Source organism: Paenarthrobacter sp. NPDC089988 (assembly GCF_044748465.1).
Taxonomy (GTDB): domain Bacteria; phylum Actinomycetota; class Actinomycetes; order Actinomycetales; family Micrococcaceae; genus Arthrobacter.
On record NZ_JBIVGD010000013.1, the window covers coordinates 1 to 114,715 of the forward strand.

Genomic DNA, 114,715 nt, shown 5'->3' on the forward strand with positions numbered 1-114,715 from the left:
CATGCTCACACGCGTGACAACACGCCGCCCAAGCTATCTCAAGTGGGGCCACACATAACCGTCACCCTGGGGCCAAAAACGCTTGACATCTTCAGACATGGGCGTCGAAAACGACGACCGGTATGTTCGATACGCTGTCGCGCGGCTCGCGTCGTTTTCAAATGTCTGGTGGTCGTTGGCCAACGAACACGACGTCATGGTCATGAAAACAGAAGACGACTGGGAACGCCTGGGAACCCTGGTCAAGGAATCGGACCCCGCCGACCATCTCCGCTCCATCCACCACTGCCTGGAGTTCTACGACCACAAGCGCCCATGGATCACCCATGCCAGCATCCAAAACACCGAGGTTGAGCGCACGGAAGAATGGCGGAAGAGATGGGGAAAACCCGTCGTCATAGACGAATGCGGCTACGAGGGAAATCTGCAGTACCCCTGGGGAGACCTCACTGCTCAGGAGCTAACACGCCGGCACTGGGCTGCGGCCGTCCGCGGAGGCTATGCCGGTCACGGAGAGACCTACGGCCACCCCGACAACGAAATTTGGTGGTCAACAGGAGGCGACATCCACGGAGAGAGCGCCGCACGAATCGCGTTCCTGAGGGAAATCATGGAGGCAGCGCCAGGGGCGGGGTGGGAGCCGGCGGCTGGTTCCTGGGCGTATCCGACCGCTGGAGTGGGTGACGAGTTGTTCATTTCGTACCTCGGGCACACACAACCAAACCATCACCTCTTTGTGCTGAATCCCCACCGCTCCTACACGGTTGACGTCATCAACACCTGGGACATGACCACCCAAACGGTTGCTCGCGGCGCCGGGGGGCGTGTGGACGTTCCGCTGCCCGGACGTCCATATGTAGCCGTGAGGTTCACTGCTGAGTCCCCGTAGCATACGGCCGTTCTTCGTGGATCTGGTCCCCCAACGCCGAATCCAGCTCAAAGTGAGACTACGATCGCGCGGCTTCAACTCAGCGTGGGATTGACGGTTGCCGGCAAGGCTGGGGCTTGGCTCGGGAGTGGCCGCTGTAGAGTCCCGCGTCAGCTGGGCTCTGCTGTGTTCTCCGGAAGCGGGGCTATCGCTGCACTAGATGCTGGGTTATTTCGGTGGCTGAGTCCGTCAGTGTGATGGTGCCTTTGGCGACTCCGACGACGAGCTCGAAGCCCTTATCGGTGGTGAAGTTGTGTCTGTAGCCGTTGATCCAGAGCAGCAACACCATTAGCGTCCACGCGGTGCGCCTGTTCCCATCGACGAGTGAGCGAAACCTCGCGACGGACTCCAACAGAGCGGCTGCCTTGAGGGGGAGTTCCGGATAGGCTTCTGTGCCCATGACAGTTGTCGCGGGTCTTGCCAGCGCGGAGGCGAGGAGGCCTACGTCGCGGATATGGAAGCCGTACCGGTCAACAACTTGGAGGGCGTCCTCGATGTTAAGGTATGCGGTCACGCGTCTTCAAGGCGTGTCAGCAGCTCAGCATCGTGGCTCATGACGAAATCGAGGCCCTCACTGATTTCACGGCGACGGGCATGGCGTTGGAGGACCAGCTCAGCACCCTGCAACAAAAGCGCTGACTTGGACGTGTGTTCCTCGGCGGCCAGTTTCTCCAAACGGCGATCGAGGTCCTCGGGAACACGAAGATTCATAGCCATGACCCCATGGTACCGAAGCGGTACCCCAAGGCGTCGGAGGAACTTCATGTGGCAAGGGTTCTGATGATCCATGGAAGCGCGAAAGGAGGTGAAACGATGAAGGTTTCTTGCCCGCGTCTGGGTTGCGAAGTCCCAGTGCGCCCAACTCCCCGTTCAGGGTTCGCCGCGATGCTTGGTGCGTCATTCGGGGCCACCGAGCGGCCGTGGTCGACGGGCAAAAAGGAAGTGTGGACAATGTCCACACTTTCCGCCTCGGACTGGCTGGTACTGCCGCCGGACTGGCCCGGTTTCCGCGGGTTCCCAGTGTTTACAAGGCCGGGAATCGCGTTCGAGTCCCACCTCGGGCACGGCATAACCCCTCGTCAGAGGGGTTATTGCTTTTAAGTGTGTACAAAGCTTGACCTGTGCCTCTGCTTCACGGTCCCGGATGGTGCCTGCCCCCCCCGGGTGCGGCCTGTTCAGTTGGGGTGGGAGAGCGGGATCAGTGCCCTGGCGTGTGGGCGCTCCGCGTGCTTTGAACTGGGGTCATTCGGGTTCCTTCTTTCTGTTCTGTCCGGTAAGTCCGGAGTGGGCCTACACATCTTCATGGGCCAAGGGATCAGGTGCGACATGACTTTGGGAGATTTTTGTTTCATTGGGTTGCGCCATGAGATTTCCGCCCTGACGCGGCACCGAAGAGCCGTTTTGTCGGGTCGCACAGTGTGCGAACCTATGTCTGTTTTTGTTTTTGACCACGGTCTGATCTCTTTCTTGCCGTGACGCCAAGTCGGGGTGTGGTACAAGCTCACGCCACCGCTGGGGCTTAGCATTGACTCACAGCTGTTCTGATGGTGGGGGCTCGGGCGGACGGATGCGGGATGCTTCCTCAGGATTCAGCGCGCGAGGCAGCAGATCGGTGGACGTGGACCGGTTACAGGAAGGGAACTCTCTCTCGATTGTCCGTTCTGCTGGCACGATGAACCGTCTCGGCATACCTGCGCTGACCGGCTCCATTGACCCTTGATTGTCGTGGGGACTTGCTTCCCACTGTGAGCCGAGGGGCGTTCGCGCGACGAGGCGGGGTCCCCTTCCTATCTAGTGAGGATTGTTTACTGTGACAATTGAAATAATTAATCCCTCAGAAGCTTTCGCGGAAGCCGGCGAAGATTCCTGCGACGGGCCGGACTGCTTCTTTTGTACGGGGCCGGAAACGGACTAGCCGACCCCACAAACCCACACGAGAGTCGGCAAGTAGGTGATCGCTGCGCGGATCACAGGCGGCCCGGCGCGTTCGCACTGATACAACCTGTCGCCGTCTCGGTAACCCGGATCCCTGTACGACCAGGCCTAGAGCATTCGCAAGGGCTACTACCCTTCAAGCCTCTTCTCGAGCCGCTTCCGTGCGCTGGCCAAGGACAGCTTGGTGAGTCGGGTTGCTGCCTTCGCGTCGCGTGACCGGGCGGCTTCGAGAATGTCGGGTTGCGGGGTCCAGAGGCTCTGGTCGTTGTGGTCGATGGCTTCGCTGGCACCGATGACTTTATAGGGACGGCATTGCAGCCAAAGGTTCTCGATGACGTCCATTAACACGGGGTTGCCCCCGGCTTTATACAGCGTCCTCAAGAGGTCTTCGTCATCGTCCAAAGCATCCCAGACCCTTCGTTCGGCCACCGCTTTCTTCATGCGGGTGCAGGCGGCCTCCATGCGTTCGACGTCGGCATCGGTTACGTTGGCGGCTCCCCGACGGGCGGCTTCCGTTTCCAGCGTCGCGCGGACTTCGTAGATGTGGATGAGTTCCCCAACGGTGAATTCCTTGACCACGGCCCCGCGGTGGGCGGCTACGCGGGTCGCGAGTCCGCTCTCTTCTAGTCGACGAATGGCTTCCCGGACCGGCATGACGCTGGTTCCGACCATGTCGGCGACGTCACGCACACGGAGTGGAGAACCGCCGGCCAGTTCGCCGGTGAGGATCGCTGACCGCAAGGCTTCGTAGACCTGGTCCGCCACTAGCGTCGGAGTGACGGAAAGCACGCCAGCGTTGATTCGGGGTACGCCAGGGGCGGAGGGCGCAGCCTCGTCCAGTTTCTTGTCAGCCATACTGCTGATCTTATGACTGGCCGGAGCCAGCGGCGACACTACACGCTGGTCCTGAGCAATTTTTGGAATCTGAGATTTAACCTTGTGTAATGTGTGATCACAGATCTAAAATGCCCGTTCTGCTGGCATGCAGACACGGGCCAGAGCGGCCGGCTGGACCTGCGCTACTGACCGGGCGGATGCCTGCGGGCCACGTGCCGTAATCTTCACATGAAACGGGGCATCGCCATCACCGGAAACCCAGGATGCGCGGGGGCTTTCACGCGCCTGCGCTAAGAGCCATGCGTCCACTGAAGTACGACGACGGGACTCACCAAAGGACCAAATGGTGAGTCCCGCCGTCGTTCTTCTCTTGGATCATCCCGGCACTGCGGTGAGGCTCAGCTCAGAGGCGGCCGCACAAGTCAAGCTTGTAAAGCGTTCCCGGCTGGGTCCGTCGTCTGCGCGCTCCTGCGGCACCATGGTGGTGATCACGCCAGCCAAGACCCCGGCGTCGTTGAAGACCGGCGCGCTGACTCCCCATACTCCCGGAGCCAACGCCCCGGAGCTCGTGGCGTAACCATGTTCCCTGATGCTGGCGAGGTCGGCTTCGATGCTCGTGTGCTCGTCCCGGTTCAGGAAGCGTCCGGCAAGAGCTTCAGCGGCCTCATCTTCCGGGAGGAAAGCCAGGATGGTTCGTGCGCTTGCACCGTTCAAAAGTGGTCTGGATCGTCCTGCAGCGTAGCTGCAGCTGAGTATGTGTTCGCTTTCCACCGACTCCACGCAAAGGGCTTCGTCACCGCTTTGTACCAGAAAGGCGGCCAGTTCGCCCGTGTCCCGTGAGAGTTGCTCCAGCCTGTTACGGATGGCGCCTTGTGCCAGTGATTCCTGGCGGTAGTTGTCCGCGAGTCGGACGACTTCCGGCCCGGCTGAGTAGCGGCCAACAGCCGTGCTCTCCACGACGAAACCGGCCTGAAGGAGGGTTTGCAGATGCCGGTACACGGTGGATGTCGGGATCCGGAGGAGGCTGCCAATTTGCGCGCTGCTCAGGCTCCGGTGCCGGGCGAAGAGCAGCAATATGGACATCGCAGTGCCGCGTTCGTCGCGTTTCCTGGACTGCGCGGACGCACCGGGTGCCGGTTGCTTGTAGTTGAGGATTCGCTTCTTCATGGGAGTACTTCCGTCACGGTGTGGAAGGCCAAAGAGAGGGCAACAGCCGCCGCCCGGGAGAATCGGGCGACGGCTGCGGTTGCCGTGCGGGTCGTTGCGAGGGAGTCCGACGGCGGTTGGATGGCTGGGTGCGCAGGCGCGCACCCAGCCGGCTAATGGCTCCTGCTTACTGGGCCATGTACGGCTGGCGCCATTCAGAGGACGGGGAGAAGTTCTCGTGAATGAACCGGCCACTGAGCCAGCGCTGCAAGGCAAGGCGTGAGCCGGTCTTGTCGTTGGTACCGGAAGCGCGGCCACCGCCGAAGGACACCTGGCCCATGAGGGCGCCGGTGGGCTTGTCGTTGATGTACGTCATACCCGAGGAGTTGCGGAGCCTGTCCAAGGCGTGCGAAACGGCGCGGCGGTCGTTGGCAAAGATGGACTGGGTAAGGGCGTAGTTGCTGGTCTGGTCCACCAGATCAAGTACAGACTCCCATTCCTGGTCCTCATAGACGTAGACAGTGAGGATCGGGCCGAAGAATTCCTCGCTCATGGTGAAGGCGTGGGGGTCGGTGGTCTCGAAGATGGTGGGTTCAACGAACCAGCCTTCTTCGCCGTGAACGTTGCCGCCGGCCAGCAGCGTGTGGCTCGGGAGGGCCTTCGCTTTGTCGATGGCCTCTCCGAGCTTACGGAAGGAGACTTCATCGATGACGGCGCCGGTGAAGGTCTCGTGTTCGGCAGGGTCGCCAAGGCGCAGGGACTTGGTGGTTTCGACCAGTTCGTCCTTGATCTGCGCCCAAATGCTGTTCGGGATATAGGCGCGCGAGGATGCGGAGCACTTCTGTCCGGAGTATTCAAAGGAGCTGCGGATCAGGGCTGCGCGGAGGGCGCCGGGATCGGCGGAGGGGTGGGCAACGACTGCATTCTTGCCGCCGGTCTCGCCGACAAGGCGGGGGAAGGAGCGGTACTTTTCGATGTTGTCTCCGGCCTTCTTCCAGAGGCTGCGGAACACATCGGTTGAGCCGGTGAAGTTCAGGCCGGCGAAGTCGGGGTGGGCCATGGCGTAGTCGGAAATAAGCCGGCCGGAGCCGTGGACCAGGTTGATGACGCCCGGAGGAAGGCCGGCTTCTTCGAACATGCGCATCAGGACATCGTTGCTCAGGGCCGACTTCTCGGACGGCTTCCACACCACGGTGTTGCCCATGAGGGCAGGGGTGGTGGGCAGGTTGCTGCCGATCGCGGTGAAGTTGAACGGGGTAATGGCGAGGACGAAGCCTTCAAGACCCCGCTGGTCGAGGGTGTTGCCTTCACCCTGCAGCGATGCCGGCTGATCGGCGAAGATCTGCTGGGCGAGGTGGGCGTTGTAGCGGAAGAAGTCGGCCACTTCGCTCGCGGCGTCGATTTCTGCCTGGTGGAAGGTCTTGGACTGACCGAGAATGGTGGTCGCTACCAGTTCATCCCGGTACTTTCCCGCGGCAAGCTCGCCGGCGCGGAGGAAGATGGCTGCGCGCTCCCACCACGGAGTTCGGGACCAGCCCTGCTGGGCTGCAAGGGCGGAGTCGATGGCTGCCTGGATGACGGTTTCATCGGCGGTGGGGATGCGGCCCAGTACCTGTGAGTGGCGGTGGGGTGCGGTGATGTCGCGAAGTTCGCCGGTCATGGACCGTTCGCCGTTGATCACGTGGGGGATATCGCGGACGCTGGAGGTTACCTCCGCGATGACCTTCTTGACGGAGGCGGCTTCCGGTGAGCCCGGACGGAATTCACGGGAAGGTTCGTTATAGGGCGTGGGAACCTTGAAGTTGCCAGAAACGGCGATGGACTGAGATGACATTTTCTGGGTGTCTCCTTTGAGTGTTTCCCGGACCGTGCAGTCGCGGGTTGGTTAGTGGGTTTCCAGCCGCAGCTCCAGCCTGCGCAGGGCGCTGGCGAGGGAGTCTGCGGTGATGGTGGTTGCTGCGGCGGTGTCTCCGTCGAGCAACGCCTGGACCAGCGCCGGTTGCGGTGTCCAGAGGGTGTTGTCGTTCTTTGCTACGGCCTCCGTTGCGCCAATCACCTTGTAGGGCCGGCACTGAAGCCACAATTGTTCGATCGTGCTGACGAGGACAGGATTTCCGGAGGCCTGGTAGAGGGTCCTGAGGACTTCTTCATCGAAATCCAAGGCATCCACGATGCGCCCTTCGGCAACTGCCTGCAGCATGTGACCGCAGGCCACTTCCATGGCCTGTACGTCCCGCTCAGTGACGTTGGGCGCACCTTGTGTGGCCGCTTGGACCTCAAGGATGGTTCGGACATCGTAAATGTGGATCAGTTCTGTTGCTGTAAAGGTCTTGACGACGGCGCCCTTGTGGGGGATGCGTGTTGCAAGGCCCGCCTCTTCGAGACGCCGGATCGCTTCGCGGACAGGCATGACACTTGTGCCAACCATGCCCGCCAAGTCGCGAACCCTCAGGGGCGAACCTGCTTCGAGGGAGCCGGTCAGGATGGCGTTTTCCAGAACCTCATAAACCTGGTCCGCCACCAGTGTGGGGGTGACGGGACTGGTTGTTTGGACGCTCATGGTTACTCCTCCGACTGCCACATCAAGATCGCTGGTGATATTTGATCACAGACCAGCTTACGCGAAAGTGCCGTTTATCCTCCGATGAGGGAGCGGAGGAACAGGAGCAGGTTAGCGGGCTTCTCGGCCATGCGACGCATGAGGTAGGGGTACCACTGCGTGCCGTAGGGGAGGTAGACGCGGACCCTGTACCCCTCGCGGACCAGTTCGTCCTGCAGCTTGCGGCGAACGCCGTACAGCATCTGGAATTCGAAGTCCCGCTTTCCCAGGCCGAGTTCGGCCGCGCGTTCCTTGATGACGTCGATGCATTTGTCATCATGGGTACCGAACGCCGGGTCCGGAAGGTGTTCCAGCGCCCACCGGGCCAGATACTTGTACTGTTCGGTGACTTCTTCCGCGCTGTTCAGTGCTGCGGCCGACGTTTCATCGAAGGCACCCTTGACCAACCGGATCCGTGGCTTGATGTCCGTGAACGACAGCAGGTCTTCGGGGGTCTGCCGCATGTTGGCCTGGATCGCTACGCGGGTAGTGGGGTGGTCCGGGAGGATGCTTTTGAAAATCGCGAGGGTGTCGCGGCCCACCGAACTGTGCTCCATGTCCACTTCCACCGTTGCTTCGTTGGTGGCTGCCGCATTCAGGAGCGCCTTCAAATTATTGGCACACTCCTGGGGATCGATCATGATTCCCAGCTGGGACAGCTTGACCGAGACGGTGGAGCCAGGAGCCTGGTTCCGGATGTTCTCGATGGCGCCCTGGTATTCCTTGGTTGCTTGCTTGGACTGTTCCAGGTCATGGACCGATTCGCCCAGGAGGTCGAGGCTGACGTCAATGCCGGACTTGTTGAGTGACTTGGTGGCAGTCCATGCCTCCTCCACGCCGCGTCCTGCGACGTAGCGGTCAACGATGGGGCGGGTGAAGCGGTTGCGCGTGGCAATGGCTTCAAGTTTCTTGTTTTCTGCGACCTGCAGAAGAAGTTTGTTCGGCATGAATCACTTCCTGGTTCGCCGCGAAGCCGCGGATGGGGACCGACCGTTCCTGGATGCGGCGGCGTGTTTCGTTTCTACTGGCCCAACCTCTTTTGAGTGTTGTGCAAACCACATTAGCTTGTGATCACAAATCACACAAGAGCTATCTTCCCGAATGTTCTCTGCGGTAGAGACCGACTAGTCCACACCCGCCGCGTGGCGCAGGCCAGGGCTGTTGGCCCGACCATACTGTCCGCTGGTTGCCCTTGAATTGTTCCGAACCGTGGCGATCGCCAGAAGGCAATTGCGTGCGAAAAGCTCTTCGGCGCCACTATCCAGAATCAACGTCGCCAGGGGATCCAGCCTGCGCCGGCTGCTCAGTGAGGCGGAGCCATCCAGTACTGTGACGGCTACGACTCCTGATCGGGGGTCGAGCAGGACCGGACCGTCGAGTCGTTTTGTGGTGACTGCGCCTACGGCGGCGGTGCGGTTTGTCATGAGGTTCAAGCCCAGGTGTGGGCCCTGATCCACCATGCGGATGTGTACGTCCGCATCCCCTGGGAATTCTGCGGTCCTTCCAAAGCCGAGTTGATGAGCCTGTCCGTTGATGCTGAGCTCGACGTGTCCGCTGCTGGCAAGCGTGAAGATCCGGTCAATCCCAGGCAAGGAGGAAAACGTTGAGTCGCCGTTGAGGTCGGCCAAGCTCAGGCGCCATATGAACCCATCGCCCAGTGCCGCGTTGCGTCTACTTCCAATTTGGCGAGTGTATCCGGCCCCGTTGATCCACGGGATGCGCGGAACGTTGTCGGGCCGGACAATCCGGGCTTTAGAATGCGTGCTTTGGGTCATGCGTTCCCTCATTTCCTGCCCAATGTTTGGGCCTGGCTTAACCCAATTCAATGAAGCATTGACTGAGATGTGATCACAGATTACATTCTGAGTATGACTCCAGCCACATGGTCTCAGACCGCGGACGGCCAGATGGCGCACCGCGGCCAGACAGGTGGTGACCCGGCGGCCTCAGGTCGACGGCTACCTGACAATGACGTCCCCGACGGGCACATGTGGCACAAACCCTGAAAGGACCCACCCTTGAACACCACTATTCCAAGCGAGGAACTCGCTGCCCTCTGCGAGCGAGCACTCCTGGCTCAGGGCGCAGGGGACCGGGCGGCCCGCGTCCTCGCCCGGGCCACAGTCGAGGCTGAACAAGTAGGCAACCGGGCGGTCGGTGTGGGGCACCTTTTCGACTACATCGATGGATATGGAACCGGACGGATCGCCGCCACAGCCGAGCCCGACATCCGACGGCTGGCCTCAGCCGTCATCGATGCGGACGCGCGCGGCGGACTGGCACAGGTAGCCTTCGAGGAAGCAGCTCCGGCGTTTGACGTCGCAGCCCGGGAAGCGGGCCTCGCAGCAATGTGGATCCGCGGGTCCTACACCTGTGGCGAGCTGGGCTACTACGCACGGCACCTGGCGCAGCGAGGCTTCATAGCCGTTGCCACCGCCAACAGCCCTTCCCTTATGTCCCTCGGCGGCGCCCCGAAGCCCATCCTGGGCACGAACCCCTTGGCTTACGGAATTCCGCGTGCCGGGAAGTTGCCTGTTGTTATCGACCAGGCTTCATCGTCCACTGCCTTTGTCAATATTCGACGCGCTGCCGAGGCAGGCGACCTCATTCCCTCGGGTTGGGCGTTGGACTCCCAAGGAGAACCTACGACTGTGGCCGACGAAGCCCTGCGCGGAACCCTCCTTCCCTTTGGCGGACATCGCGGCGGCAACATCGCTTTGCTGGTGGAGGTATTGGCCACCCTTTCGGGTGCCAAGTTCTCCATGGACGCCGCTCCGTTCGATCACGGCGACACTTCTCCCGGCATTGGTGTCTTCCTGCTGGCCATCGACCCTGCGAGCTTCGTGGGCTCGGTTGAGCGGCTCAATAAGCAACTGGAGAATCTGCAGACCGAGCACCAGGTCCGGCTTCCGGCCCTTGAAAACACGGAACTCCCCGAGCAGGTTGGCATCGACCCTGCACTCCTCGACAGGCTTCGCCAAGTGGCGGAACAAGCGTCGTAGCTGTACTGCCCAAGGGGTTGGTTGGTTGCCGGCCCTCGCCCGATAACCCACGCTTACACATACATTTCCCAACGAACAAAGCGAAATTGACATGTCCTTCAAACGAATGATCCACGCTGTAGAGACCCACTCCGGCGAACCCATGCGCGTGATCACCGGCGGTGTGCCGCACATTCCAGGCAACACGGTGTACGAGCAAATGAAGTGGCTCGAAGAGAACGACGACCAGATCCGCAAGCTCATGCTCCGGGAGCCACGCGGATACCCGCCGCTGTGCTGCAACCTCGTCGTCCCTCCCAAGCACCCCGACGCGGTGGCAGGTTTCATCATCATGGAGCAGGTTGAGTACCCGGTCATGAGCGGCGGCAACACCATCGCCGTCGCCACCGTCCTCCTGGAAACGGGCATGATTCCCATGGAGGAGCCCGTCACGAAGTTCAATTTGGAGGCTCCCGCAGGCCTCATTGCCATCGAAGCCGAATGCAGCAATGGCAAGGTCAAGCAGGTGAAATTCAAGAATGTGCCCGCTTATGCGGTGCACCTTGACGCGGTTATCGACGTGCCCGAACTTGGCAAGGTAACCGTTGACGTGGCATGGGGAGGCATGTTCTATGTCATCGCCGATGTCCGCCAGTTCGACGGCCTGGACCTGGTTCCGGAACGCGGACGGGACATTACCCGCATCTCCTCCTTGATCCTCCGCGCAGCCCAGGACCAACTTCCGGTGGCCCACCCGGACTATCCAGGGATCGGCATCACCATCTCGCAGCTTTCCGGACTCACCCACAATCCCAACGCAGACCGCAAGAACGCCGTGACGGTTGCCAGCGGACCCGTTGAGTTCGACAATCCGGCCACCTGGACCGGTGGAGTGGACCGCTGCCCATGTGGCACGGGGACGTGTGCCAAGATGGCCACGCTTCACGCGAAAGGCGAGCTCGAACTCAACGAGCAATTCCGTCACGAAGGAATTCTCGGGAATGTCTATACCGGCGAGCTGGTCGAGGAAGTCACCATCAACGACCGTCAGGGCGTAGTGCCCACCATCAGCGGGCAAGCGTGGATCACAGGCTTCAGCACCTGGGTTCTCGATCATGACGATCCCTTCCCGTACGGCTTCACTGTTGGCGATATCTGGGCGCCCCAAGAGCAAGAGGAAAATGCCAGCACGCAGCCGACTGACGCCAAGGGCATTGCTGAGCTTCACGCAGCCAAGGCTTCGGCCCTGTCCTAGGCGCAGAACCTTGCTCGAACACAACAGAGGCGCCTAACCGAATCAGACTTGCGGGACCCGAGGAGAAGTTCTCCTCGGGTCCCGCTCTTTATGGCGGAATGGTGACCTCGAATTTACCTGAGTGTTACATCAAGCCTTTGACGATATGTGATCACAGATTACATTGGGATGTGATGATAGCCACACACCCAGGCATCGCCGGGTAACTTGAAAGTGTGGCCGGGGCGGGGCAGCCCTTACTGAACACAATCCCTCAACGACGAAGGAGAAACAATGTCTTGCACTCTCAGCGCTAGGAGCGATGTGTGTCTGTAATCAACAAAACGGTCCTGCCGGACAGCCCGGCGACGGCCGCCTACAAGAAGCGTTTCCTCACCCGGCTCACGGCAGTCCTCGTGGGAGGCATGTTCCTCGACGGATACATCCTGGGAATTATCGGAACGGTTATCGGGTCCATTACCACTGAGCTGCACTTCACGCCGTTGTGGGAAGGCCTGATCGTCGCCTCCTCCCTTGTGGGCATCCTGGTGGGCTCGCCCATCGGCGGCTGGCTGGGCGACAAATTCGGGCGCAAACCCTTGTTCATGATCGACATGGGCATTTTCGTGGTCGGCTCGGCCCTTCAATTCTTTGTCCACGAACCGTGGCAGCTGTTCCTGGTCCGGCTCTTGATGGGCATCGCCGTGGGCGTTGAGTACTCAGTGGGCTGGCCCCTCATGTCCGAATTCGCCCCTGCACGGCTCCGTGGCCGGCTCATGGGACTGACGCTGGTAGCCTTCTATGTCGGCTTCATGGTCGCGTTCATCGTTGGGTACGCACTGACCACCGCCACCACCGTGGACTGGCGCATCATCCTCGGGTCGAGCACGATCCCCGCCGTGATCCTCTTCATTGCCCGGATTGGCCTTCCGGAATCCCCGCGTTGGCTCTGGAACAAGGGCCGACGGGACGAGGCCCGCGCGATCGCGCACAGGTACATGGAGACAGGCGGCGGCGCAGACGACTTCGAACACGAGCAGGCGCGCCCCCAGGGCAGCTTCAAGATGCTTTTCTCCCGCCGTTATTGGCGTGCCACACTGTTCTGTTCGATGTTCTGGCTATGCGCCGTCACGCCCTACTTCGCCATTGCCACCTTTGCTGAAGGCGTGCTCAAGGGCTACGGGCTCAGCCACGGTCTCGCTGGTGGAGTGGGGCTTTCAGCTGTGGCGACTGCGGGAGTGATCCTGACCGTCATCTTGATCGATCGTGCCGGACGCCGGTTCCTCACGGTCCCTCCACAGTGGCTTTGCTTCGCGCTGCTCTTGGTCATTGGACTGTGGGCAGGTGCCCCCGCATGGGTGGTCCTGGTGTGCTTCCTGCTCTTTTCGTTCTTCAACGCCGGTTACAACACCCTGACGGGTATCTACCCCGGTGAAGTCTTCCCGACGGAAATCCGGGGGATTGGCACCGGTTTTGCGACCGCTGTCAGCCGCATCGGCGCGGGTGCCGGCACCTTCCTGCTCCCTTGGTCGGTGGCGAACTACGGACCCCAAACCACAATGCTGGTGGCTGCAGGACTCACGCTGCTCGGTGCCATCCTCTCGCAGTGGCTGGCACCTGAAACCAAAGGCAAGAACCTGAGCGAAACCGCAGCTGGCTTCTCCCACTAACAAGGCCCAAAGACCCGAAGAAACGAACAGGGCGGCTGGATCCATGAGGATCCAGCCGCCCTGTCCGTTTTTCTAGAGCTGGCCTGGTTGGGCATCCGGTTGTATCCGCAGGACGCGGTACCCGTGGTGTTTGTCGTAACCATGGATTTCCTTGGTGTCCAGGGCCGCCATGAAGTCGAGCACGTTGGTGTCGAGGAGTTGGCCTGGAACCAGGACAGGGAAACCTGGCGGGTACGGAGTGACAAAGGCTGCGGAGATCACTTCTTCGCCCGCGGCCAGCCGCTTACGGACCCCTGAGTCGGTGAGGTATTCGCAGGAGTCGGGCTTATAGGTTTCAAAGTACGCCGTGCGGATGCAACCATCCGGCAGCGACTTGTCGGTACGGAACCTGGAGGCGAAGCTGCTGAAGTCCGGCAGCGGTGGCGCTCCCTTGGTGAGTCTGGTGACCATCCGGGTATGCGCAGTCCGTGCCCGAGGACTCCGGGACTCCGCAGCTGCTTCGAATGACTCGGCCAGTTTGACGAGGACTTCGATCAGATATGCGACCGAGCTGCGGGACGTGCCGATGTTGGTCATGAACAGCACGCTGTTGCGTGAGGTCTTATTGACCTGGATGCCATGGCCGTCCATAAGGTATTCGTGCCTGAAGGTGTCTCCGTCGACGCCCGTGGCGCCGATGTACATGGTGAGCCGGCTGGGGTCGACTACGAACTCATCGTCCTTCCATGCTTGGGCCATTCGGGCGAGACCGTCCACCAGTGGCATGGGCGATGTGCCCGTGCGGAACTCTTCGGGGATGAGATCCAAGGTGCTAAGTATGCGGAAGTACTTTCTGAGCAGCGGGTGCTGTTCGATCGCCGTCGCCACGCTGGCAGCGAGGTCGGCCTGTTTCTGTACCAGCTCGCAGCCTTCAAGTTCTGCCTGCCGGCGCCCAATATCCAGGGAGGCCAAGATCTGGTAGTTGGGTGAGGTGGAGGTGTGCGTCATGTAGGCCTCACGGAACGCCTCCTCCGTCAGGCGTGCGAAGTCCTGGTCATGGACGTGGATCATGGATCCCTGGCGCAGGGACGTGAGGGTTTTGTGTGTCGATTGGGTTGCGTAGACCCGGATGCGGGCCCTGTCAGGGTCCGGGACAAGGCGGGTGCTCAACCAGAGGTCGTCGTTGTGGGGTTTTTCCGTCACGGGATCGAACAACTTGGCGGCTTGCGCGGCATATTTTTCGCGGGCCGCCGGAGCCTGGAAGCGTTGTTCGAGGGCCTGGCTGGCCGCCATGGCTGTGCGGCGGCGGTAGATGGGATGGAATCCGGCGAACGCGAACCAGGCTTCATCCCAGAGGAAGACAAGGTCTGGTTTGATGGCCAGGCACTCCTCCATGACGCGTTCGACGTCATACACGATCCCATCGAACGTGCAGTTCGTGAGGGCGATCATCTTCACTTCGTCCAGCCGGCCGGCGGCCCGGTAGTCCAGAAGCATCTTTTTGATGGAGGACGTGGGGACGCCCCCGTACAGCGAGAACTCATCCATCGGGTAGGCCTCGAGGTAGGCGACCTTTGCGCCGGCCAGGACCATGGCGTAGTGGTGGGATTTGTGGCAGTTCCGGTCAACGAGGACCACATCCCCTGGGGCCAGGATGGCTTGGTGGACAATCTTGTTCGCCGTGGAGGTGCCGTTGGTGACGAAGAAGGTTTGCCGGGCGCCAACGGCACGGGCGGCCAGGCGTTGCGCGTCCCGGATGGATCCGTGAGGGTCCAGCAACGAATCGAGGCCTCCGGAGGTGGCCGATGTTTCGGCGAGCAGGAGGTTCAAACCGTAGAACTCTTCCATGTCCTTGATCCATTTGGAGTTGGAGACTGAACCGCCCCTGGAGACGGGCAGTGCATGGAACACTCCACCGGGACGGCGGCTGTGGTTCTGGATGGCGGTAAAGAAGGGGGTTTCGTAGCGTTCGCCCACCCCTTTAAGGATGGAGAGGTGGAGTTCGAGGCTGTCTGCACGCAGGAAGATCCTGCTGAAGCGGCTGGTGAGGGATCCGCCGAGTTTTTCGATGGAAACCCCGGCCACCAGATAAAGGTCCAGGCTAGGCCGGAGTTCTGCGGCCTTCTCAGCCAACGCGAGGATCCTCTGGATGGGGCGGGCCGGGTCCAGATCGTTGGGGCCATTGGCGGCCACGAAGTCCTTGATGTCCTGCTCCAGCGGCCTTCGGGAGCGTGTCTTGAAGCCTGGCCGGATAATGCATGCTTGGATGTCGGTGTTCAGCAGCAAGGCTGCAACGGCATCTTCGTAGCTTGGAACGATGTTGATCTCGTAGACAAACGGGTCTTGGGGCCGGCGTTGGGCAAGCATCTGGTGAACGAACGCGGCGCCGTCCTCGGGTGTGCAGTCATCCACGAGCAGCACTTCGAAGCGGGGACGCCCGTCAGATACATCCTCACGGGCTGACGGGGATACGCGAGAGGACTCCACACGTGCCTGCCGGCGTCGCCGGCTTTTGAGTCTCTCGATCGCTTCGCCCAGGGCGACGTGGTCGCCGTCGTTGATCAACAACCGAGTTCCTCAATGGCGGCCAGCCCAGGGGTTGCCCAGTGGCCTTCCACCAGTTCCAACCTGTCCAGGACCTGAAGGATGTCCTCGCTGAGCCGGCGCCTCGTTTCGGCAGAATGTCCACCTCCCATTTTCTCCGCCGTGTAGGTCAGGTATTCCCAGAGATCCTCCCGGATGCGCCACACATTGTGTGTAGCGGTCTCACTGGTGCCTTCAACGGTGTACAGGTCTGGTGCGACCGGATTCACGTGTTTCCTTTTTCTCGAATGGAGCCTTGTCCTCTTTGACAAGGCATTACGCGGGCGGGGCCCGGAAAATCTTGGGTTTCTCTGGGGCCAGAGGAAAACACCCGCGCCGATCGGATCGGCGCGGGTGCTGGTATTCAGTTAGTTAATGAGGCCGGCGAGTGCGTCTGCCAGCGCCTGGGCTCCGGTTTCGGCGTCTTCGTCCACCACGTGTTCTTCGGGGGAGTGGGAGATGCCGCTGGGGTTCCGGACGAACACCATGGCTGTGGGGATGTAGGGGGAGAGGACGCCTGCGTCGTGTCCTGCGCCGGTGTCCAGGATGGGCGCGTCCGGGAGGGCCAGTTGGAGTTGTTGTTGCAGCCCGGCGTCGAAGTGGACGGTGGGGCTGAGGGATTCCTCGGAGAGGGTGACGGTGCAGCCCTCTTCGGCGGCGATGTACTGGGCTTGCTGTCGGATTGTTTCAACCACCGCGGCGGTGACGGCGTCGTCGGGGTGGCGGACGTCGAGCCAGAAGTCCACGCGGGAGGCGATGACGTTGGTACCGCCCGGCACGGGTTGCAGCCGGCCAACGGTTGCCCGGGCGTGTGGCTGTTCTCGCGCGGTGTCGCGGATCGCGACGACGGTGCGGGAGGCCGCGACCATGGGGTCGTGCCGGTCGGCCATGAGGGTGGTTCCGGCATGGTTGCCTTGGCCGGTGATGCTCAGTTTCCAGCGGCCGTGGCCGAGGATGGAGGAGGCGATGGCGATGGGCTGGTTGAGGTCGATCAGGCCACGGCCTTGTTCGACGTGCAGTTCCACGAACGCGCCGATCTGGTCCAGCAGGTCCTCGTCCTTGCCCACAAAGCGTGGGTCCAGGCCGTTGGCTTGGGCGATGTCGGCGAAGGTGTTGCCGTCCGGATCGCGCAGGTTCCGGGCTTTGTCCGGGTCGATTGCGCCGGTCATGAGCCGGGAGCCGAGGCACGCGACACCAAAGCGGGAGCCTTCTTCTTCGGGGAAAACCACGACGGCGAGTGGCCGGGTTGGGTTGGTCCCGCGGGCTTTGAGGATGTCGACTGCCACGAGGGCGGAGGCGACGCCGAGGGGTCCGTCGAAGGGGCCGCCGCCGGGGACGGAGTCGAGGTGGCTTCCGGTGACGAGGGCGTTGGTCCGGTTCCCGCTGGGGGTGTCCCACCAGGCCCAGATGGCGCCGTTGCGGTCGGTTTCAACGGCCAGGCCGCGGGCGGTGGCTTGGTCGATGAACCAGGACCGGAGGTCCAGTTCGGCGGTGGAGTACACGGGGCGGGTGTAGCCGCCGCGGATCGGGTCGGTGCCCAGGTGGGCGATGTCGGAGAGCAGTCCGGTGACTGTTGCCGCCGTCGTGCCTGTCCGGTTAGTGGGGCTTGGCTGGTTGGTGAGGTGGCCGGTGGTGTTGGTCATGCGTGGGCTCCTGCTGCTGTTGCCTGGACGGCGAGGCGGAACTGGTCGGGGACGATTCCGGTGCCAGTGGCGAGGTCCGCGCCCAGCTGGCCGATCAGCGGTGCGAACTTGGCGCCGTGGCCCGAGCACGGGGACAGGATAGTGACGCCCTCGGCGCGGTCGATGATGAAGTCTTCGGTGGGGGTGTTGGTGAACAGGCAGGTGGTCTCGGCGTAAGGTTCGGGGACGACGCCGGGCAGGTACTTTTCGACGTAGTCAATGACCCGACGGCGGTTCTCGGCGCTGATCTGTCCGTCCTGGTCCGCGGCCGAGGGCAGGATTTTGCCGCCGTTGTATTCGGCGACTTTCTGGCCACGGAAGCCGGCGTCCCGGCCGCCGGGAAGGCCGTACGCCTGCCAGCCTTCGCGTTTATGGATGAACGTGGGCCAGGTAGCCGGGTCGGTTCCGTCGACGTAGGGGAAGTGGTAGGCCTGTTCCTGCCGGACCTCGAAGGCCGGCATGTTCGCGAGGAACCCTGCGGGCAGGGACAGGGCGCCCAGGAGGTGGGGGAGCCAGCCGCCGGCGGCGACGATCACGTTTCCTGCCTTGAGCGTGCGGGCGTCCTCGGAGGTCAGGGTGTAGTCCCCGGCGGTTCCGGTGATGGAGGCCAGGGCCCAGTTGGTGTGCAGTGCCGCACCGTGGGCGATCGCTTGGTCCACCATGGACGTGACGGATTCGTGGGCGTCGATCACGCCAGCGCCGGGGTGCCACAACACGTCGGTGTCGAAGGCGATCTGTCCCCACCGGTCCTGGGCTTGCTTCGCGGTCAGGAGCTCGTGCTCGATGCCGCGCGCTTCCAGGACGGCCGCGAGACGCTCGGGTTGGCGGATGGACCCGTAGTCCACGGCGCCATGCGGGGTGATGAGCTGCTTGCCGGAGAGCCGGGCCAGTTCGTCCCAGCCGGCCTTGGCTTCCTGGACCAGGCCCGTGTAGAAAGCGTCCGGGTAGGCGTAACGGAAAATCCGGGCAGAACCGTGCGAACTGCCGGCGTCATTGGCCGGGGTGGACCGTTCGAGCAGGGCCACGTCATGGCCCCGGGAGGCCAGCTGCCAGGCCGTGGCCGCGCCGGACAGGCCGGCCCCAACAACGACGTATTCGAACGATTCCATGGAGTGCTCCTTCGGGTTTGCATGGTGCGGTTTCTCGCTGCATCCAGTTACTCACCACCGGCGTCCTTGGGTCCAATATCTTTTTACTTGCGATTGTTGCTGTAGATCGAAAGAATCGACGTCATGGAACTTCGACAGCTTCGCTACTTCCTGGTGGTAGCCGATGAACTGCATTTCGGCCGGGCCGCCGAACGCCTGCACATCACCCAACCACCACTCACTGTGGCCATCAAGCGGCTCGAGCACGAACTAGGCGTCCAACTCTTTGACCGGACCACCCGCCGCGTCACCCTCACCCCTGCAGGCGAGGCCTTCAGGGACAAAACTGCTTCTGCCCTCGCCGGGCTAGACGAAGCGGCCGGGGACCTTGCGGACGTAGCTGCCGGCAGAAGCGGCAAGTTGCGGTTGGGATTCGTCAGCTCGGCCAGCTACACCACCGTCCCGGAAGCCATCCGGGCGTTCCGGGCGTCCCGCCCGCGCGTCGAGCTTGTCTTGGCACCCTTGACCAGCGGCGAACAGGTCGAGCAATTGCTCGACGGCGAGCTGGATCTTGGATTGCTTCGGGATCCTGGACAGATCCCTGGGCTCGCGCTCGAGTTGCTGGGAACCGAGGACCTGGTGGTCGTGCTGCCGGAAACCCACGCATTGACCGCTTGCTCCGAAATTTCGGCGGAGCAACTCGAGGGGGAGCCCATGGTCCTCTTTCCCTATCGGCTGATGCCGGGTTTCGTCTCGCGGGTGCTCCGTCTCATCGAACACCTGCCCACACCGCCACTGGTCGCACAACAAGCCATCCATCAGGAAACAGTCCTTGGACTCGTAGCCGCAGGGCTGGGAATATCCGTCCTTCCCCAATCCATCCAGCGGTTCCACATGCCCGGGATCACCACACGCCCGATCGCCGGGAAGCCTCAAACCGAGCTCTATGTCGCGCGCGGCCCGCGGAGTTCACCCGCCGCTGAAGACTTCATCGCCTGCCTCCGGGATGGCCTCGCGGAGGCGTAGGACCCCGCAGAATCGACGTACCGAAAAATGATTCCGTAAAGTGTCGCTTGTGATCACATATCTCACATATACTGTGATTCAACCGACATGCGCTGACTGGCCATCCCGCGTTCGGCTACCAAATCTTGGTACCGCCACGCTCCCGTCAGGGAGCCCGACGTGGCGGAAACCAACCAGTGACTCTTTGAGACGTGGACGTCTCTTATCGCAAGGGAGATACCGTGGCGAACGCCCGAATTGACACAGATACCCGGATCCTCATCATCGGGGCAGGTGTTGTTGGTGCTGCATTGGCCGATGACCTGACCCGTCAAGGGATGAAGGCGGTCACCGTCGTCGATCAGGGTCCGTTGTACCGGACAGGTGGATCGTCTTCGCACGCCCCAGGCTTCGCATTCCAAACCACCGGCTCGGCGGTCATGACGGAACTCGCGCGCAGGACGTTGGACAAGCTGGACGGCGCCACCCTGGATGGCCAGTGGATCCTCAAGCGTGTCGGTGGACTCGAACTCGCTTGCGACGAGGAGCGTATGCAGTACTTGCACCGTCGTCACAACCTGGCCGAATCCTGGAAGGTGCCAGCCAGCATCGTTTCTCCCGAAGAGTGCGCGGAATTGTTCCCTGCTTTGGATACTTCAAGTGTCCTGGGCGGCCTGCACACGCCGACCGACGGCGTGGTCAAGGCTGTCCGCGCCGTGGAATGGCAAGCGCGCCGCGCCATTGAAAACGGTGCGCGGTTCTTTGGCCACACCCAGGTCACAGGTTTCAGGATCGACGACGGTCGGGTCTCGGGTGTCAATGTCCGCAGGACACCCGAGGTGCCTGGCAACCCCTGCAAGGGCGAACGGCTTCCTGAAGGCACGACGCATCTGGACGCCGACGTCGTCGTTGTGTGCGCCGGGTTGTGGGGGCCAGGTTCGGGCAAACTGCTGGGCCTGGAACTGCCGATGGTACCCATGGAGCACTGCTCTTCGTCCACCAGCGTCCTGCCCACCCTTGCCGGCATGAGCGATGAGCAGGAACTTGACCTGCCCATGATCCGTCACCAAGGCACTGGATCGTACTTCCGGCAGTACGGAGAACGTTTGTTGTGGGGTAGCTACGAGCACCGCGTCATACCTTTTGAACAGGAAGACATTGCGGGTCCGGAAGAATATTCCCGGACCGGCGTTGAGCCGGCGATCCACCCCTTGACATGGGAAGACCTCAAGGGCGGCTGGGCCGAACTCCAACGGCTCTTCCCGGAGGCAGCGAACTGCGAGCCGGTTGACGGCTACAACGGCATCTTCTCCTTCACCCCTGACGGCAACCCGCTGTTGGGAGAGGTCCCGGGCGTGCGCGGGCTCTGGCTTGGTGAATCCGTGTGGCTGACACAGTCCGCTGGGGTTGCCGGCGTACTCGCCGACTGGATCGTCACAGGAGACCCCGGGATCGACACGACGACTCTCGACTTCCGCCGCTTCGACCAAACGCACCTCACACGTTCAGCCAGCATCGCCCGAGCCAGCGAAAACTATGACGAGGTCTACGACGTAGCCCACCCGCGCTGGCAGACCAAACAGTTGCGAAAGTTCGCAACGACTCCCTTCTACCTGCGGCAGGAGGCGCTTGGAGCCAAGTTCGGCAGTACCCCCGGCGGCTGGGAACGCCCCCTGTGGTACGAGAGCACGAACCCCGCCGGTTCGCTGGTCGACAGGGACTCCTGGTCCTCCAACGGATGGTCCCCCCGGATCTCCGTCGAAGCGCGCAACGCACGAACCAGTGTGGGCCTCGGCGACGCCGGTGCAGTGTCCGCTTTCGAAGTCCGGGGTCCTGGTGCGAGGCGGCATCTGGAGGAACTCTTGTCCGACGAGCTTTCCCTGCACGTCAACACCTCCACTACAGCCTTCATCATCAACGCCTCCGGCGGCATCGTGGCGGACCTGACGATTATCCGCACTTCCAGCGAGTGCTATTTGGTCATCGGCAGCGTTCCCGAAGACATCTGGCACCTCCAGCGCGAAACGGCCTTCCTACAGGAGACCAGCATCCTGGACGTCTCTTCTGGAACCATCGCCTTGGTACTCGTGGGTCCCGACTCCGCATCAGTTCTCGAAGCAGTGACCCGAGGGGCACTGCCCGCAAATGCGTCATCAGAAGCGCCCATCCTCGACGTGGGCGGTATTCCGGTCCGGGTTGTAGCCGAAACAACCACCGGGCTAGGCGGTTGGACACTGCATACAGCCACGGAACACGGCCTGTTCCTGTGGGATCTGCTACTGGAAGCCGGAGCAGAATGGCGAATCTCGGCCGTGGGGACCGATGCCCTTTCGGCGCTACGCATCGCGAACGGGACACCATTCTTCGGCATAGAATACGGGCCCCAGGATAACCTTCACGAAGCCGGTCTTGCGCGCCCGTCCGATCGTGGAGGGCTCCGGAAGGGCCACCGCGTTCTGGTTCGGCTAACGCTGGAAAGCAAGCACCATGCAGCCATCCCGGGAGCGCCAGTGACGGACGGCCACACTGTGGTTGGATACGTTACCAGCGTCGCGGAAGACCCCGAAACGCTTCACTATCTGGCTTTCGCCTGGGTGGATGCGTACGCAGCGGAAACTGGCACGAACCTCGCAGTCTCCCACCTCAGCGAACGCTACCCAGCCGTCGTCGATCGATCTGCACTTCCCGAACTTCCTGACCGCACAGCACCTGTTGTGGTCTCTCCAGTAAAAGGTGTCCAAAAGGCGGGTTCAGTGGAGCTAGCCAGCGCTCTCTGACCATCCAGCATGGACACAAGCCTGACCGCCTGCCGCTATGCCGATTTCGAGTCGGACAGCCGCGGGCGGTCAAGCATTTAAGCCGCGGCATGGGTTGCGCACTTTGATTACCGTGAAAGGATCGCATCACTTTGAGCACCTCTGGATACTTGGCAGCTTCGATTCCACAGAGAACGGCAATGGCGGGTTCCCTTGTCGCGCTGCCTGTCCTGGCAATCGAACAGGCAGGCAATGTTTCAATGGGCGGTGTCCTCGTTGCTGTTTTCCTGGGACCCAGCGTCATCGCCGCTCCAGTAGCAGGGGCCGCTTTGGACATGGCACGCCGGCCAGCCGTCCCCGTCGCAATCTAGGGGCGTCGACCTTCGAACCCGTGGAGGCTACTGAACCGCTCGGGACCGGAGCCGAAGATCCGCGGATTTCCCTCTCCACGGCTGGCTTATGAGAGCGCCAAAGAGGACACTCAACTGGACGCGAGAAGGGCACTGGATGGAAATCCAGTGCCCTTCTCGCGTTAGCTCTACGCCTTAGAGTTCGTTGGGAGCTCCGGGCTGTCCAACGGCGGGGTCCAGTCCATACTTTTCGAGGATCTTCTTGATGGTCCCGTTTTCGCGGAGTTTGTTGATGTCCTCATCCAGTGCCTTGCCGAGTTCCTGGTTGTCCAGGCTCGAAGGCAGCATGACCTGGCCAACCGCAGCAAATTCGGGAACCTTGGGATTCGGGGTCACATCCACCACGGTGGCGCCTTCGATGGGGGCGTCCTTGAAACGGCCCTTGGCGGAGGCCGCAGAAGCCACGATGCCGTCGATGCGGCCTGCCTTTAGGTCGCCGTAGATGGACTCGTCGTCCTGGTAGACCTTGAACTTGTCGCCGAGCCACTGCTGCAGGCTGTTGTTGTAAAGGTTTCCGGCCACCGAGCCGATGATCTTTCCTTCCAGCTTGTCGCTGGTCAGACCTGTCTTGGAAATGATCGCTTGGGGATCATTCCAGAGCGGGGTGCTCAAGTAGACGATCTTCTTGCGTTCCTTGGTGCGAAGCCAGCTACCGGATCCGATGTCCACGCGCTTGGACTGTACGGACGGAATGACAGCGCCCGCGCCGCCGGAGGTGCTGACGGTGACCTTGAGGCATTCCATCTTGGCGATTTCGCCAATGAGGTCACCCTCGAGACCGGTGACGGTGTCGCCTTCGACCTTCGTTGCGGGGTAGTAGTCGTAACTGGCCACGGTGAGTTCGCCCTGCGTAACGGTCTTGAGGTCCTTGTGGGCCGGGGTGCAGTCACCCGAGCCGGCGGAGGCGTCGCCGCTGCCTCCGCAGGCTGCGAGGGAGAGGGCGACCAGGCCGGCGGCGGTGCCGGCCGAAAGTACGCGCACGAGGGAACGGGTTGTTCGCGACATGGTGACTCTTTCTTCTATCTCTTTGATGGGGTTGAACCCCGATTGATGGGAACGGAGGTGGTGCTTTTGGTGCGGCTTGGTTCTCGGTTTGGTGGAACCGATCCCTTGGAACCGACCTTTACGGAGCGGCCCTGGTGTGTGTCGGTGGTGTTAGTTGCGTTGGAGGTGGCGTCCGAGGCGGTTTTCGAGGAGTTTGACGGCTGCGAGGAAGATGAGGGTGAGGGTGCCGTAGATGATGGCGGTGAGGGTGTAGACGGAGAGGTATTCGAAGGTGATGGAGCCGATTTCGAAGGCTTTGGACATGAGTTCGGGGACGGCGATGACGAACGCGAGGGCGGAGCCTTGGAAGACGAGGACGGCCAGGCCTGCCAGGGGTGGGGTGGAGATGCGGAGGGCTTGGGGGAGGATGATGAGCCGGAAGCCGGTCCAGCCGCGGAGCCCGGTGGTGAGGGCTGCTTCTTTTTGGCCGAGGGGGACGGAGGCGATGCCTGCGCGGAAGTATTCGGAGGCGTAGGCGCCGGTGTTCCAGGTCAGGGCGATGATGGCGGTGGTCAGGGAGGTCAGGGTGATTCCGGCGTCGGGGAGGCTGAAGTAGAGCAGGTAGAGCAGTACCAGGGCGGGGAGGCCGCGGCCGACTTCGACGAAGAGGAAGCTGATCCATTGCAGGGGTTTGAGTTTGGCTTCGGCCATGACGGCCAGGAGCAGCCCGAAGGGGAAGCCGAAGAGGAGGGAGAGTCCGGTGAGTTGGAGGCTGACGGCCAGGCCTGGGGTGAGGTTGGGCATCCAGGAGAGCCATTGGTTGATCAGGTCCATCACGCTACTCCGATCTTTCTGCGCAGTTTCAGGTCCACGCGGCGGGCGATGAGCGCGACGATGAGGCTGATGATGATGTACAGGGCGCCGGCGACGACGAAGGAGAGCAGTCCTTCGTGGGTTTGCTTGGCTGATTGTTGGGCGTAGTAGGTGATTTCGCGGACGCCGATGGTGGAGGCCAGGGCCGAGTCTTTCAGTAGCCCGATGCCGTAGGTGGCGATCGCGGGCAGCGCGACGCGGAACGCTTGGGGGGTGATGACGTGCGCGACGGTGGTGACGCTGGACATGCCGAGGGCGTGGGCTGCTTCGCGTTGCCCGTCCGGGATGGACAGGAGCCCGGAGCGGTAGATTTCGGCCATGAACGCCGAAGCGATGATGGAGAACCCGATGATCGCGGCCTGGATGGTGGTCAGGCGGAGGGCGTATTGGGGGAGGCCGAAGTAGATCAGGAACAGCCAGGTGATCGGGGGGATGACCCGGACGATGTTGATGTACAGGGACGCGGCGGTGCGGATGATTCCGATGGGGGAGCGGGCCGCGCCGACCAGGACGAGTCCGATGATCCCGCCGAACAGGAGTGAGGCTCCGGTGACGTAGAGGGTTTGGCCGACGCCTTGGGCGATGGAGGCCAGAAGTTGGGTGATCATGGCTTACCGGTCCAGGACGGCTTTGAGGAACTGGCGGGTGCGTTCGTTCTCCGGGGCGGACATGACTTGTTCGCTGGGCCCGATTTCCAGGACCCCGCCGTTGCCCATGACCATGATCCGGTCCGAGACGTCCCGGGCGAAGTGCATTTCGTGGGTGACTACGAGCATGGTCATGCCTTCATCGGCCAAATCCCGCATGACGGCGAGGACTTCGAGGCCGATTTCCGGGTCCAGGGCCGAGGTCGGTTCATCGAACAACATGACCTTGGGGGACAGGGCCAGGGCGCGGGCGATCGCGATGCGCTGCTGCTGCCCACCCGAAAGCCTCGCCGGGTACGCCGACGCCTTGTCCGGCAAACCCACACGCTTGAGGAGTTTGTTGGCGACTTCCTCGGCCTGGTCCTTCGAGGAGCCCAGGACCTTGCGCTGGGGGAGGGTGATGTTCTCCATCACGGTCAGGTGCGGGAACAGATTGAAGCTTTGGAACACCATGCCCGTGACCCGCCGCAAGTGATCCAGGCTGGTCTTGTCCGGCAGCCGTGACCCGCCCGCGACGACCGTCGCGCCGCCGATCGAGATGGTTCCCTCCGAGGGTGTCTCCAGGTAGTTCAAGCACCGCAGGAACGTGGACTTGCCCGCCCCGGAAGGCCCGATGATCGAAACCACCTCACCCTCAGCCATGGACAGGTTCACGTCCTTCAAGACCTGGATGACCCCGTACTTCTTACCCAGCCCGGCCACCTCGACCTCGCCAGTGAGAGCCGTAGGGGGAGCTTTCGTGCCAAAACTTAAGCCCATTTCTGGTTCCTTCAAATAGGCGGGACGGTTCGTCCCTGACGTCGTTCGATTGAGTGTGCGGGCTCTGTCGGAGCTCCGAGGAATTGGAGAAGTGCGGCCGACTCGTAGTCCACCTCACATCCTCTGTGCTGTACGTCACTCTACTCAGAAGGGAATGCAATGTCTAGATATGTGATCACACATCACCAAAAAAGTTTTACGGTGCTTCGCCATGTGGCGGCGAGTCCGCTCGAAGTGTGTGCTGCCGGCATCCGAGCTGCCTCGATGACAATTCGAACATCGTCGGGCCCAGTCCGGTTATTGCCCGCTATGCCTTCCATGACGGCGACACCGGACCCCGCCCCGGGTTTGGCACGGCTCAGGTATTTAGTGCTACACGACAATCCGGACCATCCAGGTGCTTCTGCCCGTTGCCTGGTTCGAAGGAAGGGTGACATGGGGATCTGTCATCTTCCCTGGCTTCAGGGCCTTGGGTTCGTTCACCGAGGCACGGGGGCGTCCTTATGGCCTGGGCTTCGACTCAGCCTACGAATTTCGGGCCACGGCCTCCGCGATTCGTCGCGCCGCATCCTTAACGAGGTCGCCATGGTCCGTACCAGGGGTAGTGCTCACCCGGGCCAGTGGCATGGCGAGGCACACGGCTGCGATGATCTCGTCGTGCACGCGCACTGCAGCGCTGACCGAGCCCAGGCCAGGGGTGCGGGCACCTACGGACTCCACCCAGCCCTTTTCTTCCATCTCCGCTACGGCCTTTTCTTCGAGTGCAAGGAGGCGTCCGCTTGAGCCTTGGGGCAGTGGCAGCCTCGAGCCGGGCGGAAGGGTGGCGCGGAGTTCCTGTTCGCTGTCGGCGCTGAGCAGGCAGAGGCGTTCGTCTCCGCGGCGAACCCATAGTTGCGCGGTTTCACCGGTACCGTTTCGCAGTTCGCGCAGGACTGGGAGGGCGGCGTTTTCGAGGGATGACCGCACGAAACGGTCACCGAGCCGGAAGTTTCCGCTGTCGCTGCGGCGCAGGAACCCGTAGTCGACCATCTGCAGGGCGAGGCGGTGTGCTGTGGAGAGGGACAGCCCGGTCCGGCGTGACAGCTCGCTGGCTGACACGGCGGACCGGCCGACGGCATCGAGGATCGCGGCTGCCCGTTCGAGCGTGCGGTTACTTCCGTTGGTCTCAGGAGAAGGCATGGGATCAGCCTATTGTGAAGGACTAACCTTTGGCGGCAACGGACTCGAGCATGTACTCAGCTACGACTTTTTGGGAGATAGCAACGTCCAGAACAAATACTCCCTCCTCATGCGTTGCCAGCCATTGTTCAAGCTGGGCCAGGTCAGCAAGGGTTAGCGCCTTGGTTCCGCACGCGCCAAGGGCCCGTCCGACGGCGGCGAAGTCCACTTCGTCGATCAGCATCGCCTTTTCGTGGAGTCCTTTGACGGCGTATTGGTGCAGCTCGGCGCCGTAGGCGGAGTCGTTGAGTACAACAACAACACCCTTGCGCGTAGCCCGGATGAAGGTTTCGAAGTCGGCTAGGCCCATCAGCCCGCCGCCGTCGCCGGTGACGAGTACGGTTGTGCGCTCCGGGCGCGCCGTTGAGACTCCGGCGGCGGAACCGAAGCCGAGGCCGATGGACTGGAAGGCTGTGCCCACGAAGATCATGCCATGTGGGTCGGGTACGGAGAGGTACATGGGCGCCCAACCAATAAAGTGCCCGCCATCCATCACAACGGAGCGGTCTACTGGCAGAATGCGGTCCAATGCCGCCACCACAGCGCGTGGATTGAGACGTCCGTCCGGACCGAACTCGGTGGGATCTTCGCTGGGGTTGGTTGACCGGAAGTCAGGACTGGCAACGTCGGGAACAAGGGCACGCCAGCCGGGTGAAGGTGTTTCCGGCAGGCGTTCCAGGAGCCCGTCAATGAACGGGCGGATATCTGCCTGGATGTATTCGGCGCGGGAGTCTGTTTCGGCTGCTGGCTCGTTGTCGATCCTGATCACTTTCGTCTCCGCGCCAAACATTGTCCCGTAGCGGGTTTGGAAGATGTTTTGGCTGGCCCCAACTACAAGGACGACATCGGCTTGCCTGGCGATGTCGAGGCGGTGGACTCTGGTGAATCCGCCGGCAATACCCAGGTCCCATGGGCTGTTGAAGGCGTTGGCTGCCATGAGCGACGTCATGAAAAGCGCCCCGATCCTGTCTCCTACCTCACGCAACGACGGCACGGAGTCGGCCAGCAGGATGCCGCGACCTCCGAGAATCAGGGGACGTTCGGCGGTGGCGAGAAGCGAAGCGACGCGGCTAAGGTCCGCGGGGTGTGCCGGCCATGCCGGCTTCGGCGGCAGCGGGGCAAGTGGTTCAGGGGAGCCCGGTGGAGTGGCTGCGAGGTCATAGGGGATGGCAAGCACGACTGGCTGGACTGTTTGATATGCCAGGTCAAAAGCTCGGTGCGTAATGTCTTGGGCGTTCTCTGGGCGAGCGGTGAGGGTGAGCACGCCTGCTGCCTCTGCGGCTTTGCTTTGGTCGATGTCGAACGGGCGCTGTCCGTCCGACGGCGCGTCCCCGACCACAAGTACCAGGGGGATACGGGCAATCCGTGCCTCGGCCAGGGTGGTGTAGGCGTTGGTGAAACCTGCTCCGTAGGTGGTGGTTGCTGCAGCGATGTTTCCGGTGGCCCGATAGTAGGCGTCAGCCATGGCCACGGTGGCTGACTCGTGGCGGGCTGACGTGAACGGGAATCCGCGACGGGTAAGGCTGCTGATCAGGTGAACGTTGCCGTTACCCATCAGGCCGAAGAGGTGTCCGGCGCGCTCGGCGACCACATCGGCCACAGCGGCGGCTACGTTGCCTTCGTCGGGAAGCTTCTGTGCGTTGTCGGGAATGGCTGCGGTGCTGGTCATGGTCCTTTTCCTGCTGTTGTTTTTATATGTGTGGACGGAAGTGCCGGGTTCATCCATGCCGACTAGCGCGCCCGGCGGCACCTGGCACAAAGGCCGGGTGCCGCCGTCGTGCTTCAACTCCCTTGGGTGGGCCGTCAGGCGAGGAACGGGACGATCAGTGACGTCACGAACAGAACAAGTGCACCGCCGAGTCGGTTGGTCAAAGCAGCGAAGGGCATGAGGTGCATGCGGTTGGCCGCGCTGAGGACGGAGACGTCGCCGCTGCCGCCGGTGTCGGCCATGACCAGGCCAGGAGTGATGGAGGCTTCAACGAAGTTGAACTTCACCAGCCAGCCGAGCGCCCCGGATGTCAGCGTCGCGATAACAACGGTGCAGATGGTCAGCACGATGAACAAAGGGTTGCTCAGGGAAGAGATGACGTCCGTGATCTCGATGTACGTAAGGCTTACTCCCACCAGCAGGGCCGGTACCAAAACCGCGCCGATCAGGTCACCCCAGTCTGCCGTGGACTCTTCGACATCCTTTGGCAACAGGCCGAAGATCTTGATGGCGGCCGCGGCGATGATGGTCCACGCGTAAGGGTGAAGCCCGGGCAGGAGAGCGGCAATGAAGTTCCCGAAGACGAACAGGCTTCCGGCGATGAGCAGGCCCTTGCCAAGGGCGATGAAGGAGGAAACGTCACGCTTGGGAGGAAGGGTGAGCTCGTCCGAGCGTCCTTTGATGCGCATCAATTGGCCATGACCGTTGAAGCCGACAAACAGTTGCTTCTTGCGTTTGCCCAGGCCGTTGTAGATGCCGGCGATGAGGATGCACACCACGTTGGCTATGACAACCGCGGACATCAGGTCGCCCATAAATGCGGCCGAATCACCTCCGGTGGCGGTCGCATACATTTTGGACATGGGCAGCGCTCCGACGCCGAGTCCGCCGGCCATGATCGGTGCGGCGATGAAGAGGATGCCTTCAACGAATCCGAATCCTGTCAGCGCACCGATGAGCCCGACGAGGACGAACGTTGCGATGAGGCAGCCAACGACGGGGACTGCGAAGCGTGGGCCGGCCTTCAACAGCAAGGCGCGTGGCATGCCGAGGATGGAGCCGGCGATGATGCCCACGACGAAGAAATCCAGGAAGCCGTAGCCATCGACGAAATTCTGCACGACCTTCACCAGGTTTTCCGGCACTAAGCCGAAGAAGGCGAGCGTTGCCGGTGCGAAGGTGCAAAGGATGGTTGGGAGGCCGAAGTCCCGGACCACCGGGAACAGGTTGCCGATCCAGATGAACAGGCCACCGAGCAGAATGGTGGCGGCGAAGCCAGCGACCATGGTGTCGGGCAGATGTCCGGTAATGGAGGCAGCGAGGACCAATGCTGCCAGGACGAGGTAGAGCGGAGCCGGGAGGCTGGCTATACGGAAGCCGGTACGGCCAGGGTAGTGGGTTCCCGGGCGTGAACCGGCAGTCTTGGCTACCGGGTGTTCGGTGCCTCCTTTGGGTCCGGGGCTGTTCACGGCGGCAGCGTCGTCGTTGGTGAGTTCCTTGGTGCGTGGGTTGGTTGACATCATCGTCTCCAAATTCGCTTCGAGTATCAGTTTTGTTAGGGGATTTCCGATGGGTCCTCGGGGTATGGGCCCGGAGTTTTCAGCGGGTCGTGGCCAAGTGCGCGGCGGGGGAGTGCGCCAGGATATCGCGGGCCATACGGACCGCTTCGCGAAGGCGGTCCTCGACAATGCCGGTTTCGTGTCCGGCGTCGTGGAGGTACCTGACAAGTTCTTCAGTGGCAATGTTGCCGTGGGCACCCGGCGCAAACGGGCAGCCACCGTACCCACCAAGCGCTGCGTCGAAGCGTACGACGCCGGCACTCACCGCCGCCGCGGTGGTCGCCAGAGCTTGTCCATGGGCGTTGTGGAGGTGGAGGTAGTAGGTCAGCTCCGGTTCTGCGGACCGGACGTGGTCCAGGGCAGAAAGGACCTCCGTCGTAGGCGTGGTCCCCAAAGTATCGGCCAACCCGATGTCCGTGATGCCCATGCCTTTGAAGGCACGCACTAGCCGCAGCAAATGGGCCGGGTCGATGGCTCCCTCGAACGGGCACGTGAAGGCTGTCGAGATGCCTGCGAAGAATCGTTGTCCTTGGTACTTGGCAACTGTTGCACCGATACCGGCAAGCGCATCCTCCACTGCCTGGCCGGCGTTGGCATTGCTGTGGGCTTGGCTTGCTGATGCCACGACTTGAATATCCGTCGCACCTGCCTCCACGGCGCGATCAATACCTTTGCCGTTCAGGGCAAGGCTCGTATAAGTAACTCCATCGACCGCGGGCAGTGCTGAGAGAACGTCGGCGGCGTCGGCCATTTGTGGGACCCGCTTCGGGTTGACGAAAGAGGCCGCTTCGATGCGGGTGATCCCGGCGGCGACCATGGCCTGGGCAATTTCGAGTTTGTGTGCCGTTGACACAAGGACGGGTTCGTCCTGCAACCCATCGCGGAGGAAGACGTCGGTGAGGAGAACCTTCATCTAGCGAACCTCCTGCAGTCCGAGCGCCGCAATCTGTTGCTGGTCCATGTTCGCAAGCTGTTCCAGGACTTCGCTGGTGTGCTGGCCCAGTTCGGGGCCAACCCAATTCACGACGCCCTCGTGGCCGGGCATCTTGGGGACGACGCCGGGGAAACGGATGAGCTCTGGTTCGTTGTCGATGACTACCTCGTGGGTTTGGATCATGTCACGGGCAAGGTAGTGCTTGTCCGTGGCGATGCTGGGTGCGTCATAGACGGGACCTGCGGGAACTCCGGCTTCGTCGAGTCTCTCGAGAACTTCTGCCAGTGGCATGCTCCCGGTCCAGTTGGAGATGGCCCCGTTGAGCTCTTGCTCGCGGGCTCCTCGTCCTTCGGTGGTCAGCAGTGTTGTATCTTCCGCGAGGTCATCGCGCCCGATCGCCCGCATCAGTCGAATGAAGACCGAGTTGGAATTTCCGCCGATCACTACTTCCAGGTTGTCCTTGCACAGGTAGGAGCCGGTGGGGACAACCCCGGGGAGGGCGCCTCCGGTGCGTTTGCGTATCATCCCGTAGGCGTCATAGTCAGGGACAAGGGATTCGAGGAGGCTGAAGACGCCTTCATACAGCGCGACGTCCACAACTTTAGGTGCAGCGGTGTCAGCGCCGCGGGGCTTCTGGAGCATGAGCATCAGCGCGCCGATCACGCCATAGAGGCCGGCTACTGTGTCGCCCATGCTGGCAGCTGCCCGCCCGGCGGGGCGGTCTGGTTCTCCGGTGATGTATCGCAGGCCGCCGAAGGACTCTGCGGAACTGCCGAAACCTGCGCGGTTCTTATAGGGGCCGGTCTGGCCGTAGCCGGAGATCCTGACCAGGACGAGATCCGGGTTGAGGGCCTGCAATACATCTGGTCCCAGCCCCCACTTCTCAAGGGTTCCGGGCCGGAAATTCTCAATGACAACGTCGCACTGTGCCGCAATTTTCTTAGCGGCCTCGCGTCCGGCCTCCGAGCGTAAATCCAGCGCAACTGATTTCTTGTTCCGGGCGATCGTGCGGAACAACATGGAGGTGGTTCCGCGCGTCTTTCGCCAATCGCGCAACTCGTCGCCGCCGTCGGGCTTTTCGATTTTGATGACTTCGGCACCGAAGTCACCGAACAAGCGCCCAGCGAAGGGAGCAGCAATAAAGCTGCCCAGCTCAAGCACCCTGATGCCTTTGAGCGGGAGGGAGTTGCTCTCCAAGTGAAGTTCTTGCGTCATGATTTCCTGCCTGCATCTTCAAGTTCGACAATCCAGGCTTCCCATCTGGTGGGAGCTTGCTGTCAACGGGCGGATAGACGATAGCAAGTCGATGTGATCCGCGCAACAGCTAAGGCCGCTTTCTCTATAGACCCTGCCCCGCCTTGTGACGTCGGGATGGCCCTGTTATCGTTTTCCCACTCCACAGAGGATGCTTCCCATTAGATGGGAAATGACTTGGTCCGCAGCTCGAGTCTTTCGACACATTGACGTGCAGGCATCGCGCCAAGAACCGTAACCGCAAGACAGGAAAACCATGACTACATATGAAATCGCCGTGATTCCGGGAGATGGCATCGGAACGGAAGTCGTCGATGCCGCCTTGTCCGTACTGAGTGAATGCGAATCCCGGTATGGCCTGAGGCTCAACTACACCAACTACGACTTCTCAGCCGACCTTTACCGGCGCACCGGACGGAAGATCACCGCCGCCGACATGGACGAAATCGGCAAAGCCCACGCGGTGCTGTTCGGGGCCATGGGGCTTCCGGACGTGCGAGGACCCGAAGGCCTGGAGCTGGGAGCCCAGGTTGAAATGCGGGCCCACTACGGACTCTTCTCGAGCCTTCGTCCAGTGCGACTGTTTCCTGGCGTGGAGAGCCCTCTCAAGGCCAAGGACATCGACATGCTCGTCATCAGGGAAACCTCGGAAGGGATGTTCGCAGGGCTTGCCGACCACCACGAGCCCAGCGATGAAACCGCAAGTGACCGAATGACCATCACCCGGGCCACGTGCGAGAAACTGTTCGACGTTGCCTTTTCCCAAGCACGGGCACGCCGTAAGCGTGGCACGCCCGGGCATGTAACCCTGCTGCACAAATCAAACGCCCTGCGCAGCAACGTGCTCATGGAAAAAGTGTTTGACGAAGCAGCCGCCAGGAATACCGACATTGGAAGTGCCAAGTACTACATCGACGCTGGTGCCATGTATATGGTGATGGATCCCCAAAGGTACGACGTGGTGGTCTCGGAAAACATCTTCGGCGACATACTTTCGGAGATCGCTGCTGGACTTGTTGGTGGACTGGGGGTGGCACCGTCCGCCGACGTCAGCCTGACCCATGGCGTTTTCCAGCCCTCCCACGGAAGCGCCCCGGACATAGCAGGAAAGGGTATCGCGAACCCCACCGCGATGATCCTTTCAGCGGCAATGATGCTGGAGTGGCTCGGTGAGCGTCACGGTGACGACGTCTGCAGCCAGACAGCGCAGAACATACAAAACGCTGTTGAGGCCGCCCTGGAGGCAGGACCGTTGGCCCGCGATCTCGGCGGAACAGCCGGAACGCAGGAAGTGCTGGAATCGATCATCAAAGCCTTGCCTGCCTGACCGGCACGTTGCTCCCGACGCATCGTCAACCACTCACCCAAGAAGGAATGCCCGGATATGACCTACAAGGTTCTCTTCATCAACCCGCTCAAGGACTACATCGATCGTCTCTTGGACTCAACGCCCGAAGGTTTTGAGGTGAAAGTGATGCCGCTTTCAGCTGACCTCACCGATATTTGCCATGAAGCAGCGGAAGCCGATTTCCTGATTTCCGGCGTCGACGTTCCAGAGGAAGTCTTCCGCGCCGCCGGGAACGTACAGTTCATCCAGTACATGAGCTCGGGCTACGGACAACTACCGCTCAGCGTCCTGAACGAACTCAATGTTCCGGTAGCCCAGATGAAGACGCATTCCATCTCCGTCGCCGAACACGCGTTGACTCTAATGCTGACCGTGCTGCGACGCATCCCCGCCTCCACGCGTCTGCTCCGCGAAGGGAAGTGGCGCGAAGACCTGGACGAGACATCGTATTCAGAGCTCTACGGCAAGACAGTTGGCATCGTAGGACTCGGCAACATCGGCCGCTGGGTCGGCAAGATCGTCCACCACGGCTTTGGAGCCAACGTCGTCTTCTACGACAACGCGGAAATCCCACTCACCGTGTCCCAGCTGGTACCCGCACGCTCCGTGTCGCTTGACGAACTGATGAACGTGTCCGACGTCGTCTGTCTCAGCCTTCCGCTCAACGAGCAGTCCAACAAGCTGATCGGCAGGGACGAACTTGCCCTGATGAAGCGGAGCAGCATCCTGGTCAACGTAGGTCGCGGCGAAGTCGTGGATGAAAAAGCCCTTCTTGAGGCCCTTCGCAGCGGGCGCATCGCCGGCGCCGGACTCGACGTCTATGCTCGGGAGCCGCTGGACACCTCCAGTGAACTACTGGGCCTGGAACAGGTCGTGTGCACACCCCACATGGCCGGGGTGGGCTGGGAAAACGTCCAGCGCCGGATTGAAACCGTGTGGCAGAACTTTGAGGCAGTTTTGCGTGGAGATATCCCCAAGGGGGTCGTGACGACCGCGAAGCGCGCACGGGCGCTGTAGCCGTTGATCCACAGTGGCCGGACTGGCCCGTATTCCGCATGTTTCCCGGGGATCCCAACAATGACAAGGCCCGGAATCCCGTTCGAGTCCCACCTCGGGCACGGCATAACACCTCGTCAGAGAAGTTATTGCTAATTTGGAGGTGTGTCAGGCGGCCAGTTCACTGGGGCCGACAATGCGGACGACGCATTGCAGGGACCGCAGCATGGCGAGGTCGAGCAATTGGAGGCCCGTGCGTTCGTCAGCGACCCACACCATGTCCAAGCCGGGAAGGGCGGAAAGCATGCGTCCCCGGCATATGCAGTGACCGTCTTTCCAGACCTCGAGCGTGTCGGTAAGGGCCATCTCAAAACATGAAGGAATCTTTGCCATGGCGAACCTCCCGGTGCTTTGTCCTTCCATCGTTGCCGATGAATGTGTCCAGTGGGTTTCGCCTTGGTGACCGGTGTCTGTTGTTTGCGGCAAGGATGACGGAGTCCGTATTTCCCATCTAGAGACGACCCGTGGAGCAGCGACCCCAAGGTCTGATTGCACGAAGGAGTGGCCGAACGGAGACACGCTTATTGGAGCCGGTTTCAGGGATTCCATGCGGTCCGGGTGCGGATGAAGTGTGCGTCGTCTTCGCTGAGTATCACTTGGCCGTGGTGGTCCAGTGCGAGTTGTTGACCGCTTTCTTGTTGGATGGCTGTCACGACCGTTCTGGGCAATATTTGGCAACCGGGATTGTCCCTGAACCACTCCTGCGTTGATGGGGACAATGTGTGCCAGATTTCCTGAAGTGTCATCCTGGATCACTCCTGTTGCTGGTGAAGGGGGCCGCACCGTGAGGAGCCAGCCTCCGTGGACGGATCCACTGAAAGGTTAGTCTCTTGTGGCTCCCCGCGGAAGGACCCTTTTTCCCGGCCGCTCAGAGGCGGTGGTTGCCTGGGCGTGGAATAGGGGCCCAGTGCCCGGTGGGTGCTTGTCGGTGGGGCTCTGGATTCCACACTTCGCTCCGGAGCACACCGAGTCGCTGGGTCATCCAGTGTGTGATGTGGGTGTTTTCGGCCGTGTTCAAAGGAGGACGTCCCCGGGCTCTTCCGGGCGGGCGAAATCCCTGGCTGATCATTGAGCGCGATGGTGGGGTGGCGGCGGAGCACGGACGTCCCGATACCAGTGTCATCCGTTGTGGGCTTCAGAGTTTCAGGGCTGGGAATTTCTTCCATTCGCGGTGGAAGGCGGCTTCGGTTTGTAGTGCTGCGGTTTGTTCGAGGGCGTGCAGGCGGCCATAGCTGAAGCCGTTTTCGCCTTGGAGGAAGGATTCGGCGCCGAGCCGGCGGAGTAGTTTCCGGGTAACGATGCTGTCTTGGTGGTCGCCGAGGATCTTTTGCACTTCGTGCGCCGTGTCGGCTAGTTTGGCGGCCTTCTTCGGGGCGATGGGCAGTGCGGCTTCGGCAGCGTAGCGCAGTCGTTTGCCGTCCTTGCGTGCCTCATGCAGTGCCGGGTGGTCGGTGATCCCGGCCGGGTTGTCCCGTGCCTCTTTCACGGCCAGGCGCAGGCGTTTGACGTCTTTGCCAATGAGCTTGGGAATGACCGTGGCCGCTGGCTTGCCCGCCACCGGCGCGAGGGCGGGCTCGGCAATAAGTGAGTCCAGGGTGTCGAGGAGCCGGAAGTAGCGCTGCCCGTTGAGGGCCTTAAGGACTTTGGTATGGGCTTTTTCGTACTCGGCTCCGAGCTCGATGTCCACGCGCCGGGTGACCGGCCCCAGGATGAGGTCGGCGGGTTCATCCGCTGTCATGCTTTTCAGGCGGGCGTGCATGACCTCCGCGTCCCTGGCCCCGCCGAGGACCCCGGCCAGCCATTTCAGTTCGTCCCGCACGAACTGGACGCCGTCACGGTCCCTGAACAGCTTCCGGTACGTAGCCAACACCGAGCGCATGCGCCGGGTCGCGACACGCATCTTATGGACCGAGTCCTTTGCATCGGAACGGACCTGCGGGTCCTGGTCCTTCAACTCCCGGACTTGCTCACCGAGGTAGACGAGGAGAACGCGCCCGGCGGTGTCATTCTTCGTAGCCCGAACCGGCCCGTTTGGTGTGCGCGGTTTGCTTCCCAGAGCACGGGCGAGTTTGGAGAGGTACCTGGAGGGGCGGATACCGGTGGCCGCCAGCACCTTGTCCCCGGCGTCGAAGATGTCCTTGTCCCCGTCGATGAGTTCGACTTCCCATTCACGCCAGCGGCGCATTTCGTGCTGGCCGGTGAGCGTCGTGGCTTCGACCAGATCATCGCAGACCTCGGCCAGCACGCCCTTGTTCTTCCCACGGAGCCGGTGCAAGGTGCGGTGCGTAGTGATCCGGGCGACGTGGCCCAATTTCCGGTCCCTGGTGTGGACACGGATCAGGTCAAGTAGGCTCTCGGGAATCGTGTCAGGTTCCCTGCCCAATGGTTCACGGTGTTCGTGGCGTGCGCTCACCGCGACGGGAAGTTTCAGGTGCCACCCGGCGTCGTCACCGCCTGTCCGGCGCCGCAACGTGATTCCGTGGGCCAGCAGCCGCAGATCCCTGGTGTCGAAGTACTCCGCCACGAGCAGCTGCTCAAGCGGCGGGTCGACGCTCCGCACTCCTGCCAGGTCCTGGAGCCGCGGCAGGACCGCGGACTCTTTCACGTCGTACTTGCGTTCAAGCTCAACCACACGTGCTGTACCCATGGACCATTTTACGGCCGATGCCTGGGTTTCCGGCAGGGTAGCCCGCCGAGGGGGCGGTCTACTTCGCTGGCAAACGCGAAGACAGCCGCACCGAAGATTCCCACCACCCAAACTGCTCCTCGACAGCGAAACAACCCAGCTCTACATCGCCAGCCAAGGAAGACACCGCGGCGCCAGCGCCATCTTCGTCCCCTTGGAGCAGTACATCACCGAACGCGTAAGACTCTTCATCGAAGCCATCCACGCGACAGACTGAGGCGGACAGCTCAGGATTTGTCGGCTTTGAGTGCATCACGCACCCGGTTCCGGGCCGTGTTTTCCGCCAAGGTCGGGATGTAGGCCCGTATCCGTCCCTGATCGAGAGCATCATATTCTTCCTCCACAATGGCCTCGATGATGCCGGGAGAAGCCTGCGGATACTTTGCCAGCAGCCGGTGGACAATGCCCTCGACCACGGCGCTCTTTTCGTCATCAGCCATGCGCTCCAGTGTGAAGCCGGGCCACCCGGCGGTCAATGCTTCAAGCAACGCAAACACCGGCACAGCCCGATACCGGTCACAGGTCCTGGCGGAGGCCGACAGCCAAGAACAACGAAAACCAACCGGTCGGCCCGGGTTGTCGGCTATTCAAGTGGATCTGGTATGAAAGCCGGATGAACGCGTATAAGGCTGAACCGCCTCTTGGGGGGTCCCGCGCCCACATCATGTCGATTTTTCCGTCTCTGGTTCCCAGCGAGCAGCGGGTTGCCCAGTTCTGCTTGGACGCCCCCGAAGTAGTGGCCACGATGTCGGTGGCGGACCTGGTGGCACAAACGGGAACGTCGCCGGCGACGGTAGTACGGGCGTGCAAGCGCCTGGGGTTCGATGGATTCCAGCACCTGCGTCAGGTGCTTTTGCGCGATCTTGGGGCAGCTGCCCGGGACAGCGCCGGCCAGGAGGGGTGGGGTGCCACGGGTACGCCCGGAAGCGCCGAGCATTTGGTCACAGGGGTCTTTTCCCGCGCCGCGCATGACATTCGGGGAGCCTTGGCTTCGCTCGACTTCAAGAACTTCGCAGAAGCTGCAGACGCCATTCGGGCGGCCGGCCGGGTTCTGGTAGTCGCGAACGGTGCGTCTCTTGCGCCGGCAAAGTCGTTCGCGTTGAGGTTCCTGGCGACGGGAGTTGTCTGTGAGGCACCGGGGGACATTGTCTCCCAGCACATTACGGCAAAGTTGCTGGGCCCGGGGGATGTGTGTATCGCCATCAGCGACAGCGGACTGAACGGGTTCACCCTGGGTGGGGCACGGATCGCCTTGGAGCGCGGAGCTACCGTCATCGGTATCACCAGCTACTCAAGGTCGACGCTGGCGGAGATTGCCACCCACGCCTTGGTGGCCGGTGCTGAGTTCCACCACTGGCAGGACCAACTGCCCATTGGCAACATCGTGCAGGTGCTGGTCCTGTCCGCGCTCCACGCGGCGGTAACAGGGGACTCCCCGGAAGTGGAGCAAGCACGCACTGCAGTGTTCGAAGAAGTCCTGCACATCGTGGGCGAGGAACCCGCCCCGGAGTAAGGATTCATTGTTCCCAATCGGCACGCATGTTGTTTCCGGAAGAAGCCCCGGCCGTTAATCTGTAAGCCCCAACCTTCTTGGGTAAGACGTTTCCTCAGTAAATCAAATGAGGAAACATCGTTTCCCCGGAGGTGCTTGTGGGCCGATTAGTGCTCAACCAGCTCTCGCGATCCTTCAAGGACGTGACAGCGGTTAACAACGTTTCGCTCACCGTCGAAGACGGTGATTTCCTGGTTTTGCTCGGCCCGAGTGGTTGTGGCAAGACCACATTGCTCCGGATGATTGCCGGACTTCTGGACCCCACGTCGGGAACGCTGGAGTTGGACGGCCGTGACATCACCACGGCTCCGTCCAAGAAGCGGGACCTGGCGATGGTCTTTCAAAGCTACGCCCTGTACCCTCACCTGAGCGTGGCCAAGAACCTGGCCTTCCCGCTCACGGTTCGGCGTACGGATAAACAGTTTGTCCGGAACCGTGTCCAGACGGTTGCGGAAATGGTGGAGATCGGTCACCTCCTTGACCGCAAGCCCAAGGAACTCTCGGGCGGCCAACGTCAACGTGTGGCTGTGGCACGGGCACTGGTCCGCGAGCCCAAGGCCTTCCTGATGGACGAACCTCTGTCCAACCTTGACGCCAAGCTACGGACGGCGACGCGGCAGGAACTTGCAAGCCTGCACCGCCGTTTGGGTGCCACCTTCATCTACGTGACGCACGATCAAGTGGAAGCCATGACCATGGCCACCAAGATTGCACTCCTGAACGGCGGCCAGCTTGAACAGCTCGGCACGCCGGAGGAACTTTACGACAAGCCGGCATCCGTTTTCGCTGCGGGATTTCTTGGATCGCCGGCAACAAACCTGCTCGACGCCGAATTGGGAACCGGCGGCGGGTCAGTCACCGTTATGGGCCCATCGGTTGAGGCAGTGCTTTGGGTCGGTGAGACACCGAAGCGCGACATCGTGCTGGGCATCCGTCCGGAACACCTGGGGATCAATGCCGCGGGATCGTCGGCCGCGGCTCCGACCGCGGGTGCCGCGCTTCGCGGCGTCGTCGAACTTTCCGAAAACCTCGGTAGTGAGCAAGTGATCTACTGCCGCGTCGGCTCGCAGCGGGTAGCGGTCCGCGCTTCCCGCAGTGAGCGGTGGGCTGTCGGCAGTTCGGTCGTTCTCAGTGCCAAAGCCGAGCACCTGCATCTCTTTGACCGTGCCAGCGGCAGGCGCCTTGAGTGGCAGCCCGCTTCGGTGCCCGTTCCGGTCGCCTGACCCGAAATCCCATCTCTTACCTTCCTCCCCAACATTGAAGGATTACCGTGCGTAAACTCCGTTCGATTGCCCTGACCATTGTGGCCGGTACGGCTGCTCTTGCTTTGGCGTCCTGTTCCGGCGCCACCCAGGCAAGCTCCGTTACCGCGAAGATCCCCGAACTGTCTGCTGACCAGCAGGTCGATATCACATTTGAGAGCTATAACCTTGCCCAGGCCGGTGTTTGGACCGAGACTGTCAAGGGATTGATTGCAGACTTCGAAAAAGAACATCCCAATATCCACGTCAATGCCCAGGCACCGCAGGGCGGTGGTGCGGCCGGGTCGAACACGGTCAGCAGCGTCCAGACGCAGCTCCTTGCCGGCAAGGCCCCCGACGTCGCCCAGCTGACGTTCGATACTCTTGACTTCGCAGCCACCCAGCTCGGTGCGAACCCGATCAGCGACCTCGTAGGGCAGGAGGCCGTGGACGCCCACCTCAACGGTGAGCATCCGTTCCACGCGAAGGCCAAGACCCTGGCCGACTGGAACGGCAAGACCTACGGCATCCCGTACGTTTTCTCCACCCCTGTCCTGTTCTACAACGCAACCCAGCTTGAGGCCGCCGGGGTGCCGGCCGACGTCGACCTGTCCACGTGGGACAAGGTCCTGACCGTGGCCAAAGCGGTCACCGCCAAGACGGGCAAGCCCTCGCTGGATGTCAGCTGCTCCGTCAAGGGAGGCAACTGGTGCATGCAAGGGATCTTCAAATCCAACGGCGCCGAAGTCCTCTCCGATGACCGCAAGACCATCGGCTTTGGCTCGGATCCTGCCGCGGACACTGTGGCGAAGCTGGCCGGGATGAACAGTGCAGGCGTTCTCCGCAACAGCGATGCCACTAGCATGTACGAAGGCTTCGCCAAGGGCGAAACCGCCATCCAACTGACCACCTCCGCCCTGCAAGGCATGTTTATGTCCAGCGCCGCCAAAGGTGGCTGGCAGCTCAAAGCCGCAGGCATGCCGGGCTTTGGCGACAAGCCCTCTGTCCCCACCAACTCCGGTTCTGCGCTGTTTATCCTCAGCCAGGATCCAGCCAAGCAGCGCGCCTCCTGGGAACTGATCAAGTTCATGACCAGCGACCACGCCTACGAGGAAATCTCCAGCAAAATCGGCTACCTGCCATTGCGGACCTCCCTGACGGAAAAGGGCGGGGCGCTCTACGACTGGGCTCAGAAGAACCCGTTGCTCGCACCCAACCTTGCCCAGCTTGACCGGCTCCAGCCCTGGGTTTCCTACCCCGGAAACAGCTACGTGCAGGTTGACGACATCCTGGCCACAGCCATTGAGGACGTCGTCTACTACGGCAAGGACGCCAAGAGCACCATGGCCGAGGCACAGCGCCGCGCGCAAGACCTGCTGCCCCGCTAACCCCGTCACGGCCGGAAAGGACATGCATTGACAATCGCGACCGAAGAATCAGCCAACGGACCGCTGCAGATCGAAGGAACCTACAACTTCCGCAGCACCGGCGGCTACCTGGCCGGACCCAGGACAATCCGACCGGGCAAACTGTTCCGCTCCGACGGGTTGCACGGCCTGACCGACGCCGGACGTGCCCAGTTGCTTGGGCTGGGCATCCGCCATGTCATCGACCTGCGCGACGAAAGTGAACTCGTTGCATCACCCAGCAGGCTCGACGCACTCCCGATCGAGGTCCACCACAACCCCATCTTCGATGCCGGGAAAGTCCCCGGAGGTGCCGAATCCATCACCCTTCACGACATCTACATGGTGATGGTCAGCCTCCACGCCCAACGGCTGGCCGACGCCGTGCGGCTGATCGCCGCCACTGGCGCAGACCCTGTGCTGGTCCACTGCACGGCAGGCAAGGACCGAACGGGCGTCGTCATTGCCCTCGCGCTCCTCGTAGCCGGAGTCGACCGCCACCAAGTCATCCGCGACTACGAAGCCACCGAGGCCAACCTGGCGGGGGAGTGGAGCGAGCGGATGCTTGCCGCCGTCGCGAATCACGCAAGCCTCGGCAGCGCCGGCGACGGGCTGCGGGAAATCATTTCCGCAAGCCCTGCCAAGGTCCTGTCCGCGACCCTTGACTTCATCGACGAAAACTACGGCAGCGCCGAAGGCCTGCTCACCACCCATGGCTTCACCCAGGCGGAGCTGCAACGCCTGACGGAAGTCCTCACCATCCCAACAACCAAGGAGCACAAGCCATGACCACCAAACCCCAGCACACAGCCCCGGAACACTTCATCCTGCACATCAGCGATACCCACTTCGTAGCCGACAACGACCTCCTCCACGGCAGCGTCGACAGCGATGAAAACCTTCGCCAGCTCTTCCGCGACTTCGTCAAGGCACAGGTCAAGCCCGAAGCCATGGTCTTCACCGGCGACCTCGCCGACACCGGCCGCCCCGACGCATACGTGCGCCTCCGCAACATTGTCGAACCCGTCGCCGAGGAGCTCGGCGCGAAAATCATCTGGGTCATGGGAAACCACGACGAACGCACCGCTTTCCGCGCCGGCCTGCTCGACTCCGACGCCGGGCAGGAATCGGTAGACATGGTCCACGACATCAATGGACTGCGCATCATCGCCCTGGATTCGACCGTTCCCGGCCTGCACCACGGCGAAATTTCAGACGAGCAACTCGACTGGCTCGCCGATGTCCTGGCCACTCCGGCACCCCACGGCACCCTCATCGCCCTGCATCACCCACCGGTACCGAGCCCGCTTGACATCATGGCCATGGTGGAATTGCGCGAACAGAGCCGCTTGGAGAAGGTCATCGCAGGAACCGATGTCCGCGGCATCCTGGCCGGCCACCTGCACTACTCCACGTTCTCGACCTTCGGTGGCGTCCCCGTTTCCGTGGCCTCGGCGACCTGCTACACCCAGGACCTCAACGTCCCGGCCAACACCATGCGCGGCCAAAACGGTGCACAGGCGTTCAACCTGGTCCACATCTACCAGGACCGCCTGCTCAATTCCGTGGTCCCGATCGGGGAGTTCTCCACCGTCTACAGCGTCACCGCCGAGCAGATGGCCGCCTACCAGAACATGACCCTTGAAGAGGCCACCGCCGCGATGTCCGCTGACTACACGCCCGACGTCGAAACCTCCACCGGGGCGATCGAAGACGAAGCGGTCGGAATCGCCCGCTAAGCCGAGACAGAGGAAGTTGCACCATAATGTTCATCGAAACCTCCGGGCCGGCAGCGGACAACGTCGCTGCCGGCCCGGCCGGGACGCCCGTCCGCCGCTGGGCCCCGTATCTTTACGTTTTCCCGGCCGTCGTCCTCCTCCTGGTGTGGACCTACTGGCCGCTGGGGCAAACCATCAACCTGTCCTTCTACGACTGGAACCTGATTCCCACCCGGCCCAAACAGTTCGTCGGCGCCGAAAAGTACGCGAAAGTCCTGAGCTTGCCGGAACTTCACCAAGCCCTGGCCAACACGGGGCTGTATATCCTGGCATTCCTCGGAATCTCCGTCGCTCTTCCGGTTGTGTTCGCCCTGCTTTCACGCCGGGTCCAAGGAAGGGCACGCACCGTTTACCAGGCACTGATCTTCGTGCCGTTCCTCATCACCCCGGTGGCAACCAGCGCGATCTGGCGGTGGCTTTTCGCACCCGAAGGTGGAACCATTCCGGCCATCGCCGCCTCTTTGGGATCTCCGATGGGCAATGTCTTCCGGGATCCCGACGGCTCCATGGCTGCGGTCATTGTGATTGTTGGCTGGCAGATGCTCGGATTCGGTGTCCTGGTGGTCTCGGCCGGTCTGGCCGGTATCAGCCCGGATTACGCCGCCGCCGCTTCCATCGACGGAGCCAGTACACGACAAATCACCTGGCGGATCGTCATACCCCTGCTCTCACCCAGCCTGGTCTTCCTCGGCCTCATGACCATCCTGCTCTCAGCGCAATGGACCTACCCGATCATCGACCTCGTCACCCAAGGCGGCCCCGGAAATTCCTCCACCAACATCTACTACCTGCTCTACCAATTTGGGTTCCGGAATTTCGACGCCGGGCTCTCCTCCGCCGCTGGAACGCTCTTCTTCGTGGGTTTCGGGCTGATCGCCCTGGTCTTCGTGGAGCTCTCCGAACGACTCAGTTTCCACGACAACTAGGAAGGAACACCCATGGCCTTCATTACCGTTGCGCCACCGGCACAACCAGGTCCTTTGACCTTCACTCCAGCAGAACAGTGGCGTGGGCGCAGGGTTCCACGTTGGCTCGCCTGGGCTGTCGTCCCCAGCCACGGGCTGCTCATCATCCTCGCCGTGGCCTCGATCTTCCCCGTTTACTGGATGTTCGTCACAGCCTTCCGCCCGGCCGCCGATTCGCTGTCCACCAACCCCTTGCCCGGTCCGTTTAGCCTGGAAAACTTCCAATATGTCCTCAACACCATCCCCATCGCCGGGATGATGGCGAACACGTTCGGCATGTCCCTGGCGCTTGCTGCCGCCCAACTCCTGGTGGCCATCCTTGCCTCCTATGGCTTCGCACGCTGGGATTTCATGGGCAAGAAGGTCCTTTATCTGCTGTTCGTTGGCTCGTGGCTGGTCCCATTCCAGGTAACGATGATCCCCAACTATCTCCTGGTCTCCCAATTGGGCCTGCTCAACACAGTTACAGGCGTAGTCCTGCCCCAGCTCTGTTCCGCCTTCGCGGTCATGATGCTCAGGCAACACCTTGAGTCCTTCCCCAAGGACCTGCTCGACGCCAGTCAAATGGACGGACGCAGTTCATGGCGAACGCTCTGGGAAGTAGTCGTTCCCAACCTGCGACCCGCTCTGGCAGCCCTGGGCATCATGTTGTTCATCAGCGCCTGGAACGAATACCTCTGGCCATCCCTCATCATGCAAAAATCCGACGCCCTCATCCAGGTGGGAATCCGCGGCTTCCTCGGAGCCGAAGGCAACAACTGGGGCGCCGTCATGGCAGCGTCAGCCCTGGCCTGCCTCCCAATCTTCCTGATCTACATCTTCCTGCAACGCTACGTCGTGGACGCCTTCGTTCGATCCGGACTCAAGTAAATTCATCCATTCCGGGTGTCACGTTGTGACCGTCAATGTAACGAGAATGTCAAAAGCGTGACAGGCGAGTAGATAGTCTTTCGTGTGCCGGGTAACCTGACAGTGTCGTTTCGCAGTAATCGGGGGTACCTGGGTTCGATGTTTCCTGTTGTTTGCTGCGTACGGTGCACATCGATTGGTCTCAAGCAAAGGGAAATATCGAGATGAAAACTCCTTCTTCACGGGCTCGGGCGATCGCCGCTTTCGGCGCCGGACCCTTGGCTGTCCTCATCGCGGGCGGCATGGTCTGGCAGGGTTCGCAGGCAGCATTCACCGCAAGTACCCGCAACTCCGGCAGTGCCTGGAGCACGGGCAGCGTCACCCTCACCGACGATGACCTGGGCGCGGCGGCGTTCACGGTGGAAAACATGGTTCCTGGCCAGACGGGCCAGAAATGCATCGTGGTGACTTCCAACTCGAACGTCCCGGGCCAGGTGCGTTCGTATACGCAGAACCTGATTGCGGACCGTGGCCTGGAGGGTCGGGTATTTTTCGACCTGGAGCAGGGCACGGGGGGGTCGTTCAACGACTGTACGGGTTTCACGCCGACGGCAAACACTGTCCCTGAGTTGCCGATCTCCACTTTGGCCGCCAACGTCCGGGACTACGCGACGGGCGGGTCACCGTGGGACACGGCCGGAACTCCGGGGGAGACGCAAAGCTACCGTGGCACGTGGCGTTTCGACACGACCGGGTTGACGCAGGACCAAGTGAACGCCCTGCAGGGTGCCCGGGTCAGCATCGATCTCGTCTGGGAATTGCAGTCCGACGCCGCGCCTACTCCGTAGGCCTGGGAGACACTACGCGGCACAGTGACGGTGACGGGGAAACAAAGGAACAGCGCCAAGGAGGCCTTGTTCTCTGCTGAGGGCTGGGTGCCCTTTGTCGTGTCGCTGGCAGCCCGGCTCTATCTTGGGATTTCCCTGACCCTTGCGGTCATCGCCGTAGGGCCCGCGCTGCTCGGCTGGAGCGGGAGTGTGGTGCAGTCCGGTTCCATGGAGCCGCACATCAGCCCCGGCGACGTGGTGCTCTCCTCGGAGCTCCCGGCCAACGAGCCGGTGCCGCTGGGAGGCGTGGTCCAGTACCTGAGCCCCGCGGAGGCGGAACCGGACGGCGTTGAGAAGACCCGCCTGCATCGGATCGTCGCGGCCAATGAAGACGGCACCTACGTCACTGCCGGCGATGCGAACACCGAGGTTGATTCCACCCCGCTGGAACGGGACCAGCTCACCGGCCGTGCCCGGCTGCTGGTTCCGATGCTCGGCCTTCCCGGGCTGTGGCTCACCCACGGGACCCTGCCGGAACTGGCGCTCTGGTCCGTGGGAACGCTGATCGCCGTGGTCTGCTCCATCTACCTTGGCAGCCCCACCGCAGAGCGACGGCCACCGGTCAAGGACGCTGCCCCTTCCAGCGCCAACCCCGCACTGGTGGGCGGTACCGCCGTCGTACCCGGGCTCCTCCGGGGGCCGCGCGTGAAAGCTGCCCTGGCCTTCCTCCTTGCAGTTGCCCTGGCGCTTCTGGTGATCATCGGAGCGACAGCGGGCAGTACTGCCGCCGCGTTCACCTCGGTGACCGCCACCACGGGCAACAGCTTCGCTGCCGCCCCGGACTGGAATCCGCCCACCGTCTCACTGGCCGACCCCGGCGTCAGCGTGAAAGACACGGTCGCTGTCACGGCCACGGCCCAAGACGCTGAAACCGGGATCCGCAGCGTCGATATCGAATACCTCCGCGACGCCACTTCCACATGGACCAACCTCTGTTCGGGAACGACGACTCCACTGACTTGCCAGTGGAACACCAAGGCAGTGCCCGACGGCGGGTACAGCCTCCGCGCGCGGGCAACCGACAACGCCGGCCTCACCACGGTCTCGGCGCTGCGCAGCACGACGGTCGCGAACAGCCTGCAGGTGGTGCTGGCAGCCCCGGCCGAAGCCGTCCGCGGCACCGTCGCCTTGTCCACAACCCTCCTGGGGGCCGGAAACACCGCCTACACGGTCCGCGTGGAGTACTCCCTCGCCGGCGCCAACAAATGGAATACCCTGTGCCTGAACCTCCTGGCCCCCTACAACTGCACCTGGAACACAGCCCTGTTCGCCAACGACACCTACGATCTCCGCGCCGTCGCCGTCGCCGGAACCACCAGTACCTACTCTGCCCTGGTCACGGACATCACCGTCGACAACCTGGCCCCATCCGTCACCCTGACGGACCTTGGCGCGACGCTCAGCGGAACCACGACCCTGGCCGCGGCCAGCACCGACGCGCACTCCGGCGTCGCCCAGGTTACGCTGCAATACCTCCGGTCCGGGACCAGCACCTGGAGCACCGCATGCACCCTCACAACAACCCCCTACTCGTGCCGCGTCGACACCACCACCCTCACCAACGGCGGCTACTCCTTCCGGGCCCTCAGCACCGATGCCGCGGGCAACACCACGACGTCGTCAGCCTTGGCCAGGACGGTGGACAACACCATCGCCTCCGTTTCGGTGGAAGACCCCGGCGCCTACGTCTCCGGAACTGTAGCAGTAACCGCATCGGCTAACTCCACCGCTGGTGTTGCGTCGGTAAAAATCCAGGCCACACCGACCGGGGCGGCCACCTGGACCGACATCTGTACAACGGTGACCGCGCCATACAGTTGCACCTGGACTACAACGGCCTTCGCCGACGGCGCCTACGATCTGCGCGCCATCCTGACGGACAAGACCGGCAAGCAAACCATCTCCGCCACCGTAGCTTCCAGGCGCGTGGACAACAGCCCCCTCCGTGCGACCGATATCCGAACCGTCAATGGCGGGAGCACGGTGTCGCGCATCGAAACCGGCGACTCGATCAGTTTTGTCTACAGCCGCGAGGTCAACCCCGCCACGGTCACTCCAGGCTGGTCCGGTGCCGCGCTGCCGGTCACCGTGCGGCTCCGCGACGGCAACGTCGTTGGCCTGGGCAATGCCGAGGACATCCTTGACGTCCAGCGCACCGGAGCCAGCGTGAACCTCGGCTCGGTCAACCTGAAACAGAATTACGCCAAGAGCCGCAAAACAGTCCTCTTCAACGCCACCATGACCGCGGCCACCGAAACCGTGGCCGGCGTTCCCCGCACCGTGGTCACCGTGGTCCTGGGAACAGCATCAAGCGGAGGCACCGGAATCCGGACAGCGGGGGCTGCCGCGTCCATGGTCTGGACACCGACCTCGGCGGTCACTACCACCTCCGGAAGCGCGTGCTCCCTGGCGCCGCCCACCGAGGCCGGGACTGTGGACCGCGACTTCTAGGCGGCTGATCGTCGCAGCAATTCAGCCCCTGGATCTCGGATGCCGCGTTCGGCCGTGGCGGAGGCCACCGCCGTCATCCGTTAGGTTTTCGCTACTGGGTTGGCCAGCGGCTTCCCGGTACCCGGCAGGCAGCCGGGAGAGGACCCAGGGCAGGGCGCCGCGCTCGTTCAAACAGGGCAGGACCACATCGACGTCTCTTGCTTCCATGGCGTGCATCCTTCAAGGCTAGGTACCAGACCCCCGCGTTGGGGGCCTGAATCCTTACGGTCCGTGGACGAAAATGCCGCGGACCCCGGCAGGGTTCCCGCGGCATGTCCACAGCCACCAGAGCGGGCCGGCTTCAAGGCGTGTCAGCAGTGCCGCATCGTGGCTCATGATGAAATCGAGGCCCTCGCTGACTTTGGTCATGCCGTGAGGTCGCGGCGTCGGAACAGGTAGGCAGCCGTCCCTGCAACGATGGCGGTAACTGCAGTCATGAATACGGCCCCTTGGACGTTGAATGGCTCCGCCGGCATCGCCGAGGAATGATGGAAAGGACTGAGATCCTGCAGCCAGCCGGGAAGTCCAAGAAGTTCACCGAACTGGCCCAGCACCAGGGCCACGGCCAGGACACTCCAGCCGACAGGGCTGCTCCACCGGGGTGCAAGGGCAAACACCAGGACGGTCATGGCAGGGAAGACCAGAGCTGCCGGTATGTGCGCAACAGCGGCGGCAAAAACCGTTCCGGGGCTGCTGCCCCCTGCTTGCCCCCAAGCGAGCACGACGGCGGCGGAGGCTCCGGCTGCAACGGCAACAACCATTGTGGTCATGACTGCAACGGCGAGGCCGCTGCCCAGCCAGCGGTAACGTGACGCCGGCACGGACAGGAGCAGTTCGGCACGGCCTTCTGCCTCGTCGGCCCGAAGCCGTAGCGCTGCCTCGACCCCGGCGGCAGCGGCCAGGACCCCGGCAATGCCAAGCATGGCGGTAGTGAACAGGTCAACCATGTCGGCGTCGCCGGGAACGATGCGGTTCATAAGCTCCGCCACGGAAGGGTTGCCTTCCAATGCGTCCCGGACCACCGGGCCCAAACCCCCTGCCACGGCTCCCAGCGCAGCGGCGGTCATGGACCAGCCGGCAATACTTCCCCTCTGCAACCGCCATGCCAGGCCCAGCATTGACGGCAAGCCCGCTCCCGCCCGAGCCGGGCCCGTCTCGTGCGCGGGGATATAGCTGGCGCCCAGGTCTCTGCCATGACGCAGCGCTACGGCGATCCCTGCCAGGACCAGGGCGACGGCTCCAACCACCAGCACAGGTTGAGTGTCCATCGCGGTGAAGGGCCGAATGCGCTGGCCCCAGCCGATGGGAGAGAGCAAGGAGGGCCAGGCGGCCGCGACATGCATCAGTGACGGGTCAGCTGATCCAAGCGCGTCTCCGGCACCCCTCATCAGGTAGGCGCCGCCCACCAGCGCCGCAGTTGTCCCGGTGGCGCTGCGTGCCGATGGCATCACTTGGGCCATCAGCGCAGCCGTCCCCATGAAGAAGAGTCCCACCAGGCCAACGGCCGTCCCCGCCAAGAGCGAGCCCCTTAGCGGGAGGCCGGCAATGATGAATCCGGTGGCTACGGCAGCGGCAAGGACGACGTTGGCGCAGGTGCCGAGCACTAGTGTTGCGTAAAGGGATGTCAGTCTGGTGACATGGGCGGAGCCAACCAGTTCCGCCCGGCCCTGGTCCTCATCCGCGCGAGTGTGCCGGATCACCAGGGAAGCGCTCATCAGCCCGGCCAGCACTGCTGTGAACGAATAACCCTGGAAAAAGGTGACAGCCCCGGAGCTTATGCCGTCGGGCAATCCCCGCAGGAAGAGAAATGCCGGGCTGGACGCAGCCACTGAAATGAGGGCAGCCCTCTGGTTGTCCTCGCCAAACTGGGTGGTGACGGCGGTGGCGGCTGCGTAGCCCAGGACAGCGATGCCCAGGATCCAGCCCGCCAATGCTCCGCGGTCCTGGCGTGCTTGGAGCAGCGTGAGGCGGAGAATAGCTGGCATCACAACACCTGGCTTGTCGGGCTGGGATACCCGTCTGCCCGGGCGCCGTAATGACGCATGAACAGTTCCTCCAAGGACGGCGGTGCTGCAGTGATGCCCGTGACGCCAGCTGTCGCCAAAGACTTCAGTACCTCGCCCAGGTCGGCTGCGTCGACGTCGAATTCCATGGCATTGCCCTCAGTACGGAGATCGTGAACGCCCCGCCACGCAGGCAGGTTCACGAGTGTCTCTGACATGGAAACACGGAAGCGGGTGCGGGTGAGGTGCCGAAGCTCGGTCAGCGTCCCCGACTCCACGGCAGCCCCCGCGCGAATGATGGTCACCCTGTCGCACAGCTGTTCCACCTCTGCAAGGATGTGGCTGGACAGCAGCACACTGGCACCGTCCGCGGTGACCCTGCGGACGTGGCTGCGAAACACGGCGTCCATCACGGGATCCAGCCCGGAGCTTGGTTCGTCCAGTAGGTAGAGCCTGGCGGGACGGGAGAAAGCCGCTATCAGGGCCGCCTTCTGCCGGTTGCCTTTGGAGTAGGTCCGCGCTTTCTTGCGGGGATCGAAGTCGAACTCGTCAATGAGCCGGCGTCGCAGGCCTTCGTCTGCGCCACCGCGCAGGCCGGTAAGAAGGTCAATGACTTCGCCGCCGGTCAGATTGGGCCAGAGCGTCACATCACCGGGCACATAGGCCACGTTCTGGTGCGCACGGGCCGGTTCTGTCCATGGGTCAATGCCGAACACGCGGGCCGTACCGGATGTTGGCCGGATCAGACCCAAAAGGATTCGGAGGGTGGTGGATTTCCCTGCCCCGTTGGGGCCCAGGAAACCGTGGACCTCACCCGGCAGGACAGACAGATCCAAGCGGTTAAGCGCGGCCGTCCTTCCGAATCTCTTACTGAGCGACCTTGTGTCGATGACAGGGGCAGGTGTTGTTGTCATAGCCGTACCGCTTTCTCGGTCCACCACAACGACCGAGACGGTCGCCCCGGCGTTCCGCGGGCAACACACCCTACGGGCCGACCAGGCTTCCCGGCTCTCCGATCCACAGCTTACGACCGCGCAGACCTGGGCGGAAGCCCCATGCCAGCGCCTGAACTTGTGCCTTGGGAAGCCCACACACCTCATCAACTGAGTGGGTGCCGATCGATTTGGCGTCTACTTGGCCCGGGGGCGCGACGACCCAATAGTTCGTCGAGGGCGTTAAGGATTCGTAAAGACTGCACGGCGCACCGGCTGGACGGTGCAGCTGCGATGTTACGCTCCCTGATGGCTCCGGCACCGTCACGTGCCTGGCGGGGAAGCGAGGACTTCCACGCGCCGTCCACTATGCCGCAGCAGAAGTCCAGGAGGTTACCGCATGAGCGTTGGCAGCGGCACACGGATGGAACCCGACCCGCGCAAGGACACAGCCACCGCGCAGGGCCGTCTGCTAAATGTGATGAGTGCGCACGGAGGCAAGCTCGGTCAGTGGTTGTCGCATCCGGTGCGCTCAGTACCGCTGGCGTTTATCGCTGTCATCCTCATGGGCACCGGGCTTCTGACGCTGCCCATCGCCCGCACCAATGCGGACGTCGATGCCGGCCTCCCGGCACTGTTCACCGCCGTCTCGGCTGTCTGCGTCACCGGCCTGGTAACCGTCGATACCCCAACGTTTTGGACCCCCTTCGGCCACGCCGTGATCATAGGCCTGATACAGGTGGGCGGATTCGGCATCATGACACTGGCTACGCTCCTGGCATTGCTCGTGCGCAAAAGCATTGGACTGCGAGGTCAATTGGTCGCCCAGTCCGAAACTCACACCCTGAACTTCGGGGATGTCCGTCCCGTCCTTTTCCGGGTCGCCCGGATCATGGTTGTGTTCGAAGCCATCACAGCGGCCGTCCTGACCGTTCGCTTCTGGTTCATTTATGAGGGCAGCCCGGGCACAGCGATTTGGCATGGAGCCTTCCACGCCGTCTCTGCCTTTAACAACGCTGGATTCGCCCTTTACAGCGACAGCTTGATCGGCTTCGCCGGGGACCCTTGGATCATCGTCCCGATTTGTTTGGCCATCATCGCGGGGGGACTCGGATTCCCTGTCATCATCACCTTGCTCAGGGACGGAACAAAACTGAGGAATTGGACCGTCCACCTTCGACTCACCGTTTTCGGCACCCTCGTGCTTCTGGCCGCGGGTTTCGTTCTTTTCGCGGGCTTTGAGTGGAACCGGGACCAGACGATCGGTCAGATGTCCTTGGGCGGGAAGTTGTTGGCCAGCCTTGCCGGGACTGTCTTCCCACGCACCGCAGGGTTCAACAGCATCGACTACGGTGCTGCTTCCCCCGAAACCCTCATGGTCACCAATATTCTGATGTTCATCGGTGGCGGCAGCGCAGGGACGGCTGGCGGCATCAAGATCACCACCTTTCTGGTCCTCGGTTTCTCCATCTGGAATGAAGTCCGGGGCCGTGACCACGTCACCATCGCACACCGTTCCATCAGCTCTTCCGTGCAACGCCAGGCACTCTCGGTAGCGCTGCTCGGAGTGGCCGCCGTGGTTGGCGGGACCCTGTTGCTGCTGATGTTCACCGATTTCAGCCTGGACAAAGTCCTGTTCGAATCCGTTTCCGCGTTCGCCACCGTTGGGGTGAGTACCGGCATCACGTATCACCTGCCCGCGAACGCCCAATGGGTGTTGATGGTCCTGATGTTCACCGGACGTATCGGCACGATCACGGTGGCTTCAGCCCTCGCACTGTCCTCCCACCCGAGGCTCTACCGGCTTCCGGAAGAACGCCCCATCATCGGATAACCCGCCATATCGCGATCGTGGAATTTTTCACTGTTTGGGTAGCGGGATTTGAGTCATCCCTCCGGTGCTCCGCAGCCGAAGGCAGTTCGGTCAGGTGTCCACCGTTGCCACTGTGGCAGCGAACGCCAGGACGGCGGCTGATAGTTCGTGGACGTCACCGGAAGACCGCTGGCCATGGCCTCCGTTGTCCTCTGACAATAGCCACGACCTGCCGCCGCGGCTCAGCAGTCCTTGGGTAAACTCGACGGCCGCCGTGTTGTCCACACGCTCGTCGCGCCCCAGGATGCAGCACAGCATAGGAGGTATTGCTGCTGCGGAATGCAGCGTCCGCTGGAGATGCAGCGGCGAAATCGCCTTGCGCTCATGGGCGGTAGTCTCTCCATCGGCGCCAAATTCGTGAAGCCATTGTGTCCCCAGCCCGTGCCGTCCCAGATCTGCGGCGTCCAACAAAGGGGCGACGGCGACCACGCCGGCAAAGGTTTGTGGTGAGAGCAGCGCGGCGGCGGTGGCCACCAGCCCGCCATGCGACGCCCCGAACGCCACGGTCTGCAAGCGCGAAGTCCACCCGGTGGAGCTGAGGAATTCCGCTACATCGATCAGGTCAAGAATGGTGCGTATCTTCCGTGACCCCCGGCCGGCCTCATGCCAATCTTTGCCCAGTTCTCCGCCTCCGCGCAGATGGGCCGCCACAAACACCCCACCGGCTTCCAGCCACGCCGGCACGCTGGGTTCTGCTTCCGTGCGGTGCTTGACACCGAACCCGCCGTAGCAGGTGAGAATCAGCGGCATGGGCCGCAGCGGCCGTCCGCTCGGGTCGAGGTCCCGCTTGCGCACGGATACCGTCAGCGGGATCTCGACGCCGTCACTCGCCTGCGCGGTGAAGCGCAGGTGAACGAACGGGCTGGTGGATGCAGCCGGAACCCCGTGCGGAAGGGGACCGACGGGCGGAACATCAAGACAGAACACCTGCGACGGTCGATCCGGTGAAGCCGACTGGATCCAGAGAACGTCTCTCTCATGACGTTCCTGGAGGGAGAACGCCGTGACGTGTTCGGCAGGGGAGAGGGTATGGACCAGGAAGCCGTCCAGCAGCAGGTGCGTGCCGTCGTCGGACCCAGCCATGGTCAGGCGGCTCGATGCAGCAGGCTCGGCGGGATGCCAAGCGCTGTCCACCCGGCGCCAGGCGGCGATTTCGCCGCCTGGTGTCCGCGCTGCGAGGCCAAGGAAGCCGCCGCCCGCAGACAGGCCCGCAGACAGGGAGAGCCGGGCACCGCTGTATTTGGAGAGTGCCGGCGGAAAGGAAAGCCCGGTGCTGTCCAGCGAGTTGAGGTTCACCTCCACCAGCCGCTGTTCGGGCGGTTTGGCTGCGAGCAGCCACAGCTTTTGCCCGCTGGGGTGCCAGGCAGGGGCGGCGTACCAGGCACGCGTTCCCGGCACCCGGATCGGTGCGGTGTCCTCGGCCAGAATCCAGAGGTCGGCGAGCTCGGTGTGCGGGGTGCTCAGGAGAGCAGCTATCCTGCGACCGTCCGGCGACAACGTGAAGCCGCGCACCACGGATCCAGCGGGCACCGGCACTGCGGCGCCGACTGGTGATTGGTCGTTCCCAGGGTGCCAGGCAGCGCGCAGGGCAGCCTCGGAAGACATGTACACGGAGGGAAACTCTTCGCCCGGGCCACGCCAGGTGTAGGCGGCGCGGCCGGACTGGGTTTGGGGGAGGCCTTGCCTCGGCGTGCGGTCCCAGCGCTCCAGAAGCCTGCGGAACCGGGAACGGTCTTCAGTGCCTGGGATGCTCATCGTCCCACCGTGTCCCTGGGCAGCTGCTGTTCCGACGAAAGCCACGCAAGGTGGCCGCCGTCGTGCAGGGGCGTCTCAAGCGATAGCGTGCGCACGGCATTCCCGGCCCGCGACGTGTCCAGCAGGTGCAGTTCGCCGTGGCCGCCCCGGGTTACTGCTACCACCTCGGAAGTGGGCGAGGCGGCGATGGCCCGACGTTCGGCGTTGTCCCACGGTTCGCTGCCGGGACGGGGGGCACCATTCATGGGGGGCAAGTCCCACTGGGCCCGCAGTTCCCGCAGCAGACTGGTCTGCGGGTCCAAGCCGTGCACGGTGAGTTGGTCGCCGTCGGGGTGGATGCGGGCCGTCGCGATGCCCGTTGCCGTCAGGGCAAAACGAAAAACCAGCCCGGGGCCCAGTGGAGCGGTGCTGGTCACCCCGGTGTCGAGGTGATGTACCCACAAGGCGTTGGTCCATGCGGTCCATTCCCGTGGTTCCTCGCCGCCGGCCCGCAGGACAGCCACCAGGATGCGCCGGACCGGACAAAAGCGCAGAAAGTAGGCGCGGCCCTCGGCTCCCCAGGGGATGGTGGGCAGCACGTGAGGCTGCGGCTTGCGGACGTCAAACCGTTCCAGCCCCAAGCCGGTGGCGACGAACATGGTGCCGGTGGCGGGATCGAAGGCGTCGCCGTGGCCGTCGGGAGAAGCCGGAACGGAGAGCCCGGACATGGGTGGGCAATGGATGCCCTCCTCAAGGATGCACCCGATGCTGAAGGACTCAATGCTTCCGGGCTCGCGGTGACGCACGACGACGACAGGACCGTCGGGCGTTTCGCCCACCACGACGCCGGGCTCCCCGGCCCGGGTGCGGACGCGGCGGGAGGTGGGTCCGTCGTCAGACTCCAGATCAACTACCGTCAGGAGGTCGCTCCAGGGTTCCCATGAAAGGCCCAAACCCGTGGTGACTGCGAGGTATCGGCCCGAGGGATCGCACGCCAGATGTTCGCCCGGGATGGCCACCGGGAGGTGCAGAGGTGGAGCTTCTGTCAAAGGATTGAAGATAACCAGGGCACCTCCGGCGTCGTCAATAAAGGCGCACATTCCGCCGCCCAAGTCCAGGATCCCGGCGTGCTCTGCCAACACAACCCCATGAACCTTCCGCACCACGTTCCCGCTGGCCGGGTCCAGGACGGTCACCCGCCCCGCTTTTTGGTCGGCCACCACCAGAAACTGCTCATCCATCAGAGGACCTCTTCCAGGTTAATTTGAGAATCGTTCTCATTAACTATAGTGTGGCGATGTCGCCGCAACCGCAGTGACAACAACCACATCGAAAGGAGACCAACCATGGAGAAGACCACGGTTCTGGTTGAAGTTGAAGAGACCGAGCAGCTGGCACACCTGTCGGCAACGCACTCGAACGCACTGGTCGAGAACCCGTTCGACTAGTCACTAAGCCAGGGGGCGGGCGCGCCGGCGAGCCCGCCCCCTTAGCTGCCCGCCGACCATTCCATCCGTAGGAGAGACCATGTCCAGCGCAACCGACATCTTCGACGTCGACGGACGCGCCACCGTCCGCAGCGACGACGGTGTTTTCTTCCGGGTTCCCGGCGAACCGTCGTCAACACTGGCTGCCGGAATGATGGACAGGGTGCTCGCCGAACTCGCGGAGCGCCGGAATGCCGGCCTGACACCACTGCGCGGACGGGAGCACGTCAGCATTGCAGCAGATGGTCCGGTGGCAGGGGAGCTGCTGGATACCCTGACATCGGCTGGCGTGCAGGCACAACGCGTGGATCCGGCATCATCGGCAGATTGCGGCGGATTGCTGCTTCATGTCCCGACGTCGCCGGCTGAGCGGTCACGCTTCGACAACCTGCCAACCGTGGGGACGGCCGTACTCCGCTGCTACCAGGAGGGCGAGGTGGTGTTCGTGGATCCCCTGGCCGCAGGTCCACTGGATCCATCCGGAGCCCAGGTTCTTCGCCGGCGGCTTGCGGCATCGCCGGCGGCCACCGAGTTGAGGACGTGGCTGGACACTCCCGCAGCGCACGGCTTCGAGCTTTCGGGGGCGTCCCGCGACCTGCTGACGGCCCGCCTGCTGGTGATGGTCAAAGCCTGGCAAACAGGTGCCGCCACCTTGCCGCCCCTGAGCCGGACTCTTTGGCGGCTGGACACCCGCACCCTCACCGTGACGGAACATCCGGTCCTGCCGTTCCCCGAACCTGCGCTTTTGGCCGGCGGCCGCTCGGCTGCCGGAGCATGACGACAGCAACCGGCGTCGGGCTGCTTGACGTGACAGCGGACGACGGCGTCCGGCTCACCGCTGACCATTACCGGACATCATTGGAGCGCCCTGCCCGTGGCCTGGTCCTGATCCGTACACCCTACGGACGGCACCACTACGCGGCCCAGGCTGGACCATGGCTTGGATCAGGCTACGAGGTCATAGTGCAGGATGTCCGTGGCCGGTATGGATCTGGCGGCCAGTGGGATCCCTACGCCTCCGAAGGCCCTGACGGTGCTGCCACGGTTCGCCGCCTGGCTGAGTGCGGAGTGCTGACTGGCCCCCTGATTCTTGCCGGCGCTTCCTACGATGCCCACTGCGCTGTTGAATGTGCGCGGTCTTTGAACGCGAACCCGTCAGGGCCGGCAACCGCCCCGCCCGTGGCCGTCGTGGCGATGGTCCCGGCCCTTGGCTTACATGAGACAGCATATGGTCCCGACGGTTCACCGCGGCTCGAGGACAGGATCGGCTGGTGGCACCAGCACGGGTTTGGAGCCGAATCACGACCACCCCTGACGGAGGCCGAACTGCGTCGACGGCATCGCCTCTCGGCGCAGCGCGGCATGGACTGGGTGCGGCGGGATCTGGTGACGGACACCCAGTACGGCACCGGCTCCGCAGCAAAGTGGCAGCGTCTTTGGGACGCCCAACCCCTCGACCTGTGGTCCCGCTACGGCACGTTGAGCGCTCCGTTGCTGGTCATCTCGGGCGAACGGGACTTCTTCACGGCGGAGGCGCTGGACCTTGCCGAAGCGTGGGGGCGTCAACGCCAAAGTACCCGGGTGGAAGTCCTCTGGGGCCCTTGGGGTCACGGGCTGGCCGGTGACCTCGACGCCGGGACCCGCCACGCTCTGAAGCAGCAAGGCGGGCTGCTGGACCGGATCGATGAGTTCCTTGTTGGCGCCCAAAAGCCCACTGAGGACCCGGTGGCACACCGAACCAGTGCACAACCACCCACCCGCACAGTATGGAGGTGGCGGCAGGAGTCCAACGGATCTGCCTGGACTTGGGAGCCCACCACACTGTCACACCTACGACCCCACGGAGAAGCATGACCGCAACAGCCGAAGACCTGGGGCTCCTGCCCCTTCACACATTGGTGGACGAACAGACAGGCATTATCAGGAGGGTCAGGCCGGTACTGACTCCGGAGAACGCCCCACCCGCCTACACGTCCATGACGGCCGAGGTCTCCAACGCACGCTGGCTGGGGGATTGGCCGGCCGATCGGGTGAGCCTGGGGACCACGTTCGGGGACAGCCGGCAGGCCTGGATCGCGGCCGTGGCCGAAGGCATGGAGCGCTACTGCGGAAACTTCATTCCTGCAGACCCCACCAGGGACGCCTACTTCACTGGAACCATGGGTGACCTGGAAGCATCGGGGCGGACCGCCGTCGGGCTTGAAGAGCTCCCGCAGTTTGCACCCTGGCAGCTGACCCGGCCGGACTTTCCCTACCGCAACCTTGCGCCGGATACTCCAGCCCTGTGGACTGCATGTCGCCGGGAGCAGGACCATGCCGAGGTGTGGCTCCCGGCCAGCCTCACCCTCCTCAATTGGCGGCAGCAACGTTTCCGGCACCTGCCGCGCGTGCACCACCTGAACTACGCCGGGATCGCGACCGGTCAAGGGCGGGCGGACGCGACGGACAGGGCCGTGCTGGAAACGGTGGAGCGCGACGCCCTGGAACTCTGGTGGCACCTGGACGGACCCACGCGGGGAATCCGGGTGGACAGCATTCCGGGTCTGGCCGAAGACATGGCCGGATGCCGTCTGCAGTACTGGGTTGTGGAGATGCCCAGCGAGTTCGCTCCCTGCATGGCCGCCTTGGTCTTCGATCCTGACACCGGACTGTATGCCGCGGGATTCTCCTGCAAGAACGACCCTGTGGAGGCTGCCCGAAAGGCCGTCCTGGAGGCCGTCCACACGTGGATCTACTCCCAGGGCATTCAGGACGCTGACGGTTGGGTCTTCCAAGCGGTGGAGGCCGGGCTCATGGCCAGGGGCCTGTACTTGGAGCACCGTACGGACAACAGGTACCTCGACTCCGTGGGCAACGACTTCGCGCACGTCCGCGATCTTGGCGCCCATGTACAGGTCTGGCTGGACCCGGGAACCCACCACCTTGCGGAGCGGTTCACCCGGCCGGCGGAAGGCATGGTGGACATCGGCGCGGTCCCCTACGTGTCCATGCCCGAGCTCTACTCACGCCTCGACGCCGCAGGCCACACGGTCTACACCCGCGAGCTGACCACTCAGGATGTCGCCGTCACCGGGCTCAGCGTGGTGCGTGCAGTGGTAGGCGGGCTGGTGCCGAACGCCCCTGCCGCCTTTGCCTACCTCGGTTGTCCCCGTGTTGCGTCCGCCGCGTTGCGCCGCGGGTGGCGGACAACAGCTCCACGCTTGCCCCAGGACTTCACGCTCACGCCTCCGCCCCACATGTAAGGCCATGGACGTTCCCGAATACCTGACACCTGCGGGGTTTGCCAGGGCCTGGAGCCCCGAGGTGCCAGGACCCATGCTGGACCCCGGCCCGCGGCAAACTCCTGTGCCCGGCGCCATTGACGCAGTGCCTGGCGTCGAGGGCCTTCCCGTCGCCGACATCCTGCGGGCCGTCTGGTGGTCGGACGGGTTTCACACGAACCCTGCAACTGGTCATCCCGGCAAAGTTCGGAAACGGGGCGTGCCCTCCGCAGGCGGATGCTACCCCGTGCAGCTTCACGTCTTCTGCGGGGCAGGCTGTGACGTGCCGCCGGGCGCCTACGTCGTCAACGGCAGCACCGGCGGGCTGCTTCGCCGGGCCGATAACGACGCCGGTGCCCGCCAACGCGGGTGTGCCGCCGCACCCGAGGTGGGTGCCGTCGTCGTGCTCACCGTGCTGCCGCAGCGCACCGCAGCGAAGTACCATCACAGGACTGGACCACTGCTGATCGCGGACACTGCCTACGCAGCCGTAGCGCTGATACACCATGCGGCAGCGCGGTCGGTTGCGGCGGACTGGGCGATCCTGGAACCGCAGGCATGGCCCGGATTTCCCCGCGAGACGGCTTTGGCCCGGGTCGCCCTGCGCGGGAGTGCGCCCCTACCAGAGTTCCAGGGGGTGTCGCGGCAACAATTGGCTGCGCGCCGGAGCGCCGACGCGTTCCAGCCCCGATCCGGCGGCTCCAGGACGACGGGGTTCCGCGCAATGGTCGGCCCGCTCTCGTCCCAGGGCCCGACGGTACCGGCGAAACCCCGTGCCTGCCGGACCCGGCTGATCCACGGGGAAGCCTTGAACGCGACCGAGCTCGCAGAGCACTGCGCCCACCAACGGTGGATCCGGAACCTCGACGCCCTTCTGGTCTTCGAAACCGCCGCCCCGCCTGATCCCGAGGCCCTGTGGTGGGCGTCCTCAGCGGCCGCCCACGCCCTGTACTCCGCGCTCGGGGCGGGGGACGCCGTCGACTTCCGCCCCGTAGGCGGCTGGACCGGAACCCTCAACGGCTGGACCGTCCTGCACGGCCTCGGCGTGCTGCGCCGCGACACCAAACCCACCGACGAAAGGGACACCCATGCTGGTCAATAAGAGGCTCCTCCAGTTAACGGCAGGGCATCGCGGAAAGCTGTCCGCTGTTACCGCCCTGCTGTGCGCCTCCACCGCCAGCTACTGGCTCCAGGCATGGTTCCTGGCGCACGCGCTTGCAGGGTTCCCGGGTCTGCTGCAGCCAGCAGGAAACCCCGACGGCGCTACTTTCGGCGCGCTGCTACCGCACCTACTGGGCGTCCTCGCCTGCGGACTGGGCCGTGTCGTCCTCCAACAGGTCCACGCCCGGCTGGCCAGCTCCCTGGGTTCCGGCGTGAGATTGGAACTCCGTCTGTCCTTGGCTGGCAAGCTGCTTCAGGCCGAGCGGCTGCGCGATACCTCCGACCGGTCCGGCGCCCGTCGGCTGGCCCTCAGCGAAGGGGTGGACGGCGTGGACAGCTACATCAGCAACTACATTCCACACGCCATCCAACTCCAGGTGGTGGTGCCGGTGCTCCTGATCGGCATCGCCTGGATCAACCCCCTTTTGGCGGGTGTTTTGCTGGTAGCCGTGGCCGTGGCTGTCGGGGCTCCAAAGCTGTGGAGCAAAGCCCTCTCCAAAAAGGGCCAACAGCACTGGGACAGCTACGAAGCCTTGAGTGCGGACTTCCTGGAAGCACTCCAAGGCATGCGGACCCTCAGGATCCTCCGCGCCATCCCACAGAGCCGGAAACGACTGGACCGGCGCTCGCAGGAACTGCACCGGGCCACCGTGTCCACCATGCGCACCTCGCTGGTGGACACCGCGCTGGCAGATTTCGGGATCCAGGCAGGAATGCTGGCCGCCGCCGCGTTGGCCGCCCTCTCAGTGCTTTCGCCGGACACCATGCCCTCCCCGCTGGGCGGCACCGGCGCGGCCGTGACGTATTTCCTGTTGATGCTCTCCAGCGAGGTGTTCCGGCCAGTCCGCGACCTTGCACGGCAATGGCACTCCGGTTACTTGGGGCTCTCCGCGCTGGGCAGCATCGACGCCGCCGGCGGAACGGCCGATTCCCTGCACGACCGGCACGACGGCCAAGAGCAGCCGACCGCCCCCACCTGTTCTGCGCCCCCGGTTCCTCCTGCAAGCAACCCGGGCACCGGCGTCGTACTTCCCCAAAGCCTGGCCCTTCACGACGTCAGTTTCCGCTACGACGGTACCGAACAGTGGATCCTCCACAATGCCTCGGCGACCATCTGCCGGGGGAGCCTTACCGCGCTTGCCGGTCCCTCGGGATCAGGAAAAAGCACGTTGTTCGATCTCCTGCTCGGCTTCCTGCAGGCGGACGGGGGCAGTATCACTCTGGACGGGCGGCCGTTGCAGGCGGCAGATGTGGCCGTCGTGTCCCAGCACAGCTACCTCTTCCCCGGGAGCATCAGGGAGAACTTCGGCATGGTGGCGCCGGCAGCAGGCGACGATCGGATGCTCGAGGTCCTGGCCGCCGTCGGTCTGGACCGGGAACTGGGGCGGCATGGCCTGGATACCGAGCTGGCCGAGGCCGGCAGCTCCGTTTCCGGAGGGCAGTTGCAGAGGCTCGCCATTGCCCGGGCACTCCTGGTGGACAGGCCGGTGCTCTTGCTGGACGAACCGACCTCCGCCCTCAACCCTGACCTCGCCAGCCACGTTCTTGCAGGGCTGCGGGACGTGGCCTGTCACAGGATCGTCCTGATGATCGCCCACCGACCCGACGCCTTGGCCGCCGCAGACGTCGTCCTCCGTTTGCAGGACCGTCGCCTTGTCCCAGCACAGCTACCGGAAGCAGTTTCATCGTGAATATGCGCACCCCCCTCCATGGCCTGGTGCCCCACATGTCCGGCGAGTGGGCCGGTATGGCGTGGACCGCCGTCGTGGGCATCCTCAACAACCTGGCCCTCATAGTGCTGGCCGTGACCGGTTCCTACGCAGTGGCGCTGGCGGTCTTCCAGCAGGAGGCGGCGGCAGCCGGATGGTGGGTGGCCGGGATCGCTGCGGTGATCCTCCGGGCCGTCCTGACCTGGCATGAGATGGATGTCTCCCACAGCATCGCGTACCGGATCCTGGCGTCGTTGAGGATGGCACTGTTTGACGGTTTCGCCCGGGGAGTCCCCGCTCGGCGCCCGGGACAGCACACGGGAAAGATGGCCGCGACAGCCATGGGCGACGTGGAGAAGCTGGAGTTCTTCTACGCCCACACGGTTGCCCAACTGGCTGGGTCTGCCGTGCTGTTCCTGGCTGGTTTGGCAGTGCTTTGGCCTCTCGGCCCGGGGCTCGCAGGGGCTCTCCTCCTTGGTTTTTCAGCACTGGTTGCCGTCACGGTGCCCGGCCTTCGACGGGGGGCCCGGCTGGGTGCACAAGTCCAGGAAGCGAAAGCCGCCGTGTCGACGCTTGCGGTGGACCTCCTGGCCGGAACGCGGGAAATTCTCGGCTTCAACCTGCGCCACCAGGCCCAGGACCAGCTCGCCGGGCGGAGCCGTGCCGTGGATGCCTTGCAGCGGAGATTGAATGCACATCTTGCCCTCGCGTCATCAGCGCGGGAGTTGTGTGTCCTTGCCACCGTAGTGGCTGTCTTCCTGGCTGCAGTGTCCCAGCCTGGTGTGGACCCTGTCTGGATTCCGGCCCTCGTGGCCGGAACGCTGACCCTGTTGGCGCCGGTAGCCGAGGGTGTTGCCGCGGTCACGCAACTTCAAGCGCACCGAGCGAGTGCCCGGCGTGTCCTGGAAGGCATCAGCCTGCCGGCCACCACTCCCGAGGTGGCCGGACCGGCGGATTTCAGGCCGCGGGGACCGTTGGGGCTCGAGGTCCGGAACCTGGCTTTTTCATACGACGCCGGCGTCCCGGCTTTGGCGCCGACGTCACTGACGGTGGCACCGGGGGAGCATGTTGGAATCAGCGGCCCGTCCGGCTCGGGAAAGACAACCTTGGCGCGGCTGCTGCTGAGGTTGTGGGATCCCGACGGGGGGAGCATCAGATTGACCAGCGCAGACGGGCAGACGGTGGACGCGTGGGACCTCTCAGAGGAGTCCTTCCGGGGAATGGTGACCTTGGTGGAACAGGATGCTCCCGTGTTCCATGGCTCTGTCCTGGACAACATGAGGCTCGCTGCCCCGGCGGCAACGGAAGCAGAGGTGCTGGAGGCGTTGTCGACGGCGGGACTCCCGCTCCGCGGGGAACGTTGGGGATCCGGAGTCCACACCATTGTTGGCGAGCAGGGCGTGGGTTTGTCCGGCGGAGAACGCGCGCGGTTCTGCCTGGCGCGTGCACTGCTGATGAAACCGAAGATCCTGGTGCTGGATGAAACGACAGCCAGCCTCGATCCGGACTCTGAACGAGCGTTGGTCCAGGCGGTTTCCGCACTGTCCGGCCACACGACCGTCGTCACCGTTTCGCACAGGGAATCCACGCTGGCTGCCTGTGACCGGCGCGTGGTTCTGGGGGCCTGAGCCGGGGACAGGCAACGGCGCCACTCTTAGCCGCCAGCAATTGGCCGGTAACAGTGGCGCCGTTGGTTTTGCCTAGAATGCGTCCGGGTGCAACCCCTCGGCGATCTGCTCCACGGCACGGATGTTGCCCCAGGTGCCGGGCATGACATCGTCCGAGTTCACGGCCACCAAGCGGTTGTTCTTGACGGCGGACACCTCAGGGAATTTCTCCTTGAGGAACGTGCGGGTTGCTTCCTCGTGTGCCTTGTCCAGCGTGGTGAAGACTATAACGTCCGGGTTCTTCCCGACCAGCGTCTCCGGGGAAATGATCGCGGAGAAGAACTTCGCGAACGCCTCATCCGAGGGGCTGAAGAGGTTGTCGCCGCCCGCAGTCTCGATCATGTCGTACTCCAAACCGGCTCCGATGGCCGCAATGGAGTTGCCCTCCACGAACAACTCCACCACAGTGGGCTTGTCCTTGCCGGCCACGGCATCCCTGACCCGGTTCAGCGCGGCAGCGGCTTCATCCCGGACAGATATGGTCTTGTCGCCCGCACCCATGATGGAGCCGACGTTCTGGATATCGGTAAGGATGTCCGAGACTTCTGCCGAGCTCCGGCGCTCCGGGCATCCTGCAGTGGCGATGTAGGCCTGCGCTCCCGCCTCATTCAGCTGTTCAATGCTGGCGAAGCCCTGTTCCGCGGTGAATTCGTATGAAGTGGGTGAGTAGACAAAGTCCGGACTGGTTCCCAACAGGACCTCCCTGGACGGCGGCATCTGCTCGCTGATCTGCTTTACTTCGCTGCGCTCTTTCAGCTCCGGAAGCAGTTCATTGCCCTTTGTTTGCGCCTCGGCAACAACCTTGTCCGCCGCGCCCAGCTTCACCAGCAGTTCGGACTGGCCGGGCGTCATTGCGACTGCCCGCTGCGGAACGGAATCAAAAGTGAGCGTGCGGCCGCAGTTTTCAATGGATCCCGCGGGAGTGGCAGCAATCCCTTCTTTTTGGGGTCCCGGACTCTGGCTGACGGCCTGGCCGCAGCCGGACAGCAGTAGCCCGCTGAGCGTCACGACGCCCAGGACGGCAAGGTTTTTGGGCAGGGTGGATCTGGTCATGGATATGCCTCCGTTATTGGTTGTGCGGTTCAGTGATGTGTGGCGGTCAGCGCCGGGTCTGTGCCGTGCGGCTTCAACTGCCCGGGCGGCTTCAACGGCCCGGGAGGATCTTCAACGGTCCGGGGGGAGTGCGGGGCGGCCAGTGCTATAAGGGCCTTGCCGGTCAGTGGGTGCTTCAGCCTGTGCGATTCCACCCCAAAGCAGCGCCGGATCAACTCCAGGTCCAGCACGTCGGCTGGAGGTCCGAATGCCCGCAAGCGGCCGGACTGCAGCACCGCAATGTGATCGCAGAACTCCGCGGCCAGGTTCATGTCGTGAAGTGCAGCAAGGACCGTCCGTCCCCGGGAGGTCACCAGGTGCATCAGCTCCAGTTGGAACGCAACGTCAAGATGGTTGGTGGGCTCGTCCAGGACCAGCACGGGAGCCTCCTGCACCAAGGCCCGGGCCAGCAGGATCCGTTGCTTTTCCCCGCCGGACAACCCGGCAAAGTACCGGTCAGCCAGGTAGGAGGCTCCGACGTCGAGCATGGCCTGATGCACCAGCCCATGGTCACGGTCTGAATCGGCGCCAAAACCGCGCTGGTGCGGAGCGCGGCCCAGCATCACCACTTCGCGCGCGGTGATGGGAAAGTCCTGGCTGGATTCCTGGGCCATCACGGCCACGCGCAGTGCCACCTGCCGGGAGGTGAGTTTGCGGACGTCGTCGCCTTCCACTGTCACCGTGCCCGCAGAAGGTCGGTTGACACGGTAAAGGGAGCGCAGGAGTGTGGATTTTCCGCAGCCGTTGGGACCCAGGATGCCTACCACCGAACCGCTGGGCGCGGTGAAGGTGACGTCGTGGACGATCGGCGTGCCGCCCAGGGCGATGCTGACGTTCGAAAATTCGACCTTCACCGCGTGACGCCTCCCCGCACGGCACCATTGGTGCGCATCAACCACAAGAAGAAGGGGGCTCCCACCGTGGCGGTGAGGATGCCCAGGGGGATCTCCGCCGGTTGGGCCACAGAGCGTGCCAGCAGGTCGGTGAGCATCAGGAAGAAGGCTCCCCCAAAGATGGTGACGGGCAGCATTCGTCGGTGGTCCGAGCCCACCAGGATGCGCGCGGCGTGGGGAACCACCAGTCCCACGAATCCGATGCCACCGCAGACGGCAACGGTGGTGGCCGTCAGCAGCGCCGTGGCCAGAAGCAGTGTCCTGCGCATTGATTCAACGTTGACACCCAAGGCGGTAGCCGTTTCATCACCCGCCAGGAAGGCGTTGAGTGCCCGGGACCGGAACATCGCGAACACGGCGACAGCAAGGAGCGCGAGCCCGGGCAGGACGAGCTGCGGGTAGCTGGCAGCTGACACGCTGCCCAGCAGGAAGAACAGCACGCTGTACACGTTTTGGGCGTCCGTGGTGATGGTCAGGAAGTTGGTAATGGCAGCCAGCAGCGACCCCAAGGCGACCCCCGCCAGGATCAACCGGGAAGGAGCGATCACGCCGTCCTGCTTCGCGAGCAAGTAGACCAGCGCCGTTGCAGCGGTAGCTCCGGCGAACGCGGACGCGTTGAGTCCCAGCCCGGCCACCGCCGTCGAGCCTGCCACGATGGCGATCACCGCACCGACGCCGGCGCCTGCCGAGACGCCCAGGATGTACGGCTCGGCGAGCGGATTGCGGACGTTCGCCTGCAGCAACGCCCCGGCCAAGGCCAGGCTGGCGCCTGCGATGCCGGCCAGCAGTGCCCGCGGGATGCGGAAGTTCCACACGGCTTGGTCCTGTGCAACGGTCAGTGAGCCGTCGGACATCCAGGGCATGCCGGGCAGCAGATGTCCCGTGGCGATCTGCAGCGATTCAAGGAACGAGGTCTGCAATGGCCCGGTGCTGCCCGAAATCACCAGCAACACGGCAATTCCGATCACCAAAGCAGGGGCCAGCAGCAGGTGAAGCGGCTGGGTGCGCGGGCTGGGTGGTGTTGAGTGTCCGTTGGCCTGGCGTGCGAGGTCAACGCTCATGGGGTGCGTCCAATCACGCCCAAAGGTTATCTTAAATGAGAATGATTCGCATTATTGCACAATGCTTGCGGATCGGACGCATGGGCTCGAGCGGCGAATCGCCCGCCCGTGGGTCAACTGATGCGCCGCCCTTCTGTGAGGGTGATGATGTGGTCGGCGGCCGCGATACTCTCCTGGTCGTGGCTCACGCAGGCCACGGCAGCCCCGCGGCTTGCTTCTGCGGCGAGCAGGGTGCGCGTTCGATTACGACTCTCTGCGTCCAGTCCTGCCGCGGGCTCATCCAGAAGGAAGATCCGCGCCTTGCGGGAAATGCCTTGAGCAATCAGGACGCGTTGGCGTTGGCCGCCGGAGAGCGCGTTGAAGGGGGATGTGGCCAAATGGGAGAGCTGTACCCGCTCGAGTGCTTCGGCCACCCGCGATTTCCGCTCAGTCCTGCTGATTCTGGAAGCGCCGCGGACGGAACCCCACGTGCCCATCGTCACCACGTCATTCACCGTAAGGGGAAGGGTGTCGGGGGATGCTACGCGCTGGACCACCAATGAGACTTCGTCGGCGCGATCGACCGTCCCGCTTTGCGGTTTCCTCACGCCGGCAAGAATTTCAATGAGCGTCGATTTACCGGCCCCGTTGGGGCCGGTAATGGCCGTGACGGCACCCCAGGGCAGGTCAACGTCCACATCGCTGAGGACTGGACGATCGTCGAAGTGGTAGCAAATGCCGAGGGCGCGGATGGCGTGGGGGGTAATAATCACAGCGTCGAGCCTATCATTTTGATAATCACTCTCATTAGAGTTTAGGGTTGTCAGGTGCTCTGGCTGATCGAACCTTTTACAACTGACTTTTTCCTCCGGGCGATGCTCGGTGGGATTTTCGTCGCCATCATTTGTGGCGTTGTGGGGACTTGGGTGGTGATCCGGGGAATGGCCTTCCTTGGTGAAGCACTGGGACACGGAATGCTGCCAGGAGTGGCCTTGGCCACTGTCACCGGAGCCCCTGCCATTGTGGGCGCCGCAGTCAGCGCCGTCATCATGAGCACTCTGATTGGCGCCCTGCAGCGACGCGGCCGGCTGTCATATGACACCAGCATCGGGTTGCTGTTCGTGGCCATGCTTTCTCTCGGAGTGATCATCGTCTCCCACTCCCGCTCCTTTGCCACTGATGCCACGGCCATGCTGTTCGGGGATATTCTCGCCGTCGACGCCGGCAACCTTGCCGGACTGCTCTCCGCCACGGTGGTCACCATAGCGGCAGCCGTCTTGCTGCACCGCAGTTTCGTCGCCGCGGCCTTCGACCCCCGCATTGCCGCGACGCTCGGACGGCGCCCACAGCTGACACAGCTTGCCTTGGTGGGGCTGGTGACCCTTGCCGTGGTCTCCTCCTACCAGGCGGTCGGTTCATTGCTGGTGGTTGGGCTTTTGTTGGCCCCGGCGGTCGCCGCCGGCCCCTGGACCCGCAGCATCCCGGCCCGCATGGTTCTGGCCTCAGTCTTTGGATCCATGGCCGTGGGGCTCGGACTGATTTGTTCCTGGTACGCAGGCACAGCAGCTGGTGCTTCCATCGCCGCGGCGGCCATCTCCCTGGCTATCGCCTCGGGCGTCGGTTCACGACTTTACCGCTGGCGCCGCAGTCCCGCACCGGCACCCATCGAGAAACCTTCTGCCGGATCCGTCCCTGTCTCACTTCTTGGAAAGCAGCAATGAACTACCGAACACCGACGGCGACCCTCGCCGCACTGACCCTGCTTCTGCTCGCCGGATGCAGCACCGCACCGGCCCCTGGGAACGATGCAGGCGTGTCCGGCCCGGCAGCTGCCGGCGACGGGCACGGCTCCATTACAGGAGCGGCCGAGGTCGCGGAACCACAGCTGCACTTGGTGTCCATGGACGCTGACGGCAAGGCTTCGATGCTTGACCTGCTGACCGGGACGGAATCGGAGTTGCCCGCGACTGAGCCGCCGTCCACCGTCAGCAGCGAGGGCCGCTATGTTTTCGCGGCCAACGATACCGGCGTCGATATTCTGGACAGCGGGGTCTGGAGTTGGGATCACGTGGACCACTTCCACTATTACCGTGCCGAACCGGGCGCCGTAGGGCGCTTGACCGGTGCGGGCACGGCCACCATCTCCACAGGCATGCTCTCGACGGCGGGCGGAACAGGTGTGTTCTTCCCAGGATCCGGAGACGCTGTCCTGCTGGATAACTCCGCGCTCTCAGAGGGCAGCATCTCCGAAAAGCTCCGCCTCCACACGGAACCACACAAGGGTCTGATCGCGCCCCTGGGGGATGGTGCCGTGGTCACTGCGCCTGATCAGGCGGGCCGAACCGTGAGCCTGCGCGCCGTGGATGCGGACGGGAAGGAAGCAGCCACGATTGGTTGTACCGATGCGGCAGGAACCATTACCACCCGGGTTGGGCTGGTCATCGGGTGCAGTGACGGTGCGGTGATCGCGACCTTGGACGGAACCTCGCCGGTCCTGGAGCACGTGCCCTACCCCGACGCTGCGGCCGCTGCGGCTACTGCCTTCAACGGACGAAAAGGCAGGCCAACTGTCGCAGGCGTGGGTGACGGCGCGGGGGTTTGGTTGCTGGACACCCGCGAACGCTCGTGGAACTGGTTGCCAACAGAAACCCCTGTACTGGCGGCTGCCGCGGTCGATGACGCCGAAGAGCACGTCGTGGTGGTTGGGGCCGACGGCACGGTCAAGGTATACGATGCCTCCACCGGCAAACGGATCGCAGCGACCGAACCTCTATTGGCAGCGACCTTGGCTGATCCGTCCATGGTTGAAAAGGTGCAGCTCACCGTCGATGGCCAACGCGCATATGTCAACGCGCCGGCAGAAGGCGTTGTCTTCGAAATCGACTACGCCGACGCCGCCCGCATCGCACGCACCCTGGAACTTCCGACCACACCGGTACACGTTGCGGAGGTCGGCCGATGAGGAAATCCCTCCTTTTGGTACTGGCCGTTACAGCCGCCTTGGTCCTGCCCGGATGTTCGCAACCGGGAAGCGCACCCGACAAACCCCGGGTTGTCGTCACCACCAACATCCTGGGGGACGTGACCCAACAAGTCCTGGGGGACCAAGCGGACGTGACAGTCCTGATGCAGCCGAACGCTGATCCGCATTCCTTCGAAATCTCCGCACAGCAGGCGGCCCTGATGGGCAGCGCCGACCTCGTCGTTTCCAACGGCCTGGGGCTGGAGGAAGGGCTGCAACAACACTTGGACAGGGCAGCTGCCGCAGGAGCCCCGCAATTGGTGGCGGGTGAGGCGATCGCCGTCGTGCCCTACAGCTCCGGCGACGCCGAAGGAGCGCCCGACCCGCATTTCTGGACAGACCCGGCCGCCATGCTCGACGTCGTCAACGCGCTGGAAGCCGCTGCGGGCGACATCAGCGGGATCGACGCCGGAAAGCTCGCCGCCAGTGCCGGGGCCTACCGGGAACAACTCACCCAACTCGACGCTGAAATGACGCAGGCGTTCACGACCATCCCGACAGAGCGCAGGGCCCTGGTCACCAACCACCACGTCTTCGGATACCTCGCGAAACGCTTCGACTTCCGCGTGGTAGGTGCAGTGATCCCCGGCGGCACCACCCTGGCAGCTCCGAGCGCAGCCGACCTTCGCCAACTTAGCCAAGCCATCAAGGACGCAGGAGTGCCCACGATTTTTGCCGAGTCCTCCCAACCGGACCGGCTGGTACAAGTACTCGCCAACGAAGCCGGGGTGAACGTCCAGGTAGCTGAACTGTTCACCGAATCACTCACCGACCCGGCTGGAGGCGCAGGAACATACCTCGAAATGATGCGCGCAAACACGGACCGCATCGTTCGAGGGCTCAGTGCCTGAACACCATTACCGCATCAACATCACCCGCACTATGAAAAGGAACCCTATGCTCCACCAACGTCACACCCGCCTGGGAGGCATCGCCCTGATTGCCGGGATATCGCTTCTTGCCTCCGGCTGCGCAAGCAGCACGCCCGCCAGCACATCCGAAGCCCCGGCCTCCTCCGCCGCAGCTGATGCCCATGGACGCATCGCCATCTCTTATCCGGGAGGCATCAGCGTCCTTGATGGCAAGACCCTTGACGTCGTCAAGAAATTCGACACCGAGGAATTCACCAGGCTCAACGCGGCCGGCGATGGCCGGCATGTCTTCGTGACCACCAAGTCCGGTTTCCAATTGCTGGACACGGTGGACCCGGAACTCACCGACCTCGTGGTAGAGGCAACCACGGCCGGCCATGTCGTCCGACATGCCGGCAACACCGTCCTGTTCGACGACGGCACGGGAACCACCACGATCCTGGAAACCGCCGACCTCGCCAAGAGCGAAGGCGCGCTGCCGGAAGCGAAGACCTACACTGCAGACGCACCGCATCACGGAGTGTCCATTGTGCTGGAGGATGGCAAGCTGATCACCACCGCCGGGGACAAGACCTCCCGGACGGGAGCGATCGCCTTGGAACCCCATGATGGCCACTGGGACAAGGTCGCCGAAAGCAAGGACTGCCCAGGCATCCACGGCGAGGGAACCGCGGCAGGTGAAGCGGTGATCTTCGGCTGCGAGAACGGTGCCTTGCTGTTCCACCACGGTAAATTCGAGAAGTTCACCGCACCGGACAAGTACGGCCGCATGGGTAACGCTTTCGTCTCCGAAACCAGCCCGATCGTGGTGGGGGACTACAAGAATGACCCCGACGCCGAGGGCTACCTCCTGAAAGCCGTCACCCTCATCGATACCGAGAAGCACACCTTCAACGTGGTGGACCTCCCCGAAACCATCCAGTACACCTTCAGGGACATCGCCCGCGGTCCCGGCGACCTGGCCTACATCCTCTCCGCAAACGGATCCATCCACGTGCTGGACCCCAAGGACGGAAAAATCGTTAACGAATTCCCCGTTATCAAGGCCTGGGAGGGCCCGGCCAAGTGGCAGGACGCCCACCCCGCCATCGTCGTCAACGGCACCACCGCCTACGTGACCGAACCCGCTACCAGCACCGTCCACTCTGTTGATCTCACCACCGGCAAAGTGATCGAATCGGAAAAGCTGGACGTTGTTCCCAACGAAATCGCCGTCACTCTGGGCGCTCACTGATTCACCCTTTGGCCCTGCATGCGGACTGTCCCACGGCGGCAGCTTTCATGCAGGGCCATTGGCGTTCCACCTGAGGCCCGGGTGCCTCAGATGGAACCGAGGGCGGGCTTCCTGCCTCTATGTACTTGACGGTGCTCTGGTGGTTGGATTGACGTATCGCGGGAGCACCCGAATGGTTGCTTTGATCTGAGCAGGTGCCCCCTCCAGCCGAGTAGGGAAGGAACAGTTGTGACCGAGGAAGTTCACGCAGAACACACTGTCCAGGAGCACCAGCACGGCGGACCGGACTGCACCCATGAGACGGTCCAGCACGGCGACCACGTTGACTACCTCCACGACGGGCACCGCCACGCCGAACACGAAGGACACTACGACGAGCACTGAGTTCGGCACCGGCGGGGCAGCACTTCAGGCGGCAGACTGAGGAGCGGGGGGAGCCCGACTGCAACCAGAGGTTATCAGTTGCGGCCGGCAGTCCGTGCCTGCTCCAGGTCCGCGGCGTTGGCCAGCACGTCGCTCAGACTCACGCGCTGCTCGCCAGTGAGCTCGGCGGCCGCGACGTCCGCCAGCAGTACGCCGGCACGTGCCCGGTCGCCAAGCCGCATCGCGAGCTCGGCGCCGTAGACCAGTGCTTCGACCAGGTCGGTGACCGGGGCTGACCCGCGGTGCTTCTTCAGCGCGCTGTCCAGGATTCGGGCGGCCTGCCGGCTGTCGCCTTTGGAGTCGCCCAGCACGATCGCGCTCTGCAGGGCTTTCGCGAGCTGGCTGGACGGTTCGTCCGTGCTTTCATCAACGGCGTCGGTGTTGTGGAAGATCCGTATCCAATTGCCGCCGGGGTCGACGACGGAGAAGCCGGCGGCACTGCCGGTGTTCTTCCGCTTGCGGGGTCTGGTCATTCTTGGGATGCCGGAGACCAGGACCTTGCCGTGCACCGTACGCATGCCTGCGGCGAAGGCCTCGTAGAGTGCCATGGTGTCCTCGACAAGGACAATGCACGATCCGTACGAAGCTTCCGGATCGAAGCCCTCAAGACCGAAGAATTGCAGCTGGAAATCTTCGCGGCGGAGGCCGACGCAGGGGTAAGGCCTGGTTTGAAAGTAGGTGCGCTCGAAGCCGAGCATCTGGTAGAAGTCCGAGATCTCGTCGATGGAACGGCACGGCAGCAAAGGGACGGTGATCTCGCCTGACATGGCTTCATCCTCACGCGTAGGAGAGCGGCAGTAACTCTGCAAAGAATACGCCGCGCGTGCGCATGCCGCGAGGCAATTGGCCACGGTGACACTGACGGCCCAGGGCCTGCTTGATGGTCAACTCAGCCCGGGAACGGCCCCGCACCCCGCGCGGTGACGGGCATCACCCCAGTTCAAGGCCACATTGATGTCCCATCAGCGAACCAGTGTGGAATTAAGTCACAGAAATGTGCGCTTTTTCCTTCTTAGGTAAGCCTATGCTAAGTTCCTTCGTGGTTGGATGTTCGTCCCGCTCCTGAACAAATGAGCAGAAGACAGACCGGCCCCTCCATTCGCGGCTTCTTAGAGAGAGCACCATGAAATTCCGCCTGAAAGTTATTCCCGCTGCTGCCGCACTTGCCGCCGCAGCACTGGCCCTTGCCGGCTGTTCCGGTACGTCCACCTCCGCGCAGCAGTCGCCGTCGTCGGAGGCTTCTGCTGCATCCAGCAGCTGGCCCCGGACCGTCAAGCACGAGAACGGCGAAACCGTCATCAACGCCAAGCCGGAGAACATCGTTTCGACCTCCATCACGGCTACTGGCTCCCTGCTCGCCATCAACGCACCGGTGAAGAAGACCGCCGCGACAAACCCGAGTGACATCACCGACAGCAAGGGCTTCTTCTCCCAGTGGGCCTCCGTCGCCGACGAACGCGGCGTCGGTGTCCTTTATCCGAACCTGGAATTGGATCTGGAAGCCGTCATAGCCTCTGACCCGGATCTCATTGTTGTTTCCACCAGCGGAGCAGACAGCGTGGCTGACCATTACAAGGAGCTCAGCGACATCGCACCGACCATTGTGGTGAATTACGCCGACAAGACGTGGCAGGACCTTGCCACTGAACTGGGCGAGGCCACCGGTCACGAAGATGACGCAAAGTCGGCCATCTCCGAGTTCGACGGCACCGTCAAGGCGGCCGCCGACAAGATCAAGCACCCCTCGGGGAACTCCACCATCATGAACTTCAACGGAGCCGGCAACGACAGCGCCGTGGGTAAGCTGACCGGCACCCACGCCAAGCTCCTGACCCAACTGGGGTTCAAAGTCACCGAGGCTCCTGAAGGGCTGGACTCGAGCAAGACCCCCCGTTCGGACTTCGCGTTCGTATCCCTCGAAAACCTTCCCAAGGCCGCGACCGCGGAGAACCTGTTCGTCCTCAGCGGCGAAGAGGCGGAAGTCAAAGCCATACTTGACGAGCCGGTTCTTGCCAACCTTCCCGCCGTGAAGGCAAAGACCGTGCACCCATTGGGAAAGACCTCCTTCCGGCTGGACTACTACAGCGGCAAGCAGTTGGTTGACCTTCTGACCAACACCTTCAGCTAGTACCCGCCACTGTCCATGAGTCTGACTTCACGTGCCCGGACTGAAAACGGCACGTCCCCCGGGACCCCGCTCCGCCGTCGCGCGCAGCGGGGTACCGGCGTGGTTGCCGGGTTGTTCGTCGTCGCGGTCCTCTGTCTTCTGAGCCTGGCGGTGGGCTCCCGGCCCATCGCCTTGGATACCACCCTGGAGGCCCTTACCAGCTTCAACCCGGGGAATGACCTGCACTTGCTGGTAGTCGAGCTTCGTGTACCCAGAACGATTCTGGCCGTCCTTGTCGGCGCAGCCCTCGGCCTCGCCGGAGCGTTGATGCAGGCACTGACCCGCAATCCGTTAGCGGAGCCGGGAATTCTGGGCATCAATTCCGGCGCCGCCGCTGCGGTAGCCATCGGCATCTCAAGCTTTGGTATCACGGCCGTCGCCGGCTACGTCTGGTTCGGGTTCCTTGGCGCCGGCCTTGCAAGCGTTATTGTGTATGTCCTCGGAAAAGCCCACGATGCAGGAACCAACCCTGTCCGCCTGGTTCTGGCCGGTGCCGGAATATCGGTGGTCCTTGGCGCACTTACCTCGATCGTGCTGATCAACAGCCAGCCGGAAACCTACAACGACTTCCGTCAGTGGGCCACAGGATCGCTGCAGGGACGCGGCTTTGATGTTCTGCCGGTCGTCGCTGCGGTGTGCGTCGTGGGATTCGTCCTGGCCTTCGCCATGTCCCGGTCATTGGACTCGCTGGCGTTGGGTGGTGACCTGAGCAAGTCACTGGGAGCCTCACCGCGGCGGACAATGATTGTTTCCGCCCTCGCCATCTTGCTGCTCTCCGGCGCTGCTACGGCCGCGGCCGGACCTATCGCGTTCGTTGGTCTGGCGGCCCCCCACATGGCACGGTTGTTGGTCGGCCCCGGCCATCAGTGGCTCCTGCCCTACTCCATGGTCACCTCCGCCATCGTGCTGTTGGCTGCCGACATCCTCGGCCGCCTGGTTCTGTTCCCCGGCGAGATCGGGGCAGGCATCATGACAGCGCTCATCGGTGGCCCCGTGTTCCTGGCCCTCGTTCGTCGACGGAAGATCGCAAGACTATGAAGACAGCGGATCAGGCAGCAAGCAGGGTACCGGTTGGCCGGCTGACCCAGCTGGGACGATACTCCGTCCTCTGGCACCCGCGGACAGTGATGGTGGTGGCCGCCCTGTTGGTGCTTGTCCTCGTCTTGGGGATCGTTTCGATGGGAACAGGAACCATCCGGCTTTCCTTTGGCGAGGTGGTTGGTACTTTGCTCGGGCAGAACCAGAATGCCGGGATCACCAAGGTTGTCACAGGTATCCGGCTCCCTCGCCTGGTGACCGCGGTGTTCGTCGGAGCATCCTTAGGCATGGCCGGAGCCGTTTTCCAGTCAATCTCCCGCAACGCGCTCGGATCGCCGGACATCATTGGCTTCACCACCGGCTCGGCAACCGGTGCCGTCCTCCAGATCGTTGTTTTCAATGCGGGAGCTGCTGCTACCGCCGTGGCAGCCGTGCTCGGCGGCCTGGTGACTGCCGCCGTCGTCTATCTCCTGTCCATCAAGGGCGGCGTCACCGGTGGATACCGGCTGGTCCTGATCGGTATTGGGGTGGGTTCCATCCTGGGTGCCCTCAACACGCTGCTCCTGGCCAAAGGATCGCTGGAGTTGGCTCAGTCGGCGTTCCTCTGGCTGAGCGGTTCCTTGAATGCGCGCAGCTGGGATCAAGCATTGCCTGTGGGTGTAGGCTTCCTGGTCCTGGCGCCGGTAATCATGGGCTACGGGCGGAACCTGAATCTAATGGAACTCGGGGACGACTCGGCCCGCCAACTCGGCGTCCGCGTGGAACGTTCCCGGCTCATGCTGATGGGAGCGGCTGTCGCGCTGACGGCACTGGCCACGGCCGCCGCCGGACCCATCGCCTTCATCGCGCTGGCCGCGCCGCAGCTTGTTCTGCGACTCACCAGGGCATCCCGGGTCCCGCTCCTATCGGGTGCGGTGATGGGCGCCGCTCTGCTGGTCGGCTCGGATCTGCTGACCATCTACCTCCCCGTGCGGGCGGCAATTCCCATTGGCCTGATGACCGGCCTGGTGGGTGGCGCGTACTTACTGTGGCTGCTCACACGATCCCGCCAGCTCTAATCCCAGGAAAGACACCATGACAGCAACCACACCTGCAACGCCATCCACGCTATCGGGAACTGGCCTGACACTCGGCTATGAAGGCCGGATCATCTCTGAGGACCTTGATGTCACCATTCCACCGTTGTCCTTCACAGCAATCATCGGTCCCAACGCGTGCGGGAAGTCCACGCTGCTGAGGGCGCTCTCGCGTCTCCTCCTACCCAAGGCGGGCCGGGTGATGCTGGATGGCAAACAGATCCAGAAGTACTCAACCAGGGAGGTGGCCCGGCAATTGGGGCTGCTCCCGCAGAGCTCCACGGCACCTGACGGCATTACGGTGATGGATCTCGTGGCGCGGGGCCGGTTCCCGCACCAGAGCCTGCTCAAACAATGGTCCCCTGACGACGAAGCCGCGGTCCGGAAGGCCATGGCGGCCACTGACATTGAGCACCTTGCCGATCGTCATATCAACGAGCTTTCCGGAGGGCAACGGCAGCGGGTGTGGCTTGCCCTTGTCCTTGCCCAAGAAAGCCCCATCATGCTGCTGGACGAGCCGACGACTTACTTGGACATCAGTCACCAATTGGAGATCCTCAACTTGTGCCGGGAGCTGCACCGCAGCGGCAAGTACACGCTGGTGGCCGTTCTGCACGACCTGAATCTGGCCTTTCGCTACGCCGATCATTTGATCGCAATGAAGGACGGCGTCAAGGTTGCTGAAGGGAGCCCGGAACGGATTGTCACGGCCGGGCTGATCCATGAAGTTTTCGGTTTGGATGCCTTGGTGATTCCGGACCCGGTTACCGGAAAACCCATGGTTGTCCCGTTGGAGGAGCCAAGCCAGGCTCCGATACAACGTAGCTGAGGGCCAAACTCCGGGCACCGGGTACACACACTGCGGCGACGTACCCGGGCCTGGGCCGGAAGCAGGCCATCGGCAGGCTGGCCAGTGAGCCTTCGAAGGAAAGTGTCCTGGGATCGACGGCCAGGCCGCAACCTGTGGCTTTGACGTAGGCCTCCTTGCGCACCCAATAATCCGCGCGTGCGGTGCCGCGAAGTTCCGGAGGCAGCGACCGGACGGCCCGACGTTCCTCGTGGGACAGGGCCACCGCATCAAAGTCGGGAAAGTCCGTGGCTGGGACACTTTCGACGTCGACACCTACCTCACGGCCTACCGTCACGGCGGCGACAACCAGGTGGCCGGCGTGGGCCACGTTGGCGCGGAGCATGGACGGTGAGCCGTCGATATGCAGCACAGGTTTCGCGGTCCTTGAGACGGCCACCAGCTCAGCCGATCCCGGTTCGACGCCGAAATGCTGTTGCAGCATGGCCTTGAGCAGCAGCCTTGCACCTGCCGAACGGACCCGGTCCCCGTGGTGCCGCAGCCGACGGATCCGGCTTTGCTCGGCTTCCCCCAACCGAGGGCTGTCTGGTGCGGCGTCGTCAGGTGTCATCCAGCCGACCCAGACGCGGGCTGGATGCCCATCCCCGGGCGAAGCCATCACGCCGCGTTGACCGGGATGAACTTGCGCAGAAGGTCTATGGTGCAGTCGATGAGCCCGCCACGCCAGCACAACCAGTCGTGCCCGCCGTCGAACACCTCCAGCGTTGAGTCGACGCCCGCGTCCAGCAGAGCCTGGTGGACGGTTTCGTTGTGCAGAACCATGTCCCCCTCGTGCTGCCCCACCTGAAGGCTGACGAGAGGCGGATTGGCGAACACCGTGGTGGCGATGCGTTCGGCGATGTCGCCACCGGGCACACCCGGGACCGCAGACGTGTGCGGAACGGGCCACCAGAATGAACCTGACTGGCTCGCCACCAAACCGAAGCGCCCGGGGTATTCCAAGGCGGCAAACATCGCGGCGAGACCGCCATAACTCTGTCCCGCGACGACCGTCCGTCGCGGGTCCCTGCTGAACAACGTGATCGATTCGACGAGTGGGAGAAGCTCTTCCACCACCGCTTGCCAGAACGTTGCGTTGCACGGGAGCTCCTCGGACCGGACCCCGCCGTTGAGTACATCGATGGCAAGGATCACGGCGGCAGGCATGGCGCCGGCTTTCGTGGCGGCATCGAAAACGGGGGCTACGGGCATCAGGTGCACCCAATGCTGGCCATCCAACAGAATCACCAACGGCCGGTCTCCCAAAGCCTCATCTGCCCTCAAAGGGGTTTCGTGCAGCCACACAGTGCGGCTACGCCCCAGGACTGCACTGTTCCACAGAACCTCATGGGTGGTACCCGATGGTTTCCGGGTGTCCGTCCCCGTGTCCCACCATCGCTGTTCCGGGGCGTTTGGCATGGCTGCCCCGGACTTCAGTCCTGCGCGGACCGGGTTATAGGGATCATGCACCAGGTGTTGGAGCAGTGCTACCCAGCGGGCACGGCGGGTAGCGTCCTGCCGTCCGGCAGCGGGAGGGTCCAGCTCCCGGACGAGTCCGGAGGTTGCCGGCATGAAACAGTAGCTGCCGCGCCACCGGTCGGAAACCTCTGCTGCCCAGTACCAGATCCCTGTATCCGGGATCCTTTCCATGGCAGGCAGCTCAGGTGCGTGATGGTTGGTGACCGAGTTGACGTCCATGTAGACCCGGTCGATGGCTTCCGGTCCTGTGGTGCCCGGGTCCCTCCACAGGAACGTCACTTGGCAGCGGCCCTCGGCTGTCGTTTCAATCAGCGGGGTCCCCGTCCGGGCAACACGATCCCAGAAGGCGTCCTCGGAGCCGTCTGTGGCGAGAGCATCTAGCAGGCGCGAGCGGACATGGTCATGCATGGTTGTTTGACTCCTGGTTTTGGGTCTGGCGTGCCGTGGAATCCTGTTCAGCTGTAGCCGGGGCGGCTGCGGTAAGGCTGCGGAAACCCAGGAGCCCCGCCAATCCGGCCGCGGCCGCTGCGGCGCCAAACACTGTCAGCGCAGAGGATGCCGCCACGAGCTTACCCAATCCACCCAGCGCAAGTGCGCCCCCGGATTCTGCGCCGACTTCCTGTGCCATCCACAGGGCGTTCACCCGTCCCAGCAGTCGGTCCGGCGTGTGCTGCTGGACCAACGAATACTGCAGGATGCTGCTCAGCGAACTGAGCGCGCCGAAGATCGCCAGCGCTATCAGCGCGTGAACAAGGTCGCGGCAGAGGCCAAGGATCGCCAGTGCAGCGAATGAACCCGTGGCCAGGAGCAGCATGGCCCGGCCGGGGTGCTTCAGGTCTCCCACCCAGCCACTGAGGAGGGTCGCCGCGACGGCACCGACCGGCACTGCCGAGTACAGCAGGCCGGTTCCCTCCGGGCCGACGCCGAATGCCGCAACTGCGAGCGCGGGCAGGAGGACGCGGACCCCCGAGGCGGCTGTTTCCAGAGTGCCGATCAGGACAACTGAACGGACGATCCTGTTGCGGTATACGAAGGAAGCTCCCTCGATCGCGCTGCGGAGCGGGTGCTGCGGTTCCCCGGATTTCTCCGGCCGCATCGGTGGCAGGCCCAACAGCAGAAGGATGGTCAGGAACGTTGTTCCCGCCGCGCCGGCGTAGTTCCATCCGACACCCCCGGCCGCGATGACGAGGCCCCCGATGGCGGGGGAGATCATGGTTCCGAGCCGCACGGACAGAAGGTTCAGGGCTCCGGCGGCCGGGAGTTTGTCGCGGGGGATCAGCGACGGCGTGACGGCCATCAGTGCCGTGACACTGAAACCGCCGAAGAAGCCGTCAATGGCGCCCACAAGGTAGATCGTCGCCAGGGAGGGTTCGGGAACCCAGGCGTTGAGGGCCAGCACGGCGAAGCCAAGACCGCCAAGAACGCGTGAGGCGATGATGATGGTGCGTCTGTCGAAGCGGTCGGCTGCCACTCCGCCGAAAAGGAGCCCGGCGAAGGCGCAGATGCCCTCGATGCTTGCAGCCATGCCCACGTGCAAGGTGGAGTCGGTGAGCTCGAAGACCTGGACTGGAATGGCGACCGCCAGCATGCCCAGGCCAAAAATGGAGATGGTCCGGGCGATGAAGATGCGTCGGAAGGCGGGGCTGATCCTGAGCGGACTCGTGTCCAGGACGAACCGGAGCCTTGCTTTGCGGGCCTCAGTCATCATCGTCGGCGGCGTGGTGGTCCAGTCCCTCGACGCCTTTCTTCCAGTAGCCGTCAATATCGGTGTTCTCCTTGGGCACGCCAAGGGCGTCCCGGACGTGACGGCGGATGGTCCGCATGGAGGCCGCCTCGCCGGCGGCCCACACGAACAGGTCCTCGTGCCGGGTGCGCCAGGACACGACGGCGTCCTCCAGGGCGGTTGCCCCCAGGACGGAGCGGTGCAGGTACCGGACCACCGCGCCCGGATGGTGGGGAAGCTCAATTTCATCCTTGGCTGAGTCCACGCTGGCGAAGACGTCACAGGTCAGCGTTTCCGGGAGCTCCTCCAACCACCGCGCGATGGCGGGCAGCGCGGTTTCGTCTCCCGCGATCAGGTAGTGGGCAAAGCCGGTGGGGTAGTGGTGGGAACCTCGCGGGCCCAGCACTCCGAGTCGTTGTCCCACAGCAGCGGAGGCAGCCCAACGGCCAGCAACACCGTGGTCATGGATGACAAAGTCGATGCTGATTTGCTGGGTGTTCGCGTCGAAGGACCGGACCGTGTAGTCACGGAAGATGGGCCGGGGTCGCCCTTCGGGCATGATCAGCCGGTCAGGACCTGCCGCGGGCAGGTGCAACTCGCCGGATTCCCGTTCCGGGAAGACGAGTTTTACATGGTCCGATACTGCCATGGGACTGAATGGAAACACAGCTTTGGACATGTCCTCGCCGCCGAACACAATGCGGCGCATGACGGCACTTAAATCGATGACGTCAACCACGGTGAGAAGCCGGGGTGTGACCTCGTGGAGGCGCAGCTCAATGGTTCTTGGAGGCGTGGATTCTTCGGGCGTTTGGATGGAAGCTTTGGTCATTCCGGGTTCTCCTGGGTTTCTGTGGAGGGATGGTCGTTCCCGCGTCGGCTGCGGTCCAGTGCATCCGAGAGGACCGGCGCGAGGGTTGCAAGCGTGTCCGGGGAAATGATGTCCTCGTGGGAGCAGTCGAGCCTGTGCACCCGCAGGCCAGCCAGCTTGTTTTCCCATGCCTGGACAGGGTCGAACCCGGTTGGAAGGGTTCGCTCGGCGACAAAGAGTTCCGCCGTGCCATTGAACCGGGGGCTTGTGGCGGTTTTCAGCAGCCGGACGGAATCGGCGTAGTTGGCGACGATGCCGCTGAACATGGCATCGCGTTCGGTGTCAGCCTCGTCGTCAGGAACCGCGTCGAGGAAACCAACCCGTTCACGTTCTGCCTCCGCTTCCGCCTCGGCGGCGGTGTCCGCGCTCCAGTCCTGGCCTTCTGGCGGGTAGGTATCGAGCAGTCCCAGGAAGGCTATGGTTTCCCCCTCGCGCTGGAGCCGGACGGCAAGGGCGTGGGCGATGGTTCCGCCCAGGGAGTAGCCCAGCAGCCGGTAGGGGCCGTGCGGTTGGACATTACGCAGCTTGGCGTAGTGCGCGTCTACGACGTCGCCGAGGCTGTCGGCGCGGGCCAGGGGCCCATCGGGGTGGGGTGATTGCAACCCGATGACGCCATGGCCGTCCGTGAGTTTCCCGGCCAGGGCTTTGTATTGCCACGCGAAACCTGAGGCGGGATGGATACAGACCAGCGGTTCGTTGCTGCCTGGGCGTATCTGCAGTACCTGTTCGAAGGCGGCCTTTGCGTCCGTTCCGTTTTCGAGGGCGCTGGCCAGGGATTCCACTGTTGAATTGGCCATGATGCTGCCGACGCTGATGCGCCGGCCGAGGGTCCGGCCCAGTCCCGCGGCCAACCGCATCGCAAGCAAGGAATGCCCACCGAGCGCGAAGAAATCGTCGGTAGCCTGCACTGTGTCCGTGCCCAGGACGGAAGCGAATCCTCCCGCGATGATGGTTTCCATCCCGGGAGCCGGTGCCCGCCCTGGCGCGGCGGCCAATTGCGGGGCGGGCAAGGCACGCCGGTCCAACTTGCCGTTGGCGCTCAGGGGCAGCGCCGGCAGCACGACGAGGGCTGACGGAACCATGTGGGAGGGAAGTGATGCCACGGCCCCCGCCATCGCGTCCTTCACCAGCGCCGTTTGGTCCGTGTCGGACCGTTCCGGAACCAGGTAGCCGACCAACACCCGGTCGTCCGCGCCCGCAAGTTGCGAAGCGGTGGTGGCTGCCCGGGCTACCACGACGGCGGTACGCACGCCTTCGACCGCCTTCAGGACAGTCTCGATTTCGCCGGGTTCGATGCGCTGGCCACGGATCTTGACCTGGTCATCCGCCCTGCCGAGATACTCGAGTGCCCCATCGGGGAGCCGGCGGACCAGATCTCCGGTCCGGTACATGCGCTCGCCGTCGGCGAAAGGATTCGCCACGTACCGTTCGGCTGTCAGTGCGGGCCTGCCCAGGTACGCCGTGGCAAGCTGGGTGCCGGCCAGATAGAGCTCCCCGGCCACGCCCGGCGGGACGGGGCGCAGCAGCGCGTCAAGGACATGCAGTTGTGTGTTCCACACGGCGGTGCCGATGGGGACGCTGGCGCTGATGGTGCCCGCTGCCTCTCCGTTCCAGCGGTGTGCGGTGACGTCCACGGCTGCTTCGGTTGGACCGTAGAGGTTGTGCAGCGCTGCGCCGAGCAGGTGGTCGAAGGACCCGGCGAGTTCGGCGGAGAGGGCTTCGCCACTGCAGAAGACGTGCCGCAGGCTGGGCAGGGCGTGGCCTTCGACGGTGTCCCTGTGCAGGGACAGTTCTTCGAGGAAGGCTGCCAGCATGGAGGGCACGAAGTGGATGATGCTGACGTTACCTTGCCGGATCAGTTGGCACAGCGCGGCGGGGTCCAGGTGGGCCTGCGGTGGCGCGATGAGCTGCTGGGCTCCAACGATGAAGGGCCAGAAGAACTCCCACACGGAGACATCGAAACTGGACGGCGTTTTCTGCATGACAACGTCAGAGTCCGTCAGGGGGTATTGGTGTTGCATCCATAGGAGCCTGTTCACGATCGCCGCATGCGACACCTGCACCCCCTTTGGGCGACCGGTGGACCCGGAAGTGTAAATGACGTAGGCCGGGTGTGCCGGCGTCAGCTCAACCTCAACGTCTTCGCGCCATCCCAGGACGGTTGCGGTCGTCGGCCCGGCGTCCTCGATGTGTGCGTCGTCGGCATCGACAAGGAGTCGAGGCACCGTGGCGGGGATGACATCCCTGTTTGCAGCTGATGTCATGAGCAATCTCGGGTTGGCGTCTTCCACCATGAACTGCAGGCGTTCTGCGGGGTAGCCCAGGTCCAGGGGCAGGTATGCGGCGCCTGCCTCGATGACGGCGAGAACAGCGACGGTCAAGTCCGTGGAACGGGGCAGCGCGACGGCGACGATGTCGCCGGTGCGGACGCCTTGCCGGCGAAGCCGCCTGGCCAGCCGGACTACGCGAAGGCGCACTTCCGCGTAGGACAGTCCGGCCCCGTTACAGCTGATGGCAAGGTTCGCCGGAGCCTTGCTTCCCTGGTTTTGCAAGAGGGCGCGAAGGGTTGCGGCAGGTACCTGGCGGCTCGTGTTGTTGGCGGCGTCGACGGCCTGGCGTTCGGAGGGCAGCAGGGCATCGATGCCGGCACGGTGATGGTCCGAGGCGATTGCCCTCAGGGCGGCGCAGAAGCGCTCCAGGAAGAGAGGGCCTGCTTCGGCTGGGAGCCGGTGTTCGAGCACGAGGCGGTAACCATCGGTCTCCGGCAGCACGAGCAACGTCACCGGGTAGTGGGTGTAGCCCTTGTTGCTGAGCCGGGCCAGCCGCAATCCGGAGGGACCGGCGTCGTGCAGTGACGCGTCAGCGGGGTAATTCTCCATGACGAAGAGAGTGTCAAAGAGGGTGCCGGAGCCAGCGAGCTGCTGGACCTCGGACAGGCCAATGTGGGAGTGCTCCCGCAGCTCGGACTGTTCGCGCTGAACGTCGGTCAGCTGCGCAGCCAAAGGACGGTCCTTGGCCAGCGTGATCCGGACTGGCAGGGTGTTGGTGAACAACCCGATGATGTCCTGGTCAAGTTGGTTGTCCCGACCGGAAACGGTGCTGCCGAAGACGATGTCGCTCCGGCCGGTGAGTTGCGACAAGGTTTCCGCGTAGGCGACTTGGAATACGGTGTTGGCCGTGACACCGGCACGGCGTGCCACCCCGGTCAGCTGCCTCGTCAGCTCCTGGTCCAAGAACAGCGATTCTTCAAATACTTCGGTGGAAGTGTCCGTGGCTCCGGTGTTAGGGAAGGAGTCGGCCAGGATCGTGGGCGCGGCCCCTTCGAACGCCTGTGCCCAGGCGGCACGGTCCTCGTCGGTGGTGCCCATGCGCTGTAGCGCGTCCCGGTAGGCCGGAAGCGCGGAAGGTCCGGAAAGGACGCGGTCTTCATAGGCTTCGAGCAGGTCGCGGATGATCAACGGCGTGGACCAGCCGTCCACCACCAGGTGGTGGGCGGTGAGGTACAGCTTGGTACAGCTCGTGCCGGGGATCCGCACCAGATGGGCGGCAAGCAGCGGTCCTCGGGAGACGTCGAAGTGTCGGGAGGCTTCCGCCCGCTCAATCACGGCGGCGGCGGCGTCCACGCCTTCGGTGGAGTCGGGTGCCAGCAGCGTCTCGTTCCAGGCAAAGTCGTTCCGGTTCAGGGCGTGGGCGATGACGTGGACAGGTTCGTGGGCTGTTTCGCTGTCGAATCCCGCGGAAAGTTGGGGATGCTTGTCAAGGATCAGCTGTATGGCCATTCGCAACCGTTCGGAGTCCACGGGGCCTTCGAAATCCAGGACGGTCACGGAACTGTAGGTGGCTGAGGGGTCACCGAGCTGGGCATGGAACAGGAGGCCTTCATGCAGCGGGCCCAAGGGCAGGGCAGCTTCCAGTGGCCCGTGGACCTGTTCGAGTTTCCTGACCTCGGAAAGGGTCAGCTCCGTGCCTGGAAAGTCTGCTGGAACGGACGTGGCCAGCGCTTCGGCAGGGGAGCGGCCCGCCAGACGGGCCAGTGCCAGCGCGGCCTTTTCAACGGCGGCGGTCACAGACTGTATGTCTTGGAGCCCGAGCAGGCGCCCGGCCCAGGTCCAGGTCAGGGCAAGCCGTCCATCGTCGACGAACATGTTCACTTCGAGCGGGTATGAAAGCGGCAGGGCCGGATCGATGTCCACAGCAAAGGCGTCCACGAAGGCGCCCGTGCCGCTGATGGGCGTGAAGTAAGCGTCATCGGCGGCGAACTTGCCCAGGTAATTGACCAGCAGCGAGGGCGGATTGGCCTGGTGGCGGGCAGCGAGTTCCTGCCGGTTCTCTTCGTCCAGGTAGCGCAGGATGCCGTATCCGAGTCCGTGATCCGGTACGGCGCGGGCAGCCTGCTTGATGGCACGGACCACCGCGAACAGCTCCGGCCCGCCGGCGAAGACGGCCGCCAGGTCCGCGTCTCCGATGTCGAGCCGTAGCGGATACTCGGCGGTCAACCACCCGACGGTCCGCTCCAGGTCAAGGTCGAGGCCGTCGCTGCGCCGGCCGTGGGTCTCGCGTCCCACACCAAGTGAAGTTGTACCGAAGTGCTCCGCCGCTGCGAGCATGATGGCGGCCAGGAGGATTTCATCGATTGTGGCCCGGTAGGCGGCAGGGAGCCTTTCCAGGAGCGCAGTCGTGGCTTCCTCGCTGAGCAAAAGGCGCGCTGATTCCGCCGTGGCGTGAGTGTCGCGTGCAGGGTCCAGTGCCTCGCCAATGCGGTCTGTAGCGTCGGTGAGCTGGTTCCGCCAAAATGAAAGTTCGTCTCGGCGGGCCGGTATTTGCTCATGGATGCTCTTGGCCCAATGCCGAAGGGAAGTTTCCTCCGCCTCCAGCGACGGCGCCCGCCACGCGAGGGCATCGCCAACCACGCTGCCAAGTTCCGGCAGCAGCGTTCGCCAGGAAACGCCGTCGACGATGAGGTGGTGCAGCACCAGCACGAGCCTGCGTGCCTGGCCGCCGGCAGAAATGATGGCGGCTTGGACCATCTGGCCGGCGTCGGGACGGAGGTCTCCGGCGCAGGCCCGGAAGGCGTCGTCAGCTGCCTGGTCCAGCGCGTGCTCGGCAGTACCAGCGGGCAAGGAGACATCGCGGACTCCGGGCACCGGGCTTTCATCCGCTGGCAGGATGTGAAGGCCGTGCCCGGTGGTCTTGGCCCGCAAGGCCGGATGCGCCTGGGCCAGTTCCTGCAATGCCCGGGCCATGTCGGCTGAGGTCAGTGCGGCCGGGACGTTGACGCAAACCCCTTGGGCGTAGCGGGCGCTGGCAAAGGCAGAGGCTTCCGCGAACCACGCCATGATGGGCAGCGGCGGGACGGCACCTTCGGGCTCCGGCGCAGGTGTACCCTGGGCCGCGGGCAGCGGTGCCAGCGCGGTTGCCATGGCGGCGGGCGTGCGCAGGGCAAAAACGTCCCGGGGTCGCAAATGGTATCCGGCGCGCCGGGCGGCCCCGCAGACGGCCATGGCGGAAATACTGTCACCGCCGAGGCTGAAGAAGTCGTCGTCGGGATTCACCAATGGCATGCTCACCACGGCGGCTATGGCTGCACAAAGCAACTCTTCCCGTGCGTTGGACGGTTTCCGGCCGGCAGCGGCAGCGACAGAAGCCGGTGCCGGGAGGGCTGCCCTGTCCAGTTTGCCGTTGACGGTAAGGGGAAGTGCGTCCATGCGGATCAGGATGGCCGGAACCAGATAGTCGGGCAGGGACGCGGAAAGAATTTCACGGACACGTGCGGCCGGGTCCGGATCTGTGTGCAATGCCGTTCCGGCTGCGGGTACAAAATAGCCAATCAGCCGGTTGGTGTGGCCCAGTGGTTCGGCTACCACGGCTGCAGCCACCACCGAGTCGAGGCTGGTCAGGGCGTCCTCGACCTCGCCGAGTTCCACCCGGAACCCGCGTACCTTTACTTGGTCATCAATCCGGGAGAGATAGTCAATGGTGCCATCCGGGCGCCACTGGACCAAGTCACCGGTGCGGTACATCCGTTCGCCGTCGCGGTAGGGGTCGGCGACGAACCGTGCCGCTGTGAGGGCGGGGCGGCCCAGGTATCCGCGGGCCAGGCCGGGACCTGAAATGTAGAGTTCACCGGGGACACCCACGGGCACCGGTTGCAGGGCGGCGTCGAGGATGTAGACGCTGGTGTTGCCAATCGGCTTGCCCACCACGGGAACATCGGCGTCCAGGACGTTGGCCCCCAGCGTGTCGACGCTGTATTCGGTAGGTCCGTAGAAGTTGTGGCTATGGGTTCCCGCAGTCTCACGGAGCGTTTTCCACAAGGCCGGGGAAGCGGCTTCTCCGCCGATGAGGAACAGCGCCGGATGATGTTCGCCGGGTGCGAGGAGCCCGCATTCCACCAGTTGGGCCCCGAAGGACGGTGTAACGTCCAGTGCGTCGATGCGAGCGGCACGGACAGCGTCCACCACGGCCTGGGGGTCGCGGCGGGTGTCGTCGTCGAATACATGCAGTTCGTGTCCGAGGTAGAGCCAGATGAGCTGTTCCCAGGACGAGTCAAAGGAGAACGACGCAGTGTGGGCTGCGCGCACCCGGCGAGGGGCCAAGGCCTGGGCTGTGGCCCCGAACACGTCGGCTGCGTGGTTTTCCAGAAGATTGCGGAGGCCTTCGTGGGTGCTGAGGACGCCCTTGGGCCGTCCCGTGGAGCCTGAGGTGTAGATGACGTAGGCAAGGTCCTGGGGGTGGACGGGACGGAGCCGGTCATCGTCGGTCAACGCTCCGGTAGCGAAGTCCGACGTGCGTGCCTGCACCGATGGGTCGTCCAACTCCACAATCCGGGCCGGGCAGGTGAACCCGAGGTCAACCCGGCTGTTCGTCAGCAGGACCACAGGGCAGGCGTCTTCCACCATGTATGCGAGCCGGTCCTGGGGGTAGTCGAGGTCCAGGGGAAGGTAGGCGGCGCCCGTGGCTACGACGGCGGAGATGGCCACAACCGATTCCAAGGACCGGGGCAGTGCGATGGCGACGACCGTGTCCGGCCCTACGCCCTCGGCTACCAGGTAACGGGCCAGGGAATTGGTCCGTTCGGCCAGTTCCTCGAAGGTCAGCGAGGATCGTCCACAGACCAGAGCCGTGCTCTGCGGTGTGTCCGTGGCCCTTCTGTCGAGGAGCTCGGCCAGGGGCTGGGCTGTGGTTATGACCTGTTGACCCAGCCCCCAGCTCTGGAGAACGGTGATCTGTTCTGCGGCTGTAGCCACCGGAAGATGCCGTACAGGGCCGGAGCTGTCTGCCGTGGCCGTCCGGATGAAGGTGAGCAGCCGCCCGGCGTGGGTGGACAGGTCCTCGGCGCTGTAACGGTCCGGGTTCGCCTCGATCTCGATAGTGGTTTCCTCTCCGTTACGCAACACGGAGAACTCAAGATCATCTACAGGTCCTGCCGACAGGTGCCGGGTTGTGACGGCGTTCCCTGCGAGGTTGGAGGTGTAGTCGAAGATCTTGAAGTTGAGGACATGTCCGTACAACCCCGTCCCTGCCCCCACCATATTGGCATCGCGCATGATCTGCTCGGCGCCGTATTTGTGGTGGCGGCGCGCTTGGGCGATGGCCTTTGCCGCCTGTTCTGCCACGGTTCCCAGTCCCGCCTCAGCGGACAGAGTGATGGTGACCGGCAGAACGGTGACCAAAGGACCCGATGTTCGAAGACCTGCCCCGGACCGCCCCATGAACGGTACACCCAGGACCACATCGGGGGTGGAACACATCCGGCCGATGTATCCGGCCACTGCCGCAGTGAGTACCTCGGCCCACGTCACCTTATGGATACGGGCCACGGCCGTCACCGATTCCATCAGCTCCTTCCCCATGCGGATCTCCTGCCGGAGGACCGGTGCCTGGCCACGGGTAGCTTGGGCAGTCGCTGCAGGTCCGCCCGCCAGCGTGACAGGCGTCGGCAGGTCGGTGCAGTAGTCCCGCCAGAAGGCGGCGTCCCTTTCCTCCTCCGTGCTGCCCCGGTAGGCGTTTTCCTGGTCGGCAACGAGTGAGAAGTCGCTGAACGGGGACCCTGGTACTTCTTTGTCTTCCACAAGGGCTCGATACACCTCGCAGATGTGCCCTGTGATGGCGGTGAAGCTGTACCCGTCCAGGAGAATGTGGTGGTAGCGCTGGTACCAGAACCAGCGTTCCTCACCCACCCGGATCAGGATGTGCCGGTACAAGGCAGTGCCGTCAGTGAGCGATACCGGAGTCGCCAGGTCTTGGTGCATCCGTTCGAGGACCGCCTCGACGCTTTCCCCGCGGCAGTCCAGCACCTCCACCGGCGCAGGGGGAGCCGCGCCCGGTTCCTGGAGGGGGATACCGTCCACCTCGTAAAACGTGCTGTGTACGGTGTCCGCATCCCTCAGGCCCCGTTCAATCGCCGTGGTCAGCAGTTCCACCTGGACCGGTCCCTGGATGTCGAGATACCGGGCTACGTTGAAGACGGAGCTGCGTTCGGCGTCCAGGTGGTGGGCATACCAGATGCCCGGTTGGGCCGTGGCCAGCGGAAACCGCTTTGGGGAGGCATTGACTGCAGCAGCCTGCAGTACAACGGTACTGCTGAGGTCGGGGGTCATGGTCATCGAGGGTCCTCGTTCGGAAGTCGCTTATAGGGGGAGGGGCTGGCCCAGTTGTGCGCGCAGGCTCAGTGGCCTGAGGTCAGTCCATGTGCTTTCGATGTGATCGACGCAAGCCTGCCGGGAATCCGGGCCGTGGACGATGGTCCACCCGTCCGGAACGATCGCAAAGACTGGCCACAGGCTGCGTTGTTCTTCATGGTTGCTGAGGACCACGAAGGTCCCTGCCTCTTCGTCGAAAGGGTTCTGTGTCTCGTTCATGGCTACTTTCCGGCTCCTGCGTACTCAGGCCGGTGCGCATTGGCTCCGGCTGTATCGAGAAGCTTGGTCCAGTTCCGGATGGTTGGTTGTTCGGCCAGATGCTCGAACGAGACCAAGTACCCGGCTCTGCGCAGGAAGTCCACGAGCTCCATCATGCGGATCGAGTCGACGCCGAGATCCGTCAGGTTTTCCGCTTCGTCGATTTCTTCCGGGTCCAGGTAAGTCAGTTCGGCGATCTTGCCCCTCAGCAGGGCAGCACTGGCTGTGTTGGAAACTGCGCTGCTGGGGGTTTCCGTGGACCAGGCCTGCCTCAGCTGCTCCGTTGTGGTCACCACGCCGCACCTGCCGGCCACCCATTCGAGAGCCTGCTGATGGTGTGCTTCGGAGAAATCGGCGACTGCATCGGCGACGAAGAACGGTTGTACGTCCTGCATGAACGCATCTGTTGCCGTGACCTGGCAGCCGATGTGGGCATACACGCCAGTGATGGCGAGCTGCGTCCGTCCCGCCGCCGTCAGGCGCTCGGCGAAGTCGCTGCGCTGGTACGCCGAATAGCGCCATTTCGTCAGGACGGTGTCGCCCTCCTCGGGGCTGAGTTCCGGGATGATCTCGGCCCCTTCGACGTTCGTGCCGATGCCTTTGCCCCACAGGTCGGTCAACAGGGCGCGGTCCTTGGGATCCTGGTGGGAGGGCTGTGCCGTGTAGAAGACCGGGATGCCAAGTTCCCGGGCCTGATCACGCAGTGACCTGATGTTCGCGATGACGTTCGTGATGGGTTCGGTGTCCGCATCGAAGGGCTTCAGGAAGTGGCGCTGCATATCGTGGATCAGCAGGGCGGACCGTTCCGCGTTGGCGGCCCAGTCGAGTGGACCGACGGGCAGCGCGCCTGGTGCCGGAAGCGGGTAGCTGATGGTTGCGGGAAGTCGCTGGCTCAAAAGTGAACTCCTTGGTGTGATGGGTGGCGATTGGTCACTGGTGGCTTGGTTGGGCCTGCAGCCCGGTTGCCGGCCGCAGTTGCTCCGCCAGGGTGCGGCGAAGGTGCGCACGGCTGTTCTTGCCCACTCCCGTTGTGGGGAAAGCCGGGACGATTTCGACCCGGTCCGGGATTTTGTGTGCCGCGACGCCCCGGTCCCTGATGAATTGAAGGATCTCTTTGCGGGCCGGTGTTGTGTCCCCGGCGGGTACGATCACGGCGCAGCTCCGCTCACCCAGATAGGGGTCCGGTATGGCCACAACGGCTGCGTCATGCACCAAGGGGTGGGCTAGCAGGTGATCTTCCACTTCCTCGGCGGAGATCTTTTCGCCACCGCGGTTAATCTGGTCCTTGGACCGGCCTTCGACGCTCAAGTAGCCGCCCGGCAGGCGCCGGACGATGTCCCCGGTCCGGTAGAAGCCGTCCGCTGTGAAGGCGGTGGAGTTGTGCTGCTCAGCCTTGTAGTAACCGCGGATCGTGTAGGGCCCGCGGGTGAGCAGGTGCCCGGCCGTGCCGTCCTCGACGGGTTGGTCCTCGTCGTCGACGACCCTGACCTCATCGGCTTCGCTCATGGGCCGACCCTGGCTGGTGGCGACGAGTTCGTCCGGGTCGCCCTCCCGGGTGTAACACACCAACCCCTCGGCCATGCCAAAAACCTGCTGCAGGTTCGCTCCCAGGTCGCCCTTGATGCGGCGGGCCGATTCCGGGAGAAACTTAGCGCCGCCCACTTGGATGGTCCGCAGGCTTTGCAGGTTGGAGGTTGTTCCAGCAGCTGCCCTCATCCACGCGAGGGCGAGCGGCGGGACCAAAGGAACAATCGTCACGGATTCTCGTTCGATGACCGGGAACGCAAGGTCCGGGGCCGCAGAGGAACCGAGGACGATCGTGCCGCCGGCCAGAAGGACACCCAGGAAACCGGGAGAGCTCATGGGGAAGTTATGCGCTGCCGGGAGGACCAGCAACATCACGGCCCCGGAGTCCAAGCCGCAGACTTTGACACTCTGCCGTACGGAATACAGGTAATCGTCGTGGGTGCGTGGGATAAGTTTCGGTGTGCCGGTGGTTCCTCCGGACAACTGGAGGAAAGCCACATCACCGGTGTCTGCAGGTATTCCGTCCCAGCATTCCCTTCCCAACCCTGAATCGAGTACCTCACCGAGACCCAACTGCCCCTCGAGTGTTTCGCCGTCGATGATGACCCGTAGCGCCGCACGATGCAGGGTGGCGGCCGTGCTTCTGGCGAGGTCGGCGGCCATGGGACGGTAGTCGAAGTTTTCGTGTACCGATGGCCCGATGTAGGCCACTGGCTCGGCCTGTGCAGCGATGGCAGCTACTTCGCTGTGACGGTGTGCCGGGAGGAGATAGACCGGGATGGCACCCGCGCGCATCAAGGCAAGAGCCGCGACCAGGAAGGACACACGGTTGGGTAGTTGCAGCAGGACCCGGTCGCGTGGCTGGATTCCCAGCGAAATGAAGCCACCAGCCATTTGCGCCACGCGCCGCTCGAAAGCTGCGTAGGTCAGTCGTTCGGCATCATCGACGACGGCGGTCGCTTCCGGTGTGTTGTTGGCGTGGTGCACGCCGACCCGGTCCAGCCGTTCACCGGTCCAGTAGCCGGCGGCACGGTAGCGTGCGGCCGTCTCCGCAGGCCACGGGATGGTCCCTTCGAGTTTCATGCTCCCAGCCCCATTCCGCGCAGGATGGTACGGAATTTCGCCTCGGTTTCAGCGAATTCGAGGTCCGGGTCGCTTCCGGGAACAATTCCGGCCCCGGCGTGGATCCGCAGGTCCTGGTCGCCGATCTCGGCGCAGCGGATGCTGACGACCCATTCGCCGTCGCCCGAAGCATCCGTCCACCCTGCAGCTCCTGCATAGTAGCCCCGGTCACCGTCCTCCAGTTCCTTGATCAGCTCGGAAGCCGCGTCGGTTGGCCAGCCGCACACGGCGGGAGTCGGATGCAAAGCGAATGCCAGATCGAGAGCACTCGTATCGGTATCGCGCAACCGGCCTTGGATTTTGGTGGACAGGTGCATCATTGAACCTGTCCTGATCAGTTCGGGCCGCGCCGGGACGTCGAGCCCCGTGCAGAAGCCGTCCAGAACCTCGGCGACCATGTCCACCACAATGGCGTGCTCGCGCAGGTCCTTGGCAGAATCGAGCAACTGCCGGGCGTTCTCACGATCGATCCCTTCATCGCCGGTCAGGGGCACTGAGCCGGCCAGCGGGTTGCTCAGGGCGTAGTTTCCCGAGCGGCGGATCAGCAATTCCGGACTGGCGCCAACCAGTGTCCGTCCCTCAGGCAACGGTGCGGCGAAGGTGTATGCGGTCGGGTTTTGCTGCAACAGGCGCACCAGAAGCCCTGCCAGATCGAGTGGCTGCACAAGCCGGGCCCGTTGCGAGCGGGCGAGAACCACCTTCTGAAGTCCTTCAGGCGTGAAGCGGGTCAGCGCCTTGCTCACAGCTGCCTTGAAGTGGGCTTCGGAGGTCTTGCGCTCAAGCGCAGGCGCATCAATCGACCCCAGCGCCGGATGCGTGGACCTTCCGGTCAATTGCGGGCCCCGCAGGGTGGACTCCATCAGCAGAAAGTGCCCGGGTTCACCCGGGGTGAAAGGCAGCACACCTCCGAGCAGGCTGGTTCCTCCGTCGAGGACTTTGCGGAGCGTCCCGCGTTCCGACGCGGTGCTTTGGAAGCGCTGGTTTCCACGGCCAAGGATGGTTCCCGATCGTCCGGTGATCAGGAAGTCGCCGGGGCGATACTCTTCCAGGGGATCCCGCAGCCACCTGGCTGCATCCGGGATCTCAGGGGCAAGTTGAAGCGTCACTTTGTACCTTTCGGTGGTCGGGGTTGCTTAGGCGCGGAGGGTTGCTCCGCCGTCGACGTAAATGTCCTGCATGGTGATATGTCCGGCGTCCTCGGAAAGGAGGAAGGCCGCGGTTGCTGCGATATCGGCCGGTGTGGCGATTTTTCCCAGGGGAATGCCTACCCGGAATTGGGCCGCGTCGCCCTTGAGGACGGACTCAAGGCCGCGTTCGGGATCGTTGCCCCAGAATTCCCTCTGCATACCTGTGTCGGTGGAGCCCGGACAGATGGTGTTGCAGCGGATGCCGTGCGGCGCCAGTTCCAAGCCAAGCGAGCGGGTCAGTGCCGCAGCGGCGGCCTTTGACGCTGCGTAGACCGGCATGGCGCTTCGGGGGACTCCGGCCGCGTTGGATCCGACGACGACGACGGCCCGGTTGCGGTTCATGGTGGCCAGCATCTGCCGGGCGGCTGCGGTGATCACCAGAAAAGTGCCTGTTGCATTGACACTCATGACCTTGTTCCAATCGGCAAGGCTGGCGTCCATGGCAGACCCAACGCTGTGGATACCGGCGGCATGAACAAGCTGGGCCAGGGCAGCGCCGGAACCGGCGATGCGATCAAACAAGTCGTGGACATCGTCCGGGTCGGAAACATCGGCAGGAACCGTGAGCACGTTCTCGCCTTCCAGCCCGGCGGCTGTTTCGTTGAGGGCCCCTTCGTTGCTGTCCGCAAGGACCAGCAGGTCCTGGGTGCTTGCCGCTGCGGCAAGGCGGTGGGCCACAGCCCGGCCGATGCCTCCACCGGCACCCATAACGAGCAAGGCGCGGGATGAGTTCCGCATCGAGCCTCCTTTCATGAGTAAGCTAAGGCTTACCTAAGTTATTTACATCATGAAAGTGTTTCCTAATTATTTATCCCGGCAGGCCGAGCAACATCTCTTGACGCCTGCCGCCAGGACGGGGGTGATGGAATGCAGCCGAAGATCGTTTGAACCGCGCCAACAAAGGGCACGAAGGGCCTAAATGGGCCGCACAGGAAGGGCGCAAAGGCAACCCCTAACCAAGGTTGTGTGAACTGCGGCACTCCAGCGATTGTGACGCTCTGAGACGTGGATGTGACAGCCATTTGACAGTCCATGCGGATAACTGTCGATTCGAAATCTGAACTTTACTTGGGGGTACTGAAGTGGTTTACACGCGCTTCAATCCAACTGTCCTTCGGGACATCGCCGAATACACGGCGGAGATCCGGGCGTGCGCACTTCAACGCGCCCTCATCGCCGAGAAGCGGCGCCTGGCCTTGATCAAGCATTCTCACAACGGTGTAAGCATCGCCGCCATGGCCAGGGCGATGGGAGTTACTGAGGCTGCTGTAGCCAAGATTCTCAAGAATGGACCCACGGGCGTCGTGCGGGCGCGCGCGACGGCCGGCGAGGGCACTGAGTGACGGGGCCAAACGTGGCCCGGACGAAGATGAAGCGGCCTCATCATGAGAACCAAGAGTCCGCCCGGCGTTGCAGGGCGAAAGAAGGTGTGCACATTGTGCACACCTTCCGCGGATTATTCAGGAAGCCGTTCCGCTGTTAACGATGCCCGACGGCGGGAGGTGTCCTCCCGCCGTCGTGAGCCATGCGGCTTGCCGCCAAGCATTGTTGGGGCGGCGCTCAGCCTTCGAGCCTGGAATGCTCGCCCAGACGGTGCCATGAACGGTTGTGGTACACCAGGGCGTCGCCGGGTTCGCCCGCTTGGACGTCGCGCATCACGCGGGACTCCAGGGCGTGAACGGCGATGATGGTGGAGGTCCCCACCTCAATGCGATCGATGACGGCGCAGCGCACCCAGGCGCGGACATCGTCGTACACCGCTTCGCCAGTCGGAAGGGCCGACCAGCGGTGAGTCTGGTCAAAGCGGTCGGCGCCGGGGGTCGCCCCAAACTTCGCCAGGTCGACGTCGTGCGCGTCCAGAAGGTGCACGACGACGGTTTCGGCGCGCGAAAGCACCTTGGACGAAGAGGACAGTGCCGAGACCGAGAAAATCAGCAACGGTGGTTCCGCGCTCACTGACACAACCGACGATACTGTCAGTGCCACCGGTCCCTCGCCCGCATCCGCCGTGACGACGGCCACACCTCCCGGGTGGCCACGGAACAGTGACTTGAATTCATCGGCCGAGAGGGAGGACGGGAATCCTTGCTTGCGAGCGTCAAGCCACGTGTCCGTGGGGTAGGCGTGAAACATCGTTATGACACCCTGGGGGCGGAGCCGGCGAGTTCCTCGCGAATGATGTTCGTCCCTGCGCTGAGAGCACTCAGCTTGGCCAGTGCGATGTCCCGGGGGAACGGTGCCATGCCACAGTTGGAGCTGGGGAGGAGCTTGTCCGCATCGACGAACTGAAGGGCCTTGCGGAGGGTGTCGGCGACCTCCTCCGGGGTCTCGATGGTCTCGCTTGCGACGTCGATTGCCCCGAGCATGACTTTCTTGCCGCGGAGGAGCTCGATGAGGTCCATGGGCACGTGGGAGTTCTGGGATTCCAGCGAGATGATGTCGATGCTGGAGCCTTGCAGCAGCGGGAACGTTTCCTCGTACTGCCGCCACTGTGAGCCGAGCGTCGCCTTCCAGTCATTGTTCGCCTTGATCCCGTAGCCGTAACAGATATGCACGGCGGTCTCAGCGCGCAGTCCTTCTGCGGCCCTCTCAAGCGCAGCCACGCCCCAGTCCTTGACCTCATCGAGGAAGACATTGAACGCGGGCTCGTCGAACTGGATGATGTCCACGCCGGCGGCCTCGAGTTCTTTGGCCTCCTGGTTCAGGATCGTGGCGAACTCCCAGGCGAGCTTCTCGCGGCTCTTGTAGTGGTCATCGAAGAGCGTGTCCACCATCGTCATTGGACCGGGAAGGGTCCATTTGATCGGCCGGTCGGTGGCTGCGCGGAGGAACTTTGCGTCTTCGACGAATACGGGCCGTTCGCGGCGCACCGGTCCGACGACGGTCGGCACGCTGGCGTCGTAGCGATCGCGGATGCGCACGGTCCTGCGCTGTTCAAAGTCGACCCCGCTGAGATGCTCGATGAAAGTCGTGACGAAGTGCTGGCGGGTTTGCTCGCCGTCGCTGACGATGTCGATTCCACGCCGGCTCTGCTCATGGAGTGCGATGCGCAGCGCATCCTGCTTGCCCTCGAGCAGTGCGTCTCCCTCCAGCTTCCACGGAGACCACAGCGTCTCCGGCTGTGCGAGCCACGATGGTTTCGGCAGGCTTCCGACAACGGTGGTGGGCAAAAGTGTGTTCATGATTGACGATTCTCCGTAAGTCAGTTGACGAGAGCGGGGTAGTTGGCGGTCCACTGGTCCAGCAGGTCCTTGTGGGGTGTGATGAAGTGCTCCTCCGTGTACTTGGCCTGCTTGATCGCCAGCTGACTGCGCTCGACGCGGTCGTAGGCGATCTGCGTCCGCGAGTAGTCCTGCTCTCCCAGGCTGGGCTGATAGACGACGGCGGCTGCGGAGTTCGCGTTATAAACTTCCGGGCGGTAGATCTTCTGGAACGTCTCCATGGTGCTGATCGTGCCGATCAGTTGCAGGTTGGAGTAGTCGTTGAGCAGGTCGCCGCGGAAATAGAAGGCGAGGGGAGCCACGCTGCCGCGTGGCATGAAGTAGCGCACCTGCAGTCCCATTTTTGCGAAGTACGCGTCCGTCAGTGAGAACTCGTCCTGCTGGTACTCGACGCCCAGGACCGGGTGACGGTTCTCCGTTCGCCGGTACGTCTTGGTGGTTGAGACGCTGATGCACACCACCGGCGGCTGCGGGAAGCGTTCCTGGCATGCCGGGGAATCGAGGAATTGCTGGAACAGTTTGCCGTGAAGATCGCCGAAGTTCTCGGGAACGGTGGGCTTGCCGGCTTCCGCTGTTGCCGCCGGCAGTACCACGCTGAAGTCGAAGTCACGGACGTAGGAGGAGAAGTTGTTCCCGACGATCCCTTGGTGACGGACGCCGTTCAGTTGGTCGACGATCTGGATGTCGAGAACCTCGAACAGGGGGAACTGCTGATCCGTACCTTCGGCAGTGAACTGGATCTGCACGGAAACGATCTCAAGCTCGAGCGTGTAGCGGTCCCGGTCCGGGTTGTCCCAGTCTGCGAGATCGTTGAAGCGTCGGCGGATCATGGTTAAGGCGTTGCGGAGGTTCTCCTGGCGGTGCTCGCCCCGTGCGAGGTTGGCGAAGTTCGTCGTGATCCGGGAGCCTTCTGACGGGGAGTAGTCCTCGTCGAAGCGGGTGGTGGTGATATTGAAGGTGAAGTCGTCTGCCATAGCTGCCAATCCGTTGATGATGGGCCGGAGACGGCCTTTCAGAAGGGGACGTATCCATGGTGCAGCTTTTCGAGGGGTATCAGGTAACTCGTGGTTGCTATGCATTCATATAGAATTTGCCTATGGCCCAGATTTCGAGCGGATTGACCCTGCAGCAGCTCCGCTACTTCATTGAAGTTGCAGCCGAGGGGTCGATCTCCGCGGCGGCCGATCTGCTCTACGTAGCGCAGCCGACAATGTCCGCAGCGATGAAGGACCTCGAGGCCCGGGTAGGCCGTGCGCTCCTTGTTCGGTCCGCCCGCGGGGTCACCCTCACCGAGGACGGGGCAGAGTTCCTCGGCTATGCGAGGCAGGTGGTCGAGCAGTTCGCCCTCCTCGAGCAGCGCTACCTCGGCAGGCCACCGACGCGACGTCTGCTCGGGGTGTCAACGCAGCACTACTCCTTTGCGGTGGACGCCTTCGTCCGGATGGTCAAAGCCACTGAGGTGGCCGAATACGAGTTCTCGCTCCGTGAGTCCCGCACCTGGGACATCATCGAGGATGTCCGGACACTCCGCAGCGAGATAGGCATCCTGTACCGGAACGATTTCAACCGGAAGGTCATCGACAAGCTGCTCCGGGAATCCGGGCTGGCGTTCACACCCCTTTTCCTCGCGGATCCACACATTTTCATTTCACGGAAGAACCCGCTCGCCGCAAAAGAGCGAGCGACACTCGACGATCTCGCCGGCTTGCCGCGGCTGACCTTCGACCAAGGTGCGAACAACTCCTTCTACTTCGCCGAGGAGATCCTCTCCACCTTGTCCAGCAAGCAGGAGATCCGGGTCTCTGACCGTGCCACGATCTTCAACCTCATGATCGGCCTCCACGGCTACACGATCTCGACGGGCATCATCAGCGGGCAACTCGACCCGGAGATTGTCGCCATCCCACTCGACGTTGACGAACGCATCGAGATCGGCTGGATCGGTCACGCTGCGATTCCGCTTACCGACCAAGCGCAGCGCTACCTCGGGGAATTGCGGGCCGTCGTCGCTGAGTTTGGCGTAGCGCTACTCGACTGACTGCAATCCGGGCGGATGAGGTACAACATGACTACGAAACCCGGCCGTCGCGGTTATGGCCGGGTTTCTGAGCCAAGTGCCATCCGGTAGTGGAAGCCCACGCGTTCTTCGGCTGCCCATGCTTCGTAGTACTCGGCTTTTTCGAACAGCCGCCGGCCATCCAGGGCAGTGTGGAGCCAGAGGATGCTTCCGTCTACAGTGACGGCGTCCACGGTTCCGGTGCAGATGTCCGCGCCTTGCTGCCTGATGCGCACGTGGGCCCCGGGAAGCGTAGCCCAGTCGTCGATTCGTCCGTTGGCCATGTCAGTACTCTGCTTTCCAGGGTTTGCCCACCACGAAGTCTTCTTGGAAGGGGTCTGATGGGTCGAGGACGCGTTGGTTGAGGGAGGTGATCCAGGCCCGACGGCGGGCCTCCCCATTGCGGGTTGGCGCCGCCGTCGGAGCGGGAAAGGTCAGCGGACGTAGTCCGCGCCGGTGATGTCGATGGTTGATCCCGTACTGTGCCGGGAGCGTCCGGAAGCCAGGAAAGTGATGACTTCGGCGACGTCTTCCGGCGGAGTGACTTCGCCGAGCGGCAGGCTTTCGAGCACGCCGGGGTCGTTGGCGAGGTCTCCGGCGATGTCGGTTGCTACCCAGCCAGGGGCCACAGCGTAGGCGAGGATGTTGTGCTTGCCGTAGCCGCGGGCGATGCCCTTGGTCAGGGCCAGGAGTCCGCCCTTCGCCGCGCCGTAGGCGAGGTGTTCGGCGTCGTCCCCTCGGTGGGCGGAGCGGCTGGTCACGTTGACGATGATGCCTCCGCCCCGCTCCTTGAACCCGAGGATCGCCCAACGGCAGAGGTCAGCGGGTGCCAGGAGGTTCAGCTCGTAGTTCGCTTCCCAGCCTTCCTCCCACGCCCGGCTGTCATTGAGTTCGGAGGGCAACCAAGCTCCGGCGTTGTTGACCAGGACGTCGACGCCGCCACGCCAGTTGCTTGCTTCGGTCCAGACGCGCTGGCGTTCAGCAGGGTCGCGGAGATTGCCTTGGACCAGCAGGACACGGTCCCCGAGTTGCTCTGCGGAGGCTTGGGCCGAGTCCTTGTCGTTTCCGTAGTGCAGGACCACGTGTGCGCCGTCGCGGTGGACTGCCTTAGCAGTGGCTCGCCCGATGCCACGGGACGCACCCGTGACGAGAACGGTCTTGCCGTTCAGCATTCCCGCGCTCATGCCACTGCCTGGGCGCCGGTGATTTCGATGACCGATCCGCAGATGTAGGGTGCTTCGTCGGAGGCCAGGAAGGCCACGAGCGCGGCGATTTCCTCTGGTTTCCCGATCCGGCCGAACGGCACCAGGGCATCCAGGTCCGCCACGGTCCGGCCGTTGCGGGCCAGCCCGGCTTCGAGCATGGGTGTGTGCACTTCACCGGGGGCGACGGCGTTGACCCGGATGTTGTTCGGGGCGTAGTCGCGCGCGAGGTTCTTGGTGAACGCCACCACGGCTGCCTTGGACACGTTGTAGGCAATATGCGCCGGTGCGGGATACAGGCCCCACTGCGAGGCCGTGTTCACGATCGCGCCACCGCCCGCGTCAATCATGTGGGGGAGTGCCGCCCGGCAGAGATGGAACAGAGAATCCACGTTCACTGCGAAGGACAGGTCCCAGTCCTCCTCGCTGAGGGAGAGCAGGTCTCCGCGCCGGTTGATGCCGGCGTTGTTGGCCAGTACATCAAGCCGACCGCGGGCTTCCACGATCTGCTGGATCGCCGCTGCTGACGCCGCAGCGTCCAGGAGATCGAACACCAGCGGTTCTGCGCTGAAGCCCTCCGCAAGGATGGAGGCGGCAACTTCCTTCGCCGCGACTTCGTTGGCATCGGCCACGTAAACGTGGGCACCTTCAGAGGCCAGCCTGAGGCTGATGGCTGATCCGATGCCGCCGCCGGCGCCGGTGACCAGCGCGGTCTTGCCGGCGAAACGCCCGGCGAGTCCCGTCGTCGTCATCTACTGCTGTCCTTCCAAGGTGAAGATGGTGCGGTGCCAGGGTTTGGCTTGTTCGCCGGTGAGGTCGAACATGACGTGCTTGACCACGGTGTATTCGTCCAGTGAGTAGGTGGACATGTCTTTGCCGAATCCGGATTGTTTGAGGCCGCCGTGGGGCATCTCGGAGATGATCGGGATGTGGTCGTTCACCCAGACGGCTCCGGCCCTGATGTCGCGGGTGGCGCGGTTGGCCCGGTAGACGTTGGTGGTCCAGGCCGATGCGGCGAGCCCGTAGGGGGTGTCGTTGGCCAGGGCGATGGCTTCGTCGTCGGTGTCGAAGGGGGTGACGGCCAGGACGGGGCCGAAGACTTCGTCGCGGAAGATTTCGGAGTCCGGGGTTGCGTCGGCGACGAGGGTGGGCCGGTAGAACGAGCCGTTGGCGAAGTCACCGTCAGGGATTCCACCTCCGTAAACCCGCGCGTAACCACGGGCGCGTTCGACCATGCCGGCAACGGTTTCCTGGTGTTTGCGGGAGACGAGCGGGCCAAGGTCTGTGGCCGGATCCAACGTGGGGCCGAGCTTGACCTTGGCGTAGAGGTCCGCGACGCCCTCGATGAATTTCTCGTAGAGGGAGCGGTGGACTATTGCGCGGGTGGCCGCGGTGCAGTCCTGGCCGGTGTTGATCAGGGATCCGGCGACGGCGCCGTGGATCGCGGCTTCCAGGTCGGCGTCGTCGAACACCACGAAGGGTGCCTTGCCGCCGAGTTCGAGGTGTACCCGCTTTGCGGTGGTCGCTGCTGCGTCCAGGACGGTCCGGCCCACACTGGTGGAGCCGGTGAAGGAGAGCATGTCCACGTCCGGGTGGCGGAGCAGTTCCGCGCCGACGGTGGAGCCGCGGCCGGTGATGACGTTGATGACGCCGTCCGGGACGCCCGCTTCGGTGGCGACTTCGGCGAACAGCAAGGAAGTGAGCGGGGTGATTTCCGCGGGTTTGAGGACGATCGTGTTGCCCGCGGCGATGGCGGGAAGGATCTTCCACGCGGCCATCTGCAGTGGGTAGTTCCACGGGGAGATCGAACCGATCACGCCGATCGCTTCGCGGCGGATGGAGGAGGTGTGGTCGGGGGAGTATTCGCCGGTGGCTTTGCCTTCGAGGTTGCGGGCGGCGCCGGCGAAGAAGGCAATATTGTCGATGGTTCCAGGAACGTCGAATTCACGGGTGAGGCGGATCGGTTTACCGGCCTGACGCGACTCGAGCTGCGCGAACTCCTCGGCGCGTTCTTCCATCAGCGCAGCGAACTTGGTCAGCACGGCCGACCGCTCAGCGGGCGTGGCACGGGACCAGGCCGGGAAGGCGTCGCGGGCGGCCTGGACGGCGGCGTTGACGTCGTCGCTGCCGGCGAGGGTGATCGTTTGGATGGTTTCGCCGTTGGACGGGTCGATGACGTCCACGGTCTCGCCGGTGGTGCCCTCGACGAGCTTGCCGTTGATGAACTGGCTCACAACTCCTGCTTTCTATGGTTTTCGGGGGTTCGAGATGGCAGTTAATGGCAATGTTTGGGCCAAACACTGTCATCAAATGCCAACTCGCGGGGCGGCGGGGGTAGGGGTTAGGCGCCGGGTGCCCAGATGTCGCCGACGGTGTAGCCGGTGGGGAAGGGATCGGTGGGATCGAGCACCCATTGGCTGGTGCCGGTGACCCATGCGCGTCCGGTGATGGTCGGCAGGACCGCTTCACGTGGGCCGACCGTCGTCGTGCCTGTCAGGCGGCCGATGAACTCGCTGCCGATGATGCTGTGGTGCGAAAAATCCTCCCCGACGGCGAGTTGCCCGCGGGCGTGAAGCGCAGCCATCCGGGCGGAGGTACCGGTCCCGCAGGGGGACCGGTCCAGCGCCCCGGTCCAGGTGGACGGGTCGGAGGGGACAAGTTTGCCGTTGGACAGGACCACGGTGTTGCGGTCCTGCCGTCCCGGGACCCGGTCACCGGTGTGGAGCATGATGAGGTTCACGCCGGAGATCCCCGCGTTGTCCGGGTGGGTGACCTGGATCTGCTCGAGCGCCGCCATCTTAATGAGCGCGCCTGCCCGGGCTAGTTCCTTGCCGTTGTCCGGGTGCAGTTCCAGGCCGAGGTCCGCGACGCGGGCTTGGGCGAAGAACTGCCCGCCGAACACGACGTCGACGGGTACGGTGCCGTATTCGGGCACCTCCAGTGGGTGGTCGAGTTCGACGACGAACGCGGGGACGTTCACGACGGTCACCGAGAGGACCTTGCCGGCGTCGACCCCCGCGACGGCGGTGACGGTGCCCACCGCAGTGTCGATGGTGACGATCGTTTCGGGCCCGCGGACCGGGACGATGCCGTGTTCGAGGACCGCCGTGACGGCGCAGATGGTGTTCGACCCGGACATCGGCGTGAACCCGCCTTGTTCCAGGACCACGATCCCGAAGTCGGAACCCTCATTGACCGGTGGGGTGAGGATGACGGAGCAGAGTCCGGGGTAGCCGCGCGGCTCGTGGAGCATGAGCCGTCGCAGCCAATCCAGGTTGTCTTTGCAGTACTGCAGGCGCTCCGCCATCGTCGTGCCTTCCACGAGGGAGGCTGCGTCGGTCAGGATGCGTCCGGGTTCGCCTTCGGCATGGACCTCAATGGCGTCCAGGGTGAGCTTGCCACCTGGGGTGACGTTGGCGGAGCGCTGCATCATGCTGCCGCTGCTGCGGGGAGGACGCCTGCGTTCTGCAGGATCGCCGCGAAGCGTGCGCGCTCTTCGGCCGGGAGGGGCTGGATGGGCAGGCGTGCCGGGCCGACGGGTTCGCCGATGAGTTCCAGGCCCGCCTTGATGCCGGCTACGTAGTTCACGGACTCGAGGAAGTCGCTGATGGCCCAGAGGTGCTTCCAGAGTTCGCGGGCGCGGACCAGGTCCTTCTCCTCAGCCAGGGCGTTCCAGAATTCGACAGCCAGTTCCGGGACAACTCCGGCGGTGCCCCAAACGGAGGCCTCAGCGCCGGAAGCGATACCGAAGAACGTCAGGGTGTCCCAGCCGTTGAAGGCCTTGATCTTGTCGGTGCGGGCGGCCAGGAGTTCGGCCAGGCCCACGGCGTCGTCGGAGGTGTTCTTGATGTAATCCACGCCGTCGATGTCACCGAGTTCGGCCAGCTCGGCGGCGGTGAGCTGGATGCCGGTGGCGCCGGGAACGTTGTAGTACACGATCGGGATGGTGATGGAACCGGCCACGGCGGACAGGAACGCCTTCAGGGTGGTCAGGTCCAGGGGATCGTAGAACGGCGGGACCAGCATGATCGCGTCAGCGCCGACGTTCTCGGCGTGCTGTGCCAGGTCGATCGCGCCCTGGGTGGAGAGCGCGCCGATGCCGGCGACGACGGGGATGCGGCCGTCGACGCCCTTGACGTAGAGCTCGATCACGCGGCGGTATTCCTCGGGGGAGAGGGTGGTGAATTCTCCGGTGGTGCCGGTGGGGACGATGCCGTGGATCCCGGCGGTCACCAGGCGCTCCACCTGGCGTTGCAGTGCGGATTCATCAATGGCTGCGCCGTCCTGGGTGAACGGGGTGGTGACGGCTGCGAGGATGCCGCGCAGTTCCTTCTTCGTGTGGGACATGAGGGGTCCTTTCTGAGACCTTGGGGCCGCCAGTTGACGGCAGGAAACTTGTGTGGGCTTTACAGGGCCGGGACCGGCTGGCGTTGGACGCCGCGGAAGCGGTCGGCCCTGAAGGGTTGAAGCGTCGCGGCAGCGCGGCCGCGGACGATCAGGTCCGTCAGGGCCACGGCGGTGCCGGGGGCGAGGGTGACGCCCATCATCCCGTGGCCGGTGGAGACGTAGGTGTTCTCCAGCTGGCCCAGGTGGCCGATGACGGGGAGCCCGTCCGGTGTCATGGGGCGCATGCCTGCCATCGGCGTCGGTTTGGTGGCCGGTGCTTCCCAGTTGCGGAAGTACTTCGCCGGTGCCCGGAGGATCGCGTCGACGCGGAGCTGGTTGATGTTCTCGTCGAGCCCACCGAATTCCATGGTTCCGGCCAGGCGGAGGCGTTCGTTGAACGGGGTGACCGCGACTTTCGCGTCCCAGAGATTGACCGTGCTGCGCAGGCCCAGCTGGGCAACTTCGACGCTGTAGCCCTTGCCGGGACGCACGGGCAGCGGCACGCCGAATTGCTTGGACAGGTTACCGCTCCAGGCCCCTGCGGCGAGGACGAAGTTGTCCGCGGTGTAGCGGGTTCCGCCGCTGTGTACGGCGGTGACGCGGTCGCCGTTGCGGACCACGGCGTCGATCGGGGAGTTTTCCACGATCTTCACTCCCATGGCCACCAGGCGCTGGTGCAGTGCGGCGGCCATGGCGCCTGGATCGACGTGCCGTTCCTGCGGGAAGTAGATCCCGCCGAGGACTCCGTCGGTGAGCAGGGGTTCCTGTTCGTGGACGGCGTCCCGGTCCAACACCTTGGGCTGCCGGCCATATTGGGCGGCCAGGTCCAGGTTATCGACGTGGTGGTCGAAGTTGTCCTGTTCCATGAAGGCCATGAGCAGCCCGTCGGTGTGCAGTTCGAAGTCCATGCCGTCGGCGCGGTACTCGTCGAAGACCTGCAAGGTGTCGGCGGCGAGCCGGAGGTGGGCTTCGAAACCGGCGCGCTGGTCGCGGGCGTTGGATTTGCGCCACATGCCCAGCATGAACCGGATGAACGCCGGATCCACTGAGGGTTTGATGTAGAGCGGGCTGTCCGGTCGGAGCATCCATTTCATGGATTTCAGGACGACGCCGGGACCTGGCACGGGTGCGGATTCGGCCGGGCAGATCCACCCGGCGTTGACCTTCGACGCGCCCAGGCCGGTGGCCCGGGCGTCGATGATGGTGACGTCTCCGCCCTCACGGGCCAGATGGTAGGCCTGGGTGAGTCCGATGACGCCGCCACCAATCACAACGGTGTGCACTGTGCTTCCTTTCCTGCTGAGCTGCCGGCTTAGAAGCGGACGGCGTCAACGAATTTCTTGAGGTCTTGGTTATCGCAGTTGTCGAAGGCAACTTCCGGTGTGGTGTTGACGGCGATTTCACCGTTGTGGAAGAACACCAGGCGGTCTGCTGCTTTGGAAGCGAAGGCCATGTCATGGGTGACAAGGGCGACGGCGATGCCGTCTTCTTCCTTGAGCCGGCGCAGGACATCCAGGACTTCGGCGGCGACGGGTGGGTCCAGTGCCGAGGTGATCTCGTCGCAGAGCAGGAGTTTGGGCTTCATCATCAGTGCCCGGGCGATGGCGACGCGTTGCCGTTCACCGCCGGAGAGCTGGGTGGGGCGGCTGAGGATGTGGTGCTTCATGCCTACCTCGTCCAGGGCCGCTTCGGCCCTGTCACGGGATTCCGATGCTGCGGCGCCGCGGACCTTGCGCGGTGCCAGGACCAAGTTGTCAAGGACGTTCATGTGGGGCCAGAGGGTGTAGGTCTGGAACACCATGCCCACCTCGGAGCGGACGTTGTTCCAGGCCTTGGTGCGTTGCTGTTCGGCGAACACGGTTTGCCCGTCCATCAGGATTTCACCGTCGTCGGGGTCGGTGAGGCCGGCCAGTGCCCGCAACAAGGTGGATTTTCCGGAACCGGACTTGCCGATGATGACGGTGATGTCGCCCTTGTTCATCTGGAAGTCGACGTTCTTGAGGATCTGGCGGATGCCGAAGCTCTTCTGGAGGCCGCGGGCTTCTACCAAGACCTGCCCGTTGCTGGCAGTTCCTGTGGCGTGCTGTGCAGGTGCCACCTGGATGCCCTTCTGTTCGCTCACATCATTGTCCTTCTGCTCGATGGTGCTGGGAAGCTGTGCTGAGTGGCTCATCGTGCCATCGCCACTTTCGAGCCGGGCATCATGCGGGTCAGCAGCCCGCCTTTGGGTTTGCTGCCCAGGCCCGCGTTGGATTGCATCCGGCGTTCCAGGGCGCTGGTTGCCAGCGATACGGGGAAGGCGATCGCGAAGTAGACGATTGCTGCCAGGGTGAACACTTCCAGGGCCCGGTAGGTCTGGGAGGAGATGGTGTTGGCGATGAACATCAGGTCCGCAACAGCGATGGTGGAGACCAGCGCGGTGTCTTTGAACAAGGAGATGTTCAGGGACAGGATCACCGGCAGCTGTTGCCGGAGGGCCTGCGGAACAATGATGTAGCGCAGTTGCTGGAAGCGGCTCAGCTGCAGCATGCTTCCGGCCTCCACCTGTTCCACCGGTACGGACTGGAACCCGCTGCGGTAGGCCTCGGCCATGAAAGCTGTCAGGTTACAGGTCAGGGCAATGATGGCCGAGACATAGCCGGGGAGGGTGACCCCGGTCAGTGCAGGAAGGGCGTAGAAGATCCAGAACAGCTGGACCAACAGTGGCGTGCAGCGGAACAGCTCGATATAGGCCTGTGCTGCCCACCGGATCACCTCGATCTTTGACATGCGGCCCACGGCGACGGGAACCGCAAGGATCATGCTGATGACGATGGTGATGACAGTGATCTGGAGGGTGATACCCAGGCCCTGCATCATTGCAGGCAATGCCCGGGCCACCACGTCCCAATCGAAGTTGTAATTCATGATTTGGCTCCTTGCCGGATGGCTTGGCGAATTACTTCTTGAGCAGATCGCCGAGGTTGTCCACTTCGAAGTAGTTGACCTTGGCGTAGGCCTGGGACAGCTTGCTGCTCTTCTGTGCCCGCTCGATCGCGATGTTCACGATCTGCAGCGAACGGTCATCGATGGAGGCCGGGACACCGTAAGCGGCGGTGCCGGAATAGATCTCAGGATCCGGGACCACGATCTTCAGGGACTGGTCTGCCTGCGCCTGGGACTCGGCGGTGGGAAGGTCGGTGAACTCGGCAACCGCGCGGTCTGCCTGGATGGCGGAGATGGCGTTGGAGTAGGAGTCCATCGGCATGATGTTCTGGGTGAGGCCCTTGAGGGTGGCCTCGGGAGCTGCGCCCTGGGCGGTGACGATCTGACCGCCCGACTGGATGATCTGCTCGGACGTGGTGTACGGCGATGTCGCCTTCACCACGAAGACTCCGGGGTATTCGTAAACGGGGTTGGTGAAGGAGATCGCCAGGGACCGCTCAACGGTGTAGTCGAGGTTGGCGGCGAAGTCGTAGCGGTTCGCCTGCAGGCCGGCGACGATGTTCTTCCACTCAGCAGCCACAGGGACCAGCTTCACGCCCAGCTGCTTGGCCAGGTCTTCCAACGGGATCAGGTTCGGTCCTCCCAAGCTGCCGTCAGGCTGCTGGGTGGTCATCGGGGGAGCGATCGCGACGCCGACCCGGAGTTCGCCGCGCTTCTTGATCTCCTCGATGAACGAACCCTGTGACGCGGCGGAGGAGGCCGAGGCGCTGTTGCCTCGGAAGCCGCTGCCGAAGAAGCCTGCAGCCAGGGACAGCACAATAATGCCAAGGATGGCCAGGGTGATCTTGCTTGTTTTGGTCATGGTTAAACCCTCTTGACGGGAACGGGTGACCGGGCTGGCGGCGGGTGGACGCCTGGATTGCCAGCTCGAATGAAGTTCTCCCTGACCGCCTATGGAGCCGGTACAGGGGATGAGACGCGGCGTGGCACTCGCCGTTGACATCTCGTTTGGTTGTTATATTGTCAAACAATCTGTTTGCTAGTTCAACGCTAGCGTGTGATTGCCGCCACGTCCAGTACTTTTACAAAAATGTCGTCATGACGCCCAAGCGGGTGCCGCGTGGGGTCCCCCGGGCAGCAAAAAAGGCCCGATCCCGGCGGTGGCGCTGGCCTCAAAATAGCCGTGCGCCGCGCCTGATCGGGCCTGGTTTGCGGGAACTCTAGTCCAGTGCGTACACCTGTCCTGTCTGTATTCCCTCCACGGATTTCACGTAGGCGCGTCCCACCGTTTCGGCCGGTACTTGCGTAAACCCGGGGAAGAACTCGTGATAGCCCTTGGCCTCGGCCAAGACGCTTGGGCTGACAGCGTTGATGCGGATACGGCGCGGCAATTCAGCGGCCGCGGCCATGACGAAGGATTCCAGAGCCCCGTTGGCAAGGGAGGCCGCAGCGCCGGTCAGGATCGGCTCACGGGCCAGGACGCCCGAGGTAATGGTGAGTGACCCGCCGTCGGATAGGTATTCCACCCCGAGTTGGACCAAGTTGACCTGGCCCATTACCTTGTCGGCAAACGCGGATTGAAAGTCCTCTGCGGTCAGTTCATTAAGGGGCTTGAACGGGACCGAGCCCGTGCAGGAAATGACGGCGTCTACCGTGCCCACCTCTTTGAACATGCGCAGGATGGATTGGGGGTCGGCCAGATCCACGGTAACGTCCCCGGAGCGGGACGCCTCGACGATCTCATGCCGTTTGCGGAGCGCGGCCACCGCGGCCGAGCCCAGCAATCCGTTGGCACCGACAATCAGAATCTTCACAATCAGTTCTCCTTGCTCGCGGGTGCGTCCAGCAGCGCAATGAGTTCCTTGGCGCTGTCTACGGTGTGTTCCTTGAAGGCCTTCCGGATGACCTTCATGTCTTTGGTGCGGATGGCCTCCACCAACTTCTCGTGGACCCTGTGTGCGCGGACCGGGTCCGCGCGGGTGGCCTGGTCCTGGGCGAGAATGATGGTCACGTGGGCTTCAGTCACGGGCCAGAGCCGCAGCAGAAGCGCATTTTCGGACGCCGCCCAGAGTTTCCGGTGGAATGCCACATGGCTTTCGTGCCGAATCACCGGGTCAGGATCCATTTCGACCCTGCTGTATTCGGCCCAGCTGTCCTCAACCATCCGCATGCGTCGGCCGCTGTCATCGCTGATGATTGCCTCCACGGCCAGCATATCCAGCGCCATGCGGGTGTTGGCCAGGTCCATGATGGCGGCGGCATCCAAGGTGGCCACCCGAAGCCCGCGGTAGGGCTCCTGGATCAGCAGACCCTCCTGGGCCATCTGGTTCAGCGCCTCCCGGACTGTGGGGCGACTGACGTTGAGCCACTCCGACAGCTGGACTTCCGTGAGCTTCTGCCCCGGCTTGATGGAACCGAGCACCACGGCGCGCCGGATCTCATTCAACACGCCATCCCTGCGGGATACCGAGGCCACGGGCGCTACCCGCACAGGCAGGGACGCAGGCTCCGGTGACAGATGTGTTTCCACCATGGGATTCCCCCAACGCTCGTACCGTTATTCCACAAATGCAGATTGTCTGACAAGAGTAGCGGGTTTGTGTCGCGTAGTAAACGATGAGCCTCACATCGCCGCGCTGGGTGTCAAACGCGCGTCCGATCACGGGCATCAAGCTCCCTTATTCAGGTAGGCGGCATGCTTTCGGTCTCGTTATGTACAAAAGTCCATCCAAGCAAATCTAGATTGACGAATGTCTGCAGAGGTGAGGGGGTTCGCGCAACTACCGTTGCTTCCGAGCCACCATCGGCGTTCAGACAGACCACCTGAAAGCGAGTATTAGCGTGTCAGTCAACCAAGACCTCCCCGTGTTGTCCCACTGGATCGGGGGAGCAGAAGCACTCTCCTCCGGCGACCGCACCGCCCCGGTGTTTGATCCCGCCCGTGGCGTCGAGACCAAGCGGGTGGCCCTGGCCAACGGGGCCGACATCGAAGCCGCCGTCTCCTCGGCGCAGAAGGCCTTCCCGGCCTGGCGCGACCTCTCGATCACCAAGCGCCAGCAGATCATCTTCCGCTTCCGCGAACTGCTGAACGAGCGCAAGGGTGAGCTGGCGGAGATCATCACCGCAGAGCACGGCAAGGTCGTCTCCGACGCGCTCGGGGAGATCACCCGCGGCCTGGAGGTTGTGGAGCTGGCTACCGGCTTCCCGCACCTGATCAAGGGCGAGCACTCCGAGAACGTCTCCTCCGGTGTCGACGTGTACTCCACCAAGGGCCCGCTGGGCGTGGTGGGCATCATCAGTCCGTTCAACTTTCCGGCCATGGTTCCGCTGTGGTTCCTGCCGATCGCGGTCGCGGCGGGCAACGCCGTCGTCCTGAAGCCGTCCGAGAAGGACCCGACGGCGGCGAACTGGCTTGCCGCGCTCTTCTCCGAAGCGGGGCTGCCCGATGGGGTGTTCAATGTCCTGCACGGTGACAAGGAAGCCGTGGACGGGCTCCTGGAGCACCCGGATGTGAAGGCCATTTCCTTCGTTGGGTCCACCCCGATTGCCCAGTACATTTACGAGACCGCCGCCCGCAACGGCAAGCGGGTTCAGGCCCTGGGTGGTGCGAAGAACCACATGCTGGTGCTGCCCGACGCCGACCTGGACCTCACCGCCGACGCCGCCATCAACGCCGGCTTCGGATCGGCGGGGGAGCGGTGCATGGCCATCAGCGTCGTTGTCGCCGTCGAACCCGTCGCCGACGAGTTGATTGAGAAGATCACTTCCCGCATGGCAACCCTGCGGATCGGCGATGGCCGCCGGAATTGCGACATGGGCCCGCTCGTCACCGCCCAGCACCGCGACAAGGTGGCCTCCTACATTGACGTCGCCATCGAGGACGGCGCCACAGTCGTCGTCGATGGCCGCGGCATCACGGTCGACGGGGACGAGAACGGCTTCTGGCTCGGCCCAACGCTGATTGACGACGTTCCTGTCACCTCCCGGGTCTACACGGAAGAGATCTTCGGCCCGGTCCTGGCCATTGTCCGGGTCAAGAGCTACGAAGAAGGCCTGAACCTGATCAACAACGGTGCCTTCGGCAACGGCACGGCCATTTTCACCAACGACGGCGGCGCGGCCCGACGCTTCCAGAACGAAGTGGAAGTAGGCATGGTGGGCATCAACGTCCCCATCCCCGTGCCCGTGGCTTACTACTCCTTCGGCGGCTTCAAGGACTCCATCTTCGGCAGCTCCAAGGCCTACGGCCTGCAAGGCTTCCAGTTCTACACCCGCGAAAAAGCCATTACCTCCCGCTGGCTGGACCCCAGCCACGGCGGCATCAACCTCGGCTTCCCCCAAAACTAGGCGATACAGCCGATAAACGTCAGGGCTTGGCACTGGGCTCCTGGCAAGAGAAGGCCTCCGATGCGTCCCGCGGCGCGTCGGAGGCTTTCTCGCATCCCGGGGTTCTTTCTTTCAACCCACCAGGTTCTTAGTCGTCGATGAACTGCACCGCTGCGAAGAGTTCCAGCCGGTCGCGCATGTTGTCCAGGTTCAGGCCCAGGATCCTGCCGGCGGCGTCGACCCGGTTTCGGAGCGTGTGACGGTGCACACCCAGATGCCGGGCGGTTCTGTCCCAGACGCAGTTGTTGGCGAACCATTCGCGCACCGTGGCCAGCAGTTCGGTCTGCTCTGCCTCGTCATGGGCCAGCAATGGTTGCAACAGTCCCCGGGCCACCGGCGCGGCTTTCTCCTCGTGAAGGAGGCCGAGCATGCCACCTTCTGACAGTTCGGAAAATTCGACGGCGGTCCTGCCCAGTTCCGTGGCCCGGCGCAACCCACGCGTTGCTTCTTCAAGGGCGCCGGATAGTCCCTCCATGGTGGTTTCGGCGGAGATTCCGCAGGGCCCGTGCCGTGCCAGGAGTTCAAGGACCTTGTCCTGGTGTGCCGTTCCGGCCAGGACAACCAGGTGGTCCCCGCGGAGGGCGTAGAACACAGCCCCGCGGTGGTTATCGGCCAGCAGTTCCAAGGCCTCGAGCAGGTTCGGGGACGGGTTCTCCTGCCGCGAGGTTGTCACCAGCAGCGGTTCGCGCGGCAAAGCGCCCCACACCTGTTGGGCGGTTTTGAGTGCGACGTCGGTGCTGCCCGCCAGCAACTGCTCGAACACCCCGGCACGCAGGTGCCGGCGGGCAGTATCCAAGGTGCGGGTTTGCTCCAGGGCCAAGCTGGCCAGGCCAATAACGCTGTTCACGATGTCCGCACGCGCCGGGTCCAGTGGTTCGATCGCACCGATGACCAGCGCCCCACGCAGGCTGCCTTTTCGGCCCAGGGTCTGCAGCGTCACCGACTGGCCCCCGACTTCCAGGTGCGATGCGGAACGGTTGCCAAGGTCCAAGGCCAGCCTGACCTTCTCCGACACCTCCGCGCTGATCTCCGAGGGCACAGGCCGGTTACGCGGCATCCGCACGTACTTGCCCGCGGCGTCGTACAACGCCACCCAGCTATGCAGCTGACGTTCCAGTTCACCCAGGATCGAGGTCAGCCCATCCGGCCTGAGCGCTGCCCGGGAAATTGCCC

Annotated in this window: 99 protein-coding genes (1 of these 99 cut by a window edge); 39 read left to right on the plus strand and 60 right to left on the minus strand. The window is 63.5% G+C overall.

The features are described 5' to 3' along the window. The first annotated feature begins 97 nt into the window (after positions 1 to 97). The gene (locus tag ACIPV6_RS15460) at positions 98 to 889 is read left to right on the plus strand and encodes a DUF5605 domain-containing protein (protein WP_400271717.1); all 792 of its coding nucleotides are present in this window, start codon (positions 98 to 100) and stop codon (positions 887 to 889) included. 184 nt (positions 890 to 1,073) lie between these two features. Here ACIPV6_RS15460 and ACIPV6_RS15465 read toward each other — a convergent pair whose 3' ends face one another. The 8 genes from ACIPV6_RS15465 to ACIPV6_RS15500 form a co-directional block, all read right to left on the minus strand. Then, positions 1,074 to 1,442 carry a type II toxin-antitoxin system death-on-curing family toxin gene (locus tag ACIPV6_RS15465; RefSeq protein ID WP_400271718.1) on the minus strand — a complete coding sequence of 123 codons (369 nt, stop codon included), beginning with the start codon at positions 1,440 to 1,442 and terminating at the stop codon, positions 1,074 to 1,076. After that, on the minus strand, positions 1,439 to 1,645 hold the full coding sequence (locus ACIPV6_RS15470; protein WP_223941739.1) for a ribbon-helix-helix protein, CopG family: 207 nt from the start codon (positions 1,643 to 1,645) through the stop codon (positions 1,439 to 1,441). The genes ACIPV6_RS15465 and ACIPV6_RS15470 overlap by 4 nt, the downstream gene beginning before the upstream one ends. A 1,347-nt stretch (positions 1,646 to 2,992) precedes the next feature. Then, positions 2,993 to 3,718, minus strand: a complete 726-nt coding sequence (locus ACIPV6_RS15475; protein ID WP_400271719.1) for a GntR family transcriptional regulator — start codon at positions 3,716 to 3,718, stop codon at positions 2,993 to 2,995. A gap of 357 nt (positions 3,719 to 4,075) precedes the next feature. After that, entirely contained in the window at positions 4,076 to 4,867 is a 792-nt protein-coding gene (locus ACIPV6_RS15480; RefSeq protein WP_400271720.1) for an IclR family transcriptional regulator, read from the minus strand. Positions 4,868 to 5,033: 166 nt separating this feature from the next. Continuing rightward, positions 5,034 to 6,680 (minus strand): L-glutamate gamma-semialdehyde dehydrogenase, encoded by a 1,647-nt coding sequence (pruA, locus tag ACIPV6_RS15485; RefSeq protein ID WP_400271721.1) that lies wholly within the window; start codon positions 6,678 to 6,680, stop codon positions 5,034 to 5,036. Positions 6,681 to 6,731: 51 nt separating this feature from the next. Then, the gene (locus ACIPV6_RS15490; RefSeq protein WP_400271722.1) at positions 6,732 to 7,406 is read right to left on the minus strand and encodes a GntR family transcriptional regulator; all 675 of its coding nucleotides are present in this window, start codon (positions 7,404 to 7,406) and stop codon (positions 6,732 to 6,734) included. A 74-nt stretch (positions 7,407 to 7,480) separates the two neighbouring features. Continuing rightward, on the minus strand, positions 7,481 to 8,392 hold the full coding sequence (locus ACIPV6_RS15495) for a proline dehydrogenase family protein (RefSeq protein WP_400271723.1): 912 nt from the start codon (positions 8,390 to 8,392) through the stop codon (positions 7,481 to 7,483). A 177-nt stretch (positions 8,393 to 8,569) separates the two neighbouring features. Further along, positions 8,570 to 9,232, minus strand: coding sequence for a HutD family protein (locus ACIPV6_RS15500; RefSeq protein ID WP_400271724.1), 663 nt, complete (start codon positions 9,230 to 9,232; stop codon positions 8,570 to 8,572). Positions 9,233 to 9,463: 231 nt separating this feature from the next. On the opposite strand from ACIPV6_RS15500, the gene ACIPV6_RS15505 reads away from it, so the two are divergent. From ACIPV6_RS15505 to ACIPV6_RS15515, 3 genes are all read left to right on the plus strand, one after another. Then, complete coding sequence (locus ACIPV6_RS15505; RefSeq protein WP_400271725.1) at positions 9,464 to 10,447, plus strand: Ldh family oxidoreductase; 984 nt, start codon at positions 9,464 to 9,466, stop codon at positions 10,445 to 10,447. A 91-nt stretch (positions 10,448 to 10,538) separates the two neighbouring features. Next, complete coding sequence (locus ACIPV6_RS15510) at positions 10,539 to 11,681, plus strand: proline racemase family protein (RefSeq protein WP_400271726.1); 1,143 nt, start codon at positions 10,539 to 10,541, stop codon at positions 11,679 to 11,681. Between the two features lie 305 nt (positions 11,682 to 11,986). Beyond that, the gene (locus tag ACIPV6_RS15515; protein ID WP_400271727.1) at positions 11,987 to 13,330 is read left to right on the plus strand and encodes an MFS transporter; all 1,344 of its coding nucleotides are present in this window, start codon (positions 11,987 to 11,989) and stop codon (positions 13,328 to 13,330) included. A gap of 72 nt (positions 13,331 to 13,402) precedes the next feature. On the opposite strand, the gene ACIPV6_RS15520 is transcribed toward ACIPV6_RS15515, so the two are convergent. From ACIPV6_RS15520 to ACIPV6_RS15535, 4 genes are all read right to left on the minus strand, one after another. Then, on the minus strand, positions 13,403 to 15,877 hold the full coding sequence (locus ACIPV6_RS15520) for an aminotransferase class I/II-fold pyridoxal phosphate-dependent enzyme (RefSeq protein ID WP_400271728.1): 2,475 nt from the start codon (positions 15,875 to 15,877) through the stop codon (positions 13,403 to 13,405). After that, complete coding sequence (locus ACIPV6_RS15525) at positions 15,871 to 16,122, minus strand: hypothetical protein (RefSeq protein WP_400271729.1); 252 nt, start codon at positions 16,120 to 16,122, stop codon at positions 15,871 to 15,873. Before ACIPV6_RS15525 ends, ACIPV6_RS15520 begins: the two co-directional genes overlap by 7 nt. A gap of 138 nt (positions 16,123 to 16,260) precedes the next feature. Further along, positions 16,261 to 17,535 carry an allantoate amidohydrolase gene (locus ACIPV6_RS15530; RefSeq protein ID WP_400271730.1) on the minus strand — a complete coding sequence of 425 codons (1,275 nt, stop codon included), beginning with the start codon at positions 17,533 to 17,535 and terminating at the stop codon, positions 16,261 to 16,263. Next, positions 17,532 to 18,683: an FAD-dependent oxidoreductase gene (locus ACIPV6_RS15535; RefSeq protein ID WP_400271731.1), complete on the minus strand. Its 1,152-nt coding sequence runs from the start codon at positions 18,681 to 18,683 to the stop codon at positions 17,532 to 17,534. Before ACIPV6_RS15535 ends, ACIPV6_RS15530 begins: the two co-directional genes overlap by 4 nt. A 123-nt stretch (positions 18,684 to 18,806) precedes the next feature. On the opposite strand from ACIPV6_RS15535, the gene ACIPV6_RS15540 reads away from it, so the two are divergent. From ACIPV6_RS15540 to ACIPV6_RS15550, 3 genes are all read left to right on the plus strand, one after another. Further along, on the plus strand, positions 18,807 to 19,688 hold the full coding sequence (locus ACIPV6_RS15540) for a LysR substrate-binding domain-containing protein (RefSeq protein ID WP_400271732.1): 882 nt from the start codon (positions 18,807 to 18,809) through the stop codon (positions 19,686 to 19,688). 221 nt (positions 19,689 to 19,909) lie between these two features. Next, on the plus strand, positions 19,910 to 22,444 hold the full coding sequence (locus tag ACIPV6_RS15545; RefSeq protein WP_400271733.1) for an FAD-dependent oxidoreductase: 2,535 nt from the start codon (positions 19,910 to 19,912) through the stop codon (positions 22,442 to 22,444). A 179-nt stretch (positions 22,445 to 22,623) separates the two neighbouring features. Beyond that, entirely contained in the window at positions 22,624 to 22,794 is a 171-nt protein-coding gene (locus ACIPV6_RS15550) for a hypothetical protein (protein ID WP_400271734.1), read from the plus strand. 174 nt (positions 22,795 to 22,968) lie between these two features. Here the strand turns inward: ACIPV6_RS15550 and ACIPV6_RS15555 are convergent, their stop codons facing one another. The 9 genes from ACIPV6_RS15555 to ACIPV6_RS15595 form a co-directional block, all read right to left on the minus strand. Continuing rightward, positions 22,969 to 23,838, minus strand: a complete 870-nt coding sequence (locus ACIPV6_RS15555; RefSeq protein ID WP_400271735.1) for a substrate-binding periplasmic protein — start codon at positions 23,836 to 23,838, stop codon at positions 22,969 to 22,971. A gap of 150 nt (positions 23,839 to 23,988) precedes the next feature. Further along, positions 23,989 to 24,651, minus strand: coding sequence for an amino acid ABC transporter permease (locus ACIPV6_RS15560; RefSeq protein WP_400271736.1), 663 nt, complete (start codon positions 24,649 to 24,651; stop codon positions 23,989 to 23,991). Beyond that, positions 24,651 to 25,298 carry an amino acid ABC transporter permease gene (locus tag ACIPV6_RS15565; protein WP_400271737.1) on the minus strand — a complete coding sequence of 216 codons (648 nt, stop codon included), beginning with the start codon at positions 25,296 to 25,298 and terminating at the stop codon, positions 24,651 to 24,653. The genes ACIPV6_RS15560 and ACIPV6_RS15565 overlap by 1 nt, the downstream gene beginning before the upstream one ends. A gap of 3 nt (positions 25,299 to 25,301) precedes the next feature. Next, positions 25,302 to 26,096, minus strand: coding sequence for an amino acid ABC transporter ATP-binding protein (locus ACIPV6_RS15570; protein WP_400271738.1), 795 nt, complete (start codon positions 26,094 to 26,096; stop codon positions 25,302 to 25,304). A gap of 525 nt (positions 26,097 to 26,621) precedes the next feature. Further along, positions 26,622 to 27,275 carry an IclR family transcriptional regulator gene (locus ACIPV6_RS15575; RefSeq protein ID WP_400271739.1) on the minus strand — a complete coding sequence of 218 codons (654 nt, stop codon included), beginning with the start codon at positions 27,273 to 27,275 and terminating at the stop codon, positions 26,622 to 26,624. Positions 27,276 to 27,297: 22 nt separating this feature from the next. Further along, complete coding sequence (locus tag ACIPV6_RS15580) at positions 27,298 to 28,983, minus strand: thiamine pyrophosphate-binding protein (RefSeq protein WP_400271740.1); 1,686 nt, start codon at positions 28,981 to 28,983, stop codon at positions 27,298 to 27,300. 134 nt (positions 28,984 to 29,117) lie between these two features. Next, positions 29,118 to 30,542, minus strand: coding sequence for a 2-hydroxycarboxylate transporter family protein (locus ACIPV6_RS15585; protein ID WP_400271741.1), 1,425 nt, complete (start codon positions 30,540 to 30,542; stop codon positions 29,118 to 29,120). Positions 30,543 to 30,621: 79 nt separating this feature from the next. After that, the gene (locus ACIPV6_RS15590) at positions 30,622 to 31,494 is read right to left on the minus strand and encodes a hydroxymethylglutaryl-CoA lyase (RefSeq protein WP_400271742.1); all 873 of its coding nucleotides are present in this window, start codon (positions 31,492 to 31,494) and stop codon (positions 30,622 to 30,624) included. Continuing rightward, a complete protein-coding gene (locus tag ACIPV6_RS15595) occupies positions 31,495 to 32,730 on the minus strand; it encodes a CaiB/BaiF CoA transferase family protein (RefSeq protein WP_400271743.1) in 1,236 nt (411 codons plus the stop codon). A gap of 295 nt (positions 32,731 to 33,025) precedes the next feature. Here ACIPV6_RS15595 and ACIPV6_RS15600 point away from each other — a divergent pair, with 295 nt between their 5' ends. Together ACIPV6_RS15600 and ACIPV6_RS15605 are read left to right on the plus strand one after the other, a co-directional pair. Continuing rightward, on the plus strand, positions 33,026 to 34,096 hold the full coding sequence (locus ACIPV6_RS15600; protein WP_400271744.1) for an isocitrate/isopropylmalate dehydrogenase family protein: 1,071 nt from the start codon (positions 33,026 to 33,028) through the stop codon (positions 34,094 to 34,096). Between the two features lie 57 nt (positions 34,097 to 34,153). Then, positions 34,154 to 35,134 carry an NAD(P)-dependent oxidoreductase gene (locus ACIPV6_RS15605; RefSeq protein ID WP_400271745.1) on the plus strand — a complete coding sequence of 327 codons (981 nt, stop codon included), beginning with the start codon at positions 34,154 to 34,156 and terminating at the stop codon, positions 35,132 to 35,134. 147 nt (positions 35,135 to 35,281) lie between these two features. On the opposite strand, the gene ACIPV6_RS15610 is transcribed toward ACIPV6_RS15605, so the two are convergent. Next, positions 35,282 to 35,506 (minus strand): hypothetical protein, encoded by a 225-nt coding sequence (locus ACIPV6_RS15610; RefSeq protein ID WP_400271746.1) that lies wholly within the window; start codon positions 35,504 to 35,506, stop codon positions 35,282 to 35,284. An 802-nt stretch (positions 35,507 to 36,308) separates the two neighbouring features. Further along, positions 36,309 to 37,820, minus strand: a complete 1,512-nt coding sequence (locus ACIPV6_RS15615; RefSeq protein ID WP_400271747.1) for a CHAD domain-containing protein — start codon at positions 37,818 to 37,820, stop codon at positions 36,309 to 36,311. Here ACIPV6_RS15615 and ACIPV6_RS15620 point away from each other — a divergent pair. After that, positions 37,819 to 38,076 (plus strand): hypothetical protein, encoded by a 258-nt coding sequence (locus ACIPV6_RS15620; RefSeq protein ID WP_400271748.1) that lies wholly within the window; start codon positions 37,819 to 37,821, stop codon positions 38,074 to 38,076. The two genes, ACIPV6_RS15615 and ACIPV6_RS15620, sit on opposite strands and share 2 nt — an antisense overlap. A gap of 10 nt (positions 38,077 to 38,086) precedes the next feature. On the opposite strand, the gene ACIPV6_RS15625 is transcribed toward ACIPV6_RS15620, so the two are convergent. Further along, positions 38,087 to 38,299, minus strand: coding sequence for a three-helix bundle dimerization domain-containing protein (locus ACIPV6_RS15625; protein ID WP_400271749.1), 213 nt, complete (start codon positions 38,297 to 38,299; stop codon positions 38,087 to 38,089). A 173-nt stretch (positions 38,300 to 38,472) separates the two neighbouring features. On the opposite strand from ACIPV6_RS15625, the gene ACIPV6_RS15630 reads away from it, so the two are divergent. From ACIPV6_RS15630 to ACIPV6_RS15670, 9 genes are all read left to right on the plus strand, one after another. After that, the gene (locus ACIPV6_RS15630; protein WP_400271750.1) at positions 38,473 to 39,372 is read left to right on the plus strand and encodes a MurR/RpiR family transcriptional regulator; all 900 of its coding nucleotides are present in this window, start codon (positions 38,473 to 38,475) and stop codon (positions 39,370 to 39,372) included. Positions 39,373 to 39,521: 149 nt separating this feature from the next. Further along, complete coding sequence (locus ACIPV6_RS15635) at positions 39,522 to 40,634, plus strand: ABC transporter ATP-binding protein (protein WP_400271751.1); 1,113 nt, start codon at positions 39,522 to 39,524, stop codon at positions 40,632 to 40,634. Between the two features lie 47 nt (positions 40,635 to 40,681). Further along, positions 40,682 to 42,040, plus strand: coding sequence for an ABC transporter substrate-binding protein (locus ACIPV6_RS15640; protein WP_400271752.1), 1,359 nt, complete (start codon positions 40,682 to 40,684; stop codon positions 42,038 to 42,040). 27 nt (positions 42,041 to 42,067) lie between these two features. Beyond that, positions 42,068 to 42,847 carry a tyrosine-protein phosphatase gene (locus tag ACIPV6_RS15645; protein ID WP_400271753.1) on the plus strand — a complete coding sequence of 260 codons (780 nt, stop codon included), beginning with the start codon at positions 42,068 to 42,070 and terminating at the stop codon, positions 42,845 to 42,847. After that, the gene (locus ACIPV6_RS15650) at positions 42,844 to 43,797 is read left to right on the plus strand and encodes a phosphodiesterase (protein ID WP_400271754.1); all 954 of its coding nucleotides are present in this window, start codon (positions 42,844 to 42,846) and stop codon (positions 43,795 to 43,797) included. The genes ACIPV6_RS15645 and ACIPV6_RS15650 overlap by 4 nt, the downstream gene beginning before the upstream one ends. 26 nt (positions 43,798 to 43,823) lie before the next feature. Continuing rightward, on the plus strand, positions 43,824 to 44,762 hold the full coding sequence (locus tag ACIPV6_RS15655; RefSeq protein WP_400271755.1) for a carbohydrate ABC transporter permease: 939 nt from the start codon (positions 43,824 to 43,826) through the stop codon (positions 44,760 to 44,762). A 12-nt stretch (positions 44,763 to 44,774) separates the two neighbouring features. Continuing rightward, positions 44,775 to 45,671: a carbohydrate ABC transporter permease gene (locus ACIPV6_RS15660; protein ID WP_400271756.1), complete on the plus strand. Its 897-nt coding sequence runs from the start codon at positions 44,775 to 44,777 to the stop codon at positions 45,669 to 45,671. Between the two features lie 203 nt (positions 45,672 to 45,874). Beyond that, positions 45,875 to 46,498 (plus strand): hypothetical protein, encoded by a 624-nt coding sequence (locus tag ACIPV6_RS15665; protein ID WP_400271757.1) that lies wholly within the window; start codon positions 45,875 to 45,877, stop codon positions 46,496 to 46,498. Positions 46,499 to 46,564: 66 nt separating this feature from the next. Next, positions 46,565 to 48,988 carry an Ig-like domain-containing protein gene (locus ACIPV6_RS15670; RefSeq protein ID WP_400271758.1) on the plus strand — a complete coding sequence of 808 codons (2,424 nt, stop codon included), beginning with the start codon at positions 46,565 to 46,567 and terminating at the stop codon, positions 48,986 to 48,988. A gap of 261 nt (positions 48,989 to 49,249) precedes the next feature. Here the strand turns inward: ACIPV6_RS15670 and ACIPV6_RS15675 are convergent, their stop codons facing one another. Genes ACIPV6_RS15675 through ACIPV6_RS15685 form a run of 3 tightly spaced genes read right to left on the minus strand, consistent with a single transcriptional unit; the run spans position 49,250 to position 51,944 of the window. Continuing rightward, entirely contained in the window at positions 49,250 to 49,396 is a 147-nt protein-coding gene (locus ACIPV6_RS15675; protein ID WP_400271759.1) for a hypothetical protein, read from the minus strand. Next, the gene (locus ACIPV6_RS15680; RefSeq protein WP_400271760.1) at positions 49,393 to 51,012 is read right to left on the minus strand and encodes an ABC transporter permease; all 1,620 of its coding nucleotides are present in this window, start codon (positions 51,010 to 51,012) and stop codon (positions 49,393 to 49,395) included. The genes ACIPV6_RS15675 and ACIPV6_RS15680 overlap by 4 nt, the downstream gene beginning before the upstream one ends. Next, the gene (locus ACIPV6_RS15685; protein ID WP_400271761.1) at positions 51,012 to 51,944 is read right to left on the minus strand and encodes an ATP-binding cassette domain-containing protein; all 933 of its coding nucleotides are present in this window, start codon (positions 51,942 to 51,944) and stop codon (positions 51,012 to 51,014) included. The genes ACIPV6_RS15680 and ACIPV6_RS15685 overlap by 1 nt, the downstream gene beginning before the upstream one ends. Before the next feature lie 499 nt (positions 51,945 to 52,443). On the opposite strand from ACIPV6_RS15685, the gene ACIPV6_RS15690 reads away from it, so the two are divergent. After that, positions 52,444 to 53,796, plus strand: coding sequence for a TrkH family potassium uptake protein (locus ACIPV6_RS15690; protein ID WP_400271859.1), 1,353 nt, complete (start codon positions 52,444 to 52,446; stop codon positions 53,794 to 53,796). Between the two features lie 90 nt (positions 53,797 to 53,886). Here ACIPV6_RS15690 and ACIPV6_RS15695 read toward each other — a convergent pair whose 3' ends face one another. Together ACIPV6_RS15695 and ACIPV6_RS15700 are read right to left on the minus strand one after the other, a co-directional pair. Continuing rightward, on the minus strand, positions 53,887 to 55,590 hold the full coding sequence (locus ACIPV6_RS15695) for a prolyl oligopeptidase family serine peptidase (RefSeq protein WP_400271762.1): 1,704 nt from the start codon (positions 55,588 to 55,590) through the stop codon (positions 53,887 to 53,889). After that, a complete protein-coding gene (locus ACIPV6_RS15700; RefSeq protein WP_400271763.1) occupies positions 55,587 to 56,810 on the minus strand; it encodes a YncE family protein in 1,224 nt (407 codons plus the stop codon). Before ACIPV6_RS15700 ends, ACIPV6_RS15695 begins: the two co-directional genes overlap by 4 nt. Positions 56,811 to 56,915: 105 nt before the next feature. On the opposite strand from ACIPV6_RS15700, the gene amiA reads away from it, so the two are divergent. The 7 genes from amiA (at position 56,916) to ACIPV6_RS15735 (ending at position 64,814) form a co-directional block, all read left to right on the plus strand. Then, positions 56,916 to 57,017: a streptamidine family RiPP gene (gene amiA / locus ACIPV6_RS15705; RefSeq protein WP_242703463.1), complete on the plus strand. Its 102-nt coding sequence runs from the start codon at positions 56,916 to 56,918 to the stop codon at positions 57,015 to 57,017. A 79-nt stretch (positions 57,018 to 57,096) separates the two neighbouring features. After that, entirely contained in the window at positions 57,097 to 57,834 is a 738-nt protein-coding gene (locus ACIPV6_RS15710; RefSeq protein WP_400271764.1) for a hypothetical protein, read from the plus strand. Beyond that, on the plus strand, positions 57,831 to 58,910 hold the full coding sequence (locus ACIPV6_RS15715; RefSeq protein ID WP_400271765.1) for a CocE/NonD family hydrolase: 1,080 nt from the start codon (positions 57,831 to 57,833) through the stop codon (positions 58,908 to 58,910). The genes ACIPV6_RS15710 and ACIPV6_RS15715 overlap by 4 nt, the downstream gene beginning before the upstream one ends. Next, a complete protein-coding gene (locus tag ACIPV6_RS15720) occupies positions 58,907 to 60,298 on the plus strand; it encodes a YcaO-like family protein (RefSeq protein WP_400271766.1) in 1,392 nt (463 codons plus the stop codon). Before ACIPV6_RS15715 ends, ACIPV6_RS15720 begins: the two co-directional genes overlap by 4 nt. Positions 60,299 to 60,302: 4 nt before the next feature. Continuing rightward, complete coding sequence (locus ACIPV6_RS15725; RefSeq protein WP_400271767.1) at positions 60,303 to 61,418, plus strand: hypothetical protein; 1,116 nt, start codon at positions 60,303 to 60,305, stop codon at positions 61,416 to 61,418. After that, entirely contained in the window at positions 61,405 to 63,168 is a 1,764-nt protein-coding gene (locus ACIPV6_RS15730; RefSeq protein WP_400271768.1) for an ABC transporter ATP-binding protein/permease, read from the plus strand. Before ACIPV6_RS15725 ends, ACIPV6_RS15730 begins: the two co-directional genes overlap by 14 nt. 2 nt (positions 63,169 to 63,170) lie before the next feature. Beyond that, complete coding sequence (locus ACIPV6_RS15735; protein WP_400271769.1) at positions 63,171 to 64,814, plus strand: amino acid ABC transporter ATP-binding/permease protein; 1,644 nt, start codon at positions 63,171 to 63,173, stop codon at positions 64,812 to 64,814. A gap of 72 nt (positions 64,815 to 64,886) precedes the next feature. On the opposite strand, the gene ACIPV6_RS15740 is transcribed toward ACIPV6_RS15735, so the two are convergent. The 4 genes from ACIPV6_RS15740 to aztA form a co-directional block, all read right to left on the minus strand. Then, a complete protein-coding gene (locus ACIPV6_RS15740; protein WP_400271770.1) occupies positions 64,887 to 65,906 on the minus strand; it encodes an ABC transporter substrate-binding protein in 1,020 nt (339 codons plus the stop codon). A gap of 29 nt (positions 65,907 to 65,935) precedes the next feature. After that, a complete protein-coding gene (locus ACIPV6_RS15745) occupies positions 65,936 to 66,799 on the minus strand; it encodes an ABC transporter ATP-binding protein (RefSeq protein ID WP_400271771.1) in 864 nt (287 codons plus the stop codon). After that, on the minus strand, positions 66,796 to 67,899 hold the full coding sequence (locus ACIPV6_RS15750; protein ID WP_400271772.1) for a FecCD family ABC transporter permease: 1,104 nt from the start codon (positions 67,897 to 67,899) through the stop codon (positions 66,796 to 66,798). Before ACIPV6_RS15750 ends, ACIPV6_RS15745 begins: the two co-directional genes overlap by 4 nt. Positions 67,900 to 68,012: 113 nt before the next feature. Continuing rightward, a complete protein-coding gene (gene aztA, locus ACIPV6_RS15755) occupies positions 68,013 to 68,651 on the minus strand; it encodes a zinc ABC transporter ATP-binding protein AztA (protein WP_400271773.1) in 639 nt (212 codons plus the stop codon). Positions 68,652 to 68,705: 54 nt separating this feature from the next. On the opposite strand from aztA, the gene aztB reads away from it, so the two are divergent. The 5 genes from aztB (at position 68,706) to ACIPV6_RS15780 (ending at position 73,390) form a co-directional block, all read left to right on the plus strand. Then, on the plus strand, positions 68,706 to 69,599 hold the full coding sequence (gene aztB / locus ACIPV6_RS15760) for a zinc ABC transporter permease AztB (RefSeq protein ID WP_400271774.1): 894 nt from the start codon (positions 68,706 to 68,708) through the stop codon (positions 69,597 to 69,599). After that, the gene (locus ACIPV6_RS15765; RefSeq protein WP_400271775.1) at positions 69,596 to 70,840 is read left to right on the plus strand and encodes an ABC transporter; all 1,245 of its coding nucleotides are present in this window, start codon (positions 69,596 to 69,598) and stop codon (positions 70,838 to 70,840) included. The genes aztB and ACIPV6_RS15765 overlap by 4 nt, the downstream gene beginning before the upstream one ends. Further along, positions 70,837 to 71,751 (plus strand): zinc ABC transporter substrate-binding protein AztC, encoded by a 915-nt coding sequence (aztC, locus tag ACIPV6_RS15770; protein ID WP_400271776.1) that lies wholly within the window; start codon positions 70,837 to 70,839, stop codon positions 71,749 to 71,751. Before ACIPV6_RS15765 ends, aztC begins: the two co-directional genes overlap by 4 nt. Positions 71,752 to 71,797: 46 nt before the next feature. Continuing rightward, a complete protein-coding gene (aztD, locus tag ACIPV6_RS15775) occupies positions 71,798 to 73,006 on the plus strand; it encodes a zinc metallochaperone AztD (RefSeq protein ID WP_400271777.1) in 1,209 nt (402 codons plus the stop codon). Between the two features lie 228 nt (positions 73,007 to 73,234). Further along, positions 73,235 to 73,390 carry a zinc transporter permease gene (locus tag ACIPV6_RS15780; protein WP_400271778.1) on the plus strand — a complete coding sequence of 52 codons (156 nt, stop codon included), beginning with the start codon at positions 73,235 to 73,237 and terminating at the stop codon, positions 73,388 to 73,390. 74 nt (positions 73,391 to 73,464) lie between these two features. Here the strand turns inward: ACIPV6_RS15780 and ACIPV6_RS15785 are convergent, their stop codons facing one another. After that, a complete protein-coding gene (locus ACIPV6_RS15785; RefSeq protein WP_400271779.1) occupies positions 73,465 to 74,196 on the minus strand; it encodes a hypothetical protein in 732 nt (243 codons plus the stop codon). 356 nt (positions 74,197 to 74,552) lie between these two features. On the opposite strand from ACIPV6_RS15785, the gene fepB reads away from it, so the two are divergent. From fepB to ACIPV6_RS15805, 4 genes are read left to right on the plus strand one after another with little or no spacing between them, the layout of a single operon-like run. Next, positions 74,553 to 75,557, plus strand: a complete 1,005-nt coding sequence (gene fepB, locus ACIPV6_RS15790) for a Fe2+-enterobactin ABC transporter substrate-binding protein (RefSeq protein WP_400271780.1) — start codon at positions 74,553 to 74,555, stop codon at positions 75,555 to 75,557. Positions 75,558 to 75,572: 15 nt separating this feature from the next. Then, positions 75,573 to 76,634, plus strand: a complete 1,062-nt coding sequence (locus ACIPV6_RS15795) for a FecCD family ABC transporter permease (protein WP_400271781.1) — start codon at positions 75,573 to 75,575, stop codon at positions 76,632 to 76,634. After that, the gene (locus ACIPV6_RS15800) at positions 76,631 to 77,692 is read left to right on the plus strand and encodes a FecCD family ABC transporter permease (RefSeq protein ID WP_400271782.1); all 1,062 of its coding nucleotides are present in this window, start codon (positions 76,631 to 76,633) and stop codon (positions 77,690 to 77,692) included. The genes ACIPV6_RS15795 and ACIPV6_RS15800 overlap by 4 nt, the downstream gene beginning before the upstream one ends. Positions 77,693 to 77,708: 16 nt before the next feature. Then, a complete protein-coding gene (locus ACIPV6_RS15805; protein ID WP_400271783.1) occupies positions 77,709 to 78,539 on the plus strand; it encodes an ABC transporter ATP-binding protein in 831 nt (276 codons plus the stop codon). On the opposite strand, the gene ACIPV6_RS15810 is transcribed toward ACIPV6_RS15805, so the two are convergent. From ACIPV6_RS15810 to ACIPV6_RS15855, 10 genes are read right to left on the minus strand one after another with little or no spacing between them, the layout of a single operon-like run. Further along, positions 78,475 to 79,128, minus strand: coding sequence for a 4'-phosphopantetheinyl transferase family protein (locus ACIPV6_RS15810; protein WP_400271784.1), 654 nt, complete (start codon positions 79,126 to 79,128; stop codon positions 78,475 to 78,477). The genes ACIPV6_RS15805 and ACIPV6_RS15810 overlap by 65 nt on opposite strands. 47 nt (positions 79,129 to 79,175) lie before the next feature. Next, a complete protein-coding gene (gene fes, locus ACIPV6_RS15815; RefSeq protein WP_400271785.1) occupies positions 79,176 to 80,444 on the minus strand; it encodes an enterochelin esterase in 1,269 nt (422 codons plus the stop codon). Beyond that, positions 80,437 to 81,744 carry an enterobactin transporter EntS gene (gene entS / locus ACIPV6_RS15820; RefSeq protein ID WP_400271786.1) on the minus strand — a complete coding sequence of 436 codons (1,308 nt, stop codon included), beginning with the start codon at positions 81,742 to 81,744 and terminating at the stop codon, positions 80,437 to 80,439. The genes fes and entS overlap by 8 nt, the downstream gene beginning before the upstream one ends. Next, the gene (locus ACIPV6_RS15825) at positions 81,734 to 82,591 is read right to left on the minus strand and encodes a siderophore-interacting protein (protein ID WP_400271787.1); all 858 of its coding nucleotides are present in this window, start codon (positions 82,589 to 82,591) and stop codon (positions 81,734 to 81,736) included. The genes entS and ACIPV6_RS15825 overlap by 11 nt, the downstream gene beginning before the upstream one ends. Beyond that, complete coding sequence (locus tag ACIPV6_RS15830) at positions 82,588 to 91,236, minus strand: amino acid adenylation domain-containing protein (RefSeq protein WP_400271788.1); 8,649 nt, start codon at positions 91,234 to 91,236, stop codon at positions 82,588 to 82,590. The genes ACIPV6_RS15825 and ACIPV6_RS15830 overlap by 4 nt, the downstream gene beginning before the upstream one ends. A 24-nt stretch (positions 91,237 to 91,260) precedes the next feature. Then, the gene (locus tag ACIPV6_RS15835) at positions 91,261 to 91,491 is read right to left on the minus strand and encodes an MbtH family protein (protein ID WP_400271789.1); all 231 of its coding nucleotides are present in this window, start codon (positions 91,489 to 91,491) and stop codon (positions 91,261 to 91,263) included. Positions 91,492 to 91,493: 2 nt separating this feature from the next. Continuing rightward, a complete protein-coding gene (locus ACIPV6_RS15840; protein ID WP_400271790.1) occupies positions 91,494 to 92,426 on the minus strand; it encodes an isochorismatase family protein in 933 nt (310 codons plus the stop codon). A 34-nt stretch (positions 92,427 to 92,460) separates the two neighbouring features. After that, positions 92,461 to 94,140, minus strand: coding sequence for a (2,3-dihydroxybenzoyl)adenylate synthase (locus ACIPV6_RS15845; protein ID WP_400271791.1), 1,680 nt, complete (start codon positions 94,138 to 94,140; stop codon positions 92,461 to 92,463). Continuing rightward, positions 94,137 to 95,285, minus strand: coding sequence for an isochorismate synthase MenF (locus tag ACIPV6_RS15850; protein WP_400271792.1), 1,149 nt, complete (start codon positions 95,283 to 95,285; stop codon positions 94,137 to 94,139). Before ACIPV6_RS15850 ends, ACIPV6_RS15845 begins: the two co-directional genes overlap by 4 nt. 27 nt (positions 95,286 to 95,312) lie before the next feature. Further along, complete coding sequence (locus ACIPV6_RS15855; protein ID WP_400271793.1) at positions 95,313 to 96,104, minus strand: SDR family oxidoreductase; 792 nt, start codon at positions 96,102 to 96,104, stop codon at positions 95,313 to 95,315. A 344-nt stretch (positions 96,105 to 96,448) separates the two neighbouring features. On the opposite strand from ACIPV6_RS15855, the gene ACIPV6_RS15860 reads away from it, so the two are divergent. Further along, the gene (locus tag ACIPV6_RS15860; protein ID WP_400271794.1) at positions 96,449 to 96,709 is read left to right on the plus strand and encodes a hypothetical protein; all 261 of its coding nucleotides are present in this window, start codon (positions 96,449 to 96,451) and stop codon (positions 96,707 to 96,709) included. Positions 96,710 to 96,926: 217 nt separating this feature from the next. Here ACIPV6_RS15860 and ACIPV6_RS15865 read toward each other — a convergent pair whose 3' ends face one another. From ACIPV6_RS15865 to ACIPV6_RS15875, 3 genes are read right to left on the minus strand one after another with little or no spacing between them, the layout of a single operon-like run. After that, positions 96,927 to 97,499 carry a flavin reductase family protein gene (locus tag ACIPV6_RS15865; RefSeq protein ID WP_400271795.1) on the minus strand — a complete coding sequence of 191 codons (573 nt, stop codon included), beginning with the start codon at positions 97,497 to 97,499 and terminating at the stop codon, positions 96,927 to 96,929. A gap of 2 nt (positions 97,500 to 97,501) precedes the next feature. Continuing rightward, a complete protein-coding gene (locus ACIPV6_RS15870; protein ID WP_400271796.1) occupies positions 97,502 to 98,548 on the minus strand; it encodes a methionine synthase in 1,047 nt (348 codons plus the stop codon). Between the two features lie 20 nt (positions 98,549 to 98,568). Continuing rightward, positions 98,569 to 99,561: a DUF1852 domain-containing protein gene (locus tag ACIPV6_RS15875; protein ID WP_400271797.1), complete on the minus strand. Its 993-nt coding sequence runs from the start codon at positions 99,559 to 99,561 to the stop codon at positions 98,569 to 98,571. A 122-nt stretch (positions 99,562 to 99,683) separates the two neighbouring features. Between ACIPV6_RS15875 and ACIPV6_RS15880 the strand changes: the two genes are divergently transcribed. Continuing rightward, on the plus strand, positions 99,684 to 100,625 hold the full coding sequence (locus ACIPV6_RS15880) for a LysR family transcriptional regulator (protein WP_400271798.1): 942 nt from the start codon (positions 99,684 to 99,686) through the stop codon (positions 100,623 to 100,625). A gap of 53 nt (positions 100,626 to 100,678) precedes the next feature. On the opposite strand, the gene ACIPV6_RS15885 is transcribed toward ACIPV6_RS15880, so the two are convergent. From ACIPV6_RS15885 to ACIPV6_RS15940, 12 genes are all read right to left on the minus strand, one after another. After that, positions 100,679 to 100,927: a hypothetical protein gene (locus tag ACIPV6_RS15885; RefSeq protein WP_400271799.1), complete on the minus strand. Its 249-nt coding sequence runs from the start codon at positions 100,925 to 100,927 to the stop codon at positions 100,679 to 100,681. Between the two features lie 150 nt (positions 100,928 to 101,077). Beyond that, positions 101,078 to 101,827, minus strand: coding sequence for an SDR family NAD(P)-dependent oxidoreductase (locus ACIPV6_RS15890; RefSeq protein ID WP_400271800.1), 750 nt, complete (start codon positions 101,825 to 101,827; stop codon positions 101,078 to 101,080). Further along, positions 101,824 to 102,597: an SDR family NAD(P)-dependent oxidoreductase gene (locus ACIPV6_RS15895; RefSeq protein ID WP_400271801.1), complete on the minus strand. Its 774-nt coding sequence runs from the start codon at positions 102,595 to 102,597 to the stop codon at positions 101,824 to 101,826. The genes ACIPV6_RS15890 and ACIPV6_RS15895 overlap by 4 nt, the downstream gene beginning before the upstream one ends. Further along, entirely contained in the window at positions 102,598 to 104,079 is a 1,482-nt protein-coding gene (locus ACIPV6_RS15900; protein ID WP_400271802.1) for a gamma-aminobutyraldehyde dehydrogenase, read from the minus strand. It lies immediately after the preceding gene. 107 nt (positions 104,080 to 104,186) lie between these two features. Next, a complete protein-coding gene (locus ACIPV6_RS15905; protein ID WP_400271803.1) occupies positions 104,187 to 105,278 on the minus strand; it encodes a proline racemase family protein in 1,092 nt (363 codons plus the stop codon). Continuing rightward, on the minus strand, positions 105,275 to 106,192 hold the full coding sequence (locus ACIPV6_RS15910; protein WP_400271804.1) for a dihydrodipicolinate synthase family protein: 918 nt from the start codon (positions 106,190 to 106,192) through the stop codon (positions 105,275 to 105,277). The genes ACIPV6_RS15905 and ACIPV6_RS15910 overlap by 4 nt, the downstream gene beginning before the upstream one ends. Positions 106,193 to 106,251: 59 nt before the next feature. Continuing rightward, entirely contained in the window at positions 106,252 to 107,514 is a 1,263-nt protein-coding gene (locus tag ACIPV6_RS15915; protein WP_400271805.1) for an NAD(P)/FAD-dependent oxidoreductase, read from the minus strand. A gap of 29 nt (positions 107,515 to 107,543) precedes the next feature. Continuing rightward, a complete protein-coding gene (locus ACIPV6_RS15920; RefSeq protein WP_400271806.1) occupies positions 107,544 to 108,404 on the minus strand; it encodes an amino acid ABC transporter ATP-binding protein in 861 nt (286 codons plus the stop codon). Then, positions 108,401 to 109,138, minus strand: a complete 738-nt coding sequence (locus ACIPV6_RS15925; RefSeq protein WP_400271807.1) for an amino acid ABC transporter permease — start codon at positions 109,136 to 109,138, stop codon at positions 108,401 to 108,403. Before ACIPV6_RS15925 ends, ACIPV6_RS15920 begins: the two co-directional genes overlap by 4 nt. Positions 109,139 to 109,169: 31 nt before the next feature. Continuing rightward, positions 109,170 to 110,018 carry a substrate-binding periplasmic protein gene (locus ACIPV6_RS15930; RefSeq protein ID WP_400271808.1) on the minus strand — a complete coding sequence of 283 codons (849 nt, stop codon included), beginning with the start codon at positions 110,016 to 110,018 and terminating at the stop codon, positions 109,170 to 109,172. Positions 110,019 to 110,376: 358 nt separating this feature from the next. Next, entirely contained in the window at positions 110,377 to 110,970 is a 594-nt protein-coding gene (locus ACIPV6_RS15935; RefSeq protein ID WP_400271809.1) for a short chain dehydrogenase, read from the minus strand. A 2-nt stretch (positions 110,971 to 110,972) separates the two neighbouring features. Further along, positions 110,973 to 111,689, minus strand: a complete 717-nt coding sequence (locus ACIPV6_RS15940) for a GntR family transcriptional regulator (RefSeq protein WP_400271810.1) — start codon at positions 111,687 to 111,689, stop codon at positions 110,973 to 110,975. 308 nt (positions 111,690 to 111,997) lie between these two features. On the opposite strand from ACIPV6_RS15940, the gene ACIPV6_RS15945 reads away from it, so the two are divergent. Further along, a complete protein-coding gene (locus ACIPV6_RS15945) occupies positions 111,998 to 113,503 on the plus strand; it encodes a CoA-acylating methylmalonate-semialdehyde dehydrogenase (RefSeq protein ID WP_400271811.1) in 1,506 nt (501 codons plus the stop codon). A gap of 127 nt (positions 113,504 to 113,630) precedes the next feature. Here ACIPV6_RS15945 and ACIPV6_RS15950 read toward each other — a convergent pair whose 3' ends face one another. Further along, positions 113,631 to 114,715, minus strand: the 3' portion of a protein-coding gene (locus ACIPV6_RS15950) for a PucR family transcriptional regulator (protein WP_400271812.1). Its footprint extends 430 nt past the window's final position; 1,085 of the gene's 1,515 nt are visible here — the last part of the coding sequence; its start codon lies off the right edge, out of view; it ends in the stop codon at positions 113,631 to 113,633.

Excerpts from the sequence above, each read along its gene's own strand:
- aztD (WP_400271777.1), top strand. The coding sequence starts at position 71,798 with ATGCTCCACCAACGTCACACCCGCCTGGGAGGCATCGCCCTGATTGCC.
- ACIPV6_RS15500 (WP_400271724.1), bottom strand. The coding sequence starts at position 9,232 with ATGAGGGAACGCATGACCCAAAGCACGCATTCTAAAGCCCGGATTGTC.
- ACIPV6_RS15585 (WP_400271741.1), bottom strand. The coding sequence starts at position 30,542 with ATGTCAACCAACCCACGCACCAAGGAACTCACCAACGACGACGCTGCC.
- ACIPV6_RS15855 (WP_400271793.1), bottom strand. The coding sequence starts at position 96,104 with ATGCGGAACTCATCCCGCGCCTTGCTCGTTATGGGTGCCGGTGGAGGC.
- ACIPV6_RS15470 (WP_223941739.1), bottom strand. The coding sequence starts at position 1,645 with ATGGCTATGAATCTTCGTGTTCCCGAGGACCTCGATCGCCGTTTGGAG.
- ACIPV6_RS15865 (WP_400271795.1), bottom strand. The coding sequence starts at position 97,499 with ATGTTTCACGCCTACCCCACGGACACGTGGCTTGACGCTCGCAAGCAA.
- fepB (WP_400271780.1), top strand. The coding sequence starts at position 74,553 with ATGAAATTCCGCCTGAAAGTTATTCCCGCTGCTGCCGCACTTGCCGCC.
- ACIPV6_RS15530 (WP_400271730.1), bottom strand. The coding sequence starts at position 17,535 with ATGACCAACACCACCGGCCACCTCACCAACCAGCCAAGCCCCACTAAC.
- ACIPV6_RS15665 (WP_400271757.1), top strand. The coding sequence starts at position 45,875 with ATGAAAACTCCTTCTTCACGGGCTCGGGCGATCGCCGCTTTCGGCGCC.
- ACIPV6_RS15805 (WP_400271783.1), top strand. The coding sequence starts at position 77,709 with ATGACAGCAACCACACCTGCAACGCCATCCACGCTATCGGGAACTGGC.
- ACIPV6_RS15605 (WP_400271745.1), top strand. The coding sequence starts at position 34,154 with ATGACCTACAAGGTTCTCTTCATCAACCCGCTCAAGGACTACATCGAT.
- ACIPV6_RS15710 (WP_400271764.1), top strand. The coding sequence starts at position 57,097 with ATGTCCAGCGCAACCGACATCTTCGACGTCGACGGACGCGCCACCGTC.
- ACIPV6_RS15560 (WP_400271736.1), bottom strand. The coding sequence starts at position 24,651 with ATGGACCTGATCAACCAATGGCTCTCCTGGATGCCCAACCTCACCCCA.
- ACIPV6_RS15600 (WP_400271744.1), top strand. The coding sequence starts at position 33,026 with ATGACTACATATGAAATCGCCGTGATTCCGGGAGATGGCATCGGAACG.
- ACIPV6_RS15895 (WP_400271801.1), bottom strand. The coding sequence starts at position 102,597 with ATGACGACGACGGGACTCGCCGGGCGTTTCGCCGGCAAGACCGCGCTG.
- ACIPV6_RS15930 (WP_400271808.1), bottom strand. The coding sequence starts at position 110,018 with ATGACCAAAACAAGCAAGATCACCCTGGCCATCCTTGGCATTATTGTG.
- ACIPV6_RS15890 (WP_400271800.1), bottom strand. The coding sequence starts at position 101,827 with ATGAGCGCGGGAATGCTGAACGGCAAGACCGTTCTCGTCACGGGTGCG.
- ACIPV6_RS15905 (WP_400271803.1), bottom strand. The coding sequence starts at position 105,278 with ATGATGCAGCGCTCCGCCAACGTCACCCCAGGTGGCAAGCTCACCCTG.
- ACIPV6_RS15650 (WP_400271754.1), top strand. The coding sequence starts at position 42,844 with ATGACCACCAAACCCCAGCACACAGCCCCGGAACACTTCATCCTGCAC.
- ACIPV6_RS15870 (WP_400271796.1), bottom strand. The coding sequence starts at position 98,548 with ATGAACACACTTTTGCCCACCACCGTTGTCGGAAGCCTGCCGAAACCA.
- ACIPV6_RS15720 (WP_400271766.1), top strand. The coding sequence starts at position 58,907 with ATGACCGCAACAGCCGAAGACCTGGGGCTCCTGCCCCTTCACACATTG.
- ACIPV6_RS15800 (WP_400271782.1), top strand. The coding sequence starts at position 76,631 with ATGAAGACAGCGGATCAGGCAGCAAGCAGGGTACCGGTTGGCCGGCTG.
- ACIPV6_RS15685 (WP_400271761.1), bottom strand. The coding sequence starts at position 51,944 with ATGACAACAACACCTGCCCCTGTCATCGACACAAGGTCGCTCAGTAAG.
- ACIPV6_RS15700 (WP_400271763.1), bottom strand. The coding sequence starts at position 56,810 with ATGGATGAGCAGTTTCTGGTGGTGGCCGACCAAAAAGCGGGGCGGGTG.
- fes (WP_400271785.1), bottom strand. The coding sequence starts at position 80,444 with ATGCATGACCATGTCCGCTCGCGCCTGCTAGATGCTCTCGCCACAGAC.
- entS (WP_400271786.1), bottom strand. The coding sequence starts at position 81,744 with ATGATGACTGAGGCCCGCAAAGCAAGGCTCCGGTTCGTCCTGGACACG.
- ACIPV6_RS15680 (WP_400271760.1), bottom strand. The coding sequence starts at position 51,012 with ATGCCAGCTATTCTCCGCCTCACGCTGCTCCAAGCACGCCAGGACCGC.
- ACIPV6_RS15625 (WP_400271749.1), bottom strand. The coding sequence starts at position 38,299 with ATGGCTGATGACGAAAAGAGCGCCGTGGTCGAGGGCATTGTCCACCGG.
- ACIPV6_RS15610 (WP_400271746.1), bottom strand. The coding sequence starts at position 35,506 with ATGGCAAAGATTCCTTCATGTTTTGAGATGGCCCTTACCGACACGCTC.
- ACIPV6_RS15825 (WP_400271787.1), bottom strand. The coding sequence starts at position 82,591 with ATGACCAAAGCTTCCATCCAAACGCCCGAAGAATCCACGCCTCCAAGA.
- ACIPV6_RS15690 (WP_400271859.1), top strand. The coding sequence starts at position 52,444 with ATGAGTGCGCACGGAGGCAAGCTCGGTCAGTGGTTGTCGCATCCGGTG.
- ACIPV6_RS15510 (WP_400271726.1), top strand. The coding sequence starts at position 10,539 with ATGTCCTTCAAACGAATGATCCACGCTGTAGAGACCCACTCCGGCGAA.
- ACIPV6_RS15655 (WP_400271755.1), top strand. The coding sequence starts at position 43,824 with ATGTTCATCGAAACCTCCGGGCCGGCAGCGGACAACGTCGCTGCCGGC.
- ACIPV6_RS15695 (WP_400271762.1), bottom strand. The coding sequence starts at position 55,590 with ATGAGCATCCCAGGCACTGAAGACCGTTCCCGGTTCCGCAGGCTTCTG.
- ACIPV6_RS15460 (WP_400271717.1), top strand. The coding sequence starts at position 98 with ATGGGCGTCGAAAACGACGACCGGTATGTTCGATACGCTGTCGCGCGG.
- ACIPV6_RS15565 (WP_400271737.1), bottom strand. The coding sequence starts at position 25,298 with ATGATCACCCAACTTCTGGCCTCCATCGCCCAAGGCGTCGGCCAAACC.
- ACIPV6_RS15475 (WP_400271719.1), bottom strand. The coding sequence starts at position 3,718 with ATGGCTGACAAGAAACTGGACGAGGCTGCGCCCTCCGCCCCTGGCGTA.
- ACIPV6_RS15615 (WP_400271747.1), bottom strand. The coding sequence starts at position 37,820 with ATGGGTACAGCACGTGTGGTTGAGCTTGAACGCAAGTACGACGTGAAA.
- ACIPV6_RS15660 (WP_400271756.1), top strand. The coding sequence starts at position 44,775 with ATGGCCTTCATTACCGTTGCGCCACCGGCACAACCAGGTCCTTTGACC.
- ACIPV6_RS15845 (WP_400271791.1), bottom strand. The coding sequence starts at position 94,140 with ATGAAACTCGAAGGGACCATCCCGTGGCCTGCGGAGACGGCCGCACGC.
- ACIPV6_RS15920 (WP_400271806.1), bottom strand. The coding sequence starts at position 108,404 with ATGAGCCACTCAGCACAGCTTCCCAGCACCATCGAGCAGAAGGACAAT.
- aztC (WP_400271776.1), top strand. The coding sequence starts at position 70,837 with ATGAGGAAATCCCTCCTTTTGGTACTGGCCGTTACAGCCGCCTTGGTC.
- ACIPV6_RS15750 (WP_400271772.1), bottom strand. The coding sequence starts at position 67,899 with ATGAGCGTTGACCTCGCACGCCAGGCCAACGGACACTCAACACCACCC.
- ACIPV6_RS15575 (WP_400271739.1), bottom strand. The coding sequence starts at position 27,275 with ATGCCTTCTCCTGAGACCAACGGAAGTAACCGCACGCTCGAACGGGCA.
- ACIPV6_RS15925 (WP_400271807.1), bottom strand. The coding sequence starts at position 109,138 with ATGAATTACAACTTCGATTGGGACGTGGTGGCCCGGGCATTGCCTGCA.
- ACIPV6_RS15730 (WP_400271768.1), top strand. The coding sequence starts at position 61,405 with ATGCTGGTCAATAAGAGGCTCCTCCAGTTAACGGCAGGGCATCGCGGA.
- ACIPV6_RS15835 (WP_400271789.1), bottom strand. The coding sequence starts at position 91,491 with ATGAACGAGACACAGAACCCTTTCGACGAAGAGGCAGGGACCTTCGTG.
- ACIPV6_RS15795 (WP_400271781.1), top strand. The coding sequence starts at position 75,573 with ATGAGTCTGACTTCACGTGCCCGGACTGAAAACGGCACGTCCCCCGGG.
- ACIPV6_RS15555 (WP_400271735.1), bottom strand. The coding sequence starts at position 23,838 with ATGTCGCGAACAACCCGTTCCCTCGTGCGCGTACTTTCGGCCGGCACC.
- ACIPV6_RS15490 (WP_400271722.1), bottom strand. The coding sequence starts at position 7,406 with ATGAGCGTCCAAACAACCAGTCCCGTCACCCCCACACTGGTGGCGGAC.
- ACIPV6_RS15810 (WP_400271784.1), bottom strand. The coding sequence starts at position 79,128 with ATGACACCTGACGACGCCGCACCAGACAGCCCTCGGTTGGGGGAAGCC.
- ACIPV6_RS15630 (WP_400271750.1), top strand. The coding sequence starts at position 38,473 with ATGAACGCGTATAAGGCTGAACCGCCTCTTGGGGGGTCCCGCGCCCAC.
- ACIPV6_RS15675 (WP_400271759.1), bottom strand. The coding sequence starts at position 49,396 with ATGACCAAAGTCAGCGAGGGCCTCGATTTCATCATGAGCCACGATGCG.
- ACIPV6_RS15785 (WP_400271779.1), bottom strand. The coding sequence starts at position 74,196 with ATGTCAGGCGAGATCACCGTCCCTTTGCTGCCGTGCCGTTCCATCGAC.
- ACIPV6_RS15495 (WP_400271723.1), bottom strand. The coding sequence starts at position 8,392 with ATGCCGAACAAACTTCTTCTGCAGGTCGCAGAAAACAAGAAACTTGAA.
- ACIPV6_RS15480 (WP_400271720.1), bottom strand. The coding sequence starts at position 4,867 with ATGAAGAAGCGAATCCTCAACTACAAGCAACCGGCACCCGGTGCGTCC.
- ACIPV6_RS15880 (WP_400271798.1), top strand. The coding sequence starts at position 99,684 with ATGGCCCAGATTTCGAGCGGATTGACCCTGCAGCAGCTCCGCTACTTC.
- ACIPV6_RS15875 (WP_400271797.1), bottom strand. The coding sequence starts at position 99,561 with ATGGCAGACGACTTCACCTTCAATATCACCACCACCCGCTTCGACGAG.
- ACIPV6_RS15765 (WP_400271775.1), top strand. The coding sequence starts at position 69,596 with ATGAACTACCGAACACCGACGGCGACCCTCGCCGCACTGACCCTGCTT.
- ACIPV6_RS15580 (WP_400271740.1), bottom strand. The coding sequence starts at position 28,983 with ATGACCAGCACCGCAGCCATTCCCGACAACGCACAGAAGCTTCCCGAC.
- ACIPV6_RS15535 (WP_400271731.1), bottom strand. The coding sequence starts at position 18,683 with ATGGAATCGTTCGAATACGTCGTTGTTGGGGCCGGCCTGTCCGGCGCG.
- ACIPV6_RS15725 (WP_400271767.1), top strand. The coding sequence starts at position 60,303 with ATGGACGTTCCCGAATACCTGACACCTGCGGGGTTTGCCAGGGCCTGG.
- ACIPV6_RS15620 (WP_400271748.1), top strand. The coding sequence starts at position 37,819 with ATGGACCATTTTACGGCCGATGCCTGGGTTTCCGGCAGGGTAGCCCGC.
- ACIPV6_RS15590 (WP_400271742.1), bottom strand. The coding sequence starts at position 31,494 with ATGAAGGTTCTCCTCACCGACGTCTTCCTCCGCGATGGGTTGCAGGAC.
- ACIPV6_RS15715 (WP_400271765.1), top strand. The coding sequence starts at position 57,831 with ATGACGACAGCAACCGGCGTCGGGCTGCTTGACGTGACAGCGGACGAC.
- ACIPV6_RS15595 (WP_400271743.1), bottom strand. The coding sequence starts at position 32,730 with ATGACGCAAGAACTTCACTTGGAGAGCAACTCCCTCCCGCTCAAAGGC.
- ACIPV6_RS15885 (WP_400271799.1), bottom strand. The coding sequence starts at position 100,927 with ATGGCCAACGGACGAATCGACGACTGGGCTACGCTTCCCGGGGCCCAC.
- pruA (WP_400271721.1), bottom strand. The coding sequence starts at position 6,680 with ATGTCATCTCAGTCCATCGCCGTTTCTGGCAACTTCAAGGTTCCCACG.
- ACIPV6_RS15570 (WP_400271738.1), bottom strand. The coding sequence starts at position 26,096 with ATGGGCTTAAGTTTTGGCACGAAAGCTCCCCCTACGGCTCTCACTGGC.
- ACIPV6_RS15550 (WP_400271734.1), top strand. The coding sequence starts at position 22,624 with ATGGCGGGTTCCCTTGTCGCGCTGCCTGTCCTGGCAATCGAACAGGCA.
- ACIPV6_RS15940 (WP_400271810.1), bottom strand. The coding sequence starts at position 111,689 with ATGGTGGAAACACATCTGTCACCGGAGCCTGCGTCCCTGCCTGTGCGG.
- amiA (WP_242703463.1), top strand. The coding sequence starts at position 56,916 with ATGGAGAAGACCACGGTTCTGGTTGAAGTTGAAGAGACCGAGCAGCTG.
- ACIPV6_RS15830 (WP_400271788.1), bottom strand. The coding sequence starts at position 91,236 with ATGACCATGACCCCCGACCTCAGCAGTACCGTTGTACTGCAGGCTGCT.
- ACIPV6_RS15540 (WP_400271732.1), top strand. The coding sequence starts at position 18,807 with ATGGAACTTCGACAGCTTCGCTACTTCCTGGTGGTAGCCGATGAACTG.
- ACIPV6_RS15740 (WP_400271770.1), bottom strand. The coding sequence starts at position 65,906 with ATGACCAGATCCACCCTGCCCAAAAACCTTGCCGTCCTGGGCGTCGTG.
- ACIPV6_RS15910 (WP_400271804.1), bottom strand. The coding sequence starts at position 106,192 with ATGTCCCACACGAAGAAGGAACTGCGCGGCATCCTCGCAGCCGTCACC.
- ACIPV6_RS15735 (WP_400271769.1), top strand. The coding sequence starts at position 63,171 with ATGCGCACCCCCCTCCATGGCCTGGTGCCCCACATGTCCGGCGAGTGG.